Genomic DNA, 115,343 nt, shown 5'->3' with positions numbered 1-115,343 from the left:
GAAGGATCACTTTCCCCTGGCTGGCCCACTGCGCGTCTTTGTCGTAGGGTTTACCGTTCTGACGCCAGATCCAGGCATCCATCAGCATATTACCGGGCCCGGTATCGTATCCACGCACGGGCTGCCCGGGAATGAGCATTGACAGGTTGGCAATCCCGCCAATGTTCAGAACCATTCTGCGCTCCACCGGGTGCGCCAGCAGCGCCTGATGAAATGCCGGAACCAGCGGCGCCCCCTGCCCGCCGAGGGCCATATCGCGACGACGGAAATCCCCCACCACCGTCACGCCGGTTTTTGCCACAATCTGGTTATTATCGCCAATTTGCATCGTGTGCGGCGCCTCGCCGACAGGTTCATGCCAGACGGTCTGCCCATGGCAGCCTATTGCCACGACATCCTGCGGATGAAGTCTTTCTTGCTGCATCAGAGCCAGTACCGCATCAGCAAACAGCGCCCCCAGACGCACATCCAGTTGGCCCAGTTGGGAAAGCGTCAGCTGTTGCCCCTGGCAGATGCTCAGGATCTCTTCTTTTAACGAGACCGGAATAGGCCAGGTCAGGCTTGCCTGCTGCGCCACCATGTTTTCATCAATGGCGGCCAGAACGACATCCACACCGTCAAGACTGGTACCAGACATAACACCGATATAGCGACCCGATTTCATGCGCTTTCCTTACGTTACATGGGCTAAGTGCAACCACTCCATCATAAATAACGCTGCTTTGCTATCCGGTGATAATATTTTTTAACAATCTCAGACCTGTAGCACAGACGGTTTTTGTTTATGTCCCGTTAAGCCCTGTTCAGGTAAAATTTATCTATTCGGCATGCAAAGATATGAACTGTGGTCAGGAATGCCATATAATTTAGCCATAACGGATGCCCCAACCGGGCGTTTTTTGGTGAACAGGAGAGTCAAATGATTTTACGTGTACTGGGCGTTTCGCTGATTGGTTTAACACTGGCGGGTTGTGTGAACGACAATTCACTCTCCGGCGACGTATATAGTGCTTCTGAAGCTAAACAGGTACAGAACGTGACCTACGGTACTATCGTTAATGCCCGTCCTGTTCAGATTCAGGGTGGTGATGACACGAACGTCGTGGGCGCAATCGGTGGTGCTGTGCTGGGTGGTTTCCTGGGTAACACCATTGGTGGCGGCACCGGTCGCTCTCTGGCTACCGCAGCAGGCGCAGTTGCAGGCGGCGTAGCGGGTCAGGGCGTTCAGGGTGCGATGAACAAAACTCAGGGCGTTGAGCTGGAAATCCGTAAAGACGATGGCAGCACCATTATGGTTGTGCAGAAACAGGGTAATACTCGCTTCTCTGCAGGCCAGCGTGTTGTACTGGCAAGCAACGGTAGCCAGGTCACCGTCTCCCCGCGTTAATATCCCGACGGATGCGGTCCTTTCGGGCCGCATCCATTTACAAAAACTATCATTTTAAAAAATGTATTTATAAAAATACATTCACACGGCGTATAATTAATTCCCTCTGATATTGTTCCTGCGCAAAGTATTTTTTATTTCCCTCCTTTAGACTCGTCTGATTCTCTTTTTCCTCTTTTTAATTTTTTAACATTCTATGCTTGCGAACTGTCGATTTGTAATGAACCGCTTTGTGGCCTTTGCACTTGGGTGCATTTTTATCATTGCCGTGTTACAAGGTTGTTTTATAAAACTTGTTGAATGGGTTCCTTCATTCTCTCCGCTATTTTTCCCTACGCTCACTATTTTTCTTCTGGTATTCCATCTGTTTATCGCCTGTTTTATGGCAATGAAATACTGGTGTGATAAAAAACGGCTATACCTCGTTCCGATTGCGTCAGCCTTTGCCGGTTCAGCACTGCTGATGGTGGGTACGCTATCCAGTTTTCCAGGTTGGCTGGATCTCTATCAGTTCAACGAGGCGAACTATAATGACGCGATGATCTTTTATATGTTCCGACACCTCTTAATGGCGGTGCTCATGATGGCCTCAGCCTTACTTTATACGCTTCGCGTTTCCCCCCTTTCACGAAGCACCCACATCGGTATTGTTGTCGGATCGGCTCTCTTTACGGGCTGCATGCTTTGGCTGGCGTGGTTCTATTCCAGCCATTCCACGACGTTAACCCTGGATCTTGTGGATAATGAAACCCGGCAGTTCATGATTCTCTGGAGCCAGACCATCAACATCATTTTGGTCATTCTTTGGGTTGTCACATTAATCACCCTGATGGTCGTGACCCGGATAAGAAATTTGTTCTGGGCGGGCGGCAATTTTTTATGCGTCTGTTATGTCGTCACGCTGTTAATGCTGTTGTTAGGTGGATACGTAGAAGATGTATCATGGTACCGCGCCCGGTTATTCGAAACTGTCGCGACATTAATGATTATTTTCATTTTGCTTTCCGACGTCTTTAATTTGTATCGTGACTCGCACGTCAAATACCAGCAGTCATATCAAAATTCAATCCGCGACCCGCTTACCCGTCTTTATAATCGCAGCTATTTTTATGATTCATTAAACTACGCCCTCAGCACTGCAACGGAGGCACACCCGGTATCGGTGGTAGTAAGCGACCTTGACCGTTTCAAGCGTATCAACGACTGTTACGGGCATTTGCAGGGAGATAAGGTATTACAGTTCGTCTCTAATCTGCTGACGGATTCCGTGCGCCCCCAGGATATCGCGGCCCGAATCGGTGGTGAAGAGTTTGTGTTGATGCTGACAAATACCCCTTCAGACGCCGCGAGGCAGGTGGCCGAGCGCATTCGCCTCAAGCTGAGCGGGTTTGATAAAGCCAGCAGCGGCGGTCATCTGCCGGAACCTATTACCATCAGCATGGGCGTATTCACCGCAACCTCGCCGGAAACCAGTGCGGAAACCTGCGTGGAGAGCGCGGATAAAGCCATGTATGAGGCAAAAGAGACAGGGCGCAACCGGGTGGTGGTGTTCAGATAATAAGAAAGGCCTTGATTTCGCAAGGCCTTTACGTTCGGTCAGTCGCGAGACTGCAGATCGTGGATGTTCTGCTCAAGACGGGCGATGAGTCCTATCAGCATCTCCAGCTCAGCGGGGGAAATACCTTCAAGGATCTCCCCACGCGTTTTACTGATGACAGCTTCCATCTCAGTAATAATCGGGGCCGCTTTTTCCGTCAATTTGATCCGCTTGGCGCGACGGTCGCTGGCGCAGGTTTGTCGGGAGATAAGTCCCTTCTCTTCCAGTTGGTCAAGAGTGCGCACCAGTGACGGCTGCTCAATGCCAATCGCTTTTGCCAGTTGGATCTGTGACTGGTCGGGCGGGAGCTGATGAATGTTATGCAGCGTAACCCAGTGCGTCTGCGTGAGTTCCAGAGGTTTCAGGCGATGGTCAATCAGAGCACGCCAGATGCGTACCAACCTTGCCAGATCAGAACCTAATGGCGATTCCAATTTCATCTCCTTATAATTAGCTTGCTAAGTGATTATAGTGATTTTAGAATAGTTTGCAGTATTTGTATTGCCAAAACAAATGCAATCACGGTATTCATCATTCCTGAAAGGATGATTTACACTGAACGGTAATGCGCCATCGCATTGAAATATGCCATTGTGGCCCTCACCCCACTGCAAAGGATCACTGCTTGTGACGTTCTTTTCCCTCTCCGCAGGGTTGCCCCTCCAGGATCTGATTGTCGGCGCATCGGTCTACTTTCCGCCACTGTTTAAAGCCGTGATGGTCGGTTTTGTGATCTGGCTCATTGCGCATCGTCTGCTGCGCGACTGGATGTATTCCGGTGAAATCTGGCACCCGATGTTAATGGATCTCTCCCTGTTTACCCTTTCCGTCTGTCTTGGCCTTGCCGTGTTAACCGTGTGGTGAGAATAGCATTGAAAACGTTAAAATATTTTTCCACTCTTTTCGTTTTAGCGCTGGCGCTTATGGCCGGCTGGTGGCTCTGGAATTATTACATGCAGTCGCCCTGGACGCGTGACGGCAAGATCCGCGCAGAACAGGTCAGCATCACGCCACAGGTGTCCGGCAGTATCAGCGCGCTGCTGGTGAAGGACAACCAGTTCGTTCATGCGGGCGATGTGTTATTCCGCATCGATGAGACCCCTTTCCACATTGCGGTGCTCAATGCCCAGGCGCAGCTCGCAAAAGCTCAATCAGATCTGGCAAAAGCCAATAACGAAGCCGAACGTCGCCGACATCTGTCGAGGAATTACATCTCTGCGGAAGATCTCGATACCGCCAATATCAATGTAAAAGCCATGCAGGCCAGCCTGAAGGTTGCAGAGGCAACGCTGAAACAGGCCGAGTGGCAACTGACCCAGACCGTTGTCAAAGCTCCGGTGGATGGATGGATCACGAGCCTGTCGACCCGTGTGGGGGATTACGCCACCACAGGCCAGCCGGTCTTTGCCCTGGTAGATAGCCACTCTTTCTATGTTGTAGGTTATTTTGAAGAGACCAAGCTGCGGCATATCCGCGAGGGTGCGCCTGCCCGGATCACGCTTTACAGCGGTGCAGAAAAGTTACAGGGTCACGTTAGTAGCATAGGTCGGGCAATTTACGATCAGAGCGTGGAAACCGATTCTGGTCTGGTGCCTGACATCAAACCCAACGTACCGTGGGTGCGTCTGGCTCAGCGGGTGCCTGTTCGCGTCGAGTTAGAGCAACTGCCGAAAGACATTACTCTGGTCTCTGGCACAACCTGCACCGTCGCCATCGGATCGCGATGATGAACCTGGGAGCTTTCTCCTGGCGCAATACGCCGTGGATAAAAGCGACACGGCCGCAGTGGCGTTACGCGCTGCGAAACGGCATCGCCATGTGCCTTGCGCTTACGGTTGCCTATTATCTGAATCTGGATGAGCCTTACTGGGCGATGACCTCAGCGGCGGTTGTCAGCTTCCCTACCGTCGGGGGCGTTATCAGTAAAAGCCTCGGGCGCGTGGCGGGTAGCCTGCTGGGTGCGACCGCTGCACTGCTTCTTGCCGGCCATACCCTGAACGATCCCTGGCTCTTTCTGTTAAGCATGTCGGCATGGCTGGGGCTGTGCACCTGGGCCTGCGCCCATTTTACCAACAACGTTGCGTACGCGTTTCAACTGGCAGGTTACACCGCAGCCATTATCGCCTTTCCGGTCGTCAACGTGCTGGATACCACCGAGCTATGGGACATCGCCCAGGCACGCGTATGTGAAGTGATGGTCGGCATTCTGTGCGGCGGCGTCATGATGATGATCCTGCCCAGCACCTCGGATGGCACTACGCTTATCACCGCCCTTAAAACGATGCACGCGCGTTTGCTGGAACATGCCAGCCTGCTCTGGCAGCCTGATAGCAGCGATAATATCCGTCTAGCACACGAAAAGGTCATCGGCCAGATCCTGACCATGAACCTGTTACGCATCCAGGCATTCTGGAGCCACTACCGTTTTCGTCGCCAGAACACGCTCCTGAACTATTTACTGCACCAGCAATTGCGGATGACGAGTGCGATCTCAAGCCTTCGCCGGATGTTGCTGAACTGGCCTGCGCCGCCAGCCCATACCCGGGAAGTTATCAAGGCGCTGCTCGCCGCCCTTGCGCGTCCGGATGCCGATATCTATACCGTGGCCCGCATTATCGCGCCGCTCGCCCCAACGGATGAATATGATTACCGGCACCGCGCCTTCTGGCAGCGTCTGAACTATTTCTGCCGCCTGTATCTGCGCAGCAGCCGCTGGTTAAAAGCCGTCGAAAATGCCACGCCCGTCACCGAATTTTCCGTTCCCGGTAGCCCAGCTCTGGCGCGCCATACCGACGCAATGGAGGCGCTGTGGAGCGGTTTTCGTACGTTTTGCGCGTTGACGGCCGTGGGCGCATGGGCCATCACCACCCAATGGGATGCGGGCAGTGCAGCCCTGACGCTTGCGGCAATCAGCTGCGTGCTCTATTCCGTCGCAGCTTCCCCGTTTAATTCCCTGACGCTTCTGCTGCGTACGCTGGTACTGCTGTCGCTGTTCAGCTTCGTGGTGAAATTTGGTTTGATGGTGCAGATAACCGACCTCTGGCAATTTCTGCTGTTTCTCTTCCCGCTATTAACCACCATGCAGTTGCTCAAACTGCAAATGCCAAAACTGGCCGGTCTGTGGGGGCAGTTGATTGTTTTTATGGGCTCATTTATCTCTGTAACGAATCCTCCGGTTTACGATTACGCTGATTTTCTCAACGATAACCTGGCGAAGATCCTCGGCGTGGGGCTGGCGTGGCTGGCTTTCGCCGTGCTACGCCCGGGCTCGGATGCGCGTAAAAGCCGCAGGCATATTCGTGAGCTGCGCAGGGGTTTTGTCGATCAACTGAGCCGCAGCCCGCATCTGCGTGAAAGCGAGTATGAATCGCTGGTTTACCATCATGTCAGCCAGCTGAACAACAGCCAGGATTCCCTCTCCCGTCGCTGGCTACTGCGCTGGGGCGTGGTGCTGCTGAACTGTTCGCACGTGGTGTGGCAGCTGCGTGCCTGGGAGACGCGTTCCGACCCGCTTTCGCAGGTCCGCGATAATTGTATTTCCATGCTCCGCGATGTGATGAGCGAGCGCGGAGTTCAGCAACGCCCCCTGAGCGTCACGCTCGCCGAGCTTCAGCGTATTTGCGACGCTCTGGCGCACCATCATCAGCCTGCGGCCCGCGATCTGGCGTCCATTATCTGGCGGCTGCACTGCTCCCTGTCACAGCTTGAACAGGCGCCGCCACCCGGAACAATTGGCGATCAGATCACCCCGCAGGCATAGCGCGCCCCGCCGCCGCCAAGCGGTTTAGGTTGATCGGACATGTTATCGCCGCCCACATGGACCATCAGCGCCTTGCCTTTGACCTCGTCAATCTTTTTCAGCCGGGGCGCAACAACCGGATCGGTGGCTTTACCGTCGTTATTCACCACCAGCACCGGCAGATCGCCGAGGTGCCCCATACCTTCCGGGCCTTCATGCTTACCAGAGTTGTGCGGATCCAGATGCCCCCCAGCGGCCTCAGCGGCTGAAGGTTTCCCCTCTTTCATTGCAGGTTGACAGCTGCCTTTGGCATGAACGTGAAAACCATGTTCACCGGGTGGAAGTGCCTTGAGATCGGGAGCAAATTCCAGCCCTTTATCGGTTTCGGTGATTTTCACCGTCCCGATGGACTGGCCTACCCCCTGAGAAGTGACGAGATTCATTTCAACGTCCTCGCTGGCTGCCTGCGCACCTGCGCAAACAACCAGCGTGACCATTGCCAGAGCAAAACGCTTCATAAGACCTCCACGGGTTATTTTTTGCACCTTAAGTCTATACCAGCGGCGCAGATTTCACCGGAAAGTCAGGTTCAGGCGTGCTCAGGGTACGTCGTAGCCCAGCGCCGCCTTGCGGATGCGGAACCACTGCTGACGCGACATATCCAGCTCTTCAGCCACCAGCGCAGCGCGTACGCGCTCAATTTTGCCGGAGCCGATAATTGGCAGCGGTTTAGACGGCAGGCGCAGGATCCAGGCGTAAACCACCTGCTCGATGCTTTCCGCATTCAGTTCGCGGGCCACGGTTTCAAGCTCGTTACGCAGCGGCTGGAAGGCCTCATCGTTAAACAGGCGACCGCCGCCCAGGCAAGACCAGGCCATCGGACGAATGCGTAACTGTTGCAGCTGATCGAGCGTTCCGTCCAGCAGCAGCGGCTGGTGAACAGGCGAAATCTCCACCTGATTCGTCGCCAGCGTAAACGGCAGGCGAGACTGCAATAGCGCAAACTGTGCCGGGGTGAAGTTAGACACGCCAAAATGACGCACTTTGCCGCTCTGGTGTAGCGTCAGGAACGCTTCCGCAACCTCATCCGCTTCCATCAATGGATCGGGACGGTGGATCAGCAGCAGGTCGATACGATCGGTGGCCAGGTTGACCAGTGACTGCTCGGCGCTTTTAACGATATGCGCGCTGTCAGTGATGTAATGCCCAAGTGCATGCTCCGGTTTTGCTGTGGTGGCAATACCGCATTTGGTCACAATCTCCATACGTTCACGCAGCGCTGGCGCACGCTTCAGCGCTTCGCCAAAAGCGGCCTCGCACTGATAGCCGCCATAAATATCAGCGTGATCGACGGTGGTGATCCCGAGATCGAGATGCTCTTCTATAAAGTCCGCCAGCTGGACCGGAGACATATTCCAGTCCATAAGGCGCCAGTAGCCCATAACGAATCGGGAGAATTCCGGGCCCTGCGGGGCAAGGGTAATACGCTGAACCATAACATTTTCCTCAAGGAAGTCATGTCACCAGTATACGCAATTACCCTGCTAAAACAGTGAAGGTTGCTGAGGTTCTTCGGTTTCAACCGCTTTGTTTGCACGAATTTTGCGCAGCAGACGTTGTCGGCAGAGCCGTAAGACCTCCTGCTTTTGCGCGTCGCTGAAATTTTGCCAGTTAAAACGTTCATCGCGTGTGCGCATGCAGCCACGGCAGTATCCTCGTTCATCAACCTGGCAAATACCCCGGCACGGGCTCTGGACAGGGAAAAATTCCAGTTGCTCTGCCACACCTACCTCCAGAACGTCATTATTCCCTACAGTGAAGACCCTAAATGGCCTGCATGCAAGGAGTGTCCGTCACAAACAGGGCATTAAGGTTTCGCTAATCTTCCCTTCTTATACTCGCCGCATTGATATAACGAATGGTCTGGTCATCATGTGGCTCACTAAAAAGTTACACTGTAACGATACGAAATTTACCCTCGCCTGTGCGCTTTTCTTCACCGTGTTCAATGCGCTGTTTATCCAGCGCAGCTGGTCAATTATCGCACCTGCCCGTCTGCATGACATGCTTTTTGCCGCCAGTGTGCCGCTGGTTCTGTTCTGCGGCTGGGTCATTGTTTTTAGCCTGCTGAATATTCCCTTTATTCGCAAGCCGCTCATGATTGCCCTGACCATAGGATGCGCCGCCGCGACCTGGTTTATGTACACCTATGGCGCGGTTATCGATCAAAACATGATTGTGAACGTGTTTGAGACTAACTCCCAGGAAGCGACAGCCCTGGTAACGCCGCAGCTGATCCTGTGGCTGGCCGTCGCGGGTCTGGTCCCTTCCGTCATCTTAGCCCTGACGCGCATTCGAACCGGAAAATGGTGGTATGCCCTGCTAACACGTTTCGCCGCTATACTGGGTGCGCTGCTGGTGATCATTCTCGTCGCGGCAGTGTTCTATAAAGATTATGCTTCGCTGTTCCGCAATAACAAAAGCATCGTCAAAATGGTCACTCCGGCGAACTACGTGAGCGCCGTTGTGAAGTACAGCAAAATGCGCTGGTTTGCCGGCGACCAGACGCTGGTCCGCATTGGCGAGGATGCCCATAAAGGGGCGCTGATTTCCGGCCAACGTAAGAAAACCGTGCTGGTTCTGGTGGTGGGTGAAGCCTCCCGCGCTGCAAACTATTCGTTAAATGGTTACCCCCGTGAAACCAACCCCGAGCTGAAAAAGCGGGATGTCATCAACTTCCCACAGGCCTCCTCCTGTGGCACGGAAACCGCCGTTTCCGTCCCCTGCATGTTCTCCGGCATGACGCGAAAAAAATATGACGCGGACCTCGCCCATCATCAGGAAGGACTGCTCGATGTGCTTAACCACGCCGGGTTCAACCTGCTGTGGCGTGACAATGACGGCGGGTGTAAAGGTGCCTGTGACCGCGTGCCGCACACGGATATGACCCAGTGGAAACTGGATCAGTTCTGTAAGGACAAATCCTGTATCGACGACGTCAACCTGTACCGCCTGGACAACGTGCTGGACGGAATAAAGCAGGATACCGTACTGGTGATACACCTGATGGGCAGCCACGGTCCGGCTTATTACAACCGTTACCCGGACCGCTTCCGGAAATTCACCCCAACCTGCGATACCAATGAAATTCAGGATTGCGATCATCAGTCGCTGATCAATACCTATGACAACTCGATTCTGTATACCGATAGCGTGCTCAGCCGAACCATCGACGCGCTAAAAGCCCGGAAGGCCAGTATGAACACAGCGCTCATTTACCTCTCCGATCACGGCGAATCGCTGGGCGAAAGCGGAATTTACCTGCACGGTACGCCGTATATGCTGGCCCCGGAGCAGCAAACGCATATTCCGTTTATGTTCTGGCTCTCCCCGGACTATGCGAAAAACTTCGGCGTAAACACGGATTGCCTGCGTAACCATGCTGCAAAAGAGGCAGTTTCACAGGACAATTTGTTTGCCACGGTTCTGGGCATGATGGACGTGAAATCAGTGGTTTATCAGCCGCAGCTGGATATTTTGTCGCAATGTCGTCGCTAAGCGGGCTTGCATTAGACCGAACGGTCTATTAGAGTAAGAGCATGAGCAGACATACAGAACACGATACACGAGAACATTTGCTGGCTACCGGCGAGCGCCTTTGCATGCATCGCGGGTTTACCGGTATGGGGCTGAGTGAGTTATTAAAAACCGCTGAAGTGCCTAAGGGATCGTTTTATCACTATTTTCGATCCAAAGAGGCGTTTGGCGTAGCCATGCTGGAGCGGCACTACGCCAGCTACCATCAGCGTCTGGCAGCCCACTTCGCCAGCGGCGAAGGTGACTACCGGGATCGTGTTCTGAACTACTATCAGGAAACGCTGACGCAGTTCTGTCAGCAGGGCATCATCAGCGGGTGCCTGACGGTAAAACTGTCTGCCGAAGTGTGCGATCTCTCCGAAGATATGCGCACCGCCATGGATAAAGGGGCCAGCGGCGTAATCGCTCTGCTGGCTCAGGCGCTGGAAAAAGGCCGCGATGAAACAACGCTCTCCTTCTCCGGTGATCCGCTCACGCAGGCACAGGTGCTCTATTCCCTCTGGTTAGGCGCCAACCTGCAGGCAAAAATGTCTCGCAGCGCCGTGCCGCTCGAAAGCGCGCTGGCGCATGTGAAAAACTGTATTACCGCGCCTGGCGTGTAGCCGGCGTTTTTATTTACCCTTTTACTAGTCGACTGGTCTACTCAGGAGCCATTATGTCCGCTGAAAAGCTATTTACCCCACTGAAAGTGGGTGCCGTTACTGCCCCAAACCGCGTGTTTATGGCCCCACTTACCCGTCTGCGCAGCATCGAGCCGGGAGATATCCCAACGCCATTGATGGGTGAGTATTACCGTCAGCGCGCCAGCTCGGGCCTGATTATTTCCGAAGCCACGCAGATTTCTGCCCAGGCTAAAGGCTACGCCGGTGCGCCGGGTCTGCACAGCCCGGAACAGATCGCCGCGTGGAAAAAAATCACCGCAGGCGTTCATGCTGAAGATGGCCGTATTGCGGTTCAGCTGTGGCACACCGGTCGTATCTCGCACAGCAGCATCCAGCCTGGCGGTCAGGCGCCCGTTTCTGCCTCTGCCCTGAATGCGAATACCCGCACTTCCCTGCGCGATGAAAACGGTAATGCTATTCGCGTCGACACCACCACGCCACGCGCGCTTGAGCTGGACGAGATCCCGGGTATCGTGAATGATTTCCGTCAGGCCGTCGCCAACGCCCGTGAAGCGGGCTTCGACCTGGTTGAGCTGCACTCTGCGCACGGCTACCTGCTGCACCAGTTCCTGTCACCGTCTTCCAATCAGCGTACCGACCAGTACGGCGGCAGCGTTGAAAACCGCGCGCGTCTGGTGCTTGAAGTGGTAGATGCCGTGTGTAATGAGTGGAGCGCAGATCGCATTGGTATTCGAGTTTCCCCAATTGGTACCTTCCAGAACGTCGACAACGGTCCGAACGAAGAAGCGGATGCGCTGTATCTGATTGAAGAGCTGGCTAAACGCGGTATCGCGTATCTGCACATGTCCGAGCCGGACTGGGCAGGCGGCAAGCCCTACAGCGAAGCCTTCCGCCAGAAAGTTCGCGAGCGCTTCCACGGCGTGATTATCGGGGCGGGCGCTTATACGGCAGAGAAAGCCGAGGATCTGATCGGTAAAGGTCTGATCGACGCCGTGGCCTTTGGCCGTGATTACATTGCTAACCCGGATCTGGTTGCCCGTTTGCAGAAGAAAGCCGAACTGAACCCGCAGCGCCCTGAAAGCTTCTATGGCGGCGGCGCGGAAGGTTATACCGACTACCCTTCACTGTAATCCCGCTTTGTACATTGATAGCGGCGACCTTTCGCCGCTATACTAAAACATCGTTTCTGTTCAAAAAGATAATCCATTCCACTGGTTAATGAGGAAATTATGCGCCTACTTCACACCATGCTGCGCGTTGGCGACCTGCAACGTTCCATCGATTTCTACACTAACGTTCTGGGCATGAAGCTGCTGCGCACCAGCGAAAATCCGGAATATAAATACTCTCTGGCGTTTGTCGGTTACGGCCCGGAATCTGAAGAAGCGGTCATCGAGCTGACCTACAACTGGGGCGTGGACAGCTACGAGCTGGGTACGGCTTACGGCCATATCGCGCTGGAAGTGGATAACGCGGCTGAAGCCTGCGAACGTATCCGCAGCAATGGCGGTAACGTCACCCGTGAAGCCGGTCCGGTTAAAGGCGGCACCACCGTGATTGCGTTTGTTGAAGATCCGGACGGGTATAAAATCGAACTGATCGAAGCTAAAGACGCTGGTCGCGGTCTGGGCAATTGATCCCGCAGGGCGCACTATGCGCCCGTTGTTTTGCTGCATCCCCTCTCAAAATTTGCCATAATGCGCACTGCTTTTTCCCCCTTGTAAGAGACCCTGATGTCCGATAACGCTCAATTTACCGGTCTGTGCGACCGTTTTCGTGGTTTTTATCCCGTTGTCATTGATGTAGAAACAGCCGGATTTAACGCTAAAACCGATGCGCTGCTTGAAATTGCCGCCATCACGCTGAAGATGGATGAACAGGGCTGGCTTGTACCGGACACCACGCTGCATTTCCACGTTGAACCCTTTGAAGGCGCAAACTTACAGCCAGAGGCGCTGGCCTTTAACGGTATCGATCCGACAAACCCGCTGCGCGGGGCGGTAAGCGAATACGAGGCGCTGCACGCCATTTTCAAAATGGTGCGCAAGGGCATGAAAGAGAATGACTGTAGCCGCGCCATCATGGTGGCCCACAACGCTACGTTCGATCACAGCTTCACCATGGCTGCCGCCGAGCGCGCCTCGCTAAAACGTAATCCATTCCATCCGTTTGTGACCTTCGACACCGCCGCGCTGAGCGGCCTGGCGCTGGGGCAAACCGTGCTCTCTAAAGCCTGCATCACGGCGGGTATTGCGTTTGACGGCACTCAGGCGCATTCCGCGTTATACGATACCGAGCGTACGGCGGAGCTGTTCTGTGAGATCGTCAACCGCTGGAAACGTCTGGGTGGCTGGCCGCTGCCGATGGGCGACGAGGCCGATCTTCAATCGTAGACTGGGTAATCAACAGCCCCACAGGACAAAAAAAAGCGACCAACATAATGTGGTCGCTTTTTTATATCCGCAGAAAACTTATTCTGCGTCCGGCTCTTCGGTTTTATACTTCGCCGCAGTCTCTTTGATCAGCTGTTGCAGTTCGCCGCGCTGATACATTTCAATCAGAATATCACAGCCGCCAACCAGTTCACCGTCAACCCACAGCTGTGGGAAGGTCGGCCAGTTTGCGTATTTTGGCAGCTCAGCGCGGATGTCCGGGTTTTGCAGGATATCAACGTAAGCAAAACGCTCACCACAGGCGGACAGCGCCTGAACCGCTTGCGCGGAGAAGCCGCAGCTTGGCAGCTTCGGAGAACCTTTCATGTACAGGAGAATCGGGTTTTCAGCGATCTGGCGCTGAATTTTTTCAATAGTGGTGCTCATGTCTTGCTTCCTTTAACTTCTGTTACGGCATCAGTCTGACATTGTAGCGGGTCAGGCCGACATCGGAAAATAACATTTTTGTCACGTCTCATTATTTTATCCGCTATCGCATAAAGTTGCATTGATAATGATGTTTAAGGCTACGCGCCGTGCGGTTTTGCTTAAGGAGCGAACAAGAGTGCGACAGAATGGTGAATTTTTTTTGCACTTGCTAACGAAACACATTTTTTGAATGAAAAATGCTATTAACTTATTCCGATTTTATGGATTAGAATCGACTGGTTTTGTAAATCTCATGCGGGTATGTATTTTGGCTCGCACTTATCAGGGGACTGCCCAGTGGCGCGGATAACTAAAATCTCGATGACGCTCTGTGCTTTACTGTTTGCCACACTCTCATTTACGCCAGCGGCGAACGCCTCCGAACAGGCGCGGCATTCTGCTGTACAAAAAACGCATCTGGCAAAAACCACAGAACGTAAGAAAAAAACCACCAGCAAAACAGTAAAGAAGAAAACCACCGCTCACACCAAAAAGACCGCCTCCAGTAAAACCAAAACTCTCCGTTCCGGCACGCACAAAACCACTCGCACGACCGCCAGCCTGGTGAATGATAAATGCACCGTGCGCAAAGGCCATAAAACGAAATGCGCAAAAGTGACGAAGCTGGCTGACGTGCATAAAGCGCGTATGCAGAAAGCGCAAAAAACGGCGATGAATAAACTGATGGGGCAAATAGGTAAACCATATCGCTGGGGTGGCACCTCTCCGCGCACCGGTTTTGATTGTAGTGGGCTGGTTTATTATGCCTATAAAGATCTGGTGAAGTTTCGCATTCCACGCACCGCCAATGAGATGTACCATCTGCGCGACGCCGCGCCTGTAAACCGTGGCGAACTGCAAAATGGCGACCTGGTGTTCTTCCGCACCCAGGGACGCGGCACGGCCGATCACGTTGGGGTGTATGTGGGTAACGGTAAATTTATCCAGTCACCGCGCAGCGGTCAGGACATTCAGATCACCTCCCTCAGTGAAGATTACTGGGTGCGCCACTATGTGGGTGCGCGCCGAGTGATGACGCCAAAAACCATTCGCTAGACCCTGCCCTGCCGCCTCCGTGGCGGGGTAAGTTCCTCTTTTGCATACCCTTTCAATTTGCTATTCTGTCCTTGTTGTCTGTAGGGTTATTGGCAACGTATAAAACTATAAGGAGAGTAGCAATGTCGTTCGAATTACCTGCACTACCGTATGCAAAAGACGCCCTGGCTCCGCACATTTCTGCGGAAACCCTGGAGTACCATTACGGCAAGCATCACCAGACCTATGTCACCAACCTGAATAACCTGATCAAGGGCACCGATTTTGAAGGCAAAACGCTGGAAGAGATTGTGCGCAGTTCAGACGGTGGCGTATTCAACAACGCCGCCCAGGTGTGGAACCACACCTTCTACTGGCACTGCCTGGCTCCAAATGCAGGCGGAGAACCTACCGGTGAGCTGGCCGCAGCGATTAACGCCGCGTTCGGCAGTTTCGCGGATTTCAAAGCGAAATTTACTGACGCAGCCGTTAAAAACTTTGGCTCCGGCTGGACCTGGCTGGTAAAAGAGGCTGATGGCAAACTGGCTATCGTTTCCACTTCTAATGCGGGTACCCCTCTGACCACCAGCGCAACGCCGCTGATGACCGTGGACGTATGGGAACACGCCTATTACATTGATTACCGTAATGCGCGCCCGAACTACCTGGAACATTTCTGGGCACTGGTTAACTGGGAATTTGTTGCGAAGAACTTCGCCGCATAAGGGACACGCAGAAGGGGCAACCCTTCTGCGTTTTTATTTATTCCGCCGTACACACCGCTTCTGGCTGTTTACGCCCGGACATCAACACCAGCAGCAAGCCGAGTGCGGCGATGATCGCCCCCATCACCGGCACAAAGCTGTAACCTAAACCACCGGAAATCACCGCCCCGCCCGCTGCGGCTCCCAGCGCATTTCCCAGGTTAAACGCACCGATATTCACGGATGATGAGAGCCCCGGCGCCTCATGCGCAACACGCATCACGCGCATCTGCAACGGCGGCACCACGGCAAAGGTTGCGGCGCCCCACACCACCATGGCAACCGCGGCGCCCACTTCGTTACGCGCCAGCCACGGGATCGCCACCATGATGACAATCAGCAGCGTTAAAAAACCTTTCAGCGTCCCGCTGACGGAGCGGTCGGCAAATTTCCCGCCGAGATAGTTGCCAATCGAGAACCCGACACCAATCAGCACCAGCATCGCGGTAACAAAGAGTGGCGTTACGTGGGTTATGTCGTGCAGCACCGGGGAGATATAGGTGTAGAGCGTAAACATCGCCCCTGCCCCCAGCACCGTGGTGAGCAGCGCGGACAACACCTGAGGACGCATCAGCACCGCCAGCTCTTTACGTACTTCCGGACGTTCTCCCGCACTTCCTTTCGGCAGCGAGAAGAACAGCGCGACCATCGCGACCACGCCCAGTCCGGCGGTTGCGAGGAAAGACATACGCCAGCCGATGGCTTCTCCGAGCCAGGTGGCAGCGGGAACGCCGCCGATATTAGCGATAGTGAGGCCCATAAACATAGTGGCTACCGCGCTGGCCTGCTTATGTTTTGGCACTACGCTTGCGGCAACAACCGAGCCCAGCCCGAAGAAAGCGCCGTGGTTCAGGCTGGTCAGAATACGGGAAAGCATCAGCGTGGTGTAATCCGGCGAAATCGCGGAAAGCACATTTCCGAGAGTAAAAATTGCCATCAGGAAAATCAGCGCATTGCGTCGCGCGCGGTGCGAAAGCAGCAGCGTCATCAGCGGTGCGCCCACCATCACGCCGATCGCATAGGCGCTAATCAACATACCGGCCGCAGGGATAGAGACGTCCACACCCCGGGCGATAACAGGCAATAACCCCATCGGGGAGAATTCAGTGGTGCCAATCCCAAAGGCGCCAATCGCCAGGGCCAGCAGGGGAAAATTGATTTTCATGAAAAGACTCCGGATACCGTGCCGTTACCCGGCACAGACTAAGAAGGCAAAAGCATGACATCAATCACAAAAAATGAGAAGTTAACATTTTGGCAAAAGATTTTTGCCGGAGAGGTAACAATAGCGGCAAGGGAGGGAGAAGACTCTCCCTCCACCTAAATCAGTGCAGCGCAGCGGTTAAACCACCCGCAACAATCAGGGCAAGAACAACAATGGTGGTAAACAGCGAAAACTTCAGATCGGTACTCATCAATTTTTCTCCTTTTATTCACCCTACGAAAAGTGAGCTTGCTCATTTTTACACAGTTCAGGTCAAAAATCTTCCAGGATTTAAACGGATATCCACTTTACCTCTTCCCCTTTTCATCAAGATAGGACAAAATTCCACGCTAAATTTATTAGCGTACCGGCCACTGACCCCCTCCTGACGTCCTGTGTCGTTTTCCCGGCGTGTCGCAACTCATGTTTGCGTAATAAGGGTGAGAGAAGGCAAACGTTTACCTTCATTTTTTTCAGGAGCTTAGGATATGGTCTGGAGTGACATTTAATGGCAACAATTAAAGACGTAGCAAAACGCGCAAACGTTTCCACTACAACCGTATCACATGTTATTAACAAAACGCGTTTCGTCGCAGAAGAGACGCGTAATGCCGTTTGGGCGGCAATCAAAGAACTGCACTACTCGCCAAGTGCGGTCGCCCGTAGCCTGAAGGTTAATCACACCAAATCGATTGGCCTGCTGGCCACCAGCAGTGAAGCGGCTTACTTTGCTGAAATCATCGAAGCCGTTGAAAAAAACTGCTTTCAGAAAGGCTATACCCTGATTCTGGGCAACGCGTGGAACAACATTGAAAAACAGCGCGCTTACCTGTCGATGATGGCGCAAAAACGCGTCGACGGCCTGCTGGTCATGTGTTCTGAATACCCTGAGTCGGTGCTTTCCATGCTGGAAGAGTATCGCCACATTCCGATGGTAGTGATGGACTGGGGCGAGGCGCGCGCAGACTTCACCGACTCTGTTATTGATAACGCCTTTGAAGGCGGCTACATGGCCGGGCGTTATCTGGTAGAACGCGGGCATCGTGAAATTGGCGTGATCCCGGGCCCGCTGGAGCGTAACACCGGTGCTGGCCGTCTGGCCGGTTTCATGAAAGCGATGGAAGAGGCGCTGATTACCGTGCCGGAAAACTGGATTGTCCAGGGCGATTTCGAGCCGGAGTCGGGCTATCGCGCTATGCAGCAGATCGTCTCCCAGCCGCATCGCCCTACCGCTGTATTCTGCGGCGGCGATATCATGGCAATGGGCGCGCTCTGCGCGGCGGATGAACTCGGCCTGCGCGTTCCGCAGGACATCTCGGTGATCGGCTATGATAACGTTCGCAACGCCCGTTTCTTTACCCCGGCGCTGACCACCATTCACCAGCCGAAAGATTCGCTGGGTGAAACGGCCTTCAATATGCTGATGGACAGGATCGTCAACAAGCGAGAACAGTCCCAGTCCATTGAAGTCCACCCGCGCCTGATTGAACGCCGTTCCGTTGCCGACGGTCCGTTCCGCGACTACCGACGTTAATCTCTTTACGGGGCCAGCTACGCTGGTCCCCGCAACCACTCCCGGTTCAGCGTTTCGCTGTCTCCCAGATAATCCAGCAGCCAGGCCATGGCGGGCGAGACGTCGTTTTGCTGCCACGTCAGACAGCATGCAGCATCCGGGAAAGGGTTTTCCAGCGTCAGAGCCACCCACTCTCCCGCGTCGATGCGCGGGCGCGCAAAATGCACCGGCACCATGCCAACGCACAGCCCCGCGCTCAGACAGGTGGCTGACGACTCCCAGTCCGGCGCAACCACGCGGCGCTGATTATCCAGCAGCCAGGTAATGCGCTTGGGCAGCGAGCGGGAGGTATCTTCCAGCACCAGCGAGGGCCAGTTGCGTAAGGTGTCATCACTCAGCGGCCCGTCCAGCGCCGCCAGCGGGTGATCGCGCGCGACCACGCAGGTCCAGCTCAGCATGCCCATGTCGCGAAACGCGTAGCGCCCGCCAACCGGGATCGCCTGGGTTGCACCAATCGCCATCTCCGCCCTGCCGTCCGCCAGCGCATCCCATACGCCGTTGAACACTTCCTGCGACACACGCAGTTCGACGTCGGAAAAATGACGATAGAAATCGACGATCATCTGCCGGGTCCGCTCCGGCTTAACGATGTTATCCACCGCGATAGCGAGATGTCCGCGCCAGCCGTTGGCGATCTGCTGGCACTGCTCACGGGTGATCTGCATTTTTTTGATAACAGACCGACCTTCCTTCAAAAACCACGCGCCGGCAGGCGTGAGCTCCACGTCGCGATGACGCCGCTCGAACAGCGGGACCGCAAGCCACGCCTCCAGCTGGCGCACCGTATAGCTGATAGCCGAGGGAACGCGGTGCAACTCCTGGGCGGCACCGGTAAAGCTGCCGTTACGCGCCACGGCATCAACCACTTCAAGGGAATAATCTGACCACATCTTTAGCCTGCAAATTTTTTGAATGCACCCACCAAATATTAGCGTTTCACAAGCCGCTTTGCACTCCCTACACTCTGCGCCAACGTACACCTGCCTCCTAAGGAGAAAAAAAGTGCAACCCAGGAAAGGATTTTTAGTCTGGCTCGGCGGCTTAAGCGTGCTGGGCTTTTTGGCGACCGATATGTATCTGCCCGCATTCGCCGCGATGCAGGAAGATTTGCAAACCCCTGCCGCCGCCATCAGCGCCAGTTTGAGTTTGTTCCTCGCCGGCTTTGCTTTTGCGCAACTGCTCTGGGGGCCGCTCTCTGATCGTTTTGGCCGTAAGCCCGTCCTGTTGCTGGGACTGGCGATTTTTGCCGTAGGCTGTCTGGGCATGCTGTGGGTCCGCGATGCCGCCTGGTTACTGGTGTTGCGCTTTATTCAGGCGGTCGGCGTCTGTGCCGCAGCGGTCACCTGGCAGGCGCTGGTGACCGATTACTACCCCGCCTCACGCACTAACCGCATTTTCGCCACCATCATGCCGCTGGTCGGCCTGTCTCCGGCGCTCGCTCCGCTGCTGGGCAGCTGGATCCTGGCGCATTTCGACTGGCAGGCCATTTTCGCCACGCTCTTTGCGATCACGCTGGTCCTGATGCTGCCCGCGTTCGGGCTTAAACCTGCGCATAAAAAAGAGACGCATCCGGACGCGAAGCCCATCACCTTTACCTCTTTACTGCGGTCGAAAGCCTATCGCGGTAACGTGCTGATTTATGCCGCCTGCTCTGCCAGCTTCTTTGCCTGGCTGACCGGTTCGCCGTTCATTTTGCATGACATGGGCTACAGCCCGGCGGCTATCGGCCTGAGCTATGTACCACAGACCATCGCCTTCCTGGTGGGTGGCTATGGCTGTCGCGCCGCGCTGCAAAAATGGGAAGGCCAGCAGATGCTGCCCTGGCTGCTGGTGCTGTATGCGCTAAGCGTGATTGCGACTTGGGCTGTCGGCTTTATTCCCGGCGCCGGGCTTGCAGAAATTTTGATTCCGTTCTGCGTCATGGCGATCGCTAACGGGGCCATCTACCCTATCGTTGTAGCCCAGGCGCTGCGTCCATTCCCGCAGGCGACAGGCCGCGCTGCCGCGCTGCAAAATACCCTGCAACTTGGCCTGTGCTTCCTGGCAAGTCTCGTGGTCTCTGCGTTGATTGCAACCCCGCTGCTCACCACCACCAGCGTGATGCTGGTCACCGTTGTGCTGGCAGGATTGGGTTATCGCATGCAGTCCTCCGCCCATCGCGAGCAGAGTGAAAACGCGCACACAGAAACGTCGCACGCCTGATTACGCGGGAAACTATGTTAAAAACCAGTGATTAGGTTGCTAACAATTTTCTGTTGAATCACCAAATTTTGCGGCCTATACTGAATTTGGTTCGATTAAATACGATAAATATTAAGTGTTAACGGGAGCCGGAGCGCTCCCGTTTTACCATGGAAGGCATTTCGGCAAGGGTTATCTCCCTTCCTCTGTTCTACGTCGGATATTAGCCTCGCGGGCATTTACCGTGAGATTTCTCACAAACCAAAAAAGCGTCTACGCTGTTTTAAGGTTCTGATCACAGCAAGGTGATGGAGAAGCTATGAGTTCATCGTGTATAGAAGAAGTCAGCGTTCCGGACGATAACTGGTCCCGGATCGTCAGTGAACTGTTGGGACGTGCGGGCATTACGATTAATGGCTCATCCCCCTCCGACCCCCAGATTAAACATCCCGATTTTTTCAAACGCGTGTTACAGGAGGGATCGTTAGGGCTGGGTGAAAGCTATATGGACGGCTGGTGGGAGTGTGAGCGGCTGGATATGTTCTTCTCCAGCGTTTTACGCGCCGGTCTTGAAAATCAGCTCCCTCGTCATTTCAAAGATACGTTACGTATCGCCTCCGCCCGCCTGTTCAATCTGCAAAGTAAAAAGCGCGCGTGGATCGTCGGTAAAGAGCATTATGACCTGGGCAACGATCTTTTCAGCCGTATGCTTGACCCGTTAATGCAGTACTCCTGCGGATACTGGAAAAAAGCGACAACCCTGGAAGAGGCGCAGCAGGATAAGCTACAGCTGATTTGCGATAAGTTGCAGTTGCAGCCCGGCATGCGCGTGCTGGACATCGGCTGTGGTTGGGGCGGCCTTGCCTGGTTTATGGCGAAACATTACGGTGTCAGCGTAGTCGGCGTCACGATTTCATCTGAACAGCAGAAGATGGCACAGGAACGGTGTCTGGGTCTGGATGTCGATATTCGGCTTCAGGATTACCGCGACCTGAATGAGCAGTTTGATCGGATTGTTTCCGTGGGTATGTTCGAGCACGTGGGGCCAAAGAACTACAAGACTTATTTCGACGTCGCCGACCATAACCTGAAGCCTGATGGAATTTTCCTGCTACACACCATCGGCTCTAAACGCACCGATAACAATGTGGATCCCTGGATCAACAAATATATCTTCCCGAATGGTTGTTTACCCTCTGTTCGCCAGATTGCGAACGCCAGCGAACCGCATTTTATTGTGGAAGACTGGCATAACTTCGGCGCAGATTACGACACCACGCTGATGGCCTGGCATGAACGTTTCCAGGCTGCATGGCCTGAAATCGCCGACAACTATTCGGAACGATTCAAACGGATGTTTAGCTATTATCTGAATGCCTGCGCGGGTGCGTTCCGCGCGCGGGATATACAGCTGTGGCAGGTGGTGTTTAGTCGTGGGATTGAGCACGGCCTGCGCGTGGCCCGCTGAAAAATAACCCCGGTTACCCGGGGTTATTTTTTATTCTTCTTCCACGGCCTTTATTATCGCCGCCTCTTTCGCCGCCAGCACGCGCTCAACGGTATCCACGACCGCCTGGGTCTGCGGATCAATTTCGATATTTACGCGCTGCCCCAGTTTTTTTGCGCCAAGCGTAGTACGTTGCAGCGTTTCAGGAATTAAATGCACGCAAAAACGCGTTGGCGTCACTTCACCGACGGTCAGACTAATCCCATCGATGCCAATAAATCCTTTATAAAGGATGTATTTCATTAATGACGGATCCTGCACCTTAAACCAGATTTGACGGTTATTTTCCGAGGTCACGATTTTCGCCACTTCTGCGGTGGTCATAATATGGCCCGACATCAGATGCCCGCCAATCTCATCGCAGAATTTCGCCGCACGTTCAACGTTGACGGTATCCCCCACCACCAGCTCACCCAGGTTAGTGATGCGCAGCGTCTCTTTCATTAAATCAAAGCTTATCTGGTTACCGTTAATTTCGGTCACCGTCAGGCAGCAGCCGTTATGCGCTATCGACGCCCCGGTTTCAATGCCGTCGAGCATATATTCAGGCAGCTCAACTACGTGAGTGCGGAAATTCGGTTTTTCATCAATGGACACCACTTTGGCAGTGCCCTGCACAATACCAGTAAACATGCTTACAGCTCCTGTTCATTCCGAACGGCGATGACACCGTATAATCCCACCACAATAACAGTTGAAAAAACAGGTTGCCAGTGATGCGCAATTTCTGGCGATTTTTTCACTAGATAATTAGTTAAACCCCGCTACAATAGCTGGCATCCCTCTGTTTTTTCTTCTTGCTGCCAGTAACGGCGGCCTTTTTAGTCTCTCAAATAACTACAATACAAAGGTGTTCACGTGCAGAAGTATATGATCGAAGCGCGTCAGTTATTGGCACTGGCCATACCGGTGATCGTCGCGCAGGTAGCCCAAACCGCAATGGGATTTGTGGATACGGTAATGGCCGGTGGTTACAGCGCCACCGATATGGCCGCCGTGGCGATCGGAACCTCAATCTGGCTCCCGGCCATTCTGTTTGGTCACGGCCTGCTGCTGGCGCTGACGCCCGTTATCGCGCAGCTTAACGGCTCCGGTCGACGCGACCGCGTAGCCCATCAGGTGCGCCAGGGCTTCTGGCTGGCCGGGGGTGTCTCCGTCCTGATTATGATCGTCCTGTGGAACGCCGGGTATATTATTCGCGCCATGCATAATATCGACCCGGCGCTGGCAGATAAAGCAGTCGGTTATCTGCGCGCCTTGCTCTGGGGCGCGCCCGGTTATCTCTTCTTCCAGGTGGCTCGTAACCAGTGTGAAGGGCTGGCAAAAACCAAGCCGGGCATGGTGATGGGCTTTATCGGCTTGCTGGTGAACATTCCCGTGAACTACATCTTCATCTACGGTCATTTTGGCATGCCGGAACTCGGCGGCGTGGGCTGTGGCGTGGCGACGGCTGCGGTGTACTGGGTGATGTTCGGCTGTATGCTCACCTACGTTAAACATGCGCGATCCATGCGCGACATTCGTAACGACACCGCCTTTAGCACGCCTGACTGGTCGATGATGAGCCGCCTTACCCAACTGGGTCTGCCCATTGCGCTGGCGCTGTTCTTTGAAGTGACGCTGTTTGCCGTTGTCGCCCTGCTGGTCTCGCCGTTAGGGATTATTGACGTGGCAGGCCACCAGATCGCCCTGAACTTCAGCTCTTTGATGTTCGTCCTGCCGATGTCCCTGGCTGCTGCGGTGACGATTCGCGTGGGCTTCCGTCTGGGGCAAGGTTCGACGCTGGATGCGCAAACGGCAGCCCGCACCGGGCTGGGCGTCGGCGTCTGCATGGCAGTCTGTACCGCGCTCTTTACCGTGCTGTTGCGTGAGCAAATTGCCCTGCTCTATAACGACAACCCGGAAGTAGTGACCCTGGCCTCGCATTTGATGCTGCTGGCGGCCATTTACCAGATCTCTGACTCCATCCAGGTAATTGGCAGCGGCGTGCTGCGTGGGTATAAAGATACGCGTTCCATCTTCTTTATCACCTTTATCGCTTACTGGGTTCTGGGCCTGCCGAGTGGGTATATTCTGGCGCTCACGGATCTGGTGGTGGATCGCATGGGGCCAGCCGGATTCTGGATGGGCTTTATCATCGGCTTAACGTCTGCAGCCATTATGATGATGCTGCGCATGCGCTTCCTGCAACGTCAGTCGTCTGCGGTAATTTTGCAACGCGCTGCGCGTTAATGACTCAGTAGCCGCCGGCTGGCGGCTACTTTCTCTTCACTTTGCGCGGTAATGAAGCAATCGCGTGAAATCAGAGAGAAAAATGCATTTTCCCTCTTGCCACCTTGGGGCTGTGCCGCTAATATTCGTCCCCGTTGTCACCGACAACACAATGCGTTCATAGCTCAGTTGGTTAGAGCACCACCTTGACATGGTGGGGGTCGTTGGTTCGAGTCCAATTGAACGCACCATTATGCGTCTGTAGCTCAGTTGGTTAGAGCACCACCTTGACATGGTGGGGGTCGATGGTTCGAGTCCATTCAGACGCACCAATCAGTTTCCTCGCACATTTCATTCCCGTTCAGCCTCGTGCAGGGGCAGCAAACTCTTTAAGCACATCGAAATTAACCTCCAGCCCGCGCGTGCCGGGAAAAGCGGAATGGCATAAGACATTTTTTATCCGTCCAGTCAAAGCATTGACGACTTCAAAAAATGGAGCTGGAGGCGGTCCTGGTGCAGCAGCAAGAAACCGTTACAGCATTCGCGACTTAAATAGCGAGTAGCCAGAAAAGCGCCCCATCAGGTTAGCAAAACGCCCGGCGTTTGCCGGGCGTGAAAACAACATCAGTCAACGATTACGGCTTATGTTCAATCGCCGGGTTGTTATTGATGGCGATTCGCTGCGGTTTCTCTTCTTCCGGAATATCCTGGTGTAATTCAATCGCCAGCAAGCCGTTTTCCAGCGAAGCGCCGGTTACTTTCACATGTTCCGGCAGACTATAGCTGGCCCGGAAGTCGCTGCGGCTGATACCCCGATGGATCCACCCTTCTTCGCCGTTTTCGGTTTTCTCCTCTTCACGTTTACCGCTGATATTCAGCTGACCGCCAACGGTTTCAATTTCCAGTTCGCTCTCTTTCCAGCCCGGCACGCTGAGCGTCAGTTCATAGCGGTTATCACCCACCCGCCGGATATTGTAAGAAGGCGTGGAGGGCAACGGCGTACTGCCGGTTAGCTGGCTAAAAAGGCGATCGATACGGTTAAAACGGTCCGCAAACAGAGAGTCGGAGAGATCGTTCAACATGGGAAAAGCTCTTAGAGTCATCATGTACCTCCTGAACAGTAAAAAAGAATATTCAAAAAGTTCATGTCTTACGGGCAGGTATTCCTTACCCGCTTTCTATATGAGGTTACCGCACAATATTTCAACCTCAGGAGCCTGCAAAATGTAGCTGGAACCTAAAAAACGCAACGGGCCGTTAAGCCCGTTGTTAGTTACATCATCGCAGTTCTATTACTCTCGCCCGCTCAGCCTGCTTTCGGTAGTGGTCGTATCGCTCCCGGAACCATGCCTGCTGTTCATTACTCATATTGCCGGTCACGGCATCGATATCAACTGGCTGGCCCAGGGCGTACATACGGGCAAAACTGCGTGCCAGAAAATCAAAATTCTTTAATGCGTTTATATCTTGTCGCTTCATTAGCATATCCCTCCAGTCATTGTGATTCCTGTTCAAGGTCATATGCTTTTCTGATCTCAGTATCCGCCTGAAAAAGATCGTTTTTTGAGCGATGTGTGCGCATCACTCTGCCAGTGTTCACATTTCAGGAACGACCAAACTCTTCAGCCCTGGTCATGATTTTCCCTCCCTTTTATCACTCACGCAGAAAACATAAACGCCAGCCATGCAGTAAGTTCGCCATGTAGCCGGAAGGTGCGAACGGCGTGCTTTAATGCCAGAAGCTGTAACAGGTCGCCCAGCGCGTTCAGGTGGGTTTCCACCTGAACGCGTCTTATCAGTTCGAATAACAGACAAAGAACGTTTACACTGGCGGATTAATACTGATTTCCTGAACAAATGGGTAAATGGGTGAATCCGGGCTTGTTGGCCATATAGAGAGGGGCGCATGTAGGTTGCCGCGGTTGTGTATCGAACTGCGCATTGTTATCTACAACACGCTGCTCCTGGCCTTGCACGGCTATTCTTTTTTTCGTCTGCGCTTTCCTGGCGGAGGGGGAGGGTTTTACCTGTCGCGGCAGTTCGGAGGCACCATAACCTGAACAGAATCGCTTCGACTGACTCAGACTTCCGTCATTGCAGACAAAACGGCCATCCGATGTACAGTGTGCTATGCCACCTTTTGAGCCAGAGCAGGGCTGTCTTCCACGGGCGGCATCAGCCTGCATGTTAAAAAGTACACTTACCGTAAGAAGGAAAATTTTCATTTTCATATCTGTATCCATGATTGACGTCATCATACTCAGGGTATATCCCCTCGGCCATTGACCTTTTTGCCAGATAAAATGTAATGATTCACGGCTAAGAAATAAATTATTAATATTTCAGTACCCGCCACAGCACAAGTGCTAAATCAATCCACTGAAAAATAACTCTTTAATGTATCTTTTCTGACCAGGATAAAATAAATGTCCGGTCGTTCATGTTGCCTGCCCGCCCAATTTACCTGAAGTGGATATTTTCGCAGGCGAAACTCTGCAATAGGCATCCTTGCGATGTCGGTAAAAGATGCGGAGGTGGTTATGCGTGCTGAATTTCAAAATTGGCTCACACTCTGGCGGTATTATCCAGATACTGCTGTTGTTTCAGATGACGGATTAATACCCTGCCCTCGGGCATAAATTCCGTGCCGTAGCGCACCAGCCCCACCCCCTTCAGCTCCGCATCAATGGCGTAGCGGAGTTCTCCGGGCTGAATCTGTTCCTGCATCACCACGTTAATCCGGCTCAGGCGCGGCTCATATTTCAGCAGCACGGCCGACAGTGTGGTAATCAGCTGGTGGGCGGTCCCGGGCATTCCCTGGAGGATTTTTGTCATATCCGGCAGGCCGTAGTCCGGCAGGTGGGTCAGCGTACCGGCGCGACAGTTGAGGATACGCTGCATGTTATCCAGCACCGACATAATCAGCTGGTTCTCCTCGCTTACGCTGTGCAGGTCAAGCCCGCCGGCGAAGTTGCCGTACAGCATGTCATACAGGGACGGACGCGGCATCATTCCCCCTCCAGCGGTTTCAGCGTCAGGCGGTTATTACTGACTTCAATAACCCGCGCCTTATCCGGGTCAAGGTCGTCACGGGTCAGGGTAATACGCCAGGTATCGTTTACCTGATCCGGTGCCATAAACATCCCCGCCACCGCCACAACCTGCGCGCTCTCTTCCATCGGCATATCCAGCGTCACCGATTCGCCAGGGCGCAGGCGAATATCCTTTTCCGCCACCAGGTCGGCTTTAATAGCCTGACTGTCACTGGCGAACAGTGACGGATAATCAGTACTGTCAAACGCGTTACGCTCTTTAAGCTGGTAAATACGCACCACCGTTGCCAGCCACGCCCCTTTCGCGTTGTTGTTCACCCCTTCGCGCGTCTGAATATCCAGATGCAGGGTTTTCACCTGTCTGTAAAAAATGGACTTCGTGACGGCGACGGTGCCGTCCGTCACTTTCTGCGTCAGCCCGCAGCCGGTTAACAGGGTCGCCAGCGTGAGAGCCAGAGTCTTACCAGCGGTAATCGCCATCTTCATCGTTCTTCCTTCGCTGAATGTTTTCCCGGACGCGCTGAAAGCGTCCCAGGTGAATGGTGATAATGTTGTTTCTGTTCTGTTGCGCATTAAGGGGACGCAGCACCGCCGTGCGCCCGACCTGCGCGGTCTGTTCCGCATTGCAGGACAGCCGCGCATCCGGCAGCAAATGTCGGGCAACGCATAACTGCATCCGTACATCCAGGTGCGCGCCCAGCCACACGTGTAGCAGCGCCATCAGATCGGCATGCCGGTCACCGCCCGGCAGCCAGCCCCGGACCTCTTCAGGGTTGTCGGTGGAGAGACGCAGCAGCACCTGGCCGTTCACATCCGTGGCGTGCGTGCCCATCACCGGTCGGTGCTTCAGGCTGACCAGCTGGCATGTACTCATCGCAACCGGCTGCTTCAGCGGGATACGGCAGCGGTCGTGGTGGTACACCGTTGCGCGGGTATCCGGCGCCAGCAGCCGCACCAGAGCTGCCATCCCCTCCGCCGTCCGTCCCGGCAGCATCATCACCGGCAGCAGCGCCAGAAATCGCGACAGCGGCGTACCGGCTGTCTGAGCGCAGCCGGGTATCCCCAGCCCCGCCAGCCCCAGCAGGTATTGTGACGTGTTGTCAGCGCCTCCGGCCTGAAAGGTGGCCGGGTACGAATACTTTCGCCAGATGCGGTAATACTGGGTAATCAGCCGGTGACTGAAAATATCCAGAAAATCCTGCGTCGCGTCGTGCCCTTCCCGTCGCTGAGCGATATCGTCGGTGTAGTGGGTCGGCAGCGGCGACTCCACGCCGTACAGCCCCATAAAGGTGACGCGCACCGACGGCGGCAAGTGCGGATGTTCCGGGTCTTCCATCCCCCGGATTTCACCGGCCGGAAACCCCATCCCCGGATGCGGGCGAAAACGCACCGGCTCCTGCCGCACCCGCCAGTCGCTGCCGGGCACCGGCATCTCCGGCTGGCTCTGTTCCAGCAGCTGGCAGAAGCGGTAAAAATTCATATACGGCAGCTGGTGCCGTACCTGCGCCATCAGCCGGGCAGGCGCGGACTGTGATTCTCTTTCCAACGGATACATTTCCCTTCTGGCTGAACAATCAGCGTGAGCTGGTTAAACTGGTTCATATCGGCATACAGGGCAAAAAAACGGTTGAGCAGTTCGCCAAACAGATGGATATCGCCCTCTACGGTAAATCCATTGCTGTCGAGCGTCACCTCCACGTCCAGCCCGCGCAGCAAAAAACCGTCCTCAAAGCGCTGAGTGCGATGGTGCCTGACATCCAGGATGGCATCGAGGCGACGGTTGTTCAGCTCGTCGTCCCGCCAGTTATAGAGCGAGAGCGTGCCGCGCAGCACCTCAGCGCTGCTCATCATATTGAGAAACCGGGAGCCCAGATGGCTCATCACCCGCCAGTGGAAGCGATCCTCCGCAGGCGGGTATGCGGGCAGCATCGGCTTGCACAGATTACGCACGGTGAGGGGCGAGTCATAGACCTGTTCACAGCGGTCCAGCAGCGTGCTCTGCAACGCCCGACGCGGTAACTGGCCGTTGGTGCCAGTGATGCGCAGCGAGACCGTTTCCCGCTCCAGCATCCGGTCAGCTTCCCACTGCTGGCCGCCCAGTATCAGCCAGGTATCGTGCATACCTGTTACGCCCCGCTTCACGCGGGTGTGGTAATACCGTTCCGGTGCGTGACGACGCACCATGCCGCCCTGATGGCAAAAACTGGCGAACGGCACATAGTGCGCTTCGCCGGTACGCCCGGAGCCGTTGACGCTGTCCACCGAGTAAATCTCGGTATGCCCGTCCTGAAGACGTTTCGGGCGCAGCAGATATTCACTCTCCAGCCCGCTAATGGTCAGCGGGTCAGCTTCCAGGGTGAACAGGTTTATCACCGGCACGCAGTGCAGGCGCAGGCTGCTGTCTGTTACCGGTAAATCGCTCTGCCATACCTGGCTGAACACCACCTCGATATCGAAGTACGCCGTACCCGCCGGGAGCGTTATATTTTCCAGCCCGTTAAGATGGACGAACATAAACTTTTCGCGAAAGGTGAAATACTCCAGCAGCAACTGGTAACCGCTGAAGGCGCTGTCGCCCTTCGGCCACAGCCGGTCTTCCTCAGCAAAACCGCCCGGGGAGAAATAACCATCCAGTGCGATCCGCTCCGTCTGCCCCGGCAGGCGAATGTACAGCGCCGCCTGACGTTTTGTCAGCCAGAGGTGCAGGCTGCTGCCCGTCACCCTATCTTCGCCAAGATACAACGGCAGATGCCGGAGGTCAGTCTGCGGCCAGTCCGCCTGTGTACTACAGGCAAAACGCACCCGCAGGAGCGAACGCCCGTCAGGCTCCGTGGTCATAATGACCTTCTCCACCGCGAGCGGATTAAGCGTCAGATCCCGGGTGGTGCGGTAGCGGCAGACAGTGTTTTTAGGACCGACCGGGCGGGAGCTGATTTCCAGCCCGGCGGACAACGTTTCCGCCATTTTCATCGCCGGCACATCCGGCGACAGCACCACCACCGACAGGGACGGGATGGTACGCAGGTAGTGCGGCCACAGCATGCTCACCAGACTTTCGGTCAACTCCGGCAGGTCGTCATCTATCTTTTCGCGCAGACGTCCCATGGAGAAGGCGAAGCCCTCAAACAGCCGTTCAACATACGGGTCAGGTGTGCCCGCCTTGTCTAGGTCGAGCATTGCCGCCCGGTCGGGGTGCGTCTGCGCGAACTCTTTCGCCGCCTCGCGCAGATAGCGCATTTCAGCGTCAAAATAACGCAGGGTTAAATCTTCCATAATTTTCCGGCTATTAATGTACAGGAGGGTGGGTGATGAGCCCTAATACACGCAGTGATATTGGGAAAAATACAATATCCGCAACGGCCGTGAAGGGTGTTAACACGATGTTTGTTGCCAGTCGCAGAGGATGAAAGTGAGTTGAGTCTTCTGTAGAATAAAATTCCACATTATGTTTTTTAACCAATTTCTCGCTATTATTAAACAGACTGTCGTTCTTATCTCTGGGAATAATTACCCCTTCCAGGCGTATTTGCTTAACATACCTTCCACCCTCATTCCAGAACCCCGTTTTTTTAAGGTCATCAATATCCTGAGTGGTAAGGTTGCTGTCGCTTTCATTAACTTGCAGTGCAAGCGCATCGGAAAAATGCATGACAAGGTCATTTCCACGCGGCATATCCAGTTTTAGCCTTAAACCATCAAATTTCTCATAACCGGTAACCAGCGTTACCTGTGTGGATAGTTTATCCAGCGCAAGTAACTCTTTTGCCCCTGTCGTTAATATATAGATGTTTTTTTCACCCTTGAAAGCGACACCATCCCGAGGTATTTCTACCCTGACCTGTGTCTTTCCCTGAATAGCCGAAGCAGAAAGATTTTCATAATAAAACGCAGCTGTAACCTCGTCTGAAATCAAAGTACGTTCTTTTATCTTTGTGTCAGCAACACTGTTTTCTCCCCAAAGAATTGCTGTACAGCCTGAAAGCTGAATAAATATAACCGACAATATTATTTTCATAATCAAATGCATGATTGTTGTATATCCCTGATAATAATTTTTTTGTTACGTTTGTTTAATTATCCGCACTACACGGTAGCTCTGGCAGCGTCAGACGGTGGGCTTTGACCTCAAACAGCAGTTCTGGGGCCCACAGCGTGAGCGTGATGGCGCGGCCTGGCAGGCTGTAATTAGTGTATGAACGGATGCCATCAGTCCGTTTCCGTGGGGTCGGTGTCATCAGCCAGGGGGTCAGCGGCAGGCTCGCTGACGGTGAATATCTGCAAAGGCAGGTTGAAGTTTCGCAGCTTCAGCAGGGCCAGCGGGCCCTCTCCCGCCTCGGTGCGCAGGGTGTAGTTTAGCGGTCTGCCATCCTGCGCCTGCCACGTGAGACTGTAACTGCTGCCCGTGCCGGGGTAAGCGCTGACTGACGCCTTGTCCAGCAACCTTATCCATCCCCATGTCCCGGACATATCTGCATACTGCCGGGTGCCGGCCTGGGTGCTTATCCAGCTTAATGCCGCACCCGGCGCTTCGGTGTCCGCAGGCCAGTTAAAACGCTTCCAGGCAGGCATCTGGTTCATATAAGTCAGCTTCTGGCTGTCGATAACCAGCCGCGTCTCCATGATGCCATCCGCCGTTCCCGGGCGCAGTTCAAAGAACAATCCCGCCTCTCCACGTGTGAACACCACATCGGAAATATGGCTCAGGGTATCAACCGCCCTGAGGAAAGCCGGATTGAAAGTCAGCCCCTGGGCGTTGATGCTGTCCGGCACCCAGTGACTCCCCTCCCTGTGCAGCACGCCGTTAAGACGAGTCTGCAGAAACCGGGTGATGCGCCCGGAATCGGCATTGAGGTATTTGGCCAGCAACGGCAGGGAGACCTCGCTGCTGACATCTTTAAACGGATACCGCCCGCCAAAGGCGCTGTTCCAGTCATCCACCACGGCGGTCTGCCACTGTGCATTCAGGCTTTCAGCGGCGGGTTGCAGCACCTGCTGCCAGGCCTGCTCCATGGGCCGCACAAACATCGTCTGCCCGAAACCGCTCCATTCCTGCCCGAGCCCCGCTGCCACCAGACTGCCGTAGTCGCGGGTCTCGGTTAAGTCTACCGCCTTTCCCTGAAACACCGTCTGCGCCAGCGCCTGGGTCATGGCCTGCGGATCAGCGGCGTTGGTCACCTGCTGTAGCCGCAGGCGCACCTGGGTGACGCGGGTCAGAAACGTCTGCAGGCTCAGGTCGGTATTTCCGCCGCCTTTCTGCTGGCTGTTAATCAACGCCAGTGCCGGGCCGAAGGTCGCCTCCAGCGGACCGCGCGCGCCGCCGCTCTGGTCAATGGCCGGCTGTTTATCGCCACCGAGCAGATTTTTTGCCGATTTCACCAGCGAATCGGATATCGCCTCGCCGGTCTCACCGGTACGCCCCTGGATATTCAGGGTGTTCATCAGTGCCACCAGCGGTGACTGGCGCACATCCGCCATCAGGGTGAGCTGGTCAATGGCGTCGGACAGGGCCACTGCCCGTTGCCAGCGCAGACTGTTGAGAAAATCGAGCCAGGCGGTACTGAAGTCGGCAAAATAACGGGCGGTGAGTCGCTGCTTCAGGGCTTCCGGCGAGGTCTGCTGCGTGGCGGGCTGTCTGCTGTCGCTCAGCACCCAGTCCATCTCCTCGCGACGTTCATTCACCACTTTATCAATGGCAGGCTGTACCGCCTCCTCCCACGCCTGACGGGTGAACATCCCCGGCACCACCTCATCGGTGCTGAACAGGCTTGCGGCGTCGGTGTCGCCGGTCATGTCCGTCAGGCGCATATCGGCATACTGGTTCGACACCTGTGAGAGCATTTTCTGATAGAGTGTGGATTCACTGTTTCGCACCCCCATCTGGCGAACCAACAGCGTACGCGTCTGACTGACCAGCATATCGTCAGCATGTAAGCGCCACTGCGGGTGTGACACCAGGCTCGCGGCATAAAAAGCGTATAGTGCCGGGCCGCTGCCCTGCCAGAGACCGTTTGCCACACCAGCACGCCGTGGCCAGTCGCGCATCAGCGTGGCGGAAAACCAGGCCGCATCCATTTTCTCCGGCCGCGAGAGCATCAGGTAGAGCCTGAGCCGGTCGTAAACCGATTTTGCCATGCGCTCACGTAACGGACTGTCCGGTGGCAGCTGTACAAAGGCCTGGAGCTGTTGAGTGAGGTGTTCCGCCGCCGCATCGCGCAACAGCGGCAAGGCGCTTTCACTATAGCGCGGGAAGAGCGCCACCAGCAGGGCATCGTTCTGGCTTAAGCCGCCGCGTACGTACCAGGGCACGCCGTGTTGTGCACGGTACTGTAAACGAGCAAGGGTTTTCTGAAGTTCAGACAGGGCGTGCAGACGCTTGCTCAGCGGCTGTTTCTCTGACACAGACTGCTGAACCTGCTCCTGCGCCGTCGTCACCAGGTCACGGTTGGCGACAAAGGAGACGGCCATGGATATGCCCCACAGCGCCATCAGCGCCGCCACGCCCACGCCCGCCATCTGCGTCCAGCTGATTCCGGGTTTACGCGGGCGCAGACCTGCCGGTAAGGCCTGTGTAGACGCCGGGATGGCGTCCCAGCAGTTGTCTTTGCCCCAGTGATGAGCAACACTGCGACCTGCCCCTGCTGAAGGCGGGCTGAACACCACGCCAGCCAGAGGCAGCGGGCGGTACGGGTTAAGCAATACCGATAAGGGTCCGGTCAGCGATTGCGGCTCGCGGATTAGCAGGTCAGCCAGGGTGAGTAAAAAATTCTGCTGTGGTTTGTCGCAAATCTGCTGAATACCCTGCGCGGTGAGGGGCGGGATCAGGTCGCTTAGCTGGCGGGCCAGTGCTTCAGGTTTACAGGCCGCTGACAGCTGGCATCCCACCGGCTGGGAAATCCGGCCCTGCAGCTCTCCGGCTCGCGGATGCAGCGACCAGACATACAGCGGCAGTTTCCAGCCCAACGCATCACAGCGCCCCTTCAGAGCGTGGGACAGGGCATCCATGGATTCTGGAGTCAGCGGCGCTGGCGGCTCAGCATCTGAACCCGCGAAGCGGTCAAACGCAGAGGTCACCCACACCACGCCATCCACCGGGCGGTGGCGCAGTTTACGCAGCGCGGTAAGCCAGGCGGCGTCCGCCGGTGCTGCCGGGTCACCGCCCCACAACAGCAGCGTCCCCTGGTCTTCCTGCCAGAGTTCCTGGGTGAGTTTTGGGGTGAGCTGTTCGACGTCGGCAACGCTGCCGGTGACTAGCAGGATGCGGAGTTTGCGGGGCCAGGCGCGGTCATAATTATGACGCAAATACAGACGCATATTTTTTAACGTTTCTCTGTATTTTTCCCTATCAACTAATTGTTTGTCTTCGTACCGAAGACTTTTACCTGACAATTCCCTCAGCCGCTGCAAAAAACTTATTGAGATCAACCAATTCCACAACCTGTGAAATAAATCGTCGCAGAGCAGAATTAAAATACAAATCCCTGCCACTGTCAGCGATGCTGTCAGTTTCTTCTCAGTGGTAAACTGATGAACAAAAGGGTTTTCAGTCCAGATGAGAAATCCCCCCACAACCGCTATCAGCAGGATAATTAACCATGTACTGAGGCGCTTTTTCTTTTTCACATCACTATCCTTTGCGTAAGATTAAGCCGGACGGACAATTACCATTTGTGTGGTTTCATCACCAACCATCAGCCACTGGGTTTGCTCTGAAATCACCGCATGTTCGCAGGCGCAAATTAACGTGATATTTCCTACCGCCGCCCCCGGTCTGCCAAAAGTATCCTCCAGTACCATCTCTCCTTTTTTTTCAGACAAGAATGCCAATTTATCCATTGCAAGAAGAGCCCCAGTCAGTGCGCTACCTTTTACCTGAGCTCGCCAAAAGAACCAGGGCACCGCTGATGTTATTTTTCCCCAAAGTGCAACATCCGCTACAGCCTCTTCCGTTTTTGCGATCACCACCGGGCGATGTATCCACATTTGCGGCATTACACGATAACAAGTTAGCCATGCCGGAGAGGCCAGCAGCAGCGCTGATACGGACTCTGCCTCTTGGTCACGCGCTTGCAGAAATAAATTGATTTCAACAGAAAGAACAAGCGCCTCGTCCCTCCTGTCCAGCCAGCCATCAAGCCACATCAGCCCACTATTATCAGTACTGACAGTAATATCATTGACAGCATATGACGCTGGGAAAATCTTTCGCCAGATGGTGAGGATGTGCTCATTGTTCAGCACACCATCATGATGAATACGAACGAACAGGTTACCAGTAAACTGAACCAGTTCAGCGTGCAATTGCCCGATGACGCTTGCCAATATTGATTCCAGTCGAGTCTGGTAATTTGCTTCAGTGAATAAGGTTACTGATGGAAAAATTACTGATGCCGTTGTTAACGTCGACTGAATGGCTGGTGAATAGTGCGTCTGAAGTCCACTCCCGCCTTGTAAAAGCGCGACAGCAAGTTTATTTCTGGCAACTGGTGTGACGTAACTCATTCCAAGCACACCCACGGCCTTCTGTCCCAATAAAATTTTTTCTTCATATTGTTTTTGATATAAGTGGTTCCACCATAGCACTCGATCTCGTTCATTTTCATAGCGGCGCAGCCGGATGATATACCCCATAATTCCAACGGATAAAGGCAGCATCAACGTACAAAACCAAAACCATTCAGACCGCGTAGAAAGGTGCTTAGGCCATAGAGCCAGCACTACTACCGCACCAGCAATCACACACAGAACAATCGTAAGCAGCCAACGGAATTTATCCGGAGCAACTGGCAAAGGTTCTTCTGCTGGGATTTTTTTTAGATCAACAGGCATAAATTAACGTTTTCCTGCATTTGGTAATGATGATATTAGTGAGCAACCACAACCGCAACGATGACCATGCAGAGCTATTGGCTTACCATTGATCTTTGAAGTTTCATCGCCTTCGATAATATATGTTTCACCATGTAGAGGGCAAAATACCTTATCCATAAGACAAGAGACTTCCAGGCCCATAAATTTCACACCAGAGCTACCTTCAAGCACAGTACCACCGTGTGTTGTTTTGTCATTGATACGAATAACACACTGCATATACGTCTCCATATAAACTAACACAACAATGAGCTACATCTTTGCATAGTAATCTTATAGCGGTGACTCATCGTAATCAGAGAGTTATGCCTTGCATTATCTGACCGGTTTCGGGCTGTTGACAACGCAACGAACCGCTTTGTCGCCTGGGAGATATCCCTCATTAGCAGGGTCTGAGTCGAAGCGGAATATTGTTGCGCCGCGTCTTGGTCCGGAGAAATCCTGTGAGCGGATAACTTTTGTGTAATTACCGTTACTATCTTTAAACACTGGTTTTTCAGGGCCCTGAGGGTCTTTTACTGGTGAGTATTTATAATAATCAGGATCATACCAGTCCTTTATCCACTCCCATCCATTACCGGCCATGTCATATATGCCTAAGGGGTTTGGTGGTCGAGAATTTCTCGGCATGGGAGACGAAATACCTAAAGTTGTGCCTTGTTCTATTGCGAACTTTTCACGATCATCCGAAGTAGTGATGTTAATTCCCGTACGTTCTTTGATATTTATAGTTCCATCATCGGTAGGAGCAATAACAAACTGCCCACGACTACGCGCTGCGTATTCCCATTGCGCTTCTGTTGGTAATGAGAAAGGTAAGTCAGTAATAGTAGACAGCCAGTGACAATATTTTTCTGCCTCATACCAGTCGACATGAGCAGGTGTATCGGGTGTCATATTTTTTTCCCGCCAGCGCTGTCCATTTCTGGTTTTCAAATCAACATTTCTTCCAGCTAAATTATTATAAGCCAAATAAAACTGGAACTCTTTGTTACTGGTTTTAAACTTACTTATCGAATAACTTGTCAGCTCGACTTTATGTAATGGTTTACTATGTTGATTTGCATCATAGGGTAAATGTTCCGGGCCGTATTTTTCGCCATAATCTCCCATCAGAAATTCACCACCCTGTACAAAGATTAGCTCGTCCTTAATCTCACCTACAAATTTAGAGAGTTCAACGCTGCTTTTTGGGGAGTGTGGCACCAACTGCTTTTGCTGGTCGCAAGAGATTAGTGACAAAACGGTAATCAGAACCCCCCCCGTTCTGTATAAAATCCTCATAACTGTTTCCTTATTTAACTTTAGTGTATAGTTCCGGTATTATCTGACCGGTTTCGGGCTGTTGACGACGCAACGAACCGTTTTGTCGCTTGGGAGATATCCCTCATTAGCAGGGTCTGAGTCGAAGCGGAATATCGTTGCGCCGCGTCTTGGTCCGGAGAAATCCTGTGAGCGGATAACTTTTGTGTAATTACCGTTACTATCTTTAAACACTGGTTTTTCAGGGCCCTGAGGGTCTTTTACTGGTGAGTATTTATAATAATCAGGATCATACCAGTCCTTTACCCACTCCCATCCATTACCGGCCATGTCATATATACCTAAGGGGTTTGGTGGATAAAGATCACCGGGCAACGGAGAGTAGAGTCCCAAAGACGTGCCCATTTTTTTTGCATATAGTTTGCTATCTTTTTCTGAAGCTACATTGCTTTTATCTCCTTCTCCAATTCGTATGGTCCCGTCATTGGTTGGAACAATTACAAATTGTCCACGACTACGCGCTGCATATTCCCATTGCGCTTCTGTTGGTAATGAGAAAGGTAACTCAGTAATAGTAGACAGCCAGCGACAATATTTTTCCGCCTCATACCAGTCGACATGAGCAGGTGTATCGGGTGTCATATTTTTTTCCCGCCAGCGCTGTCCATTTCTGGTTTTCAAATCAACACTCCTTCCAGCTAAATTATTATAAGCCAAATAAAACTGGTACTGTTTGTTACTGGTTTTAAACTTACTTATCGAATAACTTGTCAGCTCGACTTTATGTAATGGTTTACTATGCTGATTTGCATCATAGGGTAAATGTTCCGGGCCGTATTTTTCGCCATAATCTCCCATCAGAAATTCACCACCCTGTACAAAGATAAGCTCGGCCTTAATCTCACCCACAAATTTAGAGAGTTCAGCGCTGCTTTTTGGGGAGGGTAGCACCAACTGCTTTTGCTGATCGCAGGAGATTAGTGACAAAACGGTAATAAGAATCCCCCCCGTTCTGTATAAAATCCTCATAACTGTTTCCTTATTTAACTTTTGTGTGTCGTTCCGGTATTATCTGACCGGTTTCGGGCTGTTAACTACGCAACGAACCGTTTTGTCGCTCGGCAAGTGGCCACTGTCTTTTGGGTCTGAGAAATACCGGGTTATGGTAAGGCCTCGTCTGGGGCCGGAAAAATCCTGGGAGCGAACAACTTTTGTATAATTTCCTTTGTAATCTTTATAGACAGGATTATCTGGCCCCTGTGGGTCTTTCAGTGGTGAGTGTTTGTAATAATCCGGGTCGTACCAATCTTTCATCCATTCCCAGCCGTTACCGGCCATATCATAAATACCTAAAGGGTTCGGTGGAAAGAGATTGCCAGGCAACGGAGAATATACCCCCAATGATGTTCCCATTTTTTTTGCATATTCCTTACTATCTTTTTCCGAAGCTACATTCCCCCCGCTTTTATCAATTTGTATAGTTCCATCATTAGTTGGAGCTATAACAAACTTTCCCCTGCTACGTGCCGCATATTCCCATTGAGCTTCGGTTGGTAATGAAAAAGGTAAATTTGTTATTGTCGCTAACCACTGACAGTATTGTTGAGCCTCATTCCAGTCTACATGCGCCGGAGTTTGTGGCGTCATACTTAATTCATCCCATTTTTTTGCACCGGGGTTTTCTTTATTGACTGTTCTCCTATACTGATTGTTGTAGGTCAAATATAACTGATACTGTTTATTACTGGTTTTGAACTTACTGATTGAATAAGCGGTGAGTTCAACTTTATGTAACGGATTACTGTCTTGTTTACCATCGTAGGGTAAACCTTCTGGTCCGTATTGTTCACCATAATCTCCCATAAGGAATTCCCCGCCCTGTACAAAGATTAGATCGGCCTTAATCTCATTAACAAATTTTGACAAGTCATTACTGTTCTTTTTCGCTGGCATGACCGAGGAATTCTGCTGGTCGCATGACATCAGTGGTGCAACTGTCAGCATCATTAACCCTATTTTCACTAATTTTTTCATCTTCGACCTCCTTAAACTTCAATAATATTGTTGTCACTTACAGGACTAAATATTCTGGATTTGGGATAGAATTCATTATCTATTCTGTATAGTTTGTAAAATTCCGTATTGTTCATAGCGAGCGCGTATCCCCAGGAAGGCGTAACCTTTAACCTCCGATAGATCTTATCCATCTCATTATCTTTATTGAGACCTTCTTGCAAAAACTCCTTCAGCTCATTCATTTTTCTTTGGGCAACCATATATTTTAATGCTGAGTTCCCAGCGGCCAAATCACTCCCATCAGCGTTACAATGGCTAAATACCTGGAACCATTCACGTTGTGTTTGGATACTATCTAAGATAGTTAATATTGCTTCTTTGCGATCGTGATAAATATCCAACATAACACGATTATTCAGGTCAAAGTGGTCATTAAAACCATGGCGAGTTAACAAATAAATTAGAATACCTTTTGCTTCCGGCGTCATTTTAAATAAAACTTTCGGATCAGCCAAAATTTTTGATGCAATATCATTCCTTTTTTGAGAACCTTTCATTCCATCTTCAAAAAAACTGACTATCGCTTCGAAGGCTTCATTAATATCTCTAATAGTAATTTTCATGTTTTTTAATTGATTTTCAATTTCACTTTTCATTTCAGTGAGAAGCAAAATGCTGATCTTAGTAAAAGAAATAAATGCACGCTCGGAAATTACTTCCAAAAAAGAATAATCAAGGCCATATAATTGATAAACCAGCCAGTACCCAAAATCGTAAAGTTTGTCGTAGTCAACTTCTGCTTCAAAAGAACCTTTGGCGCCTGCACCTAAACACAGACTGGCAGCGATACTGAAACAGAAGCGTCCATTAATGAAATCGCACTGAAATTTTCCCCCTGCACCAGCCCCAACCATTCCAACAAATGCTTCTGAAATTGAGCAAAAGTCGACAAATTTTGCAGCTTCTTTCGCATCATCGCCTTTTTTTCCCTGGTGCACCGTTAACTCGAGAGGTTGTAACCATTGAACGCCCCCTTTCATCTTGAATTCAGCACGCGCGCCGGCAAATATCTCTGCGCTTGCAGACGCGCCTTCTTCATTTTTTTCTCTTGCCTGATGAAACGCGGCACCTGTTGGAGAGTGTCGATCTCTGAAACGAGGCAGGCGCCCTTCGCGATCTCCCATTATAACCTGCTTTGTCCCAATGGTAGTAACCTGAAGTTGAGCTTCAACCTGGGCCGATGCTCCAGCAAAGCCGATAAGTGACGTCTCAAGATACATACGCCACATTCCCATATTGAGAACTTTAGTTTTTCCAGGAGGTGGCAGCATTTTCAAAGACCAGCCAATGCGATCGGGTATGTAAAATTTAGCACTGGCTGTACCCGATGCTACAGAAAGGACGGTGCTATGTTCACCTTTAATTGTTAATTTTCCTTTATAAGGGTCCCACTCTCCTGACGCACCAGTATTGGATGTAAAACGCAAAAATTGTGCACCAGCAGATACATCAATATTCTGACCAATTTCCTTTTCCAACACCACACTGCTGTTCCAGGAATCTGCCCAGTCACACAATGTCTTGTCTATTTTACCAATATCTTTGACTTCAAAAAATTTTATTCCTTTGCTTTTAGATTCTAGTTTTTTTAACTGTTCTTTAATTTTTTGCGTATTTATACTTTTAATATTGCCATTATTGTCACGTTCAAATATACTTTCTTTTCCAGTAGTACGATCTCGTCCTCGTAAACTTACCCGATGTATATCTCCAGTTCCAAAATTATCAATATACGATTTTTTTACATATACATAACGACCACCAATCCCGTTACGCCCTCCCTGATTTTTTTTAGTTTTTATCGGTATCAGTTCTGTTACCTCTTTATAACCAGCCCCTTTAGATTCAAAATCTCCTAGCGTTTTCTGTAAATCCTTTTTCTTATCTGCTAATTTTTGTTCTGCTTCTGATACCTTAGCTTCAAGCGAAGTGAGTTCAGCGGCTCTGTCGGGATGCGAAAGAACTTTTCCATAGGCTTCAATTGCCGCCGAATATATTTCATTTGCTTTATGAACTTCATCCACCAGCATCATAAGATTTCTGGCGTGATCATCCAGAGCTGATGCTATTTTCTCGTTAAGAAGAATTAGCTCTTCATTTTCGGTACTAAAATAAATCAATGTTGATTCGTGATGTGCTACAACTGAACTTCCTTCTTTTTTATTCAGTGTCCATTCAGCAACCGGAGTGTCATGTTCACTCATAAAAATCACCTCCTTGTTTACTCAAAAAACAATTTAATGGATTTAGGATCTACTCCGTAATGGCATTGTGTATAACCATTTTCGTCAGTCATACCTCTAAGCGTCACGCCATCCGCAGTTTCTATGCGATATGGTATTAATGCTTTAGGTTGATCGGTATTTTTATCTAATACCTGAAAACGTTCATTCATGGGGTATTTGAATTGCGGGTCCTCTACCATCATGGGTTGTAACGCCTTTTCGAGTGAAGATACCCCTCCCCATAAAATATTGGCGCTTTTAAGATCGATTTTCCCTGGAGCACCAATTTCTACAGAACCATTTTTTATTTTTATATATGCCCCGCCGGTACTGGTTAATGTTATACCCTGTGCAGCGTTCAATATTATTTCACTATTAACACTATTGAGAGTCATCGTTTTATCAGACTGAAGGCGCATTGCATCTGTTTGCGCTTGTATATCTACAATACCTCTTGCTGCAAATATTTTAATGCCCATCTTTTGCGCAAACAAGCTTATAGCTTCACCTGCTGCAACCGTCAACCTTTTGAAAATGCTCATATCAATATTTTCACCAGCCGTAGCCGTCAATGTGTGCCCGGACGACAGTTGAATATTTCTGGGTGTTGTTAATGCGATTCCTGCTGGCGCTGATGCCAGTATTCCCGCTTCTTTTAACTGATTCAGGGCCAGACTAAGTTTTTTTTGTGACGAACGATCGGCATCAAGAGCACCAGACACAGCGACACTTTGCGCTAATGCAGTGACTAATTCTAAAGCACTTTGTAATTGCGCAATAGCCGCGTTCATATCAAGAGTTTTGCCCTGGGCACTTGGTTGAACATCCCCACTAATAAAAATTCCCTTGCCACCACGTATCGCCCCCCATTTATCCGTGCGTAGTTCAAATCCTTCCCCCCGCAATTCACGGCTGGCATCCACATTGTGCCCCAGGTTCAGCTGCGTCTTGCCGCCGTACTCCGTGCTGAGCTTGATATGCTCTTCACCCCGTTTATCTTCCATCCGCAGCTTGTTATTCGTCGGCGTGCGGATCACATTCCGGGTGCTGTTCTTCTCCGTCACATGGTCAACATGCCGCGAGTCATGCAGCGCATGGGCGATATAGGGCCGGTCGGGGTCGCCTTCATGGAATGCTATCGCCACTTCCGTGCCCTGAATGAGCGGGAAGTGAAAACCGTACACGTCGCCGCCGTAGGGTTTGGCGAGACGTACCGGCATGCTCTCCTGACCCTGTCCTTTCTCGTCACGATCGGCGTCAAATTTCACCCGGTACAGTCCGGATGCATCCTGCCAGGCGTAGATATCGTTGGCTTTTGCGCTGGTTACGCGAGCCGTCATCGTCCCGGTTACCTTCGGGCGCGGCAGCGGTGCCGGACGCCAGCACACCGTTTCGCTGTACGGCACGCCCAAAATATCCACCAGAAGGGCGCTCTTGCGACTGGCAGTAAAATGCGTGCTGATAACCAGCACCGGTTCCTGTAAGACAGCAGGCAGGGTGGGTGGCAGGCCGTCGGTAATATTCAGCACCTGAGCAGGTGCCAGCCACGCTGCAGTGCTGTAGCCTGTGATTTGCGTCTGGTTTGCCAGAAAACGCTCGTGGTCCAGGCGGGCGTAAAAGTTAGCCGTTTCTGCCGTGGGGTCTATTTTGTCGCCGCGCGCCAGATGGCGCAGCCGGTAATGGTAGACATCACCATAGTTCACCCCTTCACCGTCTCCCCGGGTCATATCCGCCGGTGCCGACTGCAGTATGCTCTGTGCGTCACGGTGGTTGTAATCTTTCGTGGTGACGCTGGCTTCCACCACGTTATGGGTGATGTTCAGGCCCCACACCGAGTCAGCCCCGCTGTCGCTCATCCCGGACGGACTGTTGACTGGCAGGGTTTTACCAAATACCAGCGCCCGCTGCGCATCGGCAAAATGCACCACTTCTGTCTGCGCGTCTTCCTGGAGGGTAAACCAGTAAAATATCCCCACCTCCGCCAGCAGGCGCTGAATAAACGCCAGGTCACTTTCCTGATACTGGTTTATCTGCTCGCGCTTCGGGTAGCTCTGCTTGAGGTTAAATTCATATTCCCAGCCATGCAGGTTATGCTCCTGTAACACCTGTTCGACTACTTCGGGTACTGACTTATTGACAAAGAAACGGTGGCTGCGGTGCTGCTTATCCAGCAAAAACAGGAATGGCTTAAGCGTGTTCAGGTACTGTGTCTGGTCGGCAGAGCCGGAAATGCGTCTGAAATGAGTAATGACACCGTGCACTTTTTTCTGTTCAGTCGGGCTCTCCAGTAACCCGCCCCCCATCGTAAGGGTTGCGGGTTTACACAAAAACCAGGCAGCATCAAGATGTTTGTCCGTACTCGTAAAAATGATGTCATACCTGTAAATTCTGCTCAGGCCTTCAATACCGCTGAAGTCTTCCACATCAAGTGGAGAAGGACAGGAAGGAATATCCAGCCTGTAGCGGTTCAGGGTTCCCGCCCCGGTTAAAACGTTTTGCAAAGAGTCAGTGAGATTCATAATTTTTCACTCCATGAACGGTTCTAAAAGGCGATCTGCAGGAACCCTCACGTTCGCCTTGATCAGGCTGAAATTCACTGTTGTCCAGCTCGCCGTACGGTCTTACTGCCTCCATGTCATTAAGCGGAATGTCGAAAATACACTCGCCGACAATCTCTACCCCGGCGACCATTTTGCGCGGCGTATCCTTATCGCGCTCAGAGTGCAGAACGTATCTGACAATGAACTGGCCTTTATCAGGAAAATGATGAAATGAAGGTGGGATACATAGCTGGCCGTTCACAATACGAAGTGTGGGATCAAACGTAATTTTCCGCTCCCTGAACCGGGTTCCTCTTGGAACGATGGAAATACTGACTGGCTGGTAGTCCTCTGGCTCCGGAACGCTGAAACACACATTGTCGCCTCTTGTGCTGACCGTTGTTATTTCATCAGGCCGAATGTAATCCCCGTGGCCGGGGCAACCGGTCAGTACCGTCAGGCTGAGCAAAAAAGCATGCCTGTGGCGAAAGGTCATTGCTTTCACCATGGGAACCCCCGCAGCGTGCTGGTATACAGGTGGTGGATAACGGGCTCAGAAATGTTGCCGTCAAGCGTGACATCACCTGCTTTTCTCAGATCACACCATGTCTCGTAACCTTCAACCTGCAACGTAAAATGGTCAGCAATAATTTGTGCCTGCTGTTCCATGGGATATTCACTTAACAGACGTCCATCCAGGACATAACGGTAACTCACCGCCCAGCTGAACAGCCCCCGCCCGATGATGTTCATTCCTTTTTCACGCTGCCAGACATGTGCCATTTCGTGAATAAAAAGATGTTGCAGAAAAGGTAAAGTCGACGCGTAATCATCCCTGTACCAGTGACGAAAATAAATCTCACCGTTCGGGGACATCGCCGTATTTTTATTCTGGAGGCCAAACGGCAGATAACTGTCATAATGGATCCAAACCTTATGGTAAGGGATCGTCGATTTGTAGACCGACTTCGCCAGAACAATCTCTCCTGAAGTCAGTAACCGCAGCGAACCTTCCTTTTCTTCTTTTTGATCCGCCTTTTTTTTATCGTGGATGGTCATCACTCATCCTCCTGCCGCAGCTCAATCATTACCCCCTCTTCCTCATCCCAGCCCAGCGTCAGGGTATGCGGCTTCTGCCCCGCCGCCATATGGCTCAGCAGCTGCTGGCTCAGGACCGGCAGAATCTGCTGGTTCAGCAACCAGTGCTCGGGCAGGATTTCCGCATGGGCGCGGGTCTGGCACAGGGAAGCGGCCCCTTCCATCGCGCGGGCACAGTAAGGGTTAAGACGGCGTAACAGGATGGCGGGATTTTCCATGAGACTCTCTCTTTATCAGTTCCGGACACGCTACCGCCCGTCGCTGTTCCCTGTTATTCAGGAACCCAAAGCGCATCAGGTCGGGCAGGCAGATTGTGTTTTTCTTTGCACAGCGTCCGTGCATACAGACGCTGTGCAAAAAACTGCGGACAGGGCCCTGTCCGCATGCGACTTACGCGGTGGCGCGTTCGTTCCAGGAATCGGAATGAATGATGTTGCCGTCCTTGTAGGTCCAGGTGATTTTTTCGTAGCGCAGTTCAATCTGCTCGAGGTGGTTGTGCTTCTCGAACGCCGGGTCCTTGATGTCGTGCATCTTCGGATTCACTTTCACCAGCTTCACGTTCTCAAGCTTCGTGTTGAAGTACTCCACTTCCTGGCCCGCGTCATTGATTCTGTACCACTTAAATTCCGCAGACTTCAGGGTCTGGCCGGTGGTCACCGCCTTGTACAGGTACGGGCTGGAGGAGTCGATTTCCTTGGTGAACAGGAACGGGGTGTGGATACGGGTACCGGTCAGCTTGCCGGTGTTATTGTCGGTCGGGATGTACAGGTTATGCTCCTGGGCCACCACCTCGATGCTGCCTTCACGATCCTGAACGTCCACAGACCCTTTGATGTCCGCGCCGCCGTCGTCCTTCAGCCACAGATAGACTGGTATTGCCATGTTAATTACTCCGTTAAGTTGTTATCAGCGCCATCATCCTGCGATGACGCGGGGGTGTTGCCCGGCAGCTGGCAGGCGTTCGCCTGCGGCACCAGACTGATTTCGACACGGCGGTTCAGCGCCCGGCCTTCCGCCGTGTCGTTGGTGGCGACAGGTCGGCTTTCACCGTAGCCCTGCACCGCAAAACAGCTCTCCGGCACATCGCCGGTGTCCCGCATCCAGTCGCGCACCGACTCCGCACGCTTCAGGGACAGCACCTGGTTGGACTGGTCATCCCCGGTGCTGTCGGTATGGCCCGCGACCACAATCAGCCAGCCGGGCTTCGCCTTGATCCCCACCAGTGAGTTCACCAGCAGCTTTGTTGAGGCGGGTTTAAGCGCCCACTTTCCGGTATCGAACAGCGACATGCTGTCGAGGCGGACAGTCTGCGGCCCCTGTACGATTTTCTTAATCACCGGACGAGGGGGCGGCGGTGGCGTCCAGCTATTAATGGCGGCTTCTACCGGCGGGATCAGACGCATGCCCTGGTACAGGCCGAGCCCGTAACGCAGTGGCTCACCACGCCGCAGCCAGTCGTCCAGCAGGCGGCTGTCTGCCTGCAAACGCTGCTGCGCCTGCTGCTTCGGCTCAGGTGGCGTGCCGCTGAGACGGTGGTATACGGCAAGGTGGTCGCCCACGCTGCGCACCAGCCGCTGGTTGTTGATAAAGGAAGCCAGCATCGCCAGCGCAAGGAAGACAAAGCTGATACCCCCGGCCAGCCGCATATTCTGCATCCGGCGGCTGATGCCGTGGCGGCGCGGCAGGTACGGCAGCAATACCTCCGGCAGCGGCAATAAATCCAGTGCAAAGACAGGTTTCGGGCAAAGCGTGGTGATACCGGCTATCTGCTGCTGCCAGAGGTTATCCTCTGTTGCGGCGATCGGTGCCAGACAGATACCTGCCGCGCAGAGATTCAGCTGCGGAAGCTCACCCTGTCGGGCGCTGAGTGGCCGGGTGAGGTGGTGCGCCATCAGCGCCAGTATGCTGTCCAGCCACAGCGTGTCATAAAGGCGTGAGGCGCGGCTGCCGCTCTCCCACTGCCAGTCCGTCACCGGCAGGGCGACATGTCCGTTCTGCCGCACCCGCACGCCCGGTAACTCCGGTGTGACGGTAAACCACTGCGCCTCCTCTTTAGGGTGAAGGTCAGGTGGCGATATCCAGGCCACGCTCCATACCGGCGGAACACCGTTCAGCCAGTTCCGGCACTGCGTAATACTGCGTCGCCAGCCACGGAGCGTCTGCGCCAGCGCCTCTTCCGACGTCTGCTGTTCCGGTATCAGCGCCAGCAATACCGAGACCTGCGACACCAGCGCCGGACGGACGGCCGCCAGATGCTGCGCCAGCAGCGGCAGCTGTTCTGCGTTTTGCGCGTGTATATACCAGCCCTGACGGGTTTCACGATAAACGGTATCGGGAGGGAACAGGCTGGTCGTATCGCCGCAGACCAGCACCACCGCACCCTGAAAATCTTCCGGGGGCAGGACATGCTCCGTTACCGGTATGACGAACTGGCGACGCCGCCACCGATGCCATAGCGCCGCGCCGCAGACCAGCACAATACAGACGCTGAGCACAGAACGGCTGACGGTGGAAAGCGGCCAGAAATCCACGACCAGCCGCAGGGCAAGCACAGCAGCAAACAGCGTGAGAAGCGTTCGGGAGAGTTGACGCATCCGTTATCCCTGCCCCGCAATCTGCGCCACCATCTGCGACAGCACAGAGGAGAAGGTGAACCACAGCGCCGCCAGCACCACCACGCCCGCCACCCAGCCCAGCCAGTACATCCGGCGTCCGCTGCGCAGGCGGGATGCCCTGACCACCACCGGAGTTTCCTGGGTCAGCGCAAACGGCGGTACGCGCTCACTGAGCGCGCGCACCACATCCTCACGCCGCTCATCATCCTGCGTGCGGTACTGGCCGGTGAAGCCCAGTTGCAGGGTGCGGTACAGGCAGGTCAGCACCGCCACATCCGGCGCAGGCTCGCGCAGTGCCGTACGGATACGCTCCCACAGATCTTCCCCTGCATTCAGGGTACGGAAAAACCGCGCCTGAAGTGGGTCCTTGCGCCACTGGCGGTAACCGTCATCCTGTTTATCCCGGTTCAGCACGCTCTCATCCATCAGGGCGCAGTACGCATACAGCATATGGTCGCAGGATGTGGTGCTGAACCCGGCTTCGTTCAGTGATTCTCGCGCGGCGTTCACCCATCGGCAGGCCCGTCGGTACAGCGCTTCGCCGTCCTTTACCTCCTGGCCGCTGCGCAACTGGCTGACCATCAGCCAGCCCGGATAAAACGTTTTGTTTATCAGGTCAATGTCGGCATCGTTCATGAGCGCAGCACCGCAAACAGTTCAAGTTTCACCTCACCGAGGGAGCCCGGCGTATAGAAGGTACAGTTTCCGGCTTCCAGCATGGCACGAGCAGCATCGGTGGACAGATCCAGCGCGAAATACTGATTTTCCAGTCGCAGCGGGATGGCCGCCGGAACGTGGCTTAGTGGTTTAATCACCATCCCGCTCAGGGCGATATTCACCACCTCAGAGACATCATCGTGACTTCCCGCCTTACACAGTTGCGGGAAGCGCGTCTGGAGTTCGTGGTTTGGCATGGCGGAGCGCACGGAGAGATAGAAATCGGCCCCTTCACGCAGCCGCGCGTCGTGCAGCTTCCCGCGCCAGATCTCACGGTCTTCGCCCTGCTTCAGTTCAATGGCAATCACGCGCGACGGCAGACTGGCTTCAAGCAGGTTATCGAGCAAGGTAAACAGCGGCGGGAACACCGTTTCCGGCGCGTCATGCCGATAGGGGGGAATGGCGTCCACATCATGTTCAAGCGAAAAGGTCAGCAGGCTGCCGGCAAGGCGGGCCAGCTCGCGGTACAGCAGTTCCGGATGGCGGGACGGCGCCTGGTGCAGCTCCGTCAGTACCGGCTCAACGCTGTTGAGGGCGTTCAGCAACCAGAACAGCGATACATCGGCCACCGCGAAGTCCGCCATCCGCTCGTTGCTTTCACGGCGCATTGCCATCAGGCGCTTACGCCGGGCCGCCAGGCGGTGCAGCAGGTCACTCAGTTCGCTGAGCAGTAACGGGCTGGCAGACAAAGAGAGCAGCGGCGGAATAAAGCTCCGCTCCTGTACCCACTGCCCCTGTGCGTTTCGCATCAGTCTCGCCACCGGGCAGGTAAGCCAGGCGCTGTTTTCCTGAGTCGCCAGCCGCAGCGTCAGGGCATGACGAAGTACCGTCAGTTCACTGCGCTCATGCCCGGCCAGTTCCTGCACTGTTACCCGTTCAGACTGCCAGCGGCGCGGACGGGCACTGTCCTGCCCGTCATCCAGATTACCGCCATTGGCGCTGAGGAGCGGCAGACACAACAGCACTTCAACAGCATCACTCCCCGCCGCTGATAAATCACAGACCGGCGGCAGGGTATCCGCCAGATCTGTGTCCACCAGGGTACCATCCGCGAAGCGCACACAAAGCCGGGTGGCATTAAGACGAGAAAGGGCCAGCGCGCCTTCGTCGAACTCCGCGCTCAGCACACCCCACGGGTGCGCCAGCGCCATCCGGGCCACGGTGTCGGCCACATGTGCATCCCAGCGGGCCTGCTGCTGGAACTGCTGCGGGGCCAGGAAGGCCCCGTCTTCCCATAACGGACGATAAATTTTCATCCCTGCTACCGCCTTACGCTTTCGCTTTCGGCATCTGGCTCACCAGAGACAGGTTCACATCCATGCCTTCCACCTGGAAGTGCGGCACCGCAAACAGCTTCACGCGGAAGAAGCCCGGGTTGTCTTCGATATCTTCCACCACCACCTTCGCGTCACGCAGCGGATGAGATGCCTGCAACTCATCGCCCGGATCGGTCATTTCCGTCACCAGACTACGCACCCAGGTATTCAGCTCCAGCTCCAGCAGACGGCGGTCCTTGGTGGTGCCGATGTTCTCGCGCTGGATGAGCTTCAGATAGTGCGCAATACGCGACAGCAGGAAGATGTACGGCAGACGGGCATTGATGCGGCTGTTGGCCGTGGCATCTGCGGTGTCGTACAGCGCCGGTTTCTGCGCGGAGTTCGCCGAGAAGAAGCAGGCATAGTCGCGGTTTTTGTAATACGAGAGCGGAATAAAGCCGAGGTTGGCGAACTCAAACTCGCGGGTCTCCGGGATCATCACCTCAGACGGGATTTTCACCTGGTTGCCGGTACCCAAATCGTACAGATGAATAGGCAGATCTTTCACCGCCCCGCCCGCCTGCGGGCCACGGATCTGCACGCACCAGCCGTTATTGATGAAGCTCTTCACCATGTTTGACGCGAAGGAGAACGACGCGCTGGTCCACAGGTATTTCTCATGATCCGGGCCTTTCACCTGCTCAACGTAGTTAAAGCTGCGCACCGGTACGGTGTCCGGGCCATACGGCAGACGCCCCAGCACGCGTGGCATCACGAGGCCGATGTAGCGGGCGTCGTCAGTATCGCGGAAGGATTTCCACTTGATGTATTCAGCGCGGTCGAAGTAGTTGCCGATATCCTTAATCGCAGCAACCTCTTCCATAGAGTCTTTCAGGAAGAATTTCGGGCCGACAGAGCCAATAAACGGCATGTGTGCGGCGGCAGACACTTTCGAGATGTTGCGCAGCAGCGCCACATCCTGCGGACTGGCGTCAAATTCATAGGATGAAATCACTGAGCCAATCGGCTCGCCGCCCGGGGTGTCGTATTCGGCGGTATAGGTGTGCCAGTAGAGGCCGCTCTGGATCAGTTCCGGTGCATCCTCAAAATCCTGGCGCAGGTCGTCCTTGGAGACGTCCAGAATCTCGGTTTTCACATTCTGGCGGTAGTCGGTGTTGTCCACCAGCTGCTTCAGGCCGCGCCACAGGGACTCCACCTTCTGGAACGCCTGGTGATGCATTACGGCATCCAGCTGACGGCTGATCTGGAAATCCAGTTCGGCGATATGGTGGTCAATCAGGGTCTTGTCGAGCTTCTCCACGGGCTGACCAGATTTGCGGATGCAGTCCATAAACACCTGCATCGCCGCCGTCAGGCGTTCACCCGCCGGCGCGTCAGAAAGCGCGGCATCATCCAGAAACGCATTGATATCACCCAGGCTCGAGGCCGGAGTCAGGTTGATTTTTTCAAACAGGGAGGCGTAAACGCCCTCTTTTTCCAGTACGATGGTCTGCCCCTGCGCGGAGGCGGTTTCACTATTCACAGACATCAGCATATTCCCGGTTAATCCATTAAATTACACATGCCGCTTATTTCGGGGCCAGTGCACTCATTTCGTCGCGTAATTCCTGAGACAGCGCCGGGTCTTTAAGAATTTTCTCGAGTTCTTTTCTGAAAGTGGCGTTATCAAGAAGATTGGATTTGAGGTCGCGTAATAAATTACGCATGGCCAGCATGGCGCGGAGCTGGGGGATCTGGCGGGCAACCTGTTCAGGTTCGAAATCCTTAATATCGGAGAAATTCAGTTTTATACTTTCCTCCGAACCATCGACAGCCATGGTGTTAGGCACCGTCAGATTAACCTCCGGGTTAAATTCCGAAAGTACGCTATTAAAGTTATTTTTGTTGACGTTGATTTTCTTCCTTTCGGACAATGGACGATTCTCTTTTCCATTACTGAAATCACCGACGGTGAGAAGTTTAAGCGGCAGTTCGACTTTCTTCTGCGCGCCGCCTGTATGCAGCGCCAGCTTTAAATTTATGCGTGCCTTGGGCACCTCATTCTGAAATGAATCGGCCATAGCAGTCCCTTTCTTTGCAAGAAATACGAGTTAAGTGAGTGACGGGTCTTTACAAAACCATATTAGAGCAAAAGCCCATTCATGATCAACTTTTCAGATCAAAAATCTGCATATGGATTTTTCTTAATAATTTTCTACTGATAAGGGTAAAAAAGAACGCCACGCAGCACCTGCCTAAACGTCCTCACGACCCTTTTGTGAGTCTCACAGAAAGTTGTTTTAAAAGCTGGAAATCAGATTATTTTGTTACTTTATAGAAGGCATGGAATAGTACAATTCTGGACTGTTCCATCACTCGCTATTATAAATACACGAATAATATTGGCTCGCCATATATTCAAAAATCTATCTCTTGTTAAAATCCCTGGCCTGCATATTATCGATAAGACTGGAACCAAAACAATCTTTCCTTTCACCATATCAGACTGAATTATATCTACTCAATCAGGCGATAACAGCATATAACTTCCCCCTAAGTTCAGGAGGGGGTACGCCATGCCCTCTTCAAAACGTCTTAATTACTCCCTTAATTAAACGGCTTAACCTTTCTCCTGCTACGCTTGTTGTATGGTTCAGAAACGCAGGAACGCTTTCGATGAAAAAAATCGCCATTATCGGCTCAGGCCCAACAGGGATTTACACCTTTTACTCACTTCTTAACAACGCAGCACCGCTGTCGATCACCGTGTTCGAAAAAGCAGACCAACCCGGCGTAGGGATGCCCTACAGCGACGAGGATAACTCCCGGCTGATGCTGGCGAATATCGCCAGTATCGAAATCCCGCCCATTTTTATCACCTACCTCGACTGGCTCAAACAGCAGAGTGAAGCCCATCTTGCCCGCTATAACGTCGACAAAGACAGACTGAATGACCGGCAGTTTCTGCCGCGTATTCTGCTGGGTGAATATTTTCACGACCGCTTTCTCGCCGTCGTTGCCGAGGCGAAAAAGGCTGGGTTTCATATCGAGGTTCACCCCAACGCAGAAGTCACTGATATTAAGGCTGATGCAGACGGCGTGGCCCTGTCAGTGAACGATGCCCCTTTCTCAAGGCGGTTTGATCTTGCAGTGGTCGCCACCGGTCACGTCTGGCCTGATGAAGATGAATCCACCCGCGACTATTTCCCAAGCCCATGGTCGGGGCTGATGGACGCGGATATCCGAGCCTGTGAGGTGGGGATTATGGGTACCTCCCTGAGCGGACTGGACGCTGCTATGGCGGTAGTAATGCAGCATGGTCGGTTTAGCGGGGAGCAGTTCGTTGTCAATAAAGGCAGTGAGGGGCTAAACATCACGCTGATGTCCCGCTCGGGCGTTCTCCCGGAGGCCGACTTTTACTGCCCTATCCCTTATGAACCGCTGTCGGTGTTAACGGAGTCTGTGGCAGAAAGCGAAATTGCCAAAGGCCCTGACGGGCTGCTTGACCGCATCTTTGCGCTGATGGTGAAAGAGCTTGAGCTGGCCGATCCGCGCTGGTGCCAGGCGATAGCGATCGGCACGCTGAATGCTGACACGCTTCGTGATGTCTGGTTTGAGGATCGTAAAAAGCATGGTCCTTTCACCTGGGCCGAAGCGAATCTGAAAGAAGTGGAGCGCAATAAGTGCGAGAAACGCACCGTTGCCTGGCGCTATACCGTGCTTCGTCTGCATGAAGTAGTTCAGGCCATTGTCCCTTCACTCAATGAGCGTGACAGAGAACGGTTTAAATCCGGGCTGGAGCGTGTGTTTATTGATAACTATGCCGCCATTCCACCGCAGTCTATCCGCCGGTTACTGGCACTGCGCGAGGCAGGGATCATTAGCGTAGTCGCACTCGGTGATGATTACGCCCTGGATATCGGCAGCGATCAGACCGTCATCACCACGAGAGAAAAGCGTTATCGCTTCGACGTCTTTATCGATGCCCGCGGGCAGAAACCGCTCAGAAATAAGGATATTCCCTTCCCGACGCTGCGCAAACAGCTTGAGGAAACGGGGGATGAAATACCGGACGTGGGGGAAGACTACACGTTGCTGTCACCTGCGTCTCTGCGCGGACGTATCGCTTTTGGGGCGATCCCCTGGCTGATGCACGATCATCCGTTTGTTCAGGGTTTGTCTGAGTGCGCTGAAATTGGTAAAGCGATGGCGAAAGCGGCGGGGAATCCTGCATCTGGCGTGCGACGGAAGTTACCTTACACGGAGTTTTAACAGGGCTTCCCTGCCCTGCGGTGTCGGATTACTCGAAGAAGACTTCCGGGTTTTCCGACAACGACACGAAGGATTTAGTGTTCTTGTCCAGGGCAAGGATTTTGCCGCTTTCGATGTCATATACCCAGCCGTGCAGGCGAATGGCGTTGTTGCGCAGGCCTACCGCCACCGACGGATGGGTCTTGATGTTGCTCAGCTGAGCAAAGACGTTCTCCTGCACCATCGCATTCACTTTATCGATTGGCTGATCCCAGGTTTTCTTCTCAACCACCGCTTTTGCCGCATCAGAATAGCGCAGCCAGTGGGAAACGGCTGGCATCGGCTCCAGATCGGCGTTGTCAGCAATCGCCTTCATCGCGCCGCAGTTGGAGTGGCCGCAAATAACAATATCGGTCACGCCAAGGGCCACTACCGCGTATTCGATGGTTGCAGAGACACCGCCAGGCTCCGGCCCGAACGGTGGCACAATGTTGCCCGCGTTTCGAATGACAAAGAGCTGTCCTGGCTCCTGCTGCGTGACCAGTTCCGGAACCAGACGGCTGTCGGAGCAGGAGATAAACAGCGCTTTGGGATTCTGACTGGACGCTAAACTACGAAAAAGCTCTTTACGTTGCGGGAAAATCTCTTTTTGAAAGCTGAGAAAACCTTCAATGATATGTTGCATAGCCATTTCTCTTTTATCTGTTTTAGTTTAGGTATGATCGCGATCACACTCGTAAAATTTAACCACCGTGCCTTAGCGGAGACAAGCAATATATTTCTGGCCCGACCGCTGCACAATCTCATCTGCGTTCGCCGGGATGTTTTGCCCTTCAAAGGCCCCGTACAGTCGCTGGTACGTTTTCCCGGTCAGTCGACCGATCACCGCCTCAACGGTGCGGGCAGGCAGCGGCAGCATATTCGGATAACTCCACATAAACGACACGGCGTCCTTACCAGGCGTAACCTGCAAAATATCACCGGCCAGCAGCACGCCGTCGCCTGACTGCCAGTGCAGCACCGTGCCGCCTGCAAAATGCCCGCCCAGACGCAGCAGCGTCACCGACGGCATAATCTCCAGGGCGTCCTCCTCCCAGAAGCGTATCGCCGGACTGTCACGCATCACCCACTGCCGATCGCTGGCGTGCAGGTAGATCGGCGCGTTAAACGCGGCGGCCCACTCCTGCATGGTGGTGTAGTAATGCGGGTGCGAAATCGCGATCGCGCTGATGCCCCCGAGCGCGTCAACTAACGCTCTGGTCGCCGGATCGAGGTTGGCGATGCAGTCCCACAGAACATTGCCCTGCGGCGTACTCAGCAGAAGCGCCCGCTGGTTGATGGCAAAAGCGGGAACGGTTTTGATGCTGAACAGCTGCGGCTCCAGCTGTTGCCATTTGTTGGTGTGCGTGGTCGTAAGGCTGTCGAAGTCCGTCCATGCCTGGCCCGTCACCGGGACATACTGGCGCTCATCGTCGCAAATCGGGCAGTTTTTGGGCTGTTTATCGTAAGCGGTACCGCAGGTTTTACAGAGTGTAATCATCGGCTTTCCTCAGCAATAAAGCACTGAGTATGGCAGGGATTATCCATATGTGCTGAGGGGTGCCTGGCCCGCTTTTTTTGACTTATACTGTGCCAGTATCAAAAACTGAATAACGCAGGTGGCACATGGAAATTGATCTCGATAACTTAGTCTTTAACGGGCTGGATGAAGCAGAAGAGCGCAACGCGGAACGTCTCGACGATGCGGATAAAAAAGCCCAGGCGATTGTCGCCGATGACGACTGCGGCGATGCCTGCAAGATCTGACGAGAAAGCACCGGAAGCCCCGGTGCTTTTTTTATGCATGAGGGTTTCACGCGCTATCAGATCTCCGGCGTTTTGCTAAACCCGGTCAGCATCAGGATCAGGCTTTGTTGAGATGACCCCGTCTCAAACTGATAGTGGTTTCCCTGACGATCGCCGCCGATATACCACGAAATTTCGGTTTTCCCTTCTGCCAGCGCCTTGCGCACCGCTTTATCCACGTCCACCATCCGGTATTCGCGGGAGTGGTTCAGGTAAAGCACCGCATCCGAGCGATAGTTGCAGGACGGCCGTGAATGCCAGCTCACGGTGGCCGGATCCCAGTCGTTACTCGCCGGATAGAAGAAGATTTGATCCGCGCCGTTGGTTTCCACTTTCCCGCCATAAATTCTCACGCGGTATTTAAACTGGGCAGGATCCTGTCCGGCAGGCAGCGGAGGGATGTTGAACTTCACCAGCGACAATGTTTCGCTGTTTTTCGTGCGTCCACCGTTCTTCCAGTTATCCTGCACCAGTAAGACCTGGGGATCGGGCTGTGAAAGTGCGGGTTCCATGCTGCTGAGCCAGACGTTGGCCTTCGCTTTTGAATAACCATACGGCACGGTGGTGCCGCAATCCATTCCGCGGTTCATGCACAGGTCGGTCATAAAGCGCGCGGCATCTTCCGTCCAGCCGTTCATGAAGTCAGCATGCGCCGTATACAGGCTCCCCCATCGCTCTTCACGTTCACTGCCATGCATGGTGGGGTCGAGGGAAAGCTGGACTTTACTGGTATCCAGAGAGCTAATTGTCGGAAGCACGTACGCAATATTCATGTTCACCGTCGGGATCTTCACCGGGAAGGCGGACGGACACTGTCCTTTCGTATCGTAGGTGGCGTTAGCCAGGCCGTGGGCGGGCTTCAGGTTGGCCCCGTCCCAGCAGTTCGGGAACTGAATGCCGATATTAAACTGCACGGCATCCTTCGCCTTGCGTAAGCCGCAGACTTCACCCGTTCTGGTGGTGTAGCCCTTGCCGTTGGCGCATAAAAAGGTGATATGTGGATTTGGCGCGGTGCCGTGATGATCGCCCGCCAGCAGCGACAGCCCCGCCGGGAACGGGTGCAGCGGCCAGGCGTCAACGTTCGATGCCTGATAATAGGTTTTTTGATAGGCGGGTTTGACCACCGTTCCGTCCGGTAATTTTAGCGACGGAGCCCAGTAGGCCGAGCTGTCTGCTTTGTTATCGCAGGTGGTCTTTTCCTGGGTACGCAGCGATTCACGGCTGGAGTAAGCATCCGTTTGCACGTTACCAAAAAAATCGTGCAGCATGGCCTCGTTGGGCATGCCGTACATCATAATGGCATCATCGCCGAGGGTATGGGAATAACTGCATACAACATGCGCCTGTGGACCAGCGTGTGCCGCCTGCATGGCAAGCAATAGCACGGTGGCAGAAAGCGCGGGGGTTAATACTGTCCGTTTCATTATCATCTCCATCTGAGAAAGGAGATAGTGGTAACAAAACGGCTATCGTTTACCGAGGATTAGCCAGGGCATTTTTCCCTTCATTCTCACTTTACACGCATCACGCACAGCTCATTCCAGTACATTTCGCGCGTCCGGCGAAGTTCAGCGTGACGTTTTAACATAGAACCACTCCGGGTCGATGTTGGCTACGTCCACGCCATAGAGGCTGGCGACAGGCAGTATTGACTCAAGAACACGTTGCGCGCTGTTCTCCGCATTCGCTGGTCGGGGCGCAAAAAACCGCCGTAACGTGCTTATCCATTTTTTCATCGTCATTACCCTTCTCGCTTAACCTGGACTCAGTTAAACACGCCTTCATCATGAAGAGGAAATAACAATAATGACTGTTGATATGCGGGATCTGAAAAACTCGCGAGACGCTTCGTCCTAACCGGCCAGCGCTTTAACCACCGTTTCCATCGCTTTGGTGGTCAACTCACTGCGCTTAACGCGCTGGTTCGCCAGCGCGGTACGTAGTACCCCGGCAATCACGATATGCTTGGGCTCCTGCCCTAAGTCACGCATCTCCAGAACGACCTTGCCTACCACCCGACACATCTCCTGGTACAGCGCTTCGTCTTTGGTCACATTGCCCATTGCCATCACTCCGTTGCCCTAAACCGTCAGCTTAAATCATTCGTCGGCTGGATACAAAAAAGAAGCCCGGCGTGTTGTTCGCCGGGCTTCGTCTGGAAAATCAGGCGATTAGTTGTTTACCGGGATGACCGCGCCTTTGTATTTGGTGCGGATCCAGTCCTGAATCTCTTTGGAGTGCAGCACGTTCACCAGCGCGACGATATCCTTCTTCTTCTCATCACCGCGATGAACGGTAATGATGTTGGCGTACGGGTTATTCTCACCGCTTTCAACCGCAATTGGATCGTGGACCGGATCCAGACCGGCATCAATTGCGTAGTTGGCGTTGATCACCACCGCAGCACCTTCATCGTTGTTGTACATCTGCGGCAGCAGAGATGCCTCGACGTTAGGGGTGAATTGCAGCTTTTTCGGGTTCTCCACAATATCGCTGATGCGCGCGGTCACTTTATCGATGCCTGGCTTCAGCTTGATCACGCCCTCTTTTTCGAAGATGGAGAGAATACGCCCTTCCTCGGAAACCGCATCACGCATGATGATTTTGCCGCCTTCCGGCAGATCCTTCAGCGATTTGTATTTTTTTGAATAGATACCGATCGGCTCAATGTGGATTGCGCCTGCACTGACAAAATCATAATCCTTATCGCCCGCATGATCTTTAAGCACGCTGTTCAGGTAAGGGATGTGCTGGAAATAGTTGGCATCAATGTCATGCCCTGCCAGCGCCGTGTTTGGCAGAATGTAGTCCTGGAACGGTTTAATCTCCAGATCAATACCCTGCTTCGCCAGAATCGGCTTAGCCTGCTCCAGAATTTCCGCGTGCGGGGTGTTGGACGCCCCCACGGTGAGCGTGTCCGCCCAGGAGGCAAAGCTCAGGGCGCTCAGGGTGGCTGCGGCGATCAGTGTCAGTGTCTTTTTCATGATGTGGTTCCTGTGTGTATTTATTAGCGTTTATCTAACAGTGAAGTAATGGCATCGCCGCAGAACTGGATAATGAACACGATGATCAGAATGGTCACCGTTGCCACCAGCGTGACGTCACCATGGTTGCGCTGGAATCCTTCCAGATAAGCCAGATTTCCCAAACCGCCGGCACCTATCACCCCCGCCATTGCGCTGTAGCTCACCAGCGCAATCAGCGTCACCGTCATACCTGAAACCAGTGCGGGTGAAGATTCCGGCAGTAAAACCCGAAACACTAACGTGCTCAGCCGCGCGCCCATCGAACGCGTGGCTTCAATTACCCCTTTATCCACTTCCCGCAGGGCAATCTCGACCAGACGGGCGTAGAACGGCGCGGCGCCCACAATCAGGGCGGGCAGCGCAGCGTTAGCGCCGAGAATGGTCCCCACAACGGTCTTGGTGAACGGGATCAGCAGAACAATGAGAATGATGAACGGAATCGAGCGGAACACGTTCACCACAATCGACATCACGCTGTAGACCGTGCGGTTGTGGAATAACCCGCCGCGGGCGGTTAAAAACAGCGCCAGACCGAGCGCGATCCCCAGAACAAACGTCGCCACGCCGGAAAGCGCGGTCATGTAGAGCGTCTCCTGGGTTGCAGCCCAAAGCTGATCCCACTTCAGGTGCGGAAAGAGTTCTTCAGCCATGCTTGATTACCTCGCCTTCAATATCGCTTTGCTTCAGGTCGGCGAGGATATTGTTCAGTTGTTCATCCGATGCCACCACGTGCACCCAGAGCTGCCCGAAAACACCGTGGGCGGTTTGCGTCATTTTGCCGTGCAGGATGTTAAACGGCAGGCCGTAGCGCAGGGTCAGTTCACCGACGATCGGCCTGTGCGTGCTGTGCCCGGTGAAGGTGAGCTTGATGACCGCGCCCTCCAGCTCATTTGCCAGTTCGGTATTGAAGGTCTCTTCCTCCGCGTACTGGCTCACCTGGCGGACAAACTGCCGGGTGATCGGCTGCTGAGGATGCGTAAACACGCTGAGTACCTCCCCCTCTTCCACCACCTTGCCGTTCTCCATTACCGCCACGCGGTCGCAGATTTTGCGCACCACATGCATCTCATGCGTAATGAGTACGATGGTCAGGTTAAAACGACGGTTAATGTCCAGGAGCAGATCGAGGATCTGATCGGTGGTCTGCGGATCCAGCGCCGAGGTAGCTTCGTCACACAGCAGTACGTCCGGATGATTGGCCAGCGCGCGGGCAATGCCCACACGCTGTTTTTGCCCGCCGCTCAGCTGGGACGGGTAGGCATTCTCGCGCCCCTTCAGGCCGACCAGCTCCACCAGCTCGGCAACGCGAGCCTGAATTTGCGCTTTTGGCACACCGGCAATTTGCATTGAAAAGGCGATGTTTTCCTTCACCGTGCGCGACCAGAGCAGATTAAAGTGCTGGAACACCATGCTGATTTTCAGGCGTGCCTGACGCAGCGCTTCTCCCTTCGCGGCGGAGATATCCTGACCGTTAATGGTGACGCTGCCGGCGCTGGGCTTTTCCAGACCGTTCAGCAGACGGATAAGCGTACTTTTCCCGGCCCCGCTGTAACCAATGATCCCGTAAATCTGTCCCTGCTCTATCGTCAAGTTGACGTTATCAACGGCTGTAAGCGCCAGCTTCCCGTTGTCAAAAACCTTCGAAATATTACTGAGTACGATCATTCTTATTCGTTATCCGTTACGCATATAGCGGTTTAGCAGTATGGATGTCCAAAAGATAGTAAACAGCCGTTATCAGCTTTTAAATGACCAAAAAAGAATTTCTTATAATGCAGCGGAATAAGCAGCGAACTGGCGGGTGAAAAGCATTTAGATGAATATCTGCAATAATTATCTGCCCTTTGCATATCAGGTCTCATTCATCCGACGAAATTGGTTAATTTTGCAGCACTATGTACTGATATAGCCATCCTCACATCCGGACAACTCTACGTCTTGCTGTCTTTCCATCCAAAAAAATAAGGATTATTCCTTTCTGTTCTATAACCCAGTGAAACGTTCTTTATTGAGAAAATTTCATGGTCCTATCATCCGGTCATCACCTCTTCACAGGACATGACCATGACGCTTTACCACTCCGTCACCGAACTAATTGGCCATACGCCACTCATCCAGCTGCACAAGCTGGATACCGGCCCCTGCTCGCTGTTTCTGAAGCTGGAAAATCAGAATCCAGGCGGCTCGATTAAAGACCGCGTCGCGCTGTCGATGATTAACGAGGCCGAGCGTATGGGGCAGCTACGGCCCGGCGGCACCATTATTGAAGCCACGGCGGGGAACACCGGCCTGGGGCTGGCGTTGATTGCGGCGCAAAAGGGATACTCGCTGATCCTGGTGGTGCCGGACAAAATGAGCCGCGAGAAGATTTTCCACCTGCGCGCGTTAGGGGCGCAGGTCGTGCTGACCCGCTCGGATGTGAATAAAGGGCATCCGGCCTACTACCAGGATTATGCCCGGCGGCTGGCGAACGAACTGCCAGGCGCGTTTTATATCGACCAGTTCAATAACGCGGCCAATCCGCTGGCGCACCACACCACTACCGCACCGGAACTGTTTGAACAGCTTGACGGCCAGATCGATGCCATCGTCGTCGGCGTGGGGTCCGGCGGTACGCTGGGTGGCTTACAGGCGTGGTTTGCAGAACATTCGCCGCAGACGGAATTTGTGCTTGCCGATCCGGCCGGGTCGGTGCTGGCGGACCAGGTTGAGACCGGACGCCATCACGATGCCGGATCGTGGCTGGTTGAGGGGATTGGCGAAGACTTTATCCCTCCGCTGGCGCACATCGAAGGGGTTAACCGCGCCTGGCGCATTACCGATCGCGAGGCGTTCACCACCGCCCGCGATCTGCTAAAAACGGAAGGGATCCTGGCAGGCTCCTCCACCGGCACGCTGCTGGCGGCGGCGCTGAAATATTGCCAGGCGCAGACTACGCCAAAACGTGTGGTCACCTTCGCCTGCGACAGCGGCAATAAATACCTCTCAAAGATGTTCAACGACGACTGGATGCGCCAGCAGGGGTTGATTTCGCGTCCGCAGGCAGGCGATCTCTCGGACTATATTGCCCTGCGCCACGATGAAGGCGCGACGGTGACTGCCGCCCCGGACGACACGCTTTCCACCGTGCTGGCCCGCATGCGCCTGTACGACATCTCCCAGCTGCCGGTGCTCGATAACAACAATGTTGTCGGCATCATCGACGAGTGGGACCTGCTGCGGCACATCGGGGGAGATGCCGATCGCTTCTCTCTCCCCGTGACGGCGGCCATGACGCGTCAGGTCGAATATCTGGATAAGCAGGCCCCGGAGAGCGCCCTGTACACCATTTTTGACCGTGGCCTGGTGGCGATTATTTATGACGAAGACCGCTTTCTGGGTCTGATCACACGCAGTGACGTACTCACCACCTGGCGTAACCGCCTGACGAAATAAAAGGAGCAAAAGATGAAAAACCTGGCCACCCTCAGCGTTCACAGCGGTGAGTATCACGACACGCACGGCGCCGTGATGCCGCCAATTTACGCCACGTCGACGTTTGCGCAACCGGCACCGGGTGAACATACCGGCTACGAATACTCCCGGAGCGGCAACCCAACCCGCCATGCGCTGGAGACCGCCATCTCCGAACTGGAAGGCGGCACGCGCGGGTACGCCTTCGCGTCAGGGTTGGCGGCCATTTCCACCGTGCTCGAACTGCTGGATAAAGACAGCCATATCGTTGCCATTGACGACGTGTATGGCGGTACGTATCGCCTGATCGAAAACGTGCGCAAGCACAGCACCGGGTTACAGGTGAGCTGGGTTAAGCCGGACGATGTAGCCGGACTTGAGGCCGCCATTCGCCCGGACACCCGCATGATCTGGGTGGAAACGCCGACGAACCCGCTGCTGAAACTGGCCGACCTGGAGGCCATCGCAGACATTGCCCGGCGCCATAATGCGATCAGCGTGGCGGATAATACCTTCGCCTCCCCGGTCATTCACCGGCCGCTGGAGGCGGGGTTCGACATTGTGGTTCACTCCGCCACCAAATATCTCAACGGTCATTCAGACGTGGTTGCCGGGCTGGCTGTTGTCGGGGCAAATAAGGATCTCGCGGAGCGTCTGGGCTATCTGCAAAACGCGGTTGGCGGCGTTCTGGATCCGTTCAGCAGCTTCCTGACGCTACGGGGGATTCGCACCCTCTCCCTGCGCGTTGAGAAGCACAGTGCCAACGCGCTGGCGATTGCGCAATGGCTGGAGCAGCATCCGCAGATAGAGAGCGTGCTCTATCCCGGGCTGGAGTCACACCCCCAGTATGCGCTTGCCCGCAGACAAATGGCGTTGCCGGGAGGCATGATCTCTGTCGTGATAAAAGGCGATGCGCAACGCGCGACAGAGGTGATTCGTCATCTTACGCTCTTTACCCTGGCGGAAAGCCTGGGCGGGGTGGAGAGTCTGGTGAGCCAGCCCTACAGCATGACCCACGCCTCCATTCCACTGGCGCAGCGTCTTGCAAACGGCATTGTGCCGCAGCTGATACGCCTGTCGGTGGGGATTGAGGATGCGAAGGATCTGATCGCCGACCTTCAACAGGCGCTGGAAAAGTGAGCAAAAAACGGCGGGCGTTGCGCCTGCCGTCATAAGATGACATTAGGCCTTAACGCCTTGATAACAAACTTATGTGAATCTGCACAGAATGTTTTTGAAACGCTGTTTCCATTTTCCTTTTTACTGTGAATCAGCGTATAATGCGCGCCAAATCCCTGGTGAATGGTTTCAGCGCTTGGAATACAAAAAACAACGTACTACTTCTCCTCTCCTTCGTTGGGCTGGCACTCAGGCACACTTTCTTCTGCACGCTCATTTGATGTCACCTATTCTTAGTGCGTGTCATATACTCTTTCGCAACACAGGTTTGACTCCGCGGCGGTGCGCCCCCGGAGCGAGATTTCCATATCCTTCCCAACTTAAAGACTAAGACTGTCATGAAAAAGACGAAAATTGTTTGTACTATCGGCCCGAAAACCGAATCCGAAGAGATGCTGAGCAAAATGCTGGATGCCGGCATGAACGTGATGCGTCTGAACTTCTCCCACGGCGACTATGCTGAACACGGTCAGCGTATTCAGAACTTGCGCAACGTGATGAGCAAGACCGGGAAAAAAGCGGCAATCCTGCTCGACACCAAAGGTCCTGAAATCCGCACCATCAAACTGGAAGGCGGTAACGACGTTTCCCTGAAAGCGGGCCAGACCTTCACCTTCACCACCGACAAATCCGTTGTAGGTAATAACGAAATCGTTGCCGTGACCTACGAAGGCTTCACCAGCGATCTGTCCGTTGGCAACACCGTGCTGGTAGATGACGGCCTGATCGGCATGGAAGTGACCGCGATTGAAGGTAACAAGGTTATCTGTAAAGTGCTGAACAACGGCGATCTGGGCGAAAACAAAGGCGTTAACCTGCCGGGTGTGTCCATTGCTCTGCCAGCGCTGGCTGAAAAAGACAAACAAGACCTGATCTTCGGCTGCGAACAAGGTGTGGACTTCGTTGCGGCGTCTTTCATCCGTAAACGTTCTGATGTGGTTGAGATCCGTGAGCACCTGAAAGCGCACGGCGGTGAGAACATTCAGATCATCTCCAAGATCGAAAACCAGGAAGGCCTGAACAACTTCGACGAAATCCTTGAAGCGTCTGACGGTATCATGGTAGCGCGTGGCGACCTGGGCGTAGAAATCCCGGTTGAAGAAGTGATCTTCGCGCAGAAGATGATGATCGAGAAATGCGTTCGCGCGCGTAAAGTGGTTATCACCGCAACGCAGATGCTGGACTCCATGATCAAAAACCCACGCCCTACCCGCGCTGAAGCCGGCGACGTGGCAAACGCCATCCTCGACGGTACCGATGCCGTTATGCTGTCTGGCGAATCTGCAAAAGGGAAATACCCTCTGGAAGCGGTCGGCATCATGGCGACCATCTGTGAGCGTACCGACCGCGTGATGAAAAGCCGTCTGGATTACAACAACGACAGCCGTAAACTGCGCATCACCGAAGCCGTGTGCCGTGGTGCGGTAGAAACCGCCGAGAAACTGGAAGCCCCACTGATTGTCGTGGCGACCCAGGGCGGTAAATCTGCGCGTGCCGTGCGTAAATACTTCCCGGATGCGACCATTCTGGCGCTGACCACCAACGAAACCACCGCGCGTCAGCTGGTGCTGAGCAAAGGCGTGATCCCACACCTGGTGAAAGAGATTGCCTCTACCGATGATTTCTATCGTCTGGGTAAAGAAGTGGCTCTGGAACTGGTTGATTGTGGCCTGGCTCAGAAAGGCGACGTGGTGGTTATGGTTTCTGGTGCACTGGTACCAAGCGGTACAACCAACACTGCATCTGTCCACGTACTGTAATATTTCACGAACAAATTATTGTTTTGTTAAAAAGCGTCCTTCGGGGCGCTTTTTTTATTCCCGCCATTAACCAGAACTATTCAAAAAGCAAATCGGGTTTTTCTATTTAATCGCGATTTATCTAAGATGAATCCGATGAAAAATGCCTTTTTTAACATAGCTTTTTCGTCAAAATTGCCGATTTCGTTGCTTCTTTGAGCGAACGATCAAAAATAGGCGTAATCCCATCAAAAAAATATTCTCAACCCAAAAAACTTTGTGTAATACTTGTAACGCTACATGGAGATTAACTCAATCTAGAGGGTATTAATAATGAATCGTACTAAACTGGTACTGGGCGCGGTAATCCTGGGTTCTACTCTGCTGGCAGGTTGCTCCAGCAACGCTAAAATCGATCAGCTGTCTTCTGACGTTCAGACTCTGAACGCTAAAGTTGACCAGCTGAGCAACGACGTGAACGCAATGCGTTCCGACGTTCAGGCTGCTAAAGACGACGCAGCTCGCGCTAACCAGCGTCTGGACAACCAGGCTACTAAATACCGTAAGTAATAGTACCTGTTAATAAAATGGCGCACATTGTGCGCCATTTTTTTTGCCTTCGTCAAACTTCTACTGAAGCGCTTTCTCTCCCTCGCCTTCCGTCACCGCCGCTGAGACACGACTGTTCTGAACCGACAGGACAGAATTGCTGGCTGACGAACCATTGCCTGCTGAAACGGCAACCGGGATCCCGGCTCTGCGCGCCAGAGCTTTGTCGATTAGCGTTTTATCGCTACCTGATTCCGCTGCGAAGGCGGTAAACGCCGCCGAGTGCGTGAACGGCACCGTCTGTGGGTTTTCGCCCTCAGCCTGCGCCAGCGGCCTGTGCACCTCGATATAACGTTTGCCGTCCGGCTCGACGGAGAACTTAACCGGCTCATTGATAATCTGCACCCGCGTGCCGACGCGCACTTGTTCAAACAACGCTTTGATATCCGGCGCGTTCATTCGCATACAGCCCGAGCTGACCCGCAGCCCTACGCTATCCGGCGCGCTGGTGCCATGAATAAGATATTCCCCATTCCCGATGCCCAGACGCAGCGCAAAGCGCCCCAGCGGGTTATTTGGCCCTGCGGGTACCACAGGCGGCAGTTTAATGCCCTGCGCCAGTGAGCGCGCTCTGATGCCCGCTGTGGGGGTCCAGGTAGGGTTAGGGATTTTCTGACTCACACGGGTGGTGCTGACCGGTGTTTCCAGCCCAAGCTGACCAATACCCAGCGGATAGACCTGCACGATATTTTCGCCAGGCGGATAGAAGTAAAGACGCAGCTCCGCCAGATTCACCACAATGCCCTCACGCTCGGTGTCCGGGAGCAGCATCTGGGAAGGAATGGTAATGACCGTTCCTGGCGCAGGGTTTACCGGTGCAATGGTATTATTGGTTTCAAGGATAAGCTGTGCGGCGGTATTAAACCGACGAGCGATAGCCTGGAGCTTATTGTCGCCTTCCTGAATGGTGTATGTCTGATTTTGCCCAATCAGGCGGCTGCCTGCGGGCGGTAAAGGATAATCAACCGCCCTGGCTGAATTAACAGCACTGAGCGAACCAAGGAGTAATAGAGTTATTAGAGACGCGCGCTTCATGCTGAGATTCCTTATTCACTGACCAAACGTCAGAAAGCTGAAAAACCAGCGAGGTGGAAACCACCCCGCGAAACAGAATGAATGCTGTTCTGTCAGTTTAGCTAAGGATTGTGGCTTTGGCGCGTATGGCGCGGATCATCGCTTCCAGTCCCTGGGAGCGGGACGGGGTGAGGTGTTGGGTTAAGGCCATTTTTTCAAACCACGAGCGAACGTCAAAGGCGACAATATCCTGCGCCGACATCTGGTGATAAAGAATAAATACGACGGCAATAAGCCCCTTCACAATGGCGGCATCGCTGTCACCCTGTAAATCGATTACGCCATCATCCGTCTGCTGCATCTGGATCCAGACCTGGCTCTGGCAGCCCTGAATGATGTTGTCCGGGTTATGCGCCTCTTCGCTGAGCGGCGGCAGGCGCTGACCTAGCTCGATAATATAAAGGTATTTCTCTTCCCAGTTTGCGCAACGCCCAAAGTTACGCAGCAACTTATCTCTGTCCGGCAAATCTGCCATCTCTCGCCTCTCCGTTAGCCAAGCAGCTGGTGAATACGTTTTAGTCCCGCCACCAGTCTGTCGACCTCTTCCGTTGTGTTGTACATCACCAGCGATGCGCGGCACATGGCCGGTACCTGATAATACGCCATCAGTGGCATCGCGCAGTGATGCCCGGTACGTACGGCGACGCCGTAATTATCCAGGAAACTGCCCACATCATAAGCGTGATGCTTGCCGAGGTTGAAGGCTATCACACCCAGACGGTCAGCAGGGCCATATAAGGTCAGATCCGGGACGCCGGCAAGCTCCTGCAAGGCATATTGCATCAGCAGCTGTTCGTACTCCTGAATCGCCGCCAGCCCCGTTTCAGATACGTAGCTAATGGCCGCGCCCAGCCCGATGATCCCGCCTGTGTTTGGCGTGCCCGCCTCGAAGCGCCAGGGCGCCCGGGCGTAGGTTGTGCCTTCCGTCAGGCTGACGGTGGCAATCATTGACCCGCCCCCTTCCCACGGCGGCATGGCCTGGAGAATGTCCTCTTTCACATACAACACGCCGATGCCCGTCGGACCATACAGCTTGTGCCCGGAGAAGACGTAGAAATCGCAGTCCAGAGTCTGAACGTCAACCGCATGGTGCATCACCGCCTGGGCACCATCAATCAACACTTTCGCACCGGCCTGATGGGCTTTGTCGACGATCAGCGCCACCGGATTTTCCGTCCCCAGCACGTTTGAAACGTGGGTCACCGCTACCAGCCGCGTTCTGTCGTCAAGCAGGGCGTCCAGCTGTTCAAGCTGAAGCGTACCGTCTTCGTTTAGCGGGATCACCCGCAGTTGCGCCCCCACACGCTCACAGAGCATCTGCCAGGGCACGATGTTAGCGTGGTGCTCCATCTGGGTGATGATGATGTTATCCCCCGCGTGCACCTGCGCATTGCCCCAGCTGTTAGCCACCAGGTTGATCCCTTCGGTGGTGCCACGCACGAACACCAGCTCTTCCGGCGAACGCGCGTTGAGAAACGCCGCAACCTGCGTGCGCACGTTTTCCATGCGCTGGGTCGCCTCGGCGCTCAGAGTGTGGATCCCGCGATGGACCGCCGCATAACCGTGGCGGTAAAACTCGGCTTCCGCATCCACCACTTGATTCGGTTTTTGCGCGCTGGCCGCACTGTCGAGATAGGCCAGCGGCAGACCGTTCACTTCACGGGTCAGTACCGGAAAATCTGCCCGGACTTTCTCTACGGGAAATGTCATGCTTCGCCTCCAGGCAGCCGCTGACCGATACGGGCCAGCACCTGCTGTTTAAGTCCGCCATCGGGCAGCGCTTCCGTCAGCTCAGCCGCAAAGGCGTAAATAATCATCTTTTGCGCGGCCTGCTGGTCTATCCCGCGAGAGCGCAGGTAGAACATCTGCTCATCGTCAATACGCCCGACCGTTGCGCCGTGGCTGCATTTCACGTCGTCCGCATAAATTTCCAGCTGTGGTTTGGTGTCCACCTCTGCCAGACGTCCCAGCAAAAGGTTGTTGTTGGTCATCTGCCCGTCAGTTTTGATGGCGTGCTGCGCCACATTGATCAGGCCGTTAAACACCGCACGTCCTTTGTCGCTGACGATGGTTTTGTGCAGCTGACGGCTGTTGCAGTAGCCTTTGTTATGCTCAAGCCAGGTGCGCGTGTCGCACACTTCTGACTTCACCGGCATCGCCAGGCTGTTAATACGCAGCGTAGTGTTCTCACCGTTCAGCTGGGTGCTGGTATTGTGGCGCAGCACCGCGCCGCCAAGCAGGAAGCTGTGGCTGTAAGCCGCGGCATCCTGGCCCAGCAGAATATCGTTGTGGGCGAAGTGGTGACTGAGCGGATTCTCAAACGCCAGCTTGATATGGTGCAGCTGGGCGTTGGCCGCCACGTTCATCGTCAGACGCGAGCCGGTAAAATGGCGGGTGTCGTTCAGACTAACGTAATGTTCAATTACCGTCGCTTCTGCCCCTTCTGCCAGCTCGAGATGGTGGCGATAGTGGGCGGTGTTGATCTCGCCGCCCTCAACACCCTGGGTGATATGCATCAGCAGCAGCGGTTTCGCCGGGCGCTGGTTACGCTTAACGTGAATATGGGTGACAGACTTAGACAGGCTCTCTGTGAGGTGCAGAAAGACGTCAGGCTGGACCGGAGCACTCAACGACTGGCGCTCGTCGTTAATGGCGATATCGAACCCGCTCTCCTGTACGCTGTCGCTGAGTTCCTCACGAAACTGCCCGTCTACAAACACCAGACGCACGGCATCCACGCTCAGCGCCAGCACATCGCGCTGGCCGGGGCTAACCTGCGCCAGACGGGTGACAAACTCGCCGTTCAGCAGGCCGTCCAGCGGGGTATATTTCCAGTTCTCATGCTTACGCGTCGGTAAACCGAGACGCAGCATCTGCTGGAGATGGTGCTGAGCCTGTTCAGAGCGCGCTCCACCCTGGGCTTCAAACAGTCGGTGCCACTGCTGGAGTGCATTACTGCTGTTCGGTAAGCCAGCCATAACCCTGCTCCTCCAGTTGTTTAACCAGCGTAAAGTCACCGGATTTCACAATGCGCCCCTGATAAAGCACGTGGACATAGTCCGGTTTGATGTAGTCCAGAATACGCTGGTAGTGAGTCACGATAATAAATGAGCGGTTACCGTCACGCAGAGAGTTTACGCCGTCGGCAACGATCTTCAGGGCATCAATATCCAGCCCTGAATCGGTTTCATCGAGAATGCACAGCTCCGGCTCAAGAACCGCCATTTGCAGAATATCGTTACGTTTTTTCTCACCGCCAGAAAAACCCACGTTCACCGAGCGGGTGAGCAGATCTTCGGGCATTTTCAGCAGCTTGATTTTCTCTTCCATCAGATCCTGGAAGTCAAAGCGATCCAGCGCCTCAAGCCCGCGATACTTGCGCACCGCGTTCAGCGCGGTTTGCAGGAAGAACTGGTTGCTGACGCCCGGGATTTCCACCGGATACTGGAAGGCCATAAAGATGCCCTCACCGGCACGCTCTTCAGGCGACATCTCCAGCAGATCCTTGCCGTTAAACTCAACGGAGCCGCTGGTGACCTCATAATCTTCGCGTCCTGCCAGCGTCGCTGAAAGCGTACTTTTCCCGGAGCCGTTTGGCCCCATGATGGCGTGAACTTCACCCGGTTTGACGTCAAAATTGAGCCCACGAAGGATCTCTTTCTCTTCCACGCTAACCTGTAAATCTTTAATGCTTAACATGTGCTTTCCTTAACCGACGCTGTGTTCAAGACTAATGGCGAGGAGTTTCTGGGCTTCAACGGCAAATTCCAGCGGCAGTTCAGAGAACACGTCCTTACAGAAGCCGTTAACAATCATTGAAATCGCATCTTCTTCACTGATCCCGCGTTGCAGGCAGTAGAACAGCTGATCTTCACCAATACGTGACGTAGTCGCCTCATGCTCGAGCTGGGCGCTGTTATTGCGGCATTCGACATAGGGGAAGGTATGCGCCCCGCAGTCCGCACCAATCAGCATGGAGTCGCACTGGGTAAAGTTACGTGCGTTGGTGGCTGTCGGCATGATTTTCACCAGCCCGCGATAGCTGTTCTGGCTGTGACCGGCAGAGATCCCTTTGGAGATGATGGTCGATTTGGTGTTTTTACCGATGTGGATCATCTTGGTGCCGGTATCGGCCTGCTGATGACCGCTGGTCAGTGCCACGGAGTAAAACTCACCGATGGAGTTGTCGCCGCGCAGAATACAGCTCGGGTATTTCCAGGTAATGGCGGAGCCGGTTTCTGACTGCGTCCAGGACATCTTACTGTTTTCACCTTCGCACAGCGCACGCTTGGTGACGAAGTTCAGAATACCACCGGTGTTGCCATCGCCCGGGAACCAGTTCTGTACCGTAGAGTATTTCACTTCCGCGTCTTTATGGATGATCACCTCTACCACCGCCGCGTGCAGCTGGTAGCTGTCGCGCACCGGCGCCGAACAGCCTTCGATATAGCTGACGTAGCTGCCTTCATCGGCCACCAGGATGGTGCGTTCAAACTGGCCGGTTTTTTCCGCGTTGATGCGGAAATAGGTCGAGAGCTCCATCGGGCAGCGCACACCTTTAGGCACGTAGATAAAGGTGCCGTCTGACGCCACCGCCGCATTCAGTGCCGCGAAGAAGTTATCGTTACTGGGTACCACGGTGCCAATGTACTTTTTCACCAGCTCCGGGTGATCGTGAATGGCTTCCCCAAAGGAGCAGAAAATTATCCCTTGCTCCGCCAGCTTTTCACGGTAGGTGGTTGCCACCGAGACGGAGTCAAAAATGGCGTCCACCGCCACCTCTTTACCTTCGCGCACGGGCACGCCGAGCTGATTGAAGGCCTCTTCCACCTCTTTACTCAGGAAGCTGTTCTCGGCACCGGTTTGCTGTACCGCGCCGGGCTGCGAGGCACAGGTATCATCGCAGCTGCCGCATGAGGGCGCGGAGTAGTAGCTGTAATCCTGATAGTTCAGCTTATCGTAATGCGCTTTCAGCCAGTGGGGTTCTTCCATCTCCAGCCACGCGCGGAATGCGCTCAGACGAAACTCCAGCATCCACTCCGGCTCGTTACGTTTGGCCGAAATGGCGCGTACGACCTCTTCGTTGATGCCTTTCGCCAGCTCATCGGTTTGCAGCTGCGTGAAGAAACCCTCTTTATAGTTGAGGTGTCCGCCGCTCCAGGTGTTTACATCACTCGTTGCTTCAGTATTACGAGACATAGTACCGCCTATACCCCAAAGCTTTCGCCGCAGCCGCATTCGTTCTGGGCTTTCGGGTTATGAAATTTGAATAACTGGTTTAAACCTTCCCGAACGTAGTCGACTTCGGTTCCATCGATAAACGGCATAGCCTGCAGCGCGACGTATAACTTTGCACCGTCGGTTTCAAAGACCAGATCGTCCTTTTTGGGTTCGGTTACGGTATCCAGCACGTAGCCAAATCCCGCGCAGCCCGTCTGCTTAACGCCTAAGCGTACGCCGAGGATGTCGGGATTTTTTGCCACCAGCTCATGAATATGCGCCGCCGCCGCGGGCGTCAGCGTTAAGCCACGCCAGGCAAAATCGGCCGGATTGAAGGTTTCTGAATGCAGTTCCATAGGTCCACCTCATCTGATAAGCCACCAGGGCATAACACCATGTTAGTGATAACGATTATCACTTCAACCCCCTGCGAGCAGGGGCTTTGGGCTAAACCGCCCTTTTTGGCTACTTTCATTAAGCATAGACCCTGTGACGGGATGCGGATGGGTGGGTTAGTTTTGTTCAATGCATTGATAAATAATGCATTTCATAAGAAAGGCGGTAAGGTGGCGGGCAATAATAAAAATTGTATTGAAAATACCTATTTTTAAGATAGCTATCTTCCAATAAGAAAGCGGACTCGAAAAGACAAAAAGGCCCTGACGGACCCCTTAACATCAGTGATGGAACGAGACGGCGAAACCCTGTTCACGCCAGTGGTCGAGCTGCTCCTGTTGACGAGGCGTAGGTGCTTTACCGGTCCAGACGAAAATTTTTTGTCCAGGGAAAAGTTCCGGACGTGGAGAATCAATCGGCTCAGCCAGCACGTCAATATGCCAGCCCTTATAGGCAAGACGGGCAGCTTCCAGCCATAAATGCGTACGGTCGTCGCACTCCCACCCAATCAGCAGCGCATCCTTACCTGCTTTTTTTCGCGACTCACCCAGGCTTGTAACGGCAAACTCAATCAGGACACCGTCGAGCAGGCTCGCCATGTGACGCACCGTATTCTGGTCCTGGTTCATTCGCTGACGCACAGGGGTGATGATGTTATCTATCAGAACATCCATCGCATGGTCGCGGCGGAACTCGCCGATTTTGGCGCGCAGTTTTGCCGGGCTGGCATAGCGCAGAACGGTTAACATCTCTTCCTGAAACGATGCCCAGTTCCCCTGAGTCATCACTTCTGTATTTTCAAGAAGCGCTTTTACTTTACCGACCGAAACACCCGTTTTCATCAGGCGTTTGATCTCTTCGATACGCAGGATATCTTCATCGTCAAACTGACGATGACCCCCTTCACTTCGCTGCGGCTTCAACAATCCATAACGGCGCTGCCAGGCACGCAGCGTAACGGGGTTGATACCGCATCGTTCGGCCACTTCGCCGATACTGTAATAGGCCATTAACTCCCTCACGCACAATACTTCCATACCTAACCAAACCAACCTTATCAGATTGTACAAATCATTTGTATAACTAACTCCTCGTTCTGAGACAAGTGAATGGCTCAAAGAACCACTCACTCGTTAATATATTGTTGTATAAATTTAGCCGTACGTACAGGTCACTTTTAACAGTTACGTACAGGTTTTTTATAAATCGTACTTTTTCTCGGGCCAGGCAATCGCCGGAATGCCCCCCAGACGCGGGCTGGCGAAAAGGTGACCCTGGAACTGAGAAATCCCGGCAGATTCCAGCCACATCCACTCTTCAGCCAGCTCTACGCCTACCGCACAGAACAGAATTTCCAGGGAGGCGCAGCATTTAATGATTGACTGAATGATTGCCTGACGCGGGCCGCTCTTGTGCACGTTAGCAATCAAATCACGGTTGATCTTGATTCTGTCCGGCTGGAACTGAGCCAGCAGTTGCAGACCGGCGAATCCCGCGCCAAAGTGATCGATGGCCACGCTGATCCCGGCGCTTTTAAGCTGTCTGACCGCGCTGGTGAACTCTTCGAAGCGCGAGATCGCCTCGCTCTCGGTGAACTCGACCACAATTTGCTCCGGCACAAAACCGTTCGCCTCAATTGCCGTCAGTAAAAAATCGACGGCGCCAGGAACATTGACCAGCGTCATCGGCAGCAGATTAATGGACAACGTTTGAGTCTGTAGGCCCAGCGCGCTGGCCATCGATAAAGCCACCTGTTTACTCTTCAGATCCGATTCGTACAGCGCCTCACGCGACAGGTTGGCAAAATAGCTTTCCGGGGACTCACCGGACGGCGTGCGGATCAGGGCTTCCCAGGAAACTACCTGCTGCATAAACGGATCGACGATAGGTTGAAATGCGAAACTACAGTCCGCGCCCTTTGCCACTACTGTCGGCTGGGAGGATAACGGCGTATTTTCGGTGACAAACTCCCAGGCGTCAGCCGGAGGCAGCTCAAAGTAGTTGGCTTTTTCAGTGGCCTCAACGAAGGTGCGGAAAAATTGCAGGGCGCGATCGTTATAGGTCAGCTGATAGCGCGTTGTGCCTTTATCGAGTACCTGTTGCAGCACTTCGTCGGTATCGTACTGACGAAGGTCAAAGAGCTCCATACCCACGTTGCCAAAACGTCTTGAAGGCCCGTGATCGCTTAACAATTCGACCACGTTGTGATGCCGTGGGTCACGGCAGATGAGCTCATAGATCTCCTTAACGTTATCAGCGGGCCCTTCAAGTAACTGAAAAAAGTGTGTGCCGTTAAACAGCAAAATCCCCGTCACATCGAACTGGCGATTTCTACAATTTGCAGCAGCGACCATGTCTTCCAGCGCTTTCACTGGAACGTCCTCGCAGATATGACTGCGGTAAATGATGGTTGTGAGCATGCTAATCCTGAAGATTGAGGGGGTGACCACGAAAACACGTGGGGAGAACTCTGTTATAGCACATTAATTTCCCAACAAATAATTTACATCTCAACGATTTACACGGCTTATTTGCGCCTTTCCCAAGCTTGTACAACTCTGCGACGCCGCTTTGGATTGTACAATATATTTTGTGAATCCCGCAGTAGATTGCACACATGTAAACGTCTGAAAAATAAACACTTTATAAAATATATTATAAAATATTTAAAAAATTGTACATTTTAAATGTACAGATTTGAAAATTATGTATACCTTAAATGTAACGTTACTGATTACAGAATTTTACAGGAGCGAAACATGCAGCAGAACGGATACGTCGCAGACTCAGCAACAGCGATTGCGCAGTACTTCGAAAAAGCCGCGCTTCCAACCCAACAGGAAACCCTGGGTCAGGTTGTTGTTGAAATCCTTAGCGATGGGCGGAATCTGAATCGCAAATCGCTCTGCACAAAACTGTTGAGTCGCCTTGAAAGGGCCAATGGTCCGGAAGAGGAACATCATTATCACCTGCTTCTTGGTCTGCTCTTCGAACGTTAATGTTATGAATAGCAGTGATGCGGACAGACTGATCGACCAGCTCATTGGAGAAGCCGCTCTTTCACTTTTGAAGGAGCGCGGTCCCGTGACGACCGAGGGATTGGTTCAGCGTCTGCGTAACATGCAAGCCTGTGAGACGGATCCCCAGCGGCGGGAGACATTAGCGAGGGTGATAGCTGAAATCAGCTCAGGCACGGTCGCTTTTAAAGGTCGCAGAACCGCACAAGGACGAATACAGAGAGAGGGATTTCTCAAAAATAATCGAGACAATGTAGTGCCGTTATTTGGAAATGGAAAACCGTCCGATCCCAAAAAGATGCATTGACTACAACTTTACAGCAACGGTGAGAACAAATGAGACAAAATATTCAGCTTCAACCCGAATACCACTCCGCCTTTTTAGATAGCGCGTTGTCGGAGTATTTCCGTCACGCAGGCGATCGCTTTGCTGAAGAGTCTGCCATTTTTTCGACTGCGGTTCGTTGTGTTCTCGCTTCTGAAGGTCATCTGACCAACAAAGCGATCATTCTCTGGCTGATCCAGACGCTGGAAACTACCGACGATGTCGTTAAGGCGGATGTGATCCGCAAGACGCTGGAAATTGTTGTCGGTTATACCATGGACGATCTTTAACGCCTCTCCCTTCCCATCCCTACGGATAGCGTGTCATCGTCAATACTGACGAACAGACTGACGATGACACACCCTCTCTTCCCTGACGCCCTGTTAATCAAGCACGCTGAATGTGGCATGGATCCTGCTTAGTCCGCTAAGGGACTGGGCTTTCCAGTAAACATTGCTTCATTTCTTAACAGGTCTGTTATTGATGAAAAAAATCGCCAGCGTCTGCCCTTACTGCGGTGCAGGCTGCAAACTAAACCTCGTTGTGAAAAATAACCGGATTATCCGTGCCGAAGCCGCTGATGGCGTAACCAATCAGGGCACGCTTTGCCTGAAAGGATTCTACGGCTGGGACTTTCTTAACGACACACGGCTGCTTACCCCCCGTCTGACGCAGCCCATGATCCGCTACAGCAAAGGCGAGTCCTTTACCCCTGTTACCTGGGAAGAGGCCATTCGCTATACTGCTCACAGGCTTAAAAGCATCAAAGATCAGTACGGCCCTCGATCCATTATGACCACGGGGTCCTCGCGGGGAACGGGCAATGAGACCAACTATGTGATGCAAAAATTTGCCCGTGCGGTGCTGAACACTAACAACGTCGACTGCTGCGCCCGCGTCTGTCACGGTCCGTCCGTTGCCGGTTTACAGGAGACCCTCGGCAACGGTGCCATGAGCAATTCCATTAACGATATTGAAAACTCAAAATGCCTGCTGGTGTTCGGCTATAACTGCGCCGACTCTCACCCCATCGTCGCCCGACGCGTGCTTAAAGCACGTGAAAATGGCGCAAAAATCATCGTCTGCGATCCGCGTCATATTGAAACGGCACGCATTGCCGATCTTCATCTTCAGTTGAAAAACGGCAGTAACATGGCGCTGGTCAATGCCTTTGGCTATGTCCTGCTTGAAGAGGAACTGTACGACAAAAACTACGTTGCCCGCTTCACAGAAGGGCTTGAGGCTTACCGACTGACGGTAAAAGATTACGCACCCGAGCAGGTTGAACATCTGACGGGCATTCCCGCGCGGGATGTTCGTCAGGCAATGCGCATGTTCGCGGCGGCGCCTTCAGCAACGGTAATGTGGGGAATGGGCGTTACGCAGTTTGGTCAGGCGGTTGATGTGGTGAAAGGTCTCTCCAGCCTGGCGCTGCTCACCGGCAACCTGGGCCGCCCTGCCGTCGGCGTAGGTCCGGTTCGCGGGCAAAATAACGTTCAGGGTGCCTGCGATATGGGCGTTTTGCCCAATATGTTCCCCGGCTACCAGGATGTCACTGACCCGGCGGTCAGACTGAAATTTGCCGATGCGTGGAAAATCAATGTCAGCCGGATGGACGATCGCGTCGGGACGCGTATCACCGAAGTGCCGCATCTCGCGCTGGAAGGTAAGATCAAAGCCTATTACATCATGGGGGAAGATCCGCTTCAGACAGAAGCCGATCTGGGCCTGGTCCGCCGCGGCTTTGAGTCCCTCGATTTTGTGGTGGTTCAGGACATCTTTATGACCAAAACGGCAGAGGTGGCTGACGTACTGCTCCCTGCCACGTCATGGGGAGAACATGCTGGCGTGTTCACCTGTGCCGATCGCGGCTTCCAGCGTTTTGGCAAGGCCATTGAGGCCAGCGGCAACGTCAAGCGCGACTGGGAGATCATCAGCCTGCTGGCCACGGAGATGGGCTATCCCATGCATTACGAGAATAACCAGCAGATCTGGGACGAAATGCGCGAGCTGTGCCCCCTCTTCTACGGCGTGACCTACGAAAAAATGGGCGAGATGGGCCATGTCCAGTGGCCCTGCCCAACCCTTGATCATCCCGGCACACCCTATCTGTACAGGGATAATCAGTTCGACACCCCCACTGGCAAAGGCCAGCTGTTTGCTGCCCCCTGGCGCGCTCCGGCCGAGACACCGGATACGGAATACCCGCTGGTACTTTGCACGGTGCGCGAAGTCGGTCACTACTCCTGTCGGTCAATGACCGGGAACTGCGCGGCGCTGCAAAGCCTGGCCGACGAGCCGGGCCGGGTGCAAATGAACCCGGCCGACGCTGATGAGCGTGGGATCGCCGACGGCCAATTGGTCTGGGTACGTTCACGCCGGGGTAAAGTGATCACGCGCGCCAGCATCAGCGAGCGCATCAATGCGGGAGCAATCTATATGACCTACCAGTGGTGGATTGGCGCCTGTAATGAGCTGACGCAGGATAATCTAGACCCGATCTCCAGAACGCCTGAAACGAAATATTGCGCCGTGCAGATGGAGGCGATCGAGGACCAGCGCTGGGCGGAGGATTTTGCGGCTTCTGCATACCAGACCATGAAGACGCGGTTGATCGCTGCGGTTAACGTTTAAATACATTGCCGGGTGGTGGCTATCACTGCCCGGCCAGCTATCCGCTGGCGTTTTACGCTATCTGTTCTGCATAATTATTTTCCAGGTAATCGCGAAGCAGGTTCGGACGGCTCTTTTTCTCCATCAGCCTTCTCAACAGTACGATCAGCTCGTAATCGCTTCGCAGATTAAATTTTTGCATCAGCATATATTTATGGGTAAAGACCGTTTTCTGACTCATCTCCAGCGCCTGAGCGGTCTGCACTACCGACAGCCCTCGGTAAAAATTGACCAGAATACGAATTTGTTGCCGGGATAACCCTTTATGCTGGCAGTCGAAGCAGTTATGTTTAGTCCATGTATAACCCGGTAATTGCGTCCTGAACCACGCGATAAACAGTACGCCACTGATACGATCAAGCGATGCACGGCGAGGGAGAGAAATAATGTCCTGAAAGCAGGAGGGTAACGCCGAAAAGCGCAGTTCATCGTCGACAAACCCTAGCACAATCCCTTTTTGCCGGGCGAGTAACTCGGGAAAACAGGTCAGTGTTTCACCCTGGCATAATGACAGGACAATAATATCGGCCTGACTGACGTTTTCATGGGTCAGCGCCAGGTTAAATGTGATGGCACGATGAAAGTTATGTTTAAAAAAATCCTCGAAAAATTTATGTAGCCCAGCCTGAAAAAATAGATCGGTTTCCTGAATCAGAATATTTAACATAGCTCATACCAACGTCTTTAAAAAAGGCATATCACCGGCGCTCAGTTGTACTGCATCGTCATCACCACAACTGCACTGATGCTTCCCGGCGTGACGCCACCCGTCACGGATTTGACCGAGGCCTGCATAGCCATTGTCGCGGTTCTGTCGGCACCAATAGTTTGAGTCATGCCAGAGCCTGTTCCTTTAAGCGTACCCGTTTGGGCATCGCGCATGGCTATCGCCACGTGCGTGGCCGAACCGCTGTTCATAAAATAGTCCGCGCCCGCCGCGGGATCGGGGCTGCCGGTAAAAGAGACGGTCACACTTTGCGTTCCCGTTGGGCACTGGGTGAACAGCAGACTAAATGGCACCGGATCCGATGTTGAGCCCGGCGTCGCCATATTGGTTGCCTGAATATTGCCCAGATTGACATCGAGGCTGTTACTCCCGCCATTAAATATGCACGGCGACGCAACGATATTTCCCGTCACACCGATGTTGACGCTATCAGCGGTGAAAGCCTTCCCGCTGAGTAAAGCCAGTAACAGCAGTGTCCCGTATATTATTTTCATCTTCGTACCTGCTACTGATAGGTCAAATTAAGGGTGGCGGAGGCATTTGCTGAACCTGACTCCACGCTGTTCAACGTCTGGTAATATCGGGCCGTTAACGGCAATGTCTCTTGCCCGCCGGCAGACTGCCGCAAGAATAGTCGGCTGTTCATCACCAGCGGCGCACCGTTATAGATAAGCTGCACCCCAACCCCTTTTGCGGTGCCGGCATTTCCCTGCCCGGTTAAGGCCATCACGCTGGTATTGGCGCTGTCCGGATTCTGTATTCCACTGAGCGAGACCGTAATATTGGTTCCGGCGGCGCAGGTTAAGCCCAGGTTTTGCGTATTCTGTGCTCCCGCTGGCGTGGTGCCCACCACGTTGCCGAACGCCGAGGCGGGGATATCCCCGATCGGAAACGTCAGCTGTGACGTATTCACCGTGCACGCCATGGCATTAATGGTTCCGGCGGTGAGCTGCGTGGTCAGGCCGTCACGATAGATGCCGTCGCTCCCCTGAAGCGTCACGACGCCGATCGCCCCCGGGGTTAACGCCCCCGATGAGACCGGGCCAGTCACCACCAGCTCAATCCTCCCGCCATACCAGTCGACATAGGAGGTCTGCGCATTGTACGAGAACGTATTGCTCGGGTTTTCAAAATAGGCGTTAGAGGAAAAGCGTATGCCTATCCCGCTGACGTTAGTGTTGTAAACATGATTGCCGTAGCTGCTCAACGTGGCGCTGTTGTAGCGCATGCTGAATCCCAGCATCAGCGGATTAGCACATCCAGTAAGATAGGAACCGGTGGCTGTCGCCGCGCCGGAAAAGACCACCGTGCCGACAGGCGCATCACGCTGCACGTTAATCGTCCCCACGGACAGGGTTGACAGCTGCGGCGTGATGGTGGTGCACGTACCGGCACGGGCGAGGTTTCCCGCCGCGAGCAAACAGAGAAGCAAAATCACGATAAGCCATTTCATGTTAACGTTCCTGACGGCAGGAGGCGCGCATGTCAGCGATCCCACCGAATGTTGAGTGTGTCGGCAGGCTGAAATCAGCGCGGCATTGCTGGCTGGGCTGACTCCCCCATGTCGCGACTAACGTCCCCTCCTCGCGCATACCGGTTAAATAAACCTGACCGCGATCGCCCACAATAAAACTGCTGCTCTCATCACCGACAAGGGTGACCACCGCCCCAAACGGAACGGCGCGTTCGTTGTCGGTCAAGGTCATCAGCACCCGGCGACCTGACTTCGGCAAATAATCGGCTCTCACCACCGCTCCCCGTGTCGGCGTTACCGTGCGGGTGTTGATCTCCAGTTCGACATCCTCCGGCATATTTTCCGGATCGAGAGTGAGATCGTTTTTTCGATAGACCGAAAGGTTGCTCACGACCGTATAACCGCGAACATCTGTCCGTACACCGGGCTGATTGCGGATATCCACGCCGTGGGCGCCAGGCGCTTTAATTAAGGCGTTGGTCTCCCCCAGCGGCTGAGAAAGCGTGATGCCATCAGCATGGGCGAGAATGCCGCCTTGTAGCCCGTAATTCAGGCGTTCACTGTTTTTGTCATAACCATACCCCGCCGTGGCTTCGCCATAGGTGCCTCTGTAGTCCGCGTTAACGCTGCCGGTATAGCCCACGCCCTCTGTGCCGTATCCCTGCTGCACGTTCCAGTTCAGGGCTCGGTTTTCGAGAGCCACCCCGTTCAGACCGATGCTGTGTGTCATCCCGTTATTCCTGCTGGCGTTCATGCCATAGTTCGCCCATGTCTGCGGCAAAAATTTATCCAGCGGAATGCTGATGTTGAACGCCAGAAGCTGGTCGTGATCAGCGTTTTTTTGGTTGTCGCGGGTTTCTGACGCTGAGCGGACATTTTTGCTGTAGGTCCATGTCAGGCCATAGCTGATGTTGTGCCAGTAGTTGCTATAGCCGACGCTCCACGAAGCCATCGACTTACCGTCATTCCAGTAATCTTCCTGCGCCGCACTGAGGGTAAGCGCGCCCAGGTTGTCCCCCAGCGTCTGGCTCATTGTCAGCTCGGCACGGTTACGTCGCCTGTCCTGAAGCGCGCTGCTGTCGCCGTACGAATCGAGGACCTCCTGCATCCCGTAATAGCCGCGGGTCGAGTAGCGATACCCGGCAATCGAAAAGTTCGTCCCGGTATTAATAAAATTCTTGCTGTATCGGGCCCGCCACGACTGACCGCTTGTTTTCGCGGCATGCTCCGGCGTTGACCAGCCCTGGGTGAGGTCTGCGGATATCGCCCCGAGAACGCCCATGTTCTTGCCCACCCCCAGAGCCGCCGACTGGTACTTATCTGCCCCCTGAACGCCGCCATAGAGCGTGAGGCCGTAAGGGAGGCCGTAGATTCCGGTCAGTTGCCCGAAGGGGGTTTTCTCCACGCTACGGTTATACGATCGATACTGCCCGGCGGTAAGGGCATATTTCAGGCGCCCCTCCCGTTGCAGGACCGGCAGCGAAGCGTACGGCAGGGTGAAATGTTGCTCACTGCCATCGGCTTCGACGATCGTGACTTCAAGATCGCCCGCGCCGCCGGTGGGATACATATCCGCGATCTCAAACGCGCCCGGCGCCACATAGCTTTGGTAGATTTGATAGCCATTCTGACGCACCACGACCTGCGCGTTAGTTCGCGCAATACCGCGCACCACCGGCGCATAGCCTTTCAGAGAATCCGGTAGCATGTCGTCGTCGGACGCCAGCTGGACGCCGCGAAAAGGCATGCTGTCAAAGACATCGGCAGGGGCGGAACTGTCTCCGAGCGTAAGCTGGGCTTGCAGGGGAATAATCGCGCGCTGCATCAAGGTATAGACATTGTCCCACTTATCCTGGCTGGACGCATCGCGGGACCAGGTGGTGTAGTTGCGTAACCGCCAGGGACCGACGTTGATCCCCGGTCGCAGGTTTGCATACTGACTGTCGCTGCGGGTGCCTGCCCCGCTTCTTGCCCGGCTGTTCGCGCCGCTCAGGCTGTAGTTGAGCATGGCCGCGGTAATGCCTTCATCCCACATCTCCGGCGGAACGTAACCTCTCGCTGGCAGATCTATGGCCGCCTGTGGGATGCTGATTGCCAGACGCTGGGCGCCAAACTGGAAGTCCGCGCTGGCCTGTGGAATCGCCTTGAGATCGGCGCATTCTCCTTGCCCGGCGTCGAGCTGCGGGAAAAGCGCCGTTTTCACGCCCCACGCTTTTAACTGCCTGATACTCAGGCACGGCTGCAACGTTTCACTGCCGTTAGCATCCTTCACTGCCATGAAACGAATATCCCGCGTTTCCAGCAGCCGCTCGTCAAGAATAATATCCACGTGGTACGTCCCGGGCGCCTGCGAGCGGGATTCAAAGGCAGATAAATCCGCTTTTCCCATTCCGGGATTATCCAGTTCTACCAGTTCCGTATTAAACGTCTCACTGGCCCACAGTGTGGGAGAGAAACCCGCAAGCGCGAGGGCAATGAATATTGCCAGGCGCGCAGGCTGCACTGTATTAAATGCCGTTGTCATGACGAGCACCCGATTAATGCAAAGGGATCACAAACTGGCCCGGTGTAATTCGCCAGGATTGCCATAATCGTTAATGACTTTAAACGTCAGCGTATTGCCATTGGTCCCATTCGGTAACGGGAAACGAACTGAGCCTGAAGGCATTACGTACGTGACATCATCAAGTTTTTTACCCCCGACCGTTATTTCATTGAAATTGATAACGTACGGCGTTGGGTTATTTACCTGCAGAGCATTTCCCGCACGATGCCAGGTTAATTTGTTGGTTTGTTCCTCAGGGGTAGACGCACGAAGGCTCTCTGGCCGATAAATAAGTTTAATGCGCGTTTTGACGGCAATTTGCAGCGAGTTCATCTGCTTTGAAGCTGATGGAATAGCTTTAATGTTCAGCCAGAATAAACTCTCCTGCCCCTGAGGCAGCGAGCCTGTCATGACAATACGCTCAAGGTTTTTTTGCCCGCCATCCAGCCGATACAGCGGAGGCGTAATAATAAAAGGCGCTTTACCGGATTGCCCATCCTGAACATCAATCCACGACTGGATTAAATAAGGAACGTCATCAGGATTGGTGATACTTATTGACGCTTCTTTTTTTGCCCCATCGAAAATAATGCGGGTGCCGCCAATAACTACTCCAGCACTGGCGGATGTTAACGTCAGCGATAACAGCGCCATCGCCAGGCCAGTTGTCGTTATAAAACGCATTTCAATACCTCATAAAACAAGGGGCCGGGAAGCCCCCTGCTAATTACTGCCAATGACTTAGTTGTAAACCACTGAGAAGTTCGCGACCGAGTTAGCCGGGCCCGCGGTCACGGACGCTGCGGTGGAGATATACTGCGCGTAGAAGTTCAGTGTATTATCAGCCGTACTGCTGAGCGCGTAGGTATAGCTGTTGCTGCCGTACAGCGGCAGATCGGCTTTATCTGCAGTCATCAGGTTAATCGCTACCCCTGTGGCCGCCCCCGCCACGGACGTATCAATCGCCAGCAGGCTGGCGTTGGTTAAATCCGGCGTACCGTCAAAACGGACTTTTGCATTAGTGACCGTCACAGGACAGTTTTTCAAAATAATATTAAACTGCGTCGCAGCCGTTCTGGCTCCCGCCGTCGGGAATTCCGTTTTATAATAATCGCCCAATACCACCACCTGGTTCTGAGATGCCACATCTACGTCGCAGGCAGAATCCAGAATATTTCCGTTAAAATTAACGGTACCTGCCGCTGCAAATGCATTGGTCATGGTGAGTACAGAACCTGCCGCTAACATTGCCATCATCAATTTTTTATTCATAATTCTCTTTCCTGTATTACTTTATTTATTACCGATATTCAGTTGCAGAAATAAAACCCCTTTCGACGAATCAAAATTTATACAACTCTTTTTCTACGCACAATCGATTTTAGGGTCTAGCTGTAGACTCTCTTTTAACAAAAACAAAACAAATCACTTTGGAAATATCTTAACAATAAAGTCCCCGGTCTACTTTTAGACCTAAGTCAAAAATGTTTCAAATTCAACTAATTAACACTCATTAATACGCAAGTCTATAATTAGACTCGACGAAAATATTCCCTGACTAACTGTTTTTTAAGATAATTCTTTATGTCGATCAAAAAATGATCGCATCAGTGTATGAGGCCTCTTATGAACACCCGTATTGCGCCCGTTTCAGGCAATGAAATAACAACAGTGCTTGGCGCCAAGCCTCTTAAGCACATTGAAAAAATAATCGATAATGTTTTGCCGCATACGGAAAGATGCATCATGGCTAAAGGTGAAGTCATCCATTATTATTCCGGTGATATCCGCCAGTGCTTTTTACTGTTACATGGCAGCGTGGCATTGCATCGTCGAGGTGACGGTATCGTCTTAAATTCCGAATCCGCACCTTTTATACTCGGCGTGAGCAGCCAGTTTTCTTCTGAGCACCTCTACGTCAGAGCGCTGGAAACTTCAGAGGTGGCTAGCGTTACGCTGGAGCGTTTTAATCACGTAGTCGCACAACAGAATTTATGGGAGTCCTTCTCGAACCTGCTGATCTATACCGCATCGCGCGTTTACGAACATTGTGCCCAGATATCGCAGATGTCGGCTTACGACATTATCCGCTTTCAGCTGGTAGAACTGATGCAGGAGCCGGAAGCCATAAGACAGAGCATTACCGCCGCAGCCTATATCAAAAGCCGCACCTATCTTTCACGCAGCGGCATTATGCGGATCCTGGCGGAGTTGCGGACGGGGAAATACATCACTATGGAGCGCGGCGTGCTAATCGAGATCCATCACTTACCCCGCAAGTACTGAGGCTGTTTTTATCTCTGGAGAAGGTGGAAAATAAGAGCGACACTATAGAAAGTACAGTCTCTTTCCAGGTTAACGCTATGTCTTCTGACAAACCATCGCATCGCGGCTCTCCCTATGCCCAGGAACTGATTTCCCACTTACAGCCGCACTGCACCACGCATAAAACCGATCCCGGTGAGCAACTTGATCTCCAGGTTAACGGGCAGAGTATGTGTTATTTAATTCTCGAGGGCACAATCGCGATATACAGAAGAAGCGACGACATGATGCTTACCACCGCGCGCAGTCCCGCCCTGTTTGGTCTCGCTAATCTGACGGACATATATTTTAACGATTATCTCAAAACGGTGACGCCATGCCTGATCGGCGTGCTAGCAACCGATCGGGTGGCAGAAGTTATCAAAGAGAAGGCGTTATGGGGGCTGCTTTCTAATCATCTGATGTTTGTCTATAACCGCCTTTATCACAACGTCATGCCGAAAGGTGCGCCAACGGCTTACGAGATGATTCGTCAGCAGCTCATGATGCTGATGCAGGAAGATGACAACTACCGACGCAGCGTGACGGCGGAAAGGTACATCCGGGATAAAACCCGGCTTTCCCGCAGCGGCGTAATGCGGATACTGGCTGACCTGAAAACGGGCGGGTTCATCGAAATGGAAGAAGGCCGGCTCATTAAAATTAACAAACTGCCTGCCAAATACTGAGTTTCAGACACAAAAAAGGCCGCGCGGGCGGCCTTTTCTTCACTGCTCAATGGACGTGAACGCCCAACCGCCAGGCAAAGTAGATCTCTTCTTTCAGCTCGTTTGAAGAGAGCGCCAGCAAATCCGTAAATTCCAGCTCAAGTTGTTTCAGCTTTTTCAGGTACTGCGCCGGAGACAGATTGCTTTTATCGCGACGTAAATATTCAATTGCCAGCTGTGTTGGGGTTATTTCAGTATCCATGATGTCCTCGCTTATGTTCAAAACGTGACCAGTATATCACAATCAGACGGCTAATTTTTGACCAAAAGCAAGACATTCGGAAACTTTACACAACGGCCGTCGTCAGTCTGGATGAACAACACAGGCGATCCTGCTCGTCCAGAATATCAATCTGCCACACCTGATGACGACTTCCGGCGTGCAGTGCGCGGCAAACACCGCGCACGCGCCCGCTGCGAACGGAGCGGATGTGGTTGGCATTGACCTCCAGCCCGACCACCTTCTGCTCCCCTTCCGTACACAGGTAACCCGCGACCGACCCCAGCGTTTCGGCCAGCACGACGGACGCACCGCCGTGCAGCAGGCCAAACGGTTGATGAGTACGGCTGTCTACTGGCATCGTCGCTTCAAGTTCGGTATCGCCAATGCGCGTAAACTGGATATCCAGCAAACCGACCATGTTTTCTGCACCCATAGCATTTAAGGCCTGCAGAGTGACCGCACGTTTCCAGATCATCCGATAATCTCCAGTAAAGCCTGCAAGGGATGGCGAACGCCGTTACCTTCCACCCGTTTCACCTGGCTGCGGCAGGAGTAGCCCGTCGCCAGACAGCGGTTACGCGGCAGGCGCTGCATTGCCTGGTGCCACGACAGCTCGTAAATGCCGAGCGAGTTAGCGTGGTTTTTGACTTCATGACCGTAGGTTCCGGCCATACCGCAGCAGCCCACGCTGACGCTTTCCAGCTTCGCGCCAAAGCGCGCGAAGATAGAAGCCCATTGGGCAGGCGCCGTCGGCAGCGCGGTCACTTCGGTACAGTGCCCAAACAGGTACCAGGATTCTCCGCTGACCTCCTGAGGGGCCGTTTGCTTCAGCACCGCAGGCAGCCACTCATGCACCAGTAAGACCTGAAAATCACCACGCTTATCGCCGAGCGTCTGCTTATATTCATCCCGGTAACAGAGCACCAGCGCCGGATCGACGCCCACCATTGGCATATCGAGCTGCGCCACGCGATTCAGGAAATCTGAAGTTTTCTGCGCGGTTTTCGCGAAGCGGGTCAGGAAACCTTTAATGTGCTGCGCCTTGCCGTTCGGCGAGAACGGCAGTACCACCGGCTGGTAGCCAATTTTCTCTGCCAGACGGACAAAATCAGCCACCACCTGCGCATCGTAATAGCTGGTAAACGGATCCTGCACCACCAGCACCACCTTCGCTTTCTGCTCAGGGCTTAATGCTTCCAGTTGTTCCAGGGTCATGTTCGCCGAGCGGTGCCCCACCAGCCGACGCTGGAGCGATGGCACCGACAGCAGCGGCAGATCCACCATGCCGATATGTTTTTCAGACAGTTTGCGCACCAGCGGCTGATTGATAAAGAAGTTAAAGGTTTTTGGCGCACGAGCCATTAGCGGCGCGTAATTCTCCACCGTTGCCACCAGATGATCGCGCATCGGGCGCAGATAACGCGTGTGGTACAGCTGGAGGAAGCGGGAACGGAATTCCGGCACATCAATTTTAATCGGGCACTGGGTTGAACACGCCTTGCACGCCAGGCAGCCGGACATCGCCTCTTTCACCTCATGCGAGAAATCGTATTCGCCTTTATTCGCATGCCAGCTGTTGCGGGTCCGTTCGATGAGCCCGCGCAGGCTGGCGCGTTTTTCCGGCAGCTCCTGTTCCAGCTTGAGCGGGTCAATGCCGCGGTCGGCCAGCAGGCGCAGCCATTCGCGCACCAGCGTCGCACGTCCTTTTGGGGAGTGGATGCGGTTGCTGGTGATTTTCATCGACGGACACATCGGGCTTTTCACATCGAAGTTGAAGCACAGCCCGTTGCCGTTGCACTCCATCGCGCCGCGCCAGGAAGCGCGAACCGCAATCGGAATTTGTCGGTCATAGGTGCCGCGCTTGACGGCGTCTACCTGCAACATCGGCGCATCAACGCCCTCTGGCGGGCAGATTTTACCCGGGTTAAGACGGTTCTCAGGATCAAAAGCGGCTTTCACCTTACGCAGCTCGGCGTAGAGTTGTTCGCCAAAAAACGCCGGGCTGTACTCGGCGCGGAATCCTTTGCCATGCTCTCCCCATAACAAACCGCCATATTTGGCCGTAAGGGCCACGACCTCGTCGGAGATCTCCTTCATCAGGATCTCCTGCTGCGGATCACACATGTCCAGCGCCGGGCGCACGTGTAGCACACCCGCGTCAACGTGCCCGAACATGCCATAGCTCAGACCATGGCTGTCGAGCAACGCACGAAACTCCACAATATAATCCGCCAGATGCTCCGGCGGCACGCAGGTATCTTCCGCAAATGGAATCGGCTTCGCCGCCCCTTTCGCGTTACCGAGCAGCCCCACCGCCTTTTTACGCATCGCGTAGATTCGCTCGATGCCGGAGAGGTCGTTACACAGCTGCCAGCCAATAACGCCGCCCTCACCCTGTGCAATCAACTCGTCCAGACGCTGGCAGAGCGTGCTCACCTGGCTCTCAATCAGCTCTGCGTCATCCCCGGCGAACTCGACGATGTTCAGACCGAGCATCTCTTTATCCGGCACGTCGGTAATCAGTTCGCTCACCGAATGCCAGACAATATCTTCCCGGGCCAGGTTCAGTACTTTTGAATCAACGGTTTCCACCGACAGCGCCCGCGCCTCCACCATAAACGGGGCATTACGCAGCGCGGAGTCAAAGGAGTTGTATTTGACGTTCACCAGACGGCGCACCTTCGGCAGCGGGGTGATATCCAGACGCGCTTCGGTGATAAAGGCCAGCGTACCTTCTGACCCGGTCAGTACGCGGGTAAGATCGAACTGGCTCAGATCGTCATTAAAGACATGGCGCAGATCGTAGCCCGTCAGGAAGCGATTGAGCTTCGGGAATTTGTCGAGGATCAGTTCGCGATTTTCGCGGCAGCGCTCCAGCACGGTGCGATAAATCCGTCCGCTGGTGGTGCTCTCTTTTGCCAGCGTTTCAGCCAGTTCGACCGGCAACGGCTGGGTATCGAGAATATCGCCCCCCAGCAGCACCGCCCGCACACCCATGACGTGATCGGAGGTTTTGCCGTAGACCAGCGAGCCCTGCCCTGAGGCATCGGTGTTGATCATCCCGCCAAGGGTTGCGCGGTTACTGGTGGAAAGCTCGGGCGCAAAAAAATAGCCATACGGTTTTAAAAACTGATTCAGCTGATCTTTGATTACCCCCGCTTCCACACGCACCCACCCCTCTTCCGGGTTGATCTCAATGATGCGATTCATATAGCGGGACATATCAACGATGATGCCCTGGTTCAGCGCCTGCCCATTGGTGCCCGTCCCGCCGCCGCGCGGGGTAAAGACCAGGGAGCTGAAACGCTCCTGCGACGCCAGACGGGCGATGAGGGCCACATCGGCGGTAGAGCGCGGGAAAACGACGGCATCGGGAAGAAGCTGGTAAATACTGTTATCGGTTGCCATCGTCAGCCTGTCGGCATAATCGGTGGCGGTATCACCTGTAAAACCCTGTTGCTCCAGTGCCTGCAAAAAATTAAGCACCAGTTGAACGACGCCCGGTGCCTGAGAAATCTGTGGGATCATTGCTGTCGACCCTAATGAGAATAGTGTGAAATCGTTTGCGTTGTGTCTGGAAAGTTTTATCACATTTTTTTCTTATGTGCTTCGTAGAATTACGGGCAAAATCCGCCTGTCAAAAATCGCTGAAATCACTAATGATTAGAGAGATGCGGTTTATATTCCCATCAGCCTTGCTGGTGTTCATTTAAGGAAAGTTTCGTTTATGGTCAATCTTCGTCAGCCCAGGGATGTCGCACAGATACTGCTGTCGGTGCTGTTCTTAGCCATTATGATTATTGCGTGTCTGTGGATTGTTCGTCCTTTCGTGCTCGGATTTGCCTGGGCCGCGACCGTCGTGGTCGCAACCTGGCCTTTACTCTTACGTTTGCAGAAACTGCTGTTTGGTCGCCGCGGCCTTGCCGTGCTGGTGATGACGCTGCTGCTGTTCCTGCTGTTTATTATTCCCATTGCGCTGCTGGTTAACAGCCTGGTTGACAGCAGCGGCCCGGTTATTCGCGCGGTCACCAGCGGTGACATGACGCTGCCGGATCTCGCGTGGCTGAACAGCATTCCTGTTGTGGGCGCAAAACTATACAGCGGCTGGCACAGCCTGCTGGAGATGGGCGGTAGCGCCCTGATGGCCAAAGTGCGCCCGTACATCGGTACAACCACCACCTGGTTTGTCGGGCAGGCTGCGCATATTGGTCGCTTCATGATGCACTGTACGTTGATGCTGGTCTTCAGCGCCCTGCTGTACTGGCGCGGCGAGCAGGTTGCGCTGGGGGTACGCCATTTCGCCACCCGGCTGGCAGGTAAACGCGGCGATGCGGCCGTGCTGCTGGCAGCCCAGGCCGTTCGCGCGGTGGCGCTCGGCGTGGTGGTCACAGCGCTGGTGCAGGCGGTGCTTGGCGGTATCGGGCTGGCGGTTTCCGGCGTACCTTATGCCACCATTTTCACCGTTGTCATGCTGATGACCTGTCTGGCACAGCTTGGTCCGCTGCTGGTGCTGGTTCCCTGCATTATCTGGCTTTACTGGACGGGGGACACGACCTGGGGCACGGTGCTGCTGGTCTGGAGTTGCGTGGTGGGCACCATGGATAACGTGATTCGTCCTCTCCTCATCCGCATGGGCGCTGATCTGCCGCTGATTCTGATCCTGTCCGGGGTGATCGGGGGGTTGATTGCCTTCGGCATGATTGGCCTGTTTATCGGTCCGGTGCTGCTTGCGGTAACCTGGCGTCTCTTCTCTGCCTGGGTGCATGAAGTGCCGCCACCCGGAACCGATCCGGACCTCATCTTAAGCGAACTTGAAGAGCTGGAAGATAAGAACGCGCAATAATAACCTTTGCCGGGTGGCGCTAACGCTTACCCGGCCTACACTCTTCGCAGGAATACTTAAACGTTGCTAAACTATTTATTCTCTGCGCACTGGTCAGACCCGCCTTTTCATGCCTAAAACCGTCATTCTCTTCAAGAAATCTTTACCTCCCTTTAACTATTGAGACGAATCCGATCGACTCATAAAGTTGGCATGCCTACTATTAAGACACGGTTATAAATCAACACCTTGATTTATAAGCATGGAAATCCCCTGAGTGAAACAACGAATTGCTGTGTGTAGTCTTTGCCCATCTCCCACGATGGGCTTTTTTTTTATTTACCTTATGCTGAGCGCACAGGATATAGGCGTGTTTTAAACAAAAAAACCGTTCATTACAGACGGATGAATAGCGATGAAAGAGTTTTACTGTTTAGTTCCATACGTCATAAGCATATGCCATTTCACTATCAACTGAATATCTTTCTCGTACCAACAGCCAATTGGCGTTCCTAAAAACGCCATCATTTAGCTTTATCTTTTATACTTTTTTCAACCTGAGCATGAAGATTCATGCAGTTTATATACCCTTCTCTACGCGCTGCGTTGACTTCCGTAGCGTGTCTTAACTCCATTGCTAACAACTTATCTTCCATGACAGAAAGGCGATAAATCAGGGCGCACACAATCATTAAAAGAATAATGAATAACACCGAAATATCTACAACCACTTAACCTCTCCAGTTACTTATTGAATCCTGAGTTCTGACGCTATGCACAGTAGTTCTTCGTTTTCCCTGCATTGCGTTGTCATGTAGCCGTTGCACAGGGAACTTAAATCAGACAGAGTCCGTATATTCATTTAAATTTCATCTTTTATAGCTCATCAAACCTATCAGGCTATCTGGCGCAGTCCTGCAACCAGCAGACGGTGAGGAGTAGCTATATCAGTTCCAGGCTCAGAGCAAGGCGGCTAAGACTATTCTTATGCGAACTATTTTTTTAAGTTATTAGTGCTTTGTAAGTTCATTTTCCTCTTTTGATTGCTTGAAAGAGGACTCGCCTTTGTGGCCAGGCGAGTCCTGAATATTAATTTTTACAAATTTCACTCCTACTCAACATCTGCCATTCCCCCTCCAGCACCCGCGTCTCCCCGGTCACCTGCACGTTCACCACCTCGCGTATATCCGCCGAGGACGCGCCAACCTGTAGCTCAAATTCCCCTGGCTCGACAATCCGCTTCCCGTCCCGGCGGGTGAAATTAAACATCTCCACCGGCAAGGTAAAGGTCAGGGTGGCGTTTTCTCCCGGTGAAAGCGTAACGCGTTGAAACGCTTTCAGCTCCTGAAGCGGACGAACCTGCGTCGCGACTTTGTCACGCACGTACACCTGTATTACTTCGCTGCCGCTGCGCTCCCCGATGTTGCTGACATCGACGCTTAACACCACCTCTCCGTCGACCGGGACGTGGCTTTCAGCGAGACGCGCCGCACTCCAGCGAAACTGCGTCCAGCCAAGACCGTAACCGAACGGGTAAAGTGCGCCGAAATGGAACGCAAACGGCGTGCCGCCGCTTTTCAGCTTGTGGTTATAGTAGTACGGCATCGCCCCGGCGTTTTTCGGCACGCTGACTACCAGCCTGCCCTGCGGCTCCGCGCGGCCGGTTAAGATATCGGCAATCGCCCAGCCCCCTTCCTGCCCCGGCGCCCAGGCCATCATCAGCGCGGCCACCTTCTCTTCCAGCCCCTGAAGGTTATAAGGACGCCCGCCCGTCATGACGACAATTACCGGCTTGCCGGTTGCCACCAGCTCCTCAAGCAGCTGTTGCTGCACGCCCGGCAGATTCAGCGAATCGGTATCCGATCCTTCCCCCACGGTGCCGCTCTGGAATAGCCCGGCGAGGTCGCCCACGCAGGCCACCACCACGTCACTCTCTTTTGCCGCGCTCACGGCTTCGGGGATCAAATCCGTGCGTTGTGAAACCGGCGATTGCTGCATCGGTTTACCGCCGCTGTCGCCCGGGAACACCGGCGCACCCGCCATCCGTTTTTCGATAATGTGGCACCCTTTGGCGTAACGTATCTGCGATGCACCAAGGTACTGTTCCAGCGCCGCGCGCGGGGTTGTCACCTGCGAGGTCTCTTCAACCATATCGCTGATGATCAGGTGAACCGGGAAGCTGTAGCCGCTCAGCAACGCCAGCGGATCGTCCGCCGTCGGCCCCACTACCGCTACACGGGGTTTTCCGCCGAGGGGCAAAATGCCGTTATTTTCCAGCAGCGTGATCGATTTTGTTGCCACCTCGCGCGCCACCTGCCGGGTCGCCTCATTCTGCAAATCGATACCTTTTTCGTCGGCGTACGGTTTTTCAAACAGCCCGAGACGGAATTTTTCACTTAGCACGCGCGCCACAATCTCATCCACTTTCGCCATTGAGATAAGCCCACGCTCTACCGCTTCCGCCAGATGACGCGCGCAGTCATCCTTCGGCAATTCCACGTCCAGCCCGGCGTTAAACGCCAGCGCCGCCGATTCTGCTGGATCGTGAGAAATCCCATGGTGCTGGTGCAGCAGGCTGACGCCGCCGTAATCCGCGACAATAATGCCGTCGAAGCCCCACTGTTCACGCAGCACGGTGGTGAGCAGGAAATGGTCGCTGTGCCCTGGCTGATTATCGATGTCATGATAGGCTGGCATCACCGAACCGGCGTTGGCCAGCTTCACCGCCATCTCAAACGGCAGCAGGAAGGTATCGTTTAGCTCGCTGAAACCCAGATGGACCGGCGCATGGTTGCGCGCCCCTTCGCTGAAGGAGTGCCCCACGTAATGTTTCAGGGTCGCCAGCAGATCGCGCTTATCGCCCTGCAACCCCTTCACGTACGCCGTCGCCATCACCCCTACCAGCCACGGATCTTCCCCAAAGGTCTCTTCCGTCCGTCCCCAGCGCACATCGCGCGAGACATCCAGCACCGGGGCCAGCCCCTGCTGGCACCCGACAGACCGGGCCTCGTTGCCAATATGCTCCGCCGCGCGCTGCACCAGCGCCGGGTCCCAGGTGGAACCGTAGTTCAGCGACGACGGGAACAGGGTTGCATCTTTGCACAGCAGCCCCACCAGACACTCCTCATGAAACAGCGCCGGAATGCCGAGCCGGGTCTCCTCCATCATCATACGTTGCAGGCGGTTAGCGGCACGCACGCCGGTTTTTGCATCAACAATGTGCGTGCCGAGCGGACGGGTGATCTGCCCGACGCCCAGCTTCAGCCTTTCGCTGAGGGACGCCTGTTCGCTCACGCCGGCGAACTCATCGCTCAAATCGCTGCGCTCGCGGTGGCTGCCGTGTTCATCGAGGATCAGCCAGTACGCGTGCATCTGGGCAAATTTCTCTTCCGGCGTCATACGCGCCAGTAAATCAGCGACACGCTCGTGTACGGGACGTCCCGCGTCCTTGTAGATCACAGTCATGGTTTACTCCTGTAGTGCGGATTGGGTTACCGGGCTGAGCTGCCCCGCATCGTTTCGAATGTCTCGCTTGCTGGCCAGCTCACGGGCAATGGAATCCACCAGTCGGCTGTTGAGTTTGTAGATAGCAAGGAGCGCCACCATGCAGAGGAACAGCGCGCAGGGGATCAGGGTGAACAGGGCATTGATGGTTGCGAGGACGTGAGGCGCCTGGTTTGCCTGTCCGGGCGCGTAATCCACCATGCCCAGCACCCAACCGACTACCGCCCCACCCAGCGCCAACCCAAACTTGATGGCAAACAGGGCGGTAGAAAAGACCAGCCCGTCCAGACGGCGGCCGCTGCGGTGTTCTTCGTAGTCCACCACATCGGAGAACATGGTCCATTGCAGCGGCGTGGTCAGGTTCTGAATAAAACTAAACACAATATTCAGACCGAATATCAGCCACACCTGCGAAGGAGGAATGAAGAAAATCAACGCGCCAAAAATAACGAAAGAAATAATGGTCCACTGATAGGCACGTACGCGATCAAATTTCCCCAGCAGGCGTTCAGATAATAATGCGCCGCTTAAGGATGCCACCATGCCGGAAACAATAAAGGCAAAGACCAGTTCAGGGCGTAACAGAACATAGTTAACGTAATACATGGTCGCAGAGCCACGCGTCACGACGGCGGTTAACAGTAAAATATTAAACAGAAAAACAATTCGCCACTGGCTGTTGGCGGCCAGCAGTTTTAAATCCGTCAGCATCGAGCCGGAGGTGTCATTGCGTGGCGAGTAACGCTCCCGGGTCATAAAGAAGCAGCAGAAGAATAAAATAATACCCAGCAGCCCCATCAGGCTCATGGCATAGAAATAACCTTTTTGCACATTCCCCTGACCTAATAATGAGACCAGCGGCAGCGCGATGACCGTTACAATCAACCCGCCGATAAACGACAGGCCAAAGCGCCAGGATTGCAGCGAGTGGCGCTCGCGCGGGTCGAGCGTCAGCGCGCCGGGCATGGCGCAGTATGGAACGTTAATCGCGGAGTAGATCAGGCTCAGGATGGCATAGGTTACGCAGGCATAGACAATTTTCGCCGTCTGCCCGGCATCCGGTACGTAGAAGGTAATCAGGCAGCTCACGCCAAACGGAATGGCAAACCAGAGCAGCCAGGGACGAAAACGACCGTGGCGGGTCTGAGTGCGGTCCACCAGCGCGCCAATGCACGGATCGACAAACGCATCGATCACGCGCACCACTAAAAACATGGTGCCCATAATGGCCGCCGGCAAACCGAATACGTCCGTATAGAAATACGCGAGAAATAACGTTGCCGTTTGCCAGACCAGCGCGCTGGCCATATCACCGAGGCCATAACCTATTTTATCTTTGGTACGTAATACAGAGGAGATTGTCATTGTTATTTGCCTTTTATCAGGTTAAAACGTATTTCAACCAGTCGCGCATCATCCCGACGGATGTACGCGGTAAGGCTCAAGTATTAGCAACGCCCTGCCCACTAACAATTGTCTAAATTAACAGATAAATTATGATATTTGGTTTTTTGCTTTATTTGTGATGGTGAGCATATTCGCAGGAAAATAAAAAAGGCGAGGACAGATATCCTCGCCTTTTTCAGGTTATGCAGGTTTTACCTGTTCAGCTCTGCCAGGCTCAGCCAGGTTTGCACCACGGTGTCCGGGTTCAGGGAGAGGCTATCAATCCCCTCATCCATCAGCCAGGCCGCAAAGTCTTCATGGTCAGAAGGACCCTGCCCGCAGATCCCGACATATTTACCCTGTTTCTTCGCCGCACGGATGGCCATGGAGAGCAGCGCTTTCACCGCCTCGTTACGCTCATCAAACAGCTCAGAGACAACGCCGGAGTCGCGGTCCAGGCCGAGCGCCAGCTGCGTCATATCATTCGAACCAATGGAGAAGCCGTCGAAGTGCTCCAGGAACTGCTCGGCCAGCAGGGCGTTGGACGGAATTTCACACATCATGATGATCTTCAGCCCGTTCTCGCCGCGCTTCAGCCCCTGACGCGCCAGCTCATCCACCACCGCTTTCGCCTGATCCACGGTACGGACGAACGGGATCATGATTTCCACGTTGGTCAGCCCCATGTCGTTGCGCACGCGTTTTACCGCTTCGCACTCCAGCGCGAAGCAGTCGCGGAAGCTTTCCGACACGTAGCGTCCGGCGCCGCGGAAGCCCAGCATCGGGTTCTCTTCTTCCGGCTCGTAGCGTTCGCCGCCCACCAGGTTAGCGTATTCGTTGGACTTAAAGTCCGACAGACGCACGATCACGCGTTTCGGGTAGAAGGCCGCGCCGAGCGTGGCGATGCCTTCCGTCAGACGACCGACATAGAACTCTCTCGGCGAGTCGTAACCCTTCATCATCTCGCGGATTTCGTTTTGCAGCTTCGCGTCCTGGTCGTCAAACTCCAGCAGCGCGCGCGGGTGAACGCCGATCATGCGGTTGATGATGAATTCCAGACGCGCCAGGCCCACGCCTTCGTTCGGCAAGCAGGCGAAGTCAAACGCGCGATCCGGGTTACCGACGTTCATCATGATTTTCAGCGGCAGGTCCGGCATGGTATCCACGCTGGAGCTCTTCACGCTGAAGTCGAGGATATCGGCATACACGTAACCGGTATCGCCTTCGGCACAGGAGACCGTCACGTTCTGGTCGTCCTTCATGCGTTCGGTCGCGTCACCACAGCCGACTACCGCCGGGATCCCCAGCTCACGGGCGATAATAGCCGCGTGGCAGGTACGGCCACCGCGGTTGGTGACGATAGCAGCCGCTTTCTTCATGATCGGCTCCCAGTCCGGATCGGTCATGTCGGTCACCAGCACGTCGCCAGGCTGAATGCGATTCATCTCGCTGATGTCGTGGATCACTTTCACCGGACCGGCACCGATGCGGTGGCCGATTGCGCGGCCTTCCGCGACAATTTTGCCCTGCGCGTGCAGGGTGTAGCGCTCCATGACCTGACCGCGCGAACGGACTGTTTCCGGACGCGCCTGCACGATAAACAGCTTGCCGGTGTGTCCGTCTTTGGCCCACTCGATGTCCATCGGACGGCCATAGTGTTTTTCAATCTGCACCGCCTGCTTCGCCAGCTCTTCCACTTCGGCGTCGGTGAGCGAGAAGCGATCCCGCTGCTCCAGCGGCACATCTTCAATAGTGACCTGCTTGCCATGCTCTTGCGTCGGGGCATAGATCATGCGGATTTTTTTCGAGCCCATGGTGCGGCGTACCACTGCCGGACGGTTAGCCGCCAACGTAGGCTTGTGCACGTAGAATTCGTCAGGGTTCACCGCCCCCTGCACCACCATCTCGCCCAGACCCCATGCGGAGGTGATAAACACCACCTGGTCGAAGCCGGATTCCGTGTCGATAGAGAACATCACGCCGGAAGAGCCTACGTCGGAGCGCACCATGCGCTGTACGCCTGCGGAGAGCGCGACGCCGCGGTGGTCATAGCCCTGATGCACGCGATAGGAGATGGCGCGGTCGTTGAACAGGGAAGCAAACACATGCTTCACCGCCACCAGTACCGCCTCGTAACCCTGGACGTTGAGGAAGGTTTCCTGCTGTCCGGCGAAAGAGGCATCCGGCATATCTTCCGCGGTAGCGGAAGAGCGCACGGCAAAGGAGGCCTGCGCGTCGTCAGCGGAGAGCTGGTTGTAGGCGTCATGGATGGCTTTTTCCAGTTCCGGCTGGAAAGGTGTGTCGATAATCCACTGGCGGATTTGCGCGCCGGCTTTGGCAAGCTCGGTGACATCATCAATATCCGTTTTATCCAGCAGGTCGTAAATGCGCTGGTTTACACCGCTCTGGTCTAAAAACAGGTTAAACGCATCGGCGGTTGTGGCAAACCCGTTTGGTACGGAGACACCCATACCGGACAGATTTGTAATCATTTCACCCAGGGAGGCATTTTTGCCCCCAACTCTGTCTACATCATTCATGCCGAGTTGGTTATACCAAAGCACCAGCGGTGACGAGCCATTGTTGGACATCGAAACAATCCTTTTGTGATATTTGATCGGAGTAAGAAACACCTGACTACGTATTTATACTGGCATATTTATTTCCGCTAAAAAAACGGTGAATCGTGTAAGCAATTTAAATTTTCAACTTTTCGGACAGTTTCCCCGCACTCGCTAACCCGATGATTCCTATAGATTCCGTCAAAAACCATAGAAATAACGCCGCTAATCAGAAAATGAAATCCACTTTTCAGGAAAATCAAAAACACCATTTCATTTTAAATTCAGATAAGTTCTTTGCTGTGCAATTAACTTTTTTAATTTATGCTTTCAGGCAATTACGTACGCTATTCAGGGTGGATAAAATGGATAATGCTGTCGATCGCCACGTTTTTTATATTTCTGATGGGACGGCGATTACCGCCGAGGTGCTGGGACACGCGGTGATGTCGCAGTTTCCCGTGTCGATAAATAGCATCACGCTGCCGTTCGTGGAAAACGAGAGCCGGGCCAAAGCGGTCAAGGACCAGATCGACGCCATTTACCAGCAGACCGGTGTTCGTCCGCTGGTGTTCTATTCCATTGTGATCCCTGAGATCCGCAACATCATTCTGCAAAGCGAGGGCTTCTGTCAGGATATCGTGCAGGCGCTGGTTGCACCCTTGCAAAGCGAGCTGAAGCTCGACCCGACGCCGATCGCTCACCGTACCCACGGGCTGAACCCCGGCAACCTGACCAAATACGATGCGCGTATTGCCGCCATTGATTACACCCTGGCGCACGACGACGGGATCTCGCTGCGCAATCTGGACCAGGCGCAGGTCATTTTGCTAGGTGTGTCGCGCTGCGGTAAAACCCCCACCAGCCTTTACCTGGCAATGCAGTTTGGCATTCGCGCCGCCAACTACCCCTTTATTGCCGATGATATGGACAACCTGGTGCTGCCTGCCGCGCTCAAGCCGCTTCAGCATAAGCTGTTTGGGCTGACCATCAACCCGGAACGACTGGCGGCGATCCGCGAAGAACGTCGCGAGAACAGCCGCTACGCCTCAATGCGCCAGTGCCGAATGGAAGTCTCCGAAGTCGAAGCGCTGTACCGGAAAAATCAGATCCCCTGGCTGAACAGTACCAACTATTCAGTAGAAGAAATTGCCACCAAGATCCTCGATATCATGGGACTGAATCGCCGCATGTACTAATATGCTAGTACATTAATCCAGTTTCAGTTATTATCATGCCATCCTCGGGGCGACGTGCCCCGAACTTGAAATCAGCAGGGATTGGTTTAAGGTGATGCCCATCACTTCCCGGTAGTCTGCCGATGAAGCAAAAAATTTCTGAGACATTCCATGAACAAAACCGACGAACTGCGCACCGCGCGCATTGATAGCCTGGTCACCCCGGCTGAACTTGCCCGGCTGCACCCCGTTTCCGCCGAGGTGGCGGACCATGTGACGGCCTCCCGTCGCCGCATCGAAAAAATTCTCAATGGTGAAGACAAACGTCTTCTGGTAGTAATTGGCCCCTGCTCCATCCACGACCTGGACGCGGCGATGGATTATGCACAACGCCTTCAGACGCTGCGCGTCACGTATCAGGATCGCCTGGAGATCGTGATGCGTACCTACTTTGAAAAGCCGCGTACCGTCGTGGGCTGGAAAGGATTGATATCCGATCCCGATCTGAACGGTAGTTACCGGGTGAATCACGGCATTGCGCTGGCGCGCAAGCTGCTGCTACAGGTTAACGAGCTGGGCGTGCCGACCGCTACCGAATTTCTGGATATGGTGACCGGACAGTTTATTGCCGACCTCATTAGCTGGGGCGCGATTGGCGCGCGTACCACCGAAAGCCAGATCCACCGTGAAATGGCGTCGGCGCTCTCCTGTCCGGTGGGCTTCAAAAACGGTACGGACGGCAATACCCGCATCGCCGTTGATGCCATCCGCGCGTCACGCGCCAGCCATATGTTCCTCTCCCCGGATAAAAACGGCCAGATGACCATCTACCAGACCAGCGGCAACCCGTTCGGACATATCATTATGCGTGGCGGTAAAAAACCGAATTACCATGCAGAAGATATTGCCGCCGCCTGCGAAACGCTGGCGGAATTTGACCTGCCGGAGCATCTGGTGGTGGATTTCAGCCACGGCAACTGCCAGAAACAGCACCGCCGCCAGCTGGACGTCTGCGATGAAGTCTGCCAGCAGATCCGCAGCGGCTCGACCGCCATTGCAGGAATTATGGCGGAGAGCTTTATCAAAGAAGGCACGCAGAAGATCGTCGCCGGACAGCAAATGGTGTACGGCCAGTCGATCACCGACCCGTGTCTGAGCTGGGAAGACAGCGAGCTGCTGCTGGAGAAGCTGGCTTCAGCCGTGGACACGCGATTTTAAAATCCTGCCGGGTGACGCTGCGCTTACCCGGCCTACGGTACGTGCCCTTCTCCCTCTCCCCGTGGGAGAGGGTCGGGGTGAGGGCATCAGACCGCACCTCTCCCCCAAATTTGATCCCGTCACACAATTTTCATAAAAACGCTTGCCGTGAATTTGCAGTTTATTGATAATGATTATCATTGTTACATTGATTGTTATTTATAAACATTATGTCACCGACCGATAACAGCGCGGCAACGCCAGTAAAAACACACACAGCGCCGTCCCCTGCTCCCACAGATCGCCGAATCGACAGCAAAAGCCTGTTGGGTGAGGAGGGACGGGTCATTATCGAGCATGACGGCCAGCACTACCTGCTGCGCCAGACCAATGCCGGAAAACTGATCCTGACTAAATAATCCAGACAACACATTCGCCAGCCACCCAGGTGATCCCCAGGCAGCCAGCGCTTTTCAATTCTTATGGAGAGTTGCTATGCCACACCTGCAATCCGCGTCTTTACGCCCGTCTCTTCTGGCGCTTGCAATTGTCAGCACCCTGCCGGGCGTTGCGTTTGCCGCCACAGACGATATCACCGTTACCGCCACCGGCAACGCCCGCAGCGCCTTCGAAGCCCCCATGATGGTAAGCGTGATTGACGCCGCCGCGCCGGAAAACCAGACCGCCAGCTCCGCCGCCGACCTGCTGCGCAAGGTGCCCGGCCTGACGCTGGACGGCACCGGGCGCACCAACGGTCAGGACGTTAACCTGCGCGGTTACGACCGACGTGGCGTGCTGGTGCTGGTGGATGGCGTACGCCAGGGCACCGATACCGGACACCTGAACAGCACGTTCCTCGATCCGGCGCTGATCAAACGTATCGAAGTGGTACGTGGCCCTTCCGCCTTGCTGTACGGCAGCGGCGCGCTGGGCGGCGTAATTTCATATGACACCGTCGACGCCAGCGATCTGCTGGACGCAGGTAAAAATAGCGGCTATCGCGTATTTGCTACCGGTGCAACGGGCGATCACAGCATCGGGATGGGCGCCAGCGCCTATGGCCGCACCGATACCCTGGACGGTGTGGTCTCCTGGTCCAGCCGCGATCGCGGCGACATTCGCCAGAGTGACGGCGCGAGGGCGCCAAACGACGAATCCATCAACAATATGCTGGCGAAAGGCAGCTGGAAAATTGATCCGGCTCAGACGCTGAGCGGATCCCTGCGCTACTACAACAACGACGCGCAGGAGCCGAAAAATCCGCAGACCACGGATGCCAGCAGCAGTAACCCGATGACCGATCGTTCCACCATTCAGCGCGATGCCCAGCTTGGCTACCGCATTGCGCCAGCCGGAAACGACTGGCTGAACGCCGATGCGAAAATTTACTGGTCCGAAGCGCGGATCAACGCCCAGAACATCGACGCCAGCGGCGAGTTCCGTAAGCAGACCACCAAAGGCGGCAAAGTGGAAAACCGCACCCGCCTGTTCAGCGACTCCTTCGCCTCGCACCTGCTGACCTACGGCGGGGAATACTACCGTCAGGAGCAACACCCTGGCGGCGCGACCACCGGCTTCCCGGACGCTAAAATCGACTTCAGCTCCGGCTGGTTGCAGGATGAGATCACCCTGCGCGACCTGCCGGTAACGCTTCTCGGCGGGACGCGTTACGACAACTACCGCGGCAGCAGCGACGGTTACGACGACGTGGATGCGGATAAATGGTCATCACGCGCCGGGTTAACCGTGAGTCCAACCGACTGGCTGATGCTGTTCGGCTCTTACGCCCAGGCCTTCCGCGCGCCAACGATGGGCGAGATGTATAACGACTCAAAGCACTTCTCTATCGGCAGCTTCTACACTAACTACTGGGTGCCGAACCCGAACCTGCGTCCGGAGACCAACGAAACCCAGGAGTTCGGTTTTGGGCTGCGTTTTGACGATCTGCTACTCGCCAACGACGCGCTGGAGTTCAAAGCCAGCTACTTCGACACCAAAGCAAAAGATTACATCTCTACCACCGTCGATTTTGCGGCGGCCACTACCATGTCCTATAACGTACCAAATGCCAAAATCTGGGGCTGGGACATGATGGCGACCTACTCGACCAGCCTGTTCAACCTCGACGTGGCCTACAACCGCACGCGCGGGAAAGATACCGACACGGGTGAATATATCTCCAGCATCAACCCGGACACCGTCACCAGCAAGCTGGATATCCCGGTGGCGCAAAGCGGCTTCTCCGTAGGCTGGATCGGCACCTTCGTCGAACGTTCAACGCACATCAGCAGCAGCTACAGCGAGCAGCCTGGCTACGCAGTAAATGATTTCTACGTCAGTTATAAAGGCCAGCAGCAGTTCATAGGCATCACCACCACCCTCGTGCTGGGGAACGCCTTCGACAAAGCCTACTGGTCACCGCAGGGCATCCCGCAGGATGGCCGCAACGGCAAGATCTTCGTCAGTTATCAATGGTAATTCCCTTCGGGGCAACGATTCAGAAGGATAAGATTATGGGTCACTACACACGCTGGCTTGAGCTTAAAGAAGAACATCCGGGTAAGTACGCCCGTGATATCGCCGGATTAATGCACATCAGCGAAGCAGAGCTGGCATTTGCGCGCGTTGGACACGACGCCTGGCGGCTGCGCGGTGAAATCCGCGAGATTCTGGCAGCGCTGGAGTCCGTGGGGGAAACCAAATGCATCTGCCGTAACGAATACGCCGTTCACGAACAGGTTGGAGCGTTTACTCACCAGCACCTCGGCGGTCATGCCGGGCTGGTGCTGAATCCGCGAGCGCTGGATCTGCGTTTGTTCCTCAACCAGTGGGCGAGCGCGTTTCACATTAGCGAAACGACCTCCCGCGGCGAACGTCAGAGCATTCAGTTCTTCGATCATCAGGGCGACGCTTTACTGAAGGTCTACACCACGGATCACACCGACGTTGCCGCCTGGGGCGACGTGCTGACCCGTTTTATCATTGCCGATAACCCCGCTCTGGCGCTGAAGGCTGTCGAAGCCCCCGCGCATTCCGACGGTGCAGATGCAGGCTCGGTGGAGAAAGAGTGGCGCGCCATGACCGACGTGCATCAATTCTTTAGCTTATTGAAGCGCCATAACCTGAGCCGCCAGCAGGCGTTTCGTCTGGTGAGTGACGATCTGGCCTGTAAGGTGGATAACAGCGCGCTTGCACAACTGCTGGAGAGGGCGCAACAGGACGGAAACGAAATCATGATCTTCGTCGGCAACCGCGGTTGCGTGCAGATCTTCACCGGTGTGGTGGAAAAACTGACGCCCATGAAGGGCTGGCTGAACATCTTCAACCCAACCTTTACCCTGCATCTGCTGGAGGAGACTATCGCGGAGACGTGGGTTACGCGTAAGCCCACGGCAGACGGACACGTTACCAGCCTGGAGCTGTTTGCTGCGGATGGAACTCAGATCGCCCAGCTCTACGGGCAGCGTACCGAAGGCGAGCCGGAGCAGAGCCAGTGGCGCCGCCAGATTGACGCTCTGACGCCAGAAGGGCTGGCCGCATGAAAAACTGGTTTGCCCTGCTCTGCGCCCTGCCGCTGGTCGCCGTCGCCGCGCCGGAGAGAATTGTCGCCCTCGGCGGCGACGTGACGGAGATCGTCTACGCCCTCGGCGCGGAGTCTTATCTGGTTGCGCGCGACAGTACCAGCCAGTGGCCGCAGGCGACAAAAGCGCTGCCTGACGTGGGGTATCTCCGCCAGCTGAATGCGGAGGGAATTCTGTCCGTACGCCCGACGCTGGTGCTGGCAAGCGACCAGGCGCAACCCTCTCTGGCGCTGAAACAGGTTGAACAGAGCCACGTCCGGGTAGTTACCGTTCCCGGCACGCCTGACCTGCGCACGATTGACGAAAAAGTGCGGGTGATAGCTCAGGCGACGCATCATGAGGTGCAAGGGGAAACCCTGAGCAACTCGCTGCGTCAGGCGCTGGCGGCTCTGCCCTCAACACCGCTCAACAAGCGGGTGCTGTTTATCCTCAGCCACGGCGGAATGACCGCAATGGCGGCCGGGCAACAGACCGGCGCGGATGCGGCAATACGCGCCGCCGGGTTGCAGAACGCCATGCAGGGCTTTACCCGCTATCAGCCGCTCTCCCAGGAGGGGGTAATGGCCAGCCAGCCGGATCTGGTGGTGATTTCGCAGGACGGCCTTAACGCGCTGGGCGGCGAACAAAATCTGTGGAAACTGCCCGGTCTGGCGCAAACGCCAGCGGGACGAAGCAAGCAGGTGCTGGCTATTGATGACATGGCCCTGCTGGGCTTCAGCGTCCGCACGCCGAAAGCCATACAACAGCTGCGTGCCAGAGCGGAGCAACTGCCCTGATGTCCCGGCGCATCACGTTATCATTATGGCTTCTGGCGGGGTTGCTTACCGTCATGACGTTCATGGCTACCGGTTTTGGGGCGTTACGCCTGCCAGTGAACGTGCTGTGGAGCGGCAGCGATGAGACGCTACGCCAGATCTGGCTCACCATCCGTCTGCCCCGCGTGCTGCTGGCGCTGGTGATTGGCGGGTCGCTGGCGCTCGCCGGCTGCGTCATGCAGGGGCTGTTCCGCAATCCGCTGGCCGACCCGGGCCTGCTCGGGATCAGCAGCGGTGCGGCGCTGGCCGTCGCCCTGTGGGTGGTGCTCCCGCTCTCGCTGCCCGCGCTGGTGATGCTTTATGCCCCGATGCTGGCGGCATTTTTTGGGGCGCTGGCAGCCACAGGCGTGATCTTCCTGCTCAGCAAGCAGCGTGACACCTCTCTGTCACGTCTGTTGCTGGTGGGTATCGCCATCAATGCCCTGTGCGGTGCGGCAGTGGGTGTGCTTTCGTGGGTCAGCAATGACGCCCAGTTGCGTCAGCTTTCACTCTGGGGAATGGGAAGTCTCGGTCAGGCGCAGTGGTCAACGCTGCTCGCCGTGATCTCGCTGATGGTGCCTGCCGCTCTGGCGATCTGGCGTTGTGCCAGCGCGTTAAATTTACTGCAACTGGGTGAAGAGGAAGCGCATTATCTCGGCGTGGACGTTGCCCTTGTACAGCGAATATTACTGTTATGCAGCGCTCTGCTGGTCGCTGCGGCTGTCGCCGTCAGCGGCGTGATTGGCTTTGTCGGACTCGTGGTGCCGCACCTGATGCGCATGTGGCTGGGCGCCGATCACCGGGCAACCCTTCCCGGCACGGTTCTCGCGGGCGCTTTTCTGCTGCTGGTGGCGGATACGGTAGCCCGCACTCTGGTCGCCCCGGCAGAAATGCCGGTCGGGTTGCTCACCAGCATCCTTGGCGCCCCCTGGTTCTTATGGCTCATTTTTCGTCGTGGAGAACAGCATGGCTGAACGTTATACGGCTGAAAATCTGACTTTTACCCGGTCTGGCCGCACGCTGACAGATAACGTTTCGCTGTCACTGTCGAAGGGAGAGCTGGTTACATTGATCGGTCCTAACGGCGCGGGGAAATCCACGCTGCTGCGACTGCTGACCGGCTACCTGAAACCCGACAGCGGCGGCTGTTCGCTGGCGGGGAAAGCGCTGGATGAATGGCACCCGGAGACGCTGTCCCGCTATCGGGCAGTGATGCGTCAGCATACTCAGCCTGGATTTGACTGGCTGGTGGAGGAGATCGTTGGAATGGGGCGTGCGCCCTGGTCGCGTCAACCTGAACCGTCGATTGTGCGTGAGGTGATGCAGCTGACCGGTTGCCTGCCGCTGGCTGGCAGACGTTATCATTCCCTCTCGGGCGGCGAGAAGCAGCGCGTTCAGCTCGCCCGCGCGCTGGCGCAGCTGTGGCGTGAGGGAACGCCGCGCGGCTGGCTGTTTCTCGACGAACCCACTTCAGCGCTGGATCTCTACCACCAGCAGCATCTGCTGCGCCTGTTGAAATCGCTGACCCGTCTGGGTCATCTTCACGCCTGCGTGGTGCTGCACGATCTTAATCTCGCCGCGTTATGGTCGGACCGGATCCTGCTGTTACACAACGGCAGGATTGTTTCTCAGGGCATACCGGAGACGGTATTGCAGGCCGACGCGCTGGCGCGCTGGTACGGTGCGCAGGTGCACGTCGGCAGACATCCGGCGCACGCCGCGCCGCAGGTTTTTCTCGCCCCTTAGCTTGAGCAGCTCACTTCCAGTCGCTTGCCCCAGTCCGGCGGGCGGCTGACATAGTCATCCTCCCGGTCAGCAAACGGCGTGCGCAGGGCGATATGCAGCCGATGCAGCTCGGCATAATCCCCCTGCTCTGCCTGCTCAATAGCCCGCTGCGCCAGCCAGTTGCGCAACACCATCGCCGGGTTAACCGCCTTCATCCGCGCCTGGCGGGTATCGTCATCAATCTGTTCCTGCTGTAAACGCGCCCGGTAAGTGGCAAACCAGTCATCAAACGCCTGTCGATCGATGAACTCGTCACGCAGCGGTGAAGCGGCGCTCTGCTGCGCAGTCTGGCTTAGCATACGGAAGGTTCGGGTATAGTCGCTGCCTTCACGCGCCATGATGGCAAACAGCCCATTTAGCAGCGCGTTATCGCCTTTTTCCTGCGTCATCAGCCCCAGCTTGTTGCGCATTAACACACCATATTCCCGCAGCAAAACCTCCTGATAGGTATCGAGCGCATCGTTCAGGGCATCGACGTCGATAAACGGCGACAGGCTTTGCGCAAGCCGCTGAAGGTTCCACAGCCCCACCGCAGGCTGGTTGTCGAAACGGTAACGCCCCTGATAGTCCGAATGGTTACAGATGTAACCTGGTTGATAGTCATCAAGGAAGCCGTACGGACCGTAGTCAAACGTCAGCCCTAACAGGGACATGTTGTCGGTATTCATCACCCCGTGGGCAAAGCCAACGGCCTGCCAGCGGGCAATCATTGAGGCGGTGCGCGCGACAATATCACGGAACCAGAGAACATAGCAGTCCGGTTCGTCTTGCAGGTGCGACCAGTGACGTCGAAGGGCGTAGTCGGCAAGCTGGCGGACTTTATCCGGCTCGCGACGATAGTAGAAGTGTTCAAAATGGCCAAAACGCAGATGGCTTTCCGCCACGCGGATCAGCATCGCCCCCTGCTCTATCGTCTCACGGGCCACCGGCGTGTCGCTGGTGACAATGGACAGCGCGCGTGAGGTGGGGATCCCCAGGGCATGCATCGCCTCGGAAGCCAGACTTTCACGAATGGTTGAACGCAGCACCGCGCGGCCATCCCCCATGCGTGAGTACGGTGTTAACCCTGCCCCTTTCAGGTGCCAGTCGAGCGTTTCGCCATTCGGCAGAACCTGTTCACCCAGCAGGATGCCGCGACCATCGCCGAGCTGTCCCGCCCAGACGCCAAACTGATGTCCGCTGTAGACCTGAGCCAGAGGCTTCATGCCCGGAAGCAGCGTTTCGCCGCCCCAGACACCGGCGCCCTTTTCTGGCTGAAAAAGTGTCGAAGGGATGCCAAGCGAATCCGCTAATGCATCGTTATGCCAGATAAGACGCGCGTTCTGTAAAGGCGTGGGCTTAAGCGCGGTGTAAAAGCCGGGTAATTCATCGTGCCAGTGAGCAGTAAAAGACAGGGTCATAAGTCCTCCTGCTTTAAGTGTAGAGGGTTTCCCTTGACGTAAACACGGGCGAAGAAAGGGGTTATTGCTGAACGAGGGTCGTTACGCGTTCTGCCGGGACGGCAGGCCACAGGGTTCCCTGCATTGCGCCAAAATTGAAGGGCAGCACGCGTTGTAAGATGCCGTGATCGTCAATTCCCGAGACCATGACCGACTGACAATGCGGCGCGATCTGCCAGAGAATGGCGCGCATAAATGGCTCGAAAGAGAGCGCCGAGACGCGCTGATGAATAAAGTTTTTATCCAGAATCACCCGTTTGAACAGACCATCTTAAACCGGTTTAAGGGATGCAGCCCCTGCACCAAAGTTAGCCAGCACTAAGGGGAAATGGATCGCCATTCTTGCAAGCGTCAGATCGTCTTTCCCGTTATTTAAACCTGGATAGTTCTCATTAACAGTAAACTCAAGAAACGGATAACGATCAAGGATTGAAACAGCGTTCTCATTAGTTAATAAAAACTCAACAATTGCAGGTGTAATATTGATCCATGCAATTAACTGATGCTGAATAAAAAATAGCTTACAGGTATCGAGTAATTGCAGTTTTTCCTGAAACAGCACTAATTCATCTTCCTGAGAAAGATGAGGGATAACCAGTTCAGTCGGGATTCGTACGTCCGTACCCACGCCAGTAAAGTTAACCAAAATCTCTAAACCTTTAAGCAAACCTGCACTATCACGCGCCGGAAGGAGTAAAAGTTCAGACTGGTAAGCATTATCTAGCGTAATAATCATCGCCCTTGTCCTGCATTAAAGATGAGAGAGAACATCCTGGAGCAATTGCAGGCACAATTCCACTGTCTTGATTTTAATAAGATTAATTTCATTCTTTCCGTATTAATTTTCAGATTTTTCCCTGAATCTAAAATAATCTTATCCTGGTTATTGAATAATAGCCAGTTTTAGATAAAACAGGCACATGCTGACAAAAATAAGTGGGCAAAAATTTTACTTTAATCCACCCGCAAGAAAAGCCTGACGTCTATTTTCACCGCCAGGCCCTCCGCACTGCATCTTTATGCAGCGGTTAAATACGCCTGGCCTGCCAGAAATTTTTACGCCAGTAAACATTATCGAGAGAGGAGCGCATCACGCCGCGGCTGGTCGAGGCATGAATGAACTGATTATCGGTGTCATAAATGCCGACATGAAGGCCGCTTTCACCGGAACCTGTTTTAAAAAAGACCAGATCGCCGGGCAGGAGCTCGTCTTTATCAATTTCAGTGCCGATTTTCGCCTGCATACGCGTTTCACGCGGAAGCTGTAGGTCAAATTTATCGCGGAAAGTCATCAGCACAAATCCCGAGCAATCCACCCCGCCCCGGCTCATCCCGCCGTAGCGATAAGGGGTGCCGCGCCAGTTGCTGAGCTGATCGTTCAGGCTGGCAATGACCGTAATGGAATCGGAAAGCTGTGGGTTAGGCGGAGGTGCACGATGGCTGCTGCATCCTGCAAGAAATAGCGCCGCAACAAGGAGAAACCAGAATCGCATTTCAGACGAATCCTCTGCTTTTTTTGTTCTTTCGGTAATTTAGCGTGCATCTATGCGGCTGTGCAAGAAAGGTTACTCCTGCGTCGTGGAAATGAGCATCTTGTGGCCTTCAATATCCAGCCTCCGGAACGACATGTGGTAAGCACTCGCAAGATTGGGGGCCGTCAGCACGCTGTCGCGCGTTCCGCTGGCAATCAGTTTGCCACGCGCCAGCAACCACACCCGATGCGCGTGGCGCAACGTATGGTTTAAATCATGGCTGCTCATCACAATGGCGATGCCCTTGCGACACAGCGCGCTGAGCAGTGTATCCAGCGCTGCCTGCTGGGCAACGTCCAGTCCGCTCATCGGCTCGTCCAGCAGCAGCAACCGCCCGTGAGGATTTCCCACCGGATGAACCTGAAGGATGACGGCGGCCAGACGCACGCGCTGCCATTCGCCACCGGAAAGCTGGCTGGCCTGTCGGGTGAGCTTATCGTCTAACCCGAGCGCCGCAGCAACGTCATGGAGCAATGCTACCTGATTTCTATCAGGCAGGTGCAGCGTCAGGTAGTGCCAGACGGGCATTGCAAAGGGCGGAACCTGCTGCTGAACCAGATAGCTTCGACGGGAGGCGAGTGTAGAGGGTAGCCAGTTGACGAGCGATTGCCCGAGAAAGGTAATCTCCCCTTCCCCGCGGGTCAGCCCCGCCATGCGCGCCAGCAGCGTGCTTTTTCCGGCGCCGTTAGGCCCAACCAGGTGAAGGATTTCACCTGCGTTGACTGCGGCGGTAACAGGCTCAAGACGTCCCTTCCCGGCAACGCCTGTGAGCTGCATCAGCAGCGTCATTATTTCGCCAGCGCCAGCTTGATTGATTCCATCACGATAGGATCTTCAGGCGTCATGTCAGGCGAGAAACGCTGCACGACCTGACCGTCACGGCCAATCAGGAATTTTTCGAAGTTCCACAGAATATCGTCCGGATAGAGCGGCGCGCGACCTTTGCTCGCCATACGCTCATAGAAACCACTCTCTTCAGGCGCAACGGCGGTCGGCGCCGCGGCCACCAGTTTGGCATACAGCGGATGACGATTTTCCCCGTTCACATCAATTTTGCTGAACATCGGGAACGTCACACCATAGGTTGTGCTGCAAAAGGTCTTAATCTCCTCTTCGCTGCCAGGCTCCTGGCCCAGGAACTGGTTGCACGGGAAGCCGAGTACGGTAAAGCCGTCTTTTTCCCAGGCTTTATGAATGTTTTCCAGCTGTTCATACTGCGGCGTAAGGCCACATTTCGATGCCACGTTCACGATGAGCAGTACCTTGCCCTTGTAGCCTTCCAGCGTGGTTTTCTCGCCGTCAATGGTAGTCACTTCGGTATTCAGAATATCAGACTGCATAGCATTCCCTCAGGTTGACTTACAGGTTGTGTTTTAACGTCCAGCTTTTAATAGTAGCCAGATAAAGACCGGTGCGCCCAGCGTTGCGGTCACCACGCCTATCGGCAACTCAGCGGCCGTCAGCGCAAGCCGGGCGATGATATCGGCAATCAGCAGTGTTGCCGCCCCGGCAACCGCCGAGGTCGGAAGCAGGGTTCGGTGGTCCGTAATACCGCACAGGCGCAGCATATGCGGGATCACCAGCCCAATAAAGCCAATCGCCCCCGCCAGCGCCACGCTTACGCCCACCATCCAGCCGATGGCGATAACCAGCGCGTTGCGCCAGAAGCCAATCGGCATCCCGAGCTGGCGAGCAGACGTTTCGCCCAGCGCGAGAATATTTAGCGGCTGCGCCTGGAACGCCGTCCACAGGATGACCGGGATCAGGAGCACCATCAGCCACCCCTGACGCCAGTCAACGCCACCAAATCCCCCCATCATCCAGTACATTAACTGACGCAGATCGAAAGAGGTGGAGAAGTAGACGGCCCATGTCATCAGCGCGCTACAGATGATCCCCAACGCTACCCCGGCAAGCAGCAGCCGGCTGGTGGATAAATGGCGACGAGCAAAGCGCAGAAGGATAAGGGTTATCAACAGCGCGCCAAGGATGGCGCTGAGGCTAATCCCCCAGGCGGAGAGCTCGCCTCCCCCCAGCATCACGGCGGCGATAAGCCCGACGCCTGCGCCATTCGACACCCCGAGAAGTCCGGGTTCCGCCAGAGGGTTTTCAAATAATGCCTGCATGATCGTGCCGCACAGCGCCAGCGCAGCGCCGACTAAAAGCACAGCCAGCGTCCGTGGCAGGCGGATCTGCCAGACAAAGAGCTGTCCCTCAGGCGTAAACCAGCTTTCCGGTCCCAGCCACCGATCGCCCGCACACAGGCTGACGGTGGTGGCGACAATCATCAGCACCCCGAGCAGACACAGGCGGCGGAGATCGGAGCGGTGCTGAAGACGGGCAAGATCAAGCATAGACGATAGGTTATCCGGTTGAGATATCATTGATTTTACGGCGGGTTTAGCAAATAGCGCAAAGAAAAAAGGCCGCGTGAGCGGCCTTTTTAATTAGTTCATATTACTCTGCTTTGGGCGTTGCGTTTTCGACACGGCTTTTTAACTTCTGTCCGGGTCTGAAGGTCACCACGCGGCGGGCTGTAATGGGAATATCTTCCCCCGTCTTCGGGTTACGGCCCGGACGTTGGTTTTTGTCTCGCAAATCAAAATTGCCAAAGCCGGAGAGTTTAACCTGCTCACCATTTTCCAGAGCACGACGGATCTCTTCGAAAAACAGCTCTACCAGCTCTTTGGCATCCCGTTTGCTAAGCCCAAGCTTATCAAACAGATATTCTGACATTTCAGCTTTTGTAAGCGCCATAGGTTCAATCCCTCAATGATGCCTGGAATCGCTCTTTTAATGCCTCTACACATTTGGCGACGGTAGCGGCAATCTCCTCTTCTTCGAGTGTACGGCTGGTATCCTGAAGGATAAGGCTAATAGCGAGGCTCTTGAAACCTTCTGCTACGCCCTTGCCGCGGTACACGTCAAATAAGTTTACGCCAACTACCTGATTTACGCCAACTTTCTTACATTCGGCCAAAATATCTGCTGCGGGCACATTTTCAGCGACCACAACCGCGATATCACGGCGGTTTGCCGGGAAGCGTGAGACGTCCTTTGCCTGAGGAATGACGCGGTCTGCAACCGGGTTCCACTCCAGCTCGAATACGATGGTACGGCCATTCAGATCCAGCTTACGTTCCAGCTCCGGGTGAACAACCCCAATAAAACCAACACGTTTGCCGTCTAAATAGATCGCCGCACTCTGGCCCGGATGCAGGGCTGGAATCGCTTCTGCGCGGAATTCAATTTCGGATAATTTACCGGTCAGATCGAGAATCGCTTCCAGATCGCCCTTCATATCGTAGAAATCAACCGTCCCTTTTGCCAGGTCCCAGTGCTCTTCATAGCGGTTACCGCTGATGGCGCCGGCCAGCATGAGATCCTGACGGATGCCTAAATTGGCCTGAGTATCCGGTACAAAGCGCAAACCGCTTTCGAAAATACGCACGCGGTTCTGCTGACGGTTCTGGTTATAAACGATAGTACCCAGCAGTCCCGTCCACAGGGACAGACGCATCGCTGACATCTCGCTGGAGATCGGGCTTGGCAGGATCAGCGCTTCCTGACCCGGGTGGATCAGCTGTTGCAGCTTAGGATCAACGAAGCTGTAGGTGATCACTTCCTGGTAGCCTTTGTCGTTCAGCATGGTTTTCACACGCTTCAGTGACAGATCGGCTTCGCGATGGCTGCCCATCACCAGACCCGCCTGCACCGGCTCGTCAGGGATATTGTTGTAGCCGTACACGCGGGCCACTTCTTCCACCAGATCTTCTTCGATCTCCATGTCGAAACGCCAGGATGGCGCAACGGCTTTCCATTCATCCTGACCTTCAGTCACTTCGCAGCCCAGACGCGTCAGAATGTCGGTCACCTGCGCATCGGCAACGTGGTGACCAATCAAACGATCCAGCTTGCTGCGGCGCAGAGTAATGGTCGCACGCTTCGGCAGCGCCGCTTGGTTGGTCACATCGATAACCGGACCCGCTTCGCCGCCGCAGATGTCGATCAGCAGGCGAGTCGCACGCTCCATCGCTTTGTATTGCAGCGCAGGATCCACGCCACGCTCATAGCGGTGAGAAGCGTCAGTGTGCAGACCGTGACGGCGTGCGCGGCCGGTGATGGAGAGCGGGCTGAAGAACGCGCATTCCAGCAGGACGTTTTGCGTTTCGTCGTTGACGCCAGAGTGCTCGCCGCCGAAGATCCCGCCCATCGCCAGCGCTTTGTTGTGATCGGCAATTACCAGAGTGTCGGCGTTCAGTTTCGCTTCGCTGCCGTCCAGCAGAACCAGGGTTTCGCCCTCTTTCGCCATGCGCACAATAATACCCCCTTCGATACGATCTTTATCGAAGGCGTGCATTGGCTGGCCCAGCTCCAGCAGAACATAGTTGGTCACGTCAACCACAGCGTCGATAGAACGGATACCACAGCGACGCAGTTTCTCTTTCATCCACAGCGGGGTTGGCGCTTTAACGTTGATGCCTTTCACCACGCGACCGAGGTAGCGCGGACATGCGTCAGGGGCGTCAACCTGAATCGGCAGCACGTCACTGATGGTTGCCTCAACCGGAGCGATCTCCGGCTCGTTCAGTTCGGTCTGGTTCAGAACGGCCACGTCGCGGGCTACACCGATGATACCTAAGCAGTCGGCACGGTTTGGCGTCACGCTGATTTCGATGGTGTTGTCATCAAGCTTCAGGTATTCGCGGATATCGGTACCCACTGGTGCATCCTGCGGCAGCTCGATAATCCCGGAGTGATCGTCG

At 54.3% G+C, this 115,343-nt stretch carries 110 protein-coding genes, 2 tRNA genes, 1 other RNA gene and 1 pseudogene (2 of these 114 cut by a window edge); 40 read left to right on the top strand and 74 right to left on the bottom strand.

Annotated elements, in window-relative coordinates:
• Positions 1-664 carry the 5' portion of an anhydro-N-acetylmuramic acid kinase gene (anmK, locus tag L3069_RS09670; protein ID WP_032624364.1) on the bottom strand. It extends 461 nt beyond the left edge of the window, so the window shows 664 of its 1,125 coding nt (coding positions 1-664); it begins with the start codon at positions 662-664; the stop codon falls past the left edge of the window.
• A 255-nt stretch (positions 665-919) separates the two neighbouring features.
• Between anmK and slyB the strand changes: the two genes are divergently transcribed.
• On the top strand, positions 920-1,387 hold the full coding sequence (slyB, locus tag L3069_RS09665) for an outer membrane lipoprotein SlyB (RefSeq protein ID WP_022647910.1): 468 nt from the start codon (positions 920-922) through the stop codon (positions 1,385-1,387).
• Between the two features lie 196 nt (positions 1,388-1,583).
• Positions 1,584-2,945, top strand: coding sequence for a GGDEF domain-containing protein (locus L3069_RS09660; RefSeq protein WP_038415948.1), 1,362 nt, complete (start codon positions 1,584-1,586; stop codon positions 2,943-2,945).
• A gap of 38 nt (positions 2,946-2,983) precedes the next feature.
• Here L3069_RS09660 and slyA read toward each other — a convergent pair whose 3' ends face one another.
• Entirely contained in the window at positions 2,984-3,424 is a 441-nt protein-coding gene (slyA, locus tag L3069_RS09655; protein WP_032623345.1) for a transcriptional regulator SlyA, read from the bottom strand.
• 187 nt (positions 3,425-3,611) lie between these two features.
• Between slyA and L3069_RS09650 the strand changes: the two genes are divergently transcribed.
• Genes L3069_RS09650 through L3069_RS09640 form a run of 3 tightly spaced genes read left to right on the top strand, consistent with a single transcriptional unit; the run spans position 3,612 to position 6,744 of the window.
• Complete coding sequence (locus tag L3069_RS09650; protein WP_022647907.1) at positions 3,612-3,848, top strand: DUF1656 domain-containing protein; 237 nt, start codon at positions 3,612-3,614, stop codon at positions 3,846-3,848.
• A gap of 2 nt (positions 3,849-3,850) precedes the next feature.
• On the top strand, positions 3,851-4,711 hold the full coding sequence (locus L3069_RS09645; RefSeq protein WP_038417029.1) for an HlyD family secretion protein: 861 nt from the start codon (positions 3,851-3,853) through the stop codon (positions 4,709-4,711).
• Entirely contained in the window at positions 4,711-6,744 is a 2,034-nt protein-coding gene (locus L3069_RS09640; protein ID WP_063135926.1) for an FUSC family protein, read from the top strand. The genes L3069_RS09645 and L3069_RS09640 overlap by 1 nt, the downstream gene beginning before the upstream one ends.
• Here the strand turns inward: L3069_RS09640 and sodC are convergent.
• The 3 genes from sodC to L3069_RS09625 all read right to left on the bottom strand — a co-directional run bounded on the left by sodC (position 6,723) and on the right by L3069_RS09625 (position 8,507).
• Positions 6,723-7,241 (bottom strand): superoxide dismutase [Cu-Zn] SodC, encoded by a 519-nt coding sequence (gene sodC / locus L3069_RS09635; protein ID WP_038415947.1) that lies wholly within the window; start codon positions 7,239-7,241, stop codon positions 6,723-6,725. The genes L3069_RS09640 and sodC overlap by 22 nt on opposite strands.
• Before the next feature lie 81 nt (positions 7,242-7,322).
• Positions 7,323-8,219 (bottom strand): aldo/keto reductase family oxidoreductase, encoded by an 897-nt coding sequence (locus L3069_RS09630; protein ID WP_038415946.1) that lies wholly within the window; start codon positions 8,217-8,219, stop codon positions 7,323-7,325.
• A 48-nt stretch (positions 8,220-8,267) separates the two neighbouring features.
• Positions 8,268-8,507: a DUF1289 domain-containing protein gene (locus tag L3069_RS09625; protein WP_023299951.1), complete on the bottom strand. Its 240-nt coding sequence runs from the start codon at positions 8,505-8,507 to the stop codon at positions 8,268-8,270.
• Positions 8,508-8,655: 148 nt separating this feature from the next.
• On the opposite strand from L3069_RS09625, the gene eptA reads away from it, so the two are divergent.
• The 5 genes from eptA (at position 8,656) to rnt (ending at position 13,336) form a co-directional block, all read left to right on the top strand.
• Positions 8,656-10,281 carry a phosphoethanolamine transferase EptA gene (eptA, locus tag L3069_RS09620; protein ID WP_038415945.1) on the top strand — a complete coding sequence of 542 codons (1,626 nt, stop codon included), beginning with the start codon at positions 8,656-8,658 and terminating at the stop codon, positions 10,279-10,281.
• Positions 10,282-10,322: 41 nt separating this feature from the next.
• Positions 10,323-10,922 (top strand): TetR/AcrR family transcriptional regulator, encoded by a 600-nt coding sequence (locus L3069_RS09615; protein WP_022647900.1) that lies wholly within the window; start codon positions 10,323-10,325, stop codon positions 10,920-10,922.
• 53 nt (positions 10,923-10,975) lie between these two features.
• Positions 10,976-12,073 (top strand): alkene reductase, encoded by a 1,098-nt coding sequence (locus L3069_RS09610; protein ID WP_023299948.1) that lies wholly within the window; start codon positions 10,976-10,978, stop codon positions 12,071-12,073.
• A gap of 99 nt (positions 12,074-12,172) precedes the next feature.
• A complete protein-coding gene (gene gloA, locus L3069_RS09605) occupies positions 12,173-12,580 on the top strand; it encodes a lactoylglutathione lyase (RefSeq protein WP_022647898.1) in 408 nt (135 codons plus the stop codon).
• Positions 12,581-12,676: 96 nt separating this feature from the next.
• The gene (gene rnt, locus L3069_RS09600) at positions 12,677-13,336 is read left to right on the top strand and encodes a ribonuclease T (RefSeq protein ID WP_003857625.1); all 660 of its coding nucleotides are present in this window, start codon (positions 12,677-12,679) and stop codon (positions 13,334-13,336) included.
• A gap of 78 nt (positions 13,337-13,414) precedes the next feature.
• On the opposite strand, the gene grxD is transcribed toward rnt, so the two are convergent.
• On the bottom strand, positions 13,415-13,762 hold the full coding sequence (grxD, locus tag L3069_RS09595; RefSeq protein ID WP_003832760.1) for a monothiol glutaredoxin 4: 348 nt from the start codon (positions 13,760-13,762) through the stop codon (positions 13,415-13,417).
• Positions 13,763-14,101: 339 nt separating this feature from the next.
• On the opposite strand from grxD, the gene L3069_RS09590 reads away from it, so the two are divergent.
• Both L3069_RS09590 and sodB read left to right on the top strand, forming a co-directional pair.
• Complete coding sequence (locus tag L3069_RS09590) at positions 14,102-14,860, top strand: C40 family peptidase (RefSeq protein WP_038415944.1); 759 nt, start codon at positions 14,102-14,104, stop codon at positions 14,858-14,860.
• A 122-nt stretch (positions 14,861-14,982) separates the two neighbouring features.
• Positions 14,983-15,564 (top strand): superoxide dismutase [Fe], encoded by a 582-nt coding sequence (gene sodB, locus L3069_RS09585; RefSeq protein WP_017693553.1) that lies wholly within the window; start codon positions 14,983-14,985, stop codon positions 15,562-15,564.
• 37 nt (positions 15,565-15,601) lie between these two features.
• Here the strand turns inward: sodB and L3069_RS09580 are convergent, their stop codons facing one another.
• Positions 15,602-16,768 (bottom strand): MFS transporter, encoded by a 1,167-nt coding sequence (locus L3069_RS09580; protein ID WP_038415943.1) that lies wholly within the window; start codon positions 16,766-16,768, stop codon positions 15,602-15,604.
• 160 nt (positions 16,769-16,928) lie between these two features.
• Positions 16,929-17,018: a YnhF family membrane protein gene (locus tag L3069_RS09575; RefSeq protein WP_003857632.1), complete on the bottom strand. Its 90-nt coding sequence runs from the start codon at positions 17,016-17,018 to the stop codon at positions 16,929-16,931.
• A gap of 297 nt (positions 17,019-17,315) precedes the next feature.
• Between L3069_RS09575 and purR the strand changes: the two genes are divergently transcribed.
• Positions 17,316-18,341: an HTH-type transcriptional repressor PurR gene (gene purR / locus L3069_RS09570; RefSeq protein WP_006809011.1), complete on the top strand. Its 1,026-nt coding sequence runs from the start codon at positions 17,316-17,318 to the stop codon at positions 18,339-18,341.
• Positions 18,342-18,358: 17 nt separating this feature from the next.
• On the opposite strand, the gene punR is transcribed toward purR, so the two are convergent.
• Positions 18,359-19,270 (bottom strand): DNA-binding transcriptional activator PunR, encoded by a 912-nt coding sequence (gene punR, locus L3069_RS09565; protein WP_022647895.1) that lies wholly within the window; start codon positions 19,268-19,270, stop codon positions 18,359-18,361.
• 112 nt (positions 19,271-19,382) lie between these two features.
• Here punR and punC point away from each other — a divergent pair, with 112 nt between their 5' ends.
• Together punC and cfa are read left to right on the top strand one after the other, a co-directional pair.
• A complete protein-coding gene (gene punC, locus L3069_RS09560) occupies positions 19,383-20,582 on the top strand; it encodes a purine nucleoside transporter PunC (protein WP_038415942.1) in 1,200 nt (399 codons plus the stop codon).
• A gap of 298 nt (positions 20,583-20,880) precedes the next feature.
• Entirely contained in the window at positions 20,881-22,029 is a 1,149-nt protein-coding gene (cfa, locus tag L3069_RS09555) for a cyclopropane fatty acyl phospholipid synthase (RefSeq protein WP_038415941.1), read from the top strand.
• 30 nt (positions 22,030-22,059) lie between these two features.
• Here the strand turns inward: cfa and L3069_RS09550 are convergent, their stop codons facing one another.
• A complete protein-coding gene (locus L3069_RS09550; RefSeq protein ID WP_038415940.1) occupies positions 22,060-22,701 on the bottom strand; it encodes a riboflavin synthase in 642 nt (213 codons plus the stop codon).
• Between the two features lie 225 nt (positions 22,702-22,926).
• On the opposite strand from L3069_RS09550, the gene mdtK reads away from it, so the two are divergent.
• The 3 genes from mdtK to L3069_RS09535 all read left to right on the top strand — a co-directional run bounded on the left by mdtK (position 22,927) and on the right by L3069_RS09535 (position 24,611).
• A complete protein-coding gene (gene mdtK / locus L3069_RS09545; protein WP_032622176.1) occupies positions 22,927-24,300 on the top strand; it encodes an MdtK family multidrug efflux MATE transporter in 1,374 nt (457 codons plus the stop codon).
• A gap of 153 nt (positions 24,301-24,453) precedes the next feature.
• Positions 24,454-24,530 (top strand) — tRNA-Val (locus L3069_RS09540).
• Between the two features lie 4 nt (positions 24,531-24,534).
• Positions 24,535-24,611 (top strand) — tRNA-Val (locus L3069_RS09535).
• 303 nt (positions 24,612-24,914) lie between these two features.
• On the opposite strand, the gene L3069_RS09530 is transcribed toward L3069_RS09535, so the two are convergent.
• The 26 genes from L3069_RS09530 to tssB all read right to left on the bottom strand — a co-directional run bounded on the left by L3069_RS09530 (position 24,915) and on the right by tssB (position 52,071).
• Positions 24,915-25,385 carry an Hsp20 family protein gene (locus tag L3069_RS09530; RefSeq protein ID WP_026080712.1) on the bottom strand — a complete coding sequence of 157 codons (471 nt, stop codon included), beginning with the start codon at positions 25,383-25,385 and terminating at the stop codon, positions 24,915-24,917.
• 172 nt (positions 25,386-25,557) lie between these two features.
• Entirely contained in the window at positions 25,558-25,758 is a 201-nt protein-coding gene (gene glgS / locus L3069_RS09525; RefSeq protein ID WP_026080713.1) for a cell surface composition regulator GlgS, read from the bottom strand.
• Positions 25,759-25,937: 179 nt separating this feature from the next.
• Positions 25,938-26,060 (bottom strand): hypothetical protein, encoded by a 123-nt coding sequence (locus L3069_RS27385; RefSeq protein WP_255409908.1) that lies wholly within the window; start codon positions 26,058-26,060, stop codon positions 25,938-25,940.
• 54 nt (positions 26,061-26,114) lie between these two features.
• Entirely contained in the window at positions 26,115-26,510 is a 396-nt protein-coding gene (locus L3069_RS09520; protein WP_071881489.1) for a hypothetical protein, read from the bottom strand.
• Positions 26,511-26,844: 334 nt separating this feature from the next.
• The gene (gene tssE / locus L3069_RS09515) at positions 26,845-27,288 is read right to left on the bottom strand and encodes a type VI secretion system baseplate subunit TssE (protein ID WP_038417027.1); all 444 of its coding nucleotides are present in this window, start codon (positions 27,286-27,288) and stop codon (positions 26,845-26,847) included.
• Entirely contained in the window at positions 27,288-27,812 is a 525-nt protein-coding gene (tssJ, locus tag L3069_RS09510; protein ID WP_172754437.1) for a type VI secretion system lipoprotein TssJ, read from the bottom strand. The genes tssE and tssJ overlap by 1 nt, the downstream gene beginning before the upstream one ends.
• Positions 27,793-28,887, bottom strand: a complete 1,095-nt coding sequence (gene tssG, locus L3069_RS09505) for a type VI secretion system baseplate subunit TssG (protein WP_074133699.1) — start codon at positions 28,885-28,887, stop codon at positions 27,793-27,795. The genes tssJ and tssG overlap by 20 nt, the downstream gene beginning before the upstream one ends.
• Positions 28,842-30,605 carry a type VI secretion system baseplate subunit TssF gene (gene tssF, locus L3069_RS09500; protein WP_038415937.1) on the bottom strand — a complete coding sequence of 588 codons (1,764 nt, stop codon included), beginning with the start codon at positions 30,603-30,605 and terminating at the stop codon, positions 28,842-28,844. Before tssF ends, tssG begins: the two co-directional genes overlap by 46 nt.
• Before the next feature lie 13 nt (positions 30,606-30,618).
• Positions 30,619-31,359, bottom strand: a complete 741-nt coding sequence (locus L3069_RS09495) for a hypothetical protein (RefSeq protein WP_051979822.1) — start codon at positions 31,357-31,359, stop codon at positions 30,619-30,621.
• A gap of 179 nt (positions 31,360-31,538) precedes the next feature.
• Positions 31,539-34,952 (bottom strand): ImcF-related family protein, encoded by a 3,414-nt coding sequence (locus L3069_RS09490; protein ID WP_038415936.1) that lies wholly within the window; start codon positions 34,950-34,952, stop codon positions 31,539-31,541.
• 21 nt (positions 34,953-34,973) lie between these two features.
• Entirely contained in the window at positions 34,974-36,158 is a 1,185-nt protein-coding gene (locus tag L3069_RS09485; RefSeq protein ID WP_038415935.1) for a hypothetical protein, read from the bottom strand.
• 3 nt (positions 36,159-36,161) lie between these two features.
• Positions 36,162-36,419, bottom strand: a complete 258-nt coding sequence (locus tag L3069_RS09480; RefSeq protein ID WP_071881488.1) for a PAAR domain-containing protein — start codon at positions 36,417-36,419, stop codon at positions 36,162-36,164.
• Between the two features lie 96 nt (positions 36,420-36,515).
• Entirely contained in the window at positions 36,516-37,484 is a 969-nt protein-coding gene (locus L3069_RS09475) for an SUMF1/EgtB/PvdO family nonheme iron enzyme (RefSeq protein ID WP_038415934.1), read from the bottom strand.
• Between the two features lie 39 nt (positions 37,485-37,523).
• Entirely contained in the window at positions 37,524-38,492 is a 969-nt protein-coding gene (locus L3069_RS09470) for an SUMF1/EgtB/PvdO family nonheme iron enzyme (RefSeq protein ID WP_038415933.1), read from the bottom strand.
• Positions 38,493-38,531: 39 nt separating this feature from the next.
• Positions 38,532-39,497: an SUMF1/EgtB/PvdO family nonheme iron enzyme gene (locus tag L3069_RS09465; protein WP_038415932.1), complete on the bottom strand. Its 966-nt coding sequence runs from the start codon at positions 39,495-39,497 to the stop codon at positions 38,532-38,534.
• A gap of 11 nt (positions 39,498-39,508) precedes the next feature.
• Positions 39,509-41,743, bottom strand: coding sequence for a hypothetical protein (locus tag L3069_RS09460; RefSeq protein ID WP_038415931.1), 2,235 nt, complete (start codon positions 41,741-41,743; stop codon positions 39,509-39,511).
• A 17-nt stretch (positions 41,744-41,760) separates the two neighbouring features.
• The gene (locus L3069_RS09455; protein ID WP_038415930.1) at positions 41,761-44,283 is read right to left on the bottom strand and encodes a type VI secretion system Vgr family protein; all 2,523 of its coding nucleotides are present in this window, start codon (positions 44,281-44,283) and stop codon (positions 41,761-41,763) included.
• On the bottom strand, positions 44,270-44,812 hold the full coding sequence (locus L3069_RS09450) for a putative T6SS immunity periplasmic lipoprotein (RefSeq protein ID WP_038415929.1): 543 nt from the start codon (positions 44,810-44,812) through the stop codon (positions 44,270-44,272). The genes L3069_RS09455 and L3069_RS09450 overlap by 14 nt, the downstream gene beginning before the upstream one ends.
• Complete coding sequence (locus L3069_RS09445) at positions 44,806-45,363, bottom strand: hypothetical protein (protein ID WP_038415928.1); 558 nt, start codon at positions 45,361-45,363, stop codon at positions 44,806-44,808. Before L3069_RS09445 ends, L3069_RS09450 begins: the two co-directional genes overlap by 7 nt.
• On the bottom strand, positions 45,363-45,620 hold the full coding sequence (locus L3069_RS09440) for a hypothetical protein (RefSeq protein WP_038415927.1): 258 nt from the start codon (positions 45,618-45,620) through the stop codon (positions 45,363-45,365). Before L3069_RS09440 ends, L3069_RS09445 begins: the two co-directional genes overlap by 1 nt.
• A gap of 172 nt (positions 45,621-45,792) precedes the next feature.
• The gene (gene hcp / locus L3069_RS09435) at positions 45,793-46,284 is read right to left on the bottom strand and encodes a type VI secretion system effector Hcp (protein ID WP_009653685.1); all 492 of its coding nucleotides are present in this window, start codon (positions 46,282-46,284) and stop codon (positions 45,793-45,795) included.
• Between the two features lie 5 nt (positions 46,285-46,289).
• On the bottom strand, positions 46,290-47,996 hold the full coding sequence (locus L3069_RS09430) for an OmpA family protein (RefSeq protein ID WP_232957825.1): 1,707 nt from the start codon (positions 47,994-47,996) through the stop codon (positions 46,290-46,292).
• Positions 47,997-47,999: 3 nt separating this feature from the next.
• Positions 48,000-48,653, bottom strand: a complete 654-nt coding sequence (gene tssL, locus L3069_RS09425; protein ID WP_038415925.1) for a type VI secretion system protein TssL, short form — start codon at positions 48,651-48,653, stop codon at positions 48,000-48,002.
• Entirely contained in the window at positions 48,650-49,990 is a 1,341-nt protein-coding gene (tssK, locus tag L3069_RS09420) for a type VI secretion system baseplate subunit TssK (protein WP_038415924.1), read from the bottom strand. Before tssK ends, tssL begins: the two co-directional genes overlap by 4 nt.
• 13 nt (positions 49,991-50,003) lie before the next feature.
• Positions 50,004-51,545: a type VI secretion system contractile sheath large subunit gene (tssC, locus tag L3069_RS09415; protein ID WP_072202206.1), complete on the bottom strand. Its 1,542-nt coding sequence runs from the start codon at positions 51,543-51,545 to the stop codon at positions 50,004-50,006.
• A gap of 34 nt (positions 51,546-51,579) precedes the next feature.
• Positions 51,580-52,071: a type VI secretion system contractile sheath small subunit gene (gene tssB / locus L3069_RS09410; RefSeq protein ID WP_023300236.1), complete on the bottom strand. Its 492-nt coding sequence runs from the start codon at positions 52,069-52,071 to the stop codon at positions 51,580-51,582.
• Between the two features lie 595 nt (positions 52,072-52,666).
• On the opposite strand from tssB, the gene L3069_RS09405 reads away from it, so the two are divergent.
• Positions 52,667-54,262: an FAD-NAD(P)-binding protein gene (locus tag L3069_RS09405; RefSeq protein ID WP_038415923.1), complete on the top strand. Its 1,596-nt coding sequence runs from the start codon at positions 52,667-52,669 to the stop codon at positions 54,260-54,262.
• A gap of 28 nt (positions 54,263-54,290) precedes the next feature.
• Here L3069_RS09405 and L3069_RS09400 read toward each other — a convergent pair whose 3' ends face one another.
• Positions 54,291-54,926, bottom strand: a complete 636-nt coding sequence (locus L3069_RS09400) for a carbonic anhydrase (RefSeq protein WP_022647889.1) — start codon at positions 54,924-54,926, stop codon at positions 54,291-54,293.
• Positions 54,927-54,998: 72 nt separating this feature from the next.
• A complete protein-coding gene (locus tag L3069_RS09395; RefSeq protein WP_038415922.1) occupies positions 54,999-55,781 on the bottom strand; it encodes an MBL fold metallo-hydrolase in 783 nt (260 codons plus the stop codon).
• Positions 55,782-55,906: 125 nt separating this feature from the next.
• On the opposite strand from L3069_RS09395, the gene L3069_RS09390 reads away from it, so the two are divergent.
• Complete coding sequence (locus tag L3069_RS09390) at positions 55,907-56,047, top strand: hypothetical protein (protein WP_003857665.1); 141 nt, start codon at positions 55,907-55,909, stop codon at positions 56,045-56,047.
• A gap of 56 nt (positions 56,048-56,103) precedes the next feature.
• Here L3069_RS09390 and L3069_RS09385 read toward each other — a convergent pair whose 3' ends face one another.
• From L3069_RS09385 to L3069_RS09360, 6 genes are all read right to left on the bottom strand, one after another.
• Positions 56,104-57,510, bottom strand: coding sequence for a DUF1996 domain-containing protein (locus tag L3069_RS09385; RefSeq protein WP_023299940.1), 1,407 nt, complete (start codon positions 57,508-57,510; stop codon positions 56,104-56,106).
• Between the two features lie 144 nt (positions 57,511-57,654).
• On the bottom strand, positions 57,655-57,822 hold the full coding sequence (locus L3069_RS09380; protein WP_022647883.1) for a hypothetical protein: 168 nt from the start codon (positions 57,820-57,822) through the stop codon (positions 57,655-57,657).
• Positions 57,823-57,939: 117 nt separating this feature from the next.
• Entirely contained in the window at positions 57,940-58,149 is a 210-nt protein-coding gene (gene fumD, locus L3069_RS09375; protein ID WP_003857676.1) for a fumarate hydratase FumD, read from the bottom strand.
• Positions 58,150-58,257: 108 nt separating this feature from the next.
• Positions 58,258-59,070 carry a MetQ/NlpA family ABC transporter substrate-binding protein gene (locus L3069_RS09370; protein ID WP_003857677.1) on the bottom strand — a complete coding sequence of 271 codons (813 nt, stop codon included), beginning with the start codon at positions 59,068-59,070 and terminating at the stop codon, positions 58,258-58,260.
• A 23-nt stretch (positions 59,071-59,093) separates the two neighbouring features.
• Positions 59,094-59,762 (bottom strand): methionine ABC transporter permease, encoded by a 669-nt coding sequence (locus tag L3069_RS09365; protein WP_017384621.1) that lies wholly within the window; start codon positions 59,760-59,762, stop codon positions 59,094-59,096.
• Positions 59,755-60,777, bottom strand: coding sequence for a methionine ABC transporter ATP-binding protein (locus L3069_RS09360; protein WP_023299939.1), 1,023 nt, complete (start codon positions 60,775-60,777; stop codon positions 59,755-59,757). The genes L3069_RS09365 and L3069_RS09360 overlap by 8 nt, the downstream gene beginning before the upstream one ends.
• Before the next feature lie 399 nt (positions 60,778-61,176).
• Between L3069_RS09360 and L3069_RS09355 the strand changes: the two genes are divergently transcribed.
• From L3069_RS09355 to lpp, 4 genes are all read left to right on the top strand, one after another.
• Positions 61,177-62,547 carry a cystathionine beta-synthase gene (locus L3069_RS09355; RefSeq protein WP_038415921.1) on the top strand — a complete coding sequence of 457 codons (1,371 nt, stop codon included), beginning with the start codon at positions 61,177-61,179 and terminating at the stop codon, positions 62,545-62,547.
• A gap of 12 nt (positions 62,548-62,559) precedes the next feature.
• Positions 62,560-63,705: a PLP-dependent aspartate aminotransferase family protein gene (locus L3069_RS09350; protein ID WP_236901914.1), complete on the top strand. Its 1,146-nt coding sequence runs from the start codon at positions 62,560-62,562 to the stop codon at positions 63,703-63,705.
• Between the two features lie 377 nt (positions 63,706-64,082).
• Positions 64,083-65,504 carry a pyruvate kinase PykF gene (gene pykF / locus L3069_RS09345; RefSeq protein ID WP_015570703.1) on the top strand — a complete coding sequence of 474 codons (1,422 nt, stop codon included), beginning with the start codon at positions 64,083-64,085 and terminating at the stop codon, positions 65,502-65,504.
• 312 nt (positions 65,505-65,816) lie between these two features.
• Complete coding sequence (gene lpp, locus L3069_RS09340; protein ID WP_001082307.1) at positions 65,817-66,053, top strand: murein lipoprotein Lpp; 237 nt, start codon at positions 65,817-65,819, stop codon at positions 66,051-66,053.
• Between the two features lie 60 nt (positions 66,054-66,113).
• Here lpp and L3069_RS09335 read toward each other — a convergent pair whose 3' ends face one another.
• The 9 genes from L3069_RS09335 to L3069_RS09295 all read right to left on the bottom strand — a co-directional run bounded on the left by L3069_RS09335 (position 66,114) and on the right by L3069_RS09295 (position 75,202).
• On the bottom strand, positions 66,114-67,127 hold the full coding sequence (locus tag L3069_RS09335) for a L,D-transpeptidase family protein (RefSeq protein WP_038415919.1): 1,014 nt from the start codon (positions 67,125-67,127) through the stop codon (positions 66,114-66,116).
• A gap of 97 nt (positions 67,128-67,224) precedes the next feature.
• Complete coding sequence (gene sufE, locus L3069_RS09330) at positions 67,225-67,641, bottom strand: cysteine desulfuration protein SufE (protein WP_038415918.1); 417 nt, start codon at positions 67,639-67,641, stop codon at positions 67,225-67,227.
• A gap of 14 nt (positions 67,642-67,655) precedes the next feature.
• Positions 67,656-68,876 carry a cysteine desulfurase SufS gene (gene sufS, locus L3069_RS09325; protein WP_038415917.1) on the bottom strand — a complete coding sequence of 407 codons (1,221 nt, stop codon included), beginning with the start codon at positions 68,874-68,876 and terminating at the stop codon, positions 67,656-67,658.
• Positions 68,873-70,144, bottom strand: a complete 1,272-nt coding sequence (gene sufD, locus L3069_RS09320) for a Fe-S cluster assembly protein SufD (protein ID WP_022647875.1) — start codon at positions 70,142-70,144, stop codon at positions 68,873-68,875. Before sufD ends, sufS begins: the two co-directional genes overlap by 4 nt.
• Complete coding sequence (gene sufC / locus L3069_RS09315) at positions 70,119-70,865, bottom strand: Fe-S cluster assembly ATPase SufC (protein WP_022647874.1); 747 nt, start codon at positions 70,863-70,865, stop codon at positions 70,119-70,121. Before sufC ends, sufD begins: the two co-directional genes overlap by 26 nt.
• Before the next feature lie 9 nt (positions 70,866-70,874).
• Positions 70,875-72,365 (bottom strand): Fe-S cluster assembly protein SufB, encoded by a 1,491-nt coding sequence (gene sufB, locus L3069_RS09310; RefSeq protein ID WP_003857739.1) that lies wholly within the window; start codon positions 72,363-72,365, stop codon positions 70,875-70,877.
• Positions 72,366-72,373: 8 nt separating this feature from the next.
• Positions 72,374-72,742 carry a Fe-S cluster assembly scaffold SufA gene (sufA, locus tag L3069_RS09305; RefSeq protein ID WP_022647873.1) on the bottom strand — a complete coding sequence of 123 codons (369 nt, stop codon included), beginning with the start codon at positions 72,740-72,742 and terminating at the stop codon, positions 72,374-72,376.
• Positions 72,743-73,063: 321 nt separating this feature from the next.
• Positions 73,064-73,792 carry a MerR family transcriptional regulator gene (locus L3069_RS09300; RefSeq protein ID WP_038415914.1) on the bottom strand — a complete coding sequence of 243 codons (729 nt, stop codon included), beginning with the start codon at positions 73,790-73,792 and terminating at the stop codon, positions 73,064-73,066.
• A gap of 189 nt (positions 73,793-73,981) precedes the next feature.
• Positions 73,982-75,202 carry a diguanylate phosphodiesterase gene (locus L3069_RS09295; protein WP_015570710.1) on the bottom strand — a complete coding sequence of 407 codons (1,221 nt, stop codon included), beginning with the start codon at positions 75,200-75,202 and terminating at the stop codon, positions 73,982-73,984.
• Positions 75,203-75,541: 339 nt separating this feature from the next.
• Between L3069_RS09295 and ycgZ the strand changes: the two genes are divergently transcribed.
• From ycgZ to fdhF, 4 genes are all read left to right on the top strand, one after another.
• The gene (ycgZ, locus tag L3069_RS09290) at positions 75,542-75,781 is read left to right on the top strand and encodes a regulatory protein YcgZ (protein WP_022647869.1); all 240 of its coding nucleotides are present in this window, start codon (positions 75,542-75,544) and stop codon (positions 75,779-75,781) included.
• Positions 75,782-75,785: 4 nt separating this feature from the next.
• Positions 75,786-76,106 carry a hypothetical protein gene (locus L3069_RS09285; RefSeq protein ID WP_038415913.1) on the top strand — a complete coding sequence of 107 codons (321 nt, stop codon included), beginning with the start codon at positions 75,786-75,788 and terminating at the stop codon, positions 76,104-76,106.
• A gap of 29 nt (positions 76,107-76,135) precedes the next feature.
• Positions 76,136-76,414 carry a biofilm/acid-resistance regulator YmgB/AriR gene (locus L3069_RS09280; protein ID WP_022647868.1) on the top strand — a complete coding sequence of 93 codons (279 nt, stop codon included), beginning with the start codon at positions 76,136-76,138 and terminating at the stop codon, positions 76,412-76,414.
• Positions 76,415-76,607: 193 nt separating this feature from the next.
• Complete coding sequence (gene fdhF, locus L3069_RS09275; protein ID WP_032624379.1) at positions 76,608-78,758, top strand: formate dehydrogenase subunit alpha; 2,151 nt, start codon at positions 76,608-76,610, stop codon at positions 78,756-78,758.
• A 52-nt stretch (positions 78,759-78,810) separates the two neighbouring features.
• Here fdhF and L3069_RS09270 read toward each other — a convergent pair whose 3' ends face one another.
• The 6 genes from L3069_RS09270 to L3069_RS09245 are packed head-to-tail and all read right to left on the bottom strand — an operon-like array spanning position 78,811 to position 84,815.
• Positions 78,811-79,464, bottom strand: coding sequence for a LuxR C-terminal-related transcriptional regulator (locus L3069_RS09270; RefSeq protein ID WP_038415911.1), 654 nt, complete (start codon positions 79,462-79,464; stop codon positions 78,811-78,813).
• 41 nt (positions 79,465-79,505) lie between these two features.
• On the bottom strand, positions 79,506-80,018 hold the full coding sequence (locus tag L3069_RS09265) for a fimbrial protein (RefSeq protein ID WP_022647865.1): 513 nt from the start codon (positions 80,016-80,018) through the stop codon (positions 79,506-79,508).
• Between the two features lie 11 nt (positions 80,019-80,029).
• Positions 80,030-80,977: a fimbrial protein gene (locus L3069_RS09260; protein ID WP_100167834.1), complete on the bottom strand. Its 948-nt coding sequence runs from the start codon at positions 80,975-80,977 to the stop codon at positions 80,030-80,032.
• 1 nt (position 80,978) lies between these two features.
• Entirely contained in the window at positions 80,979-83,522 is a 2,544-nt protein-coding gene (locus L3069_RS09255) for a fimbria/pilus outer membrane usher protein (protein WP_126509628.1), read from the bottom strand.
• Between the two features lie 27 nt (positions 83,523-83,549).
• Entirely contained in the window at positions 83,550-84,227 is a 678-nt protein-coding gene (locus L3069_RS09250) for a molecular chaperone (protein ID WP_022647862.1), read from the bottom strand.
• 57 nt (positions 84,228-84,284) lie between these two features.
• Entirely contained in the window at positions 84,285-84,815 is a 531-nt protein-coding gene (locus tag L3069_RS09245; protein WP_022647861.1) for a fimbrial protein, read from the bottom strand.
• Positions 84,816-85,169: 354 nt separating this feature from the next.
• On the opposite strand from L3069_RS09245, the gene L3069_RS09240 reads away from it, so the two are divergent.
• Both L3069_RS09240 and L3069_RS09235 read left to right on the top strand, forming a co-directional pair.
• Entirely contained in the window at positions 85,170-85,829 is a 660-nt protein-coding gene (locus L3069_RS09240; RefSeq protein WP_022647860.1) for a winged helix-turn-helix transcriptional regulator, read from the top strand.
• A gap of 77 nt (positions 85,830-85,906) precedes the next feature.
• Positions 85,907-86,536 carry a helix-turn-helix domain-containing protein gene (locus L3069_RS09235; protein ID WP_038415908.1) on the top strand — a complete coding sequence of 210 codons (630 nt, stop codon included), beginning with the start codon at positions 85,907-85,909 and terminating at the stop codon, positions 86,534-86,536.
• 46 nt (positions 86,537-86,582) lie between these two features.
• Here L3069_RS09235 and L3069_RS09230 read toward each other — a convergent pair whose 3' ends face one another.
• From L3069_RS09230 to L3069_RS09220, 3 genes are all read right to left on the bottom strand, one after another.
• Positions 86,583-86,777, bottom strand: a complete 195-nt coding sequence (locus L3069_RS09230; RefSeq protein WP_003857766.1) for a YdiH family protein — start codon at positions 86,775-86,777, stop codon at positions 86,583-86,585.
• A gap of 85 nt (positions 86,778-86,862) precedes the next feature.
• The gene (menI, locus tag L3069_RS09225) at positions 86,863-87,273 is read right to left on the bottom strand and encodes a 1,4-dihydroxy-2-naphthoyl-CoA hydrolase (RefSeq protein WP_022647858.1); all 411 of its coding nucleotides are present in this window, start codon (positions 87,271-87,273) and stop codon (positions 86,863-86,865) included.
• Complete coding sequence (locus L3069_RS09220; RefSeq protein ID WP_038415907.1) at positions 87,270-90,326, bottom strand: FAD-binding and (Fe-S)-binding domain-containing protein; 3,057 nt, start codon at positions 90,324-90,326, stop codon at positions 87,270-87,272. Before L3069_RS09220 ends, menI begins: the two co-directional genes overlap by 4 nt.
• Positions 90,327-90,525: 199 nt before the next feature.
• Between L3069_RS09220 and ydiK the strand changes: the two genes are divergently transcribed.
• Positions 90,526-91,641, top strand: a complete 1,116-nt coding sequence (ydiK, locus tag L3069_RS09215; protein WP_022647856.1) for an AI-2E family transporter YdiK — start codon at positions 90,526-90,528, stop codon at positions 91,639-91,641.
• Positions 91,642-91,850: 209 nt separating this feature from the next.
• Positions 91,851-91,958, top strand: an RNA gene (rprA, locus tag L3069_RS09210) — antisense sRNA RprA.
• A gap of 186 nt (positions 91,959-92,144) precedes the next feature.
• Here the strand turns inward: rprA and L3069_RS09205 are convergent.
• The 4 genes from L3069_RS09205 to ppsA all read right to left on the bottom strand — a co-directional run bounded on the left by L3069_RS09205 (position 92,145) and on the right by ppsA (position 99,101).
• The gene (locus L3069_RS09205) at positions 92,145-92,351 is read right to left on the bottom strand and encodes a hypothetical protein (RefSeq protein WP_022647855.1); all 207 of its coding nucleotides are present in this window, start codon (positions 92,349-92,351) and stop codon (positions 92,145-92,147) included.
• Between the two features lie 358 nt (positions 92,352-92,709).
• The gene (locus L3069_RS09200) at positions 92,710-95,085 is read right to left on the bottom strand and encodes a glycoside hydrolase family 3 N-terminal domain-containing protein (RefSeq protein ID WP_038415906.1); all 2,376 of its coding nucleotides are present in this window, start codon (positions 95,083-95,085) and stop codon (positions 92,710-92,712) included.
• A 3-nt stretch (positions 95,086-95,088) separates the two neighbouring features.
• A complete protein-coding gene (locus L3069_RS09195) occupies positions 95,089-96,489 on the bottom strand; it encodes an MFS transporter (RefSeq protein WP_038415905.1) in 1,401 nt (466 codons plus the stop codon).
• 233 nt (positions 96,490-96,722) lie between these two features.
• Complete coding sequence (gene ppsA / locus L3069_RS09190) at positions 96,723-99,101, bottom strand: phosphoenolpyruvate synthase (protein ID WP_038415904.1); 2,379 nt, start codon at positions 99,099-99,101, stop codon at positions 96,723-96,725.
• 335 nt (positions 99,102-99,436) lie between these two features.
• Between ppsA and ppsR the strand changes: the two genes are divergently transcribed.
• From ppsR to L3069_RS09150, 8 genes are all read left to right on the top strand, one after another.
• Positions 99,437-100,270 carry a posphoenolpyruvate synthetase regulatory kinase/phosphorylase PpsR gene (gene ppsR, locus L3069_RS09185; protein WP_017384644.1) on the top strand — a complete coding sequence of 278 codons (834 nt, stop codon included), beginning with the start codon at positions 99,437-99,439 and terminating at the stop codon, positions 100,268-100,270.
• A 150-nt stretch (positions 100,271-100,420) separates the two neighbouring features.
• Positions 100,421-101,467: a 3-deoxy-7-phosphoheptulonate synthase AroH gene (gene aroH / locus L3069_RS09180; protein ID WP_038415903.1), complete on the top strand. Its 1,047-nt coding sequence runs from the start codon at positions 100,421-100,423 to the stop codon at positions 101,465-101,467.
• Positions 101,468-101,676: 209 nt separating this feature from the next.
• Positions 101,677-101,865: a hemin uptake protein HemP gene (hemP, locus tag L3069_RS09175; protein ID WP_022647850.1), complete on the top strand. Its 189-nt coding sequence runs from the start codon at positions 101,677-101,679 to the stop codon at positions 101,863-101,865.
• A 76-nt stretch (positions 101,866-101,941) separates the two neighbouring features.
• Positions 101,942-103,924, top strand: a complete 1,983-nt coding sequence (locus tag L3069_RS09170; RefSeq protein WP_038415902.1) for a TonB-dependent hemoglobin/transferrin/lactoferrin family receptor — start codon at positions 101,942-101,944, stop codon at positions 103,922-103,924.
• Between the two features lie 35 nt (positions 103,925-103,959).
• The gene (gene chuS / locus L3069_RS09165; protein WP_038417025.1) at positions 103,960-104,988 is read left to right on the top strand and encodes a hematinate-forming heme oxygenase ChuS; all 1,029 of its coding nucleotides are present in this window, start codon (positions 103,960-103,962) and stop codon (positions 104,986-104,988) included.
• The gene (locus tag L3069_RS09160; protein WP_063135933.1) at positions 104,985-105,803 is read left to right on the top strand and encodes a hemin ABC transporter substrate-binding protein; all 819 of its coding nucleotides are present in this window, start codon (positions 104,985-104,987) and stop codon (positions 105,801-105,803) included. The genes chuS and L3069_RS09160 overlap by 4 nt, the downstream gene beginning before the upstream one ends.
• A complete protein-coding gene (locus L3069_RS09155; protein WP_023299913.1) occupies positions 105,803-106,795 on the top strand; it encodes an iron ABC transporter permease in 993 nt (330 codons plus the stop codon). The genes L3069_RS09160 and L3069_RS09155 overlap by 1 nt, the downstream gene beginning before the upstream one ends.
• Entirely contained in the window at positions 106,788-107,567 is a 780-nt protein-coding gene (locus L3069_RS09150; protein WP_023305968.1) for a heme ABC transporter ATP-binding protein, read from the top strand. The genes L3069_RS09155 and L3069_RS09150 overlap by 8 nt, the downstream gene beginning before the upstream one ends.
• Here the strand turns inward: L3069_RS09150 and selO are convergent.
• The 8 genes and pseudogenes from selO to pheT all read right to left on the bottom strand — a co-directional run.
• The gene (gene selO, locus L3069_RS09145; RefSeq protein ID WP_038415900.1) at positions 107,564-109,006 is read right to left on the bottom strand and encodes a protein adenylyltransferase SelO; all 1,443 of its coding nucleotides are present in this window, start codon (positions 109,004-109,006) and stop codon (positions 107,564-107,566) included. The genes L3069_RS09150 and selO overlap by 4 nt on opposite strands.
• A 61-nt stretch (positions 109,007-109,067) precedes the next feature.
• Positions 109,068-109,781: pseudogene (locus tag L3069_RS09140) on the bottom strand (EAL domain-containing protein).
• Between the two features lie 292 nt (positions 109,782-110,073).
• Entirely contained in the window at positions 110,074-110,538 is a 465-nt protein-coding gene (locus L3069_RS09135) for an NlpC/P60 family protein (protein WP_038415899.1), read from the bottom strand.
• Positions 110,539-110,610: 72 nt separating this feature from the next.
• Entirely contained in the window at positions 110,611-111,366 is a 756-nt protein-coding gene (gene btuD / locus L3069_RS09130) for a vitamin B12 ABC transporter ATP-binding protein BtuD (protein ID WP_038415898.1), read from the bottom strand.
• The gene (locus L3069_RS09125) at positions 111,366-111,917 is read right to left on the bottom strand and encodes a glutathione peroxidase (RefSeq protein ID WP_022650905.1); all 552 of its coding nucleotides are present in this window, start codon (positions 111,915-111,917) and stop codon (positions 111,366-111,368) included. Before L3069_RS09125 ends, btuD begins: the two co-directional genes overlap by 1 nt.
• Positions 111,918-111,950: 33 nt before the next feature.
• Positions 111,951-112,931 carry a vitamin B12 ABC transporter permease BtuC gene (gene btuC, locus L3069_RS09120; RefSeq protein WP_038415897.1) on the bottom strand — a complete coding sequence of 327 codons (981 nt, stop codon included), beginning with the start codon at positions 112,929-112,931 and terminating at the stop codon, positions 111,951-111,953.
• Positions 112,932-113,034: 103 nt separating this feature from the next.
• Complete coding sequence (ihfA, locus tag L3069_RS09115; RefSeq protein WP_003857805.1) at positions 113,035-113,334, bottom strand: integration host factor subunit alpha; 300 nt, start codon at positions 113,332-113,334, stop codon at positions 113,035-113,037.
• 4 nt (positions 113,335-113,338) lie between these two features.
• Positions 113,339-115,343, bottom strand: partial view of a phenylalanine--tRNA ligase subunit beta gene (gene pheT, locus L3069_RS09110; RefSeq protein WP_038415896.1) — the 3' portion only. 383 nt of this gene lie beyond the right edge of the window; only the last 2,005 of its 2,388 coding nucleotides appear in the window; the start codon falls outside the window, past its right edge — the gene reads right to left on this strand; it ends in the stop codon at positions 113,339-113,341.

It is taken from the genome of Enterobacter cloacae complex sp. ECL411 (assembly GCF_021869665.1).
GTDB lineage: Bacteria > Pseudomonadota > Gammaproteobacteria > Enterobacterales > Enterobacteriaceae > Enterobacter > Enterobacter intestinihominis.
This window is presented reverse-complemented; position numbering and strand designations above follow the sequence as displayed.

Bases quoted from the DNA above. Each gene is read 5' to 3' on its own strand.
- L3069_RS09400 (WP_022647889.1), bottom strand. From the start codon at position 54,926: ATGCAACATATCATTGAAGGTTTTCTCAGCTTTCAAAAAGAGATTTTC.
- L3069_RS09365 (WP_017384621.1), bottom strand. From the start codon at position 59,762: ATGGCTGAAGAACTCTTTCCGCACCTGAAGTGGGATCAGCTTTGGGCT.
- L3069_RS09135 (WP_038415899.1), bottom strand. From the start codon at position 110,538: ATGCGATTCTGGTTTCTCCTTGTTGCGGCGCTATTTCTTGCAGGATGC.
- L3069_RS09495 (WP_051979822.1), bottom strand. From the start codon at position 31,359: ATGCATTTGATTATGAAAATAATATTGTCGGTTATATTTATTCAGCTT.
- L3069_RS09370 (WP_003857677.1), bottom strand. From the start codon at position 59,070: ATGAAAAAGACACTGACACTGATCGCCGCAGCCACCCTGAGCGCCCTG.
- selO (WP_038415900.1), bottom strand. From the start codon at position 109,006: ATGACCCTGTCTTTTACTGCTCACTGGCACGATGAATTACCCGGCTTT.
- L3069_RS09430 (WP_232957825.1), bottom strand. From the start codon at position 47,996: ATGCGTCAACTCTCCCGAACGCTTCTCACGCTGTTTGCTGCTGTGCTT.
- L3069_RS09615 (WP_022647900.1), top strand. From the start codon at position 10,323: ATGAGCAGACATACAGAACACGATACACGAGAACATTTGCTGGCTACC.
- cfa (WP_038415941.1), top strand. From the start codon at position 20,881: ATGAGTTCATCGTGTATAGAAGAAGTCAGCGTTCCGGACGATAACTGG.
- tssJ (WP_172754437.1), bottom strand. From the start codon at position 27,812: ATGGCGATTACCGCTGGTAAGACTCTGGCTCTCACGCTGGCGACCCTG.
- L3069_RS09300 (WP_038415914.1), bottom strand. From the start codon at position 73,792: ATGGCCTATTACAGTATCGGCGAAGTGGCCGAACGATGCGGTATCAAC.
- L3069_RS09610 (WP_023299948.1), top strand. From the start codon at position 10,976: ATGTCCGCTGAAAAGCTATTTACCCCACTGAAAGTGGGTGCCGTTACT.
- L3069_RS09440 (WP_038415927.1), bottom strand. From the start codon at position 45,620: ATGGAAAATCCCGCCATCCTGTTACGCCGTCTTAACCCTTACTGTGCC.
- L3069_RS09265 (WP_022647865.1), bottom strand. From the start codon at position 80,018: ATGAAAATAATATACGGGACACTGCTGTTACTGGCTTTACTCAGCGGG.
- L3069_RS09155 (WP_023299913.1), top strand. From the start codon at position 105,803: ATGTCCCGGCGCATCACGTTATCATTATGGCTTCTGGCGGGGTTGCTT.
- tssL (WP_038415925.1), bottom strand. From the start codon at position 48,653: ATGAACGATGCCGACATTGACCTGATAAACAAAACGTTTTATCCGGGC.
- tssB (WP_023300236.1), bottom strand. From the start codon at position 52,071: ATGGCCGATTCATTTCAGAATGAGGTGCCCAAGGCACGCATAAATTTA.
- L3069_RS09295 (WP_015570710.1), bottom strand. From the start codon at position 75,202: ATGCTCACAACCATCATTTACCGCAGTCATATCTGCGAGGACGTTCCA.
- L3069_RS09235 (WP_038415908.1), top strand. From the start codon at position 85,907: ATGTCTTCTGACAAACCATCGCATCGCGGCTCTCCCTATGCCCAGGAA.
- L3069_RS09580 (WP_038415943.1), bottom strand. From the start codon at position 16,768: ATGAAAATCAATTTTCCCCTGCTGGCCCTGGCGATTGGCGCCTTTGGG.
- L3069_RS09270 (WP_038415911.1), bottom strand. From the start codon at position 79,464: ATGTTAAATATTCTGATTCAGGAAACCGATCTATTTTTTCAGGCTGGG.
- glgS (WP_026080713.1), bottom strand. From the start codon at position 25,758: ATGAAGCGACAAGATATAAACGCATTAAAGAATTTTGATTTTCTGGCA.
- gloA (WP_022647898.1), top strand. From the start codon at position 12,173: ATGCGCCTACTTCACACCATGCTGCGCGTTGGCGACCTGCAACGTTCC.
- L3069_RS09660 (WP_038415948.1), top strand. From the start codon at position 1,584: ATGCTTGCGAACTGTCGATTTGTAATGAACCGCTTTGTGGCCTTTGCA.
- L3069_RS09460 (WP_038415931.1), bottom strand. From the start codon at position 41,743: ATGAGTGAACATGACACTCCGGTTGCTGAATGGACACTGAATAAAAAA.
- ydiK (WP_022647856.1), top strand. From the start codon at position 90,526: ATGGTCAATCTTCGTCAGCCCAGGGATGTCGCACAGATACTGCTGTCG.
- L3069_RS09260 (WP_100167834.1), bottom strand. From the start codon at position 80,977: ATGAAATGGCTTATCGTGATTTTGCTTCTCTGTTTGCTCGCGGCGGGA.
- tssC (WP_072202206.1), bottom strand. From the start codon at position 51,545: ATGCTGATGTCTGTGAATAGTGAAACCGCCTCCGCGCAGGGGCAGACC.
- btuC (WP_038415897.1), bottom strand. From the start codon at position 112,931: ATGCTTGATCTTGCCCGTCTTCAGCACCGCTCCGATCTCCGCCGCCTG.
- ppsA (WP_038415904.1), bottom strand. From the start codon at position 99,101: ATGTCCAACAATGGCTCGTCACCGCTGGTGCTTTGGTATAACCAACTC.
- aroH (WP_038415903.1), top strand. From the start codon at position 100,421: ATGAACAAAACCGACGAACTGCGCACCGCGCGCATTGATAGCCTGGTC.
- sufE (WP_038415918.1), bottom strand. From the start codon at position 67,641: ATGGCAGATTTGCCGGACAGAGATAAGTTGCTGCGTAACTTTGGGCGT.
- L3069_RS09475 (WP_038415934.1), bottom strand. From the start codon at position 37,484: ATGAGGATTTTATACAGAACGGGGGGGGTTCTGATTACCGTTTTGTCA.
- ihfA (WP_003857805.1), bottom strand. From the start codon at position 113,334: ATGGCGCTTACAAAAGCTGAAATGTCAGAATATCTGTTTGATAAGCTT.
- L3069_RS09170 (WP_038415902.1), top strand. From the start codon at position 101,942: ATGCCACACCTGCAATCCGCGTCTTTACGCCCGTCTCTTCTGGCGCTT.
- L3069_RS09550 (WP_038415940.1), bottom strand. From the start codon at position 22,701: ATGTTTACTGGTATTGTGCAGGGCACTGCCAAAGTGGTGTCCATTGAT.
- grxD (WP_003832760.1), bottom strand. From the start codon at position 13,762: ATGAGCACCACTATTGAAAAAATTCAGCGCCAGATCGCTGAAAACCCG.
- L3069_RS09360 (WP_023299939.1), bottom strand. From the start codon at position 60,777: ATGATCGTACTCAGTAATATTTCGAAGGTTTTTGACAACGGGAAGCTG.
- ycgZ (WP_022647869.1), top strand. From the start codon at position 75,542: ATGCAGCAGAACGGATACGTCGCAGACTCAGCAACAGCGATTGCGCAG.
- L3069_RS09255 (WP_126509628.1), bottom strand. From the start codon at position 83,522: ATGACAACGGCATTTAATACAGTGCAGCCTGCGCGCCTGGCAATATTC.
- L3069_RS09380 (WP_022647883.1), bottom strand. From the start codon at position 57,822: ATGAAAAAATGGATAAGCACGTTACGGCGGTTTTTTGCGCCCCGACCA.
- fdhF (WP_032624379.1), top strand. From the start codon at position 76,608: ATGAAAAAAATCGCCAGCGTCTGCCCTTACTGCGGTGCAGGCTGCAAA.
- L3069_RS09250 (WP_022647862.1), bottom strand. From the start codon at position 84,227: ATGCGTTTTATAACGACAACTGGCCTGGCGATGGCGCTGTTATCGCTG.
- L3069_RS09220 (WP_038415907.1), bottom strand. From the start codon at position 90,326: ATGATCCCACAGATTTCTCAGGCACCGGGCGTCGTTCAACTGGTGCTT.
- L3069_RS09230 (WP_003857766.1), bottom strand. From the start codon at position 86,777: ATGGATACTGAAATAACCCCAACACAGCTGGCAATTGAATATTTACGT.
- L3069_RS09390 (WP_003857665.1), top strand. From the start codon at position 55,907: ATGGAAATTGATCTCGATAACTTAGTCTTTAACGGGCTGGATGAAGCA.
- lpp (WP_001082307.1), top strand. From the start codon at position 65,817: ATGAATCGTACTAAACTGGTACTGGGCGCGGTAATCCTGGGTTCTACT.
- L3069_RS09480 (WP_071881488.1), bottom strand. From the start codon at position 36,419: ATGCAGTGTGTTATTCGTATCAATGACAAAACAACACACGGTGGTACT.
- L3069_RS09200 (WP_038415906.1), bottom strand. From the start codon at position 95,085: ATGACTGTGATCTACAAGGACGCGGGACGTCCCGTACACGAGCGTGTC.
- pykF (WP_015570703.1), top strand. From the start codon at position 64,083: ATGAAAAAGACGAAAATTGTTTGTACTATCGGCCCGAAAACCGAATCC.
- L3069_RS09125 (WP_022650905.1), bottom strand. From the start codon at position 111,917: ATGCAGTCTGATATTCTGAATACCGAAGTGACTACCATTGACGGCGAG.
- L3069_RS09465 (WP_038415932.1), bottom strand. From the start codon at position 39,497: ATGAAAAAATTAGTGAAAATAGGGTTAATGATGCTGACAGTTGCACCA.
- L3069_RS09355 (WP_038415921.1), top strand. From the start codon at position 61,177: ATGACGCTTTACCACTCCGTCACCGAACTAATTGGCCATACGCCACTC.
- sufC (WP_022647874.1), bottom strand. From the start codon at position 70,865: ATGTTAAGCATTAAAGATTTACAGGTTAGCGTGGAAGAGAAAGAGATC.
- rnt (WP_003857625.1), top strand. From the start codon at position 12,677: ATGTCCGATAACGCTCAATTTACCGGTCTGTGCGACCGTTTTCGTGGT.
- sufS (WP_038415917.1), bottom strand. From the start codon at position 68,876: ATGACATTTCCCGTAGAGAAAGTCCGGGCAGATTTTCCGGTACTGACC.
- slyA (WP_032623345.1), bottom strand. From the start codon at position 3,424: ATGAAATTGGAATCGCCATTAGGTTCTGATCTGGCAAGGTTGGTACGC.
- menI (WP_022647858.1), bottom strand. From the start codon at position 87,273: ATGATCTGGAAACGTGCGGTCACTCTGCAGGCCTTAAATGCTATGGGT.
- L3069_RS09455 (WP_038415930.1), bottom strand. From the start codon at position 44,283: ATGAATCTCACTGACTCTTTGCAAAACGTTTTAACCGGGGCGGGAACC.
- hcp (WP_009653685.1), bottom strand. From the start codon at position 46,284: ATGGCAATACCAGTCTATCTGTGGCTGAAGGACGACGGCGGCGCGGAC.
- sufD (WP_022647875.1), bottom strand. From the start codon at position 70,144: ATGGCTGGCTTACCGAACAGCAGTAATGCACTCCAGCAGTGGCACCGA.
- slyB (WP_022647910.1), top strand. From the start codon at position 920: ATGATTTTACGTGTACTGGGCGTTTCGCTGATTGGTTTAACACTGGCG.
- L3069_RS09280 (WP_022647868.1), top strand. From the start codon at position 76,136: ATGAGACAAAATATTCAGCTTCAACCCGAATACCACTCCGCCTTTTTA.
- L3069_RS09385 (WP_023299940.1), bottom strand. From the start codon at position 57,510: ATGAAACGGACAGTATTAACCCCCGCGCTTTCTGCCACCGTGCTATTG.
- L3069_RS09575 (WP_003857632.1), bottom strand. From the start codon at position 17,018: ATGAGTACCGATCTGAAGTTTTCGCTGTTTACCACCATTGTTGTTCTT.
- sufA (WP_022647873.1), bottom strand. From the start codon at position 72,742: ATGGAACTGCATTCAGAAACCTTCAATCCGGCCGATTTTGCCTGGCGT.
- sodB (WP_017693553.1), top strand. From the start codon at position 14,983: ATGTCGTTCGAATTACCTGCACTACCGTATGCAAAAGACGCCCTGGCT.
- sufB (WP_003857739.1), bottom strand. From the start codon at position 72,365: ATGTCTCGTAATACTGAAGCAACGAGTGATGTAAACACCTGGAGCGGC.
- tssE (WP_038417027.1), bottom strand. From the start codon at position 27,288: ATGCCGCGTCCGTCCCTGTATGACATGCTGTACGGCAACTTCGCCGGC.
- L3069_RS09485 (WP_038415935.1), bottom strand. From the start codon at position 36,158: ATGCCTGTTGATCTAAAAAAAATCCCAGCAGAAGAACCTTTGCCAGTT.
- L3069_RS09450 (WP_038415929.1), bottom strand. From the start codon at position 44,812: ATGGTGAAAGCAATGACCTTTCGCCACAGGCATGCTTTTTTGCTCAGC.
- L3069_RS09630 (WP_038415946.1), bottom strand. From the start codon at position 8,219: ATGGTTCAGCGTATTACCCTTGCCCCGCAGGGCCCGGAATTCTCCCGA.
- L3069_RS09395 (WP_038415922.1), bottom strand. From the start codon at position 55,781: ATGATTACACTCTGTAAAACCTGCGGTACCGCTTACGATAAACAGCCC.
- L3069_RS09445 (WP_038415928.1), bottom strand. From the start codon at position 45,363: ATGACCATCCACGATAAAAAAAAGGCGGATCAAAAAGAAGAAAAGGAA.
- L3069_RS09195 (WP_038415905.1), bottom strand. From the start codon at position 96,489: ATGACAATCTCCTCTGTATTACGTACCAAAGATAAAATAGGTTATGGC.
- tssG (WP_074133699.1), bottom strand. From the start codon at position 28,887: ATGTATCCGTTGGAAAGAGAATCACAGTCCGCGCCTGCCCGGCTGATG.
- L3069_RS09160 (WP_063135933.1), top strand. From the start codon at position 104,985: ATGAAAAACTGGTTTGCCCTGCTCTGCGCCCTGCCGCTGGTCGCCGTC.
- L3069_RS09240 (WP_022647860.1), top strand. From the start codon at position 85,170: ATGAACACCCGTATTGCGCCCGTTTCAGGCAATGAAATAACAACAGTG.
- L3069_RS09350 (WP_236901914.1), top strand. From the start codon at position 62,560: ATGAAAAACCTGGCCACCCTCAGCGTTCACAGCGGTGAGTATCACGAC.
- eptA (WP_038415945.1), top strand. From the start codon at position 8,656: ATGTGGCTCACTAAAAAGTTACACTGTAACGATACGAAATTTACCCTC.
- L3069_RS09245 (WP_022647861.1), bottom strand. From the start codon at position 84,815: ATGAATAAAAAATTGATGATGGCAATGTTAGCGGCAGGTTCTGTACTC.
- L3069_RS09530 (WP_026080712.1), bottom strand. From the start codon at position 25,385: ATGATGACTCTAAGAGCTTTTCCCATGTTGAACGATCTCTCCGACTCT.
- ppsR (WP_017384644.1), top strand. From the start codon at position 99,437: ATGGATAATGCTGTCGATCGCCACGTTTTTTATATTTCTGATGGGACG.
- punR (WP_022647895.1), bottom strand. From the start codon at position 19,270: ATGTGGTCAGATTATTCCCTTGAAGTGGTTGATGCCGTGGCGCGTAAC.
- purR (WP_006809011.1), top strand. From the start codon at position 17,316: ATGGCAACAATTAAAGACGTAGCAAAACGCGCAAACGTTTCCACTACA.
- fumD (WP_003857676.1), bottom strand. From the start codon at position 58,149: ATGGGCAATGTGACCAAAGACGAAGCGCTGTACCAGGAGATGTGTCGG.
- hemP (WP_022647850.1), top strand. From the start codon at position 101,677: ATGTCACCGACCGATAACAGCGCGGCAACGCCAGTAAAAACACACACA.
- btuD (WP_038415898.1), bottom strand. From the start codon at position 111,366: ATGACGCTGCTGATGCAGCTCACAGGCGTTGCCGGGAAGGGACGTCTT.
- L3069_RS09335 (WP_038415919.1), bottom strand. From the start codon at position 67,127: ATGAAGCGCGCGTCTCTAATAACTCTATTACTCCTTGGTTCGCTCAGT.
- sodC (WP_038415947.1), bottom strand. From the start codon at position 7,241: ATGAAGCGTTTTGCTCTGGCAATGGTCACGCTGGTTGTTTGCGCAGGT.
- L3069_RS09470 (WP_038415933.1), bottom strand. From the start codon at position 38,492: ATGAGGATTTTATACAGAACGGGGGGGATTCTTATTACCGTTTTGTCA.
- L3069_RS09150 (WP_023305968.1), top strand. From the start codon at position 106,788: ATGGCTGAACGTTATACGGCTGAAAATCTGACTTTTACCCGGTCTGGC.
- L3069_RS09405 (WP_038415923.1), top strand. From the start codon at position 52,667: ATGAAAAAAATCGCCATTATCGGCTCAGGCCCAACAGGGATTTACACC.
- tssF (WP_038415937.1), bottom strand. From the start codon at position 30,605: ATGGAAGATTTAACCCTGCGTTATTTTGACGCTGAAATGCGCTATCTG.
- L3069_RS09520 (WP_071881489.1), bottom strand. From the start codon at position 26,510: ATGAAAATGAAAATTTTCCTTCTTACGGTAAGTGTACTTTTTAACATG.
- L3069_RS09640 (WP_063135926.1), top strand. From the start codon at position 4,711: ATGAACCTGGGAGCTTTCTCCTGGCGCAATACGCCGTGGATAAAAGCG.
- L3069_RS09285 (WP_038415913.1), top strand. From the start codon at position 75,786: ATGAATAGCAGTGATGCGGACAGACTGATCGACCAGCTCATTGGAGAA.
- tssK (WP_038415924.1), bottom strand. From the start codon at position 49,990: ATGAAAATTTATCGTCCGTTATGGGAAGACGGGGCCTTCCTGGCCCCG.
- chuS (WP_038417025.1), top strand. From the start codon at position 103,960: ATGGGTCACTACACACGCTGGCTTGAGCTTAAAGAAGAACATCCGGGT.